98 protein-coding genes are annotated in these 115343 nt (G+C 39.8%); 42 read left to right on the plus strand and 56 right to left on the minus strand.

Features of this window, described 5'->3' with window-relative positions:
- Positions 1-151 precede the first annotated feature (151 nt).
- The 3 genes from VB733_RS00990 to VB733_RS01000 all read left to right on the plus strand — a co-directional run bounded on the left by VB733_RS00990 (position 152) and on the right by VB733_RS01000 (position 2451).
- Positions 152-787 (plus strand): lysophospholipid acyltransferase family protein, encoded by a 636-nt coding sequence (locus VB733_RS00990; RefSeq protein WP_323338252.1) that lies wholly within the window; start codon positions 152-154, stop codon positions 785-787.
- 195 nt (positions 788-982) lie between these two features.
- The gene (locus tag VB733_RS00995) at positions 983-2020 is read left to right on the plus strand and encodes an AI-2E family transporter (RefSeq protein WP_323338253.1); all 1038 of its coding nucleotides are present in this window, start codon (positions 983-985) and stop codon (positions 2018-2020) included.
- A gap of 143 nt (positions 2021-2163) precedes the next feature.
- Positions 2164-2451 (plus strand): DUF2288 domain-containing protein, encoded by a 288-nt coding sequence (locus tag VB733_RS01000; protein ID WP_323338254.1) that lies wholly within the window; start codon positions 2164-2166, stop codon positions 2449-2451.
- 45 nt (positions 2452-2496) lie between these two features.
- Here the strand turns inward: VB733_RS01000 and VB733_RS01005 are convergent, their stop codons facing one another.
- Complete coding sequence (locus tag VB733_RS01005; RefSeq protein WP_323338440.1) at positions 2497-3009, minus strand: YdcF family protein; 513 nt, start codon at positions 3007-3009, stop codon at positions 2497-2499.
- An 845-nt stretch (positions 3010-3854) separates the two neighbouring features.
- A complete protein-coding gene (locus VB733_RS01010; RefSeq protein ID WP_323338255.1) occupies positions 3855-4988 on the minus strand; it encodes a tocopherol cyclase family protein in 1134 nt (377 codons plus the stop codon).
- A gap of 234 nt (positions 4989-5222) precedes the next feature.
- On the opposite strand from VB733_RS01010, the gene VB733_RS01015 reads away from it, so the two are divergent.
- The 3 genes from VB733_RS01015 to VB733_RS01025 all read left to right on the plus strand — a co-directional run bounded on the left by VB733_RS01015 (position 5223) and on the right by VB733_RS01025 (position 9988).
- Entirely contained in the window at positions 5223-7709 is a 2487-nt protein-coding gene (locus VB733_RS01015) for a hypothetical protein (protein ID WP_323338256.1), read from the plus strand.
- A gap of 79 nt (positions 7710-7788) precedes the next feature.
- Positions 7789-8547, plus strand: coding sequence for a J domain-containing protein (locus tag VB733_RS01020; protein ID WP_323338257.1), 759 nt, complete (start codon positions 7789-7791; stop codon positions 8545-8547).
- Between the two features lie 673 nt (positions 8548-9220).
- Complete coding sequence (locus VB733_RS01025; protein ID WP_323338258.1) at positions 9221-9988, plus strand: Uma2 family endonuclease; 768 nt, start codon at positions 9221-9223, stop codon at positions 9986-9988.
- A gap of 19 nt (positions 9989-10007) precedes the next feature.
- On the opposite strand, the gene VB733_RS01030 is transcribed toward VB733_RS01025, so the two are convergent.
- Positions 10008-10844 carry a metallophosphoesterase gene (locus VB733_RS01030; RefSeq protein ID WP_323338259.1) on the minus strand — a complete coding sequence of 279 codons (837 nt, stop codon included), beginning with the start codon at positions 10842-10844 and terminating at the stop codon, positions 10008-10010.
- Between the two features lie 599 nt (positions 10845-11443).
- On the opposite strand from VB733_RS01030, the gene VB733_RS01035 reads away from it, so the two are divergent.
- Together VB733_RS01035 and thiL are read left to right on the plus strand one after the other, a co-directional pair.
- On the plus strand, positions 11444-12565 hold the full coding sequence (locus VB733_RS01035) for a peptidylprolyl isomerase (protein ID WP_323338260.1): 1122 nt from the start codon (positions 11444-11446) through the stop codon (positions 12563-12565).
- Positions 12566-12750: 185 nt separating this feature from the next.
- Positions 12751-13779: a thiamine-phosphate kinase gene (gene thiL, locus VB733_RS01040; protein ID WP_323338261.1), complete on the plus strand. Its 1029-nt coding sequence runs from the start codon at positions 12751-12753 to the stop codon at positions 13777-13779.
- A 102-nt stretch (positions 13780-13881) separates the two neighbouring features.
- Here thiL and VB733_RS01045 read toward each other — a convergent pair whose 3' ends face one another.
- A complete protein-coding gene (locus VB733_RS01045; RefSeq protein ID WP_323338262.1) occupies positions 13882-14895 on the minus strand; it encodes a type I glyceraldehyde-3-phosphate dehydrogenase in 1014 nt (337 codons plus the stop codon).
- Positions 14896-15937: 1042 nt separating this feature from the next.
- Here VB733_RS01045 and murC point away from each other — a divergent pair.
- Both murC and murB read left to right on the plus strand, forming a co-directional pair.
- Entirely contained in the window at positions 15938-17410 is a 1473-nt protein-coding gene (murC, locus tag VB733_RS01050; RefSeq protein WP_323338263.1) for a UDP-N-acetylmuramate--L-alanine ligase, read from the plus strand.
- 162 nt (positions 17411-17572) lie between these two features.
- Positions 17573-18571 carry a UDP-N-acetylmuramate dehydrogenase gene (murB, locus tag VB733_RS01055; RefSeq protein ID WP_323338264.1) on the plus strand — a complete coding sequence of 333 codons (999 nt, stop codon included), beginning with the start codon at positions 17573-17575 and terminating at the stop codon, positions 18569-18571.
- Positions 18572-18815: 244 nt separating this feature from the next.
- Here the strand turns inward: murB and VB733_RS01060 are convergent, their stop codons facing one another.
- The 7 genes from VB733_RS01060 to VB733_RS01090 all read right to left on the minus strand — a co-directional run bounded on the left by VB733_RS01060 (position 18816) and on the right by VB733_RS01090 (position 25498).
- Positions 18816-19517 carry a response regulator transcription factor gene (locus VB733_RS01060; protein WP_323338441.1) on the minus strand — a complete coding sequence of 234 codons (702 nt, stop codon included), beginning with the start codon at positions 19515-19517 and terminating at the stop codon, positions 18816-18818.
- 588 nt (positions 19518-20105) lie between these two features.
- Positions 20106-20582, minus strand: coding sequence for a low molecular weight protein-tyrosine-phosphatase (locus tag VB733_RS01065; protein ID WP_323338265.1), 477 nt, complete (start codon positions 20580-20582; stop codon positions 20106-20108).
- Positions 20583-20795: 213 nt separating this feature from the next.
- Positions 20796-21143, minus strand: coding sequence for a YbaB/EbfC family nucleoid-associated protein (locus tag VB733_RS01070; protein ID WP_323338266.1), 348 nt, complete (start codon positions 21141-21143; stop codon positions 20796-20798).
- A 67-nt stretch (positions 21144-21210) separates the two neighbouring features.
- Positions 21211-22347 carry a pilus assembly protein PilB gene (locus VB733_RS01075; RefSeq protein WP_323338267.1) on the minus strand — a complete coding sequence of 379 codons (1137 nt, stop codon included), beginning with the start codon at positions 22345-22347 and terminating at the stop codon, positions 21211-21213.
- 342 nt (positions 22348-22689) lie between these two features.
- On the minus strand, positions 22690-23865 hold the full coding sequence (locus VB733_RS01080; protein WP_323338268.1) for a HetZ-related protein 2: 1176 nt from the start codon (positions 23863-23865) through the stop codon (positions 22690-22692).
- 811 nt (positions 23866-24676) lie between these two features.
- Entirely contained in the window at positions 24677-25018 is a 342-nt protein-coding gene (locus VB733_RS01085) for a carbon dioxide-concentrating mechanism protein CcmK (RefSeq protein ID WP_096610487.1), read from the minus strand.
- A gap of 168 nt (positions 25019-25186) precedes the next feature.
- Positions 25187-25498: a BMC domain-containing protein gene (locus tag VB733_RS01090; RefSeq protein ID WP_096610489.1), complete on the minus strand. Its 312-nt coding sequence runs from the start codon at positions 25496-25498 to the stop codon at positions 25187-25189.
- A gap of 174 nt (positions 25499-25672) precedes the next feature.
- Between VB733_RS01090 and VB733_RS01095 the strand changes: the two genes are divergently transcribed.
- Positions 25673-26587 carry an alpha/beta hydrolase gene (locus VB733_RS01095; RefSeq protein WP_323338269.1) on the plus strand — a complete coding sequence of 305 codons (915 nt, stop codon included), beginning with the start codon at positions 25673-25675 and terminating at the stop codon, positions 26585-26587.
- Between the two features lie 44 nt (positions 26588-26631).
- Here VB733_RS01095 and VB733_RS01100 read toward each other — a convergent pair whose 3' ends face one another.
- The 3 genes from VB733_RS01100 to VB733_RS01110 form a co-directional block, all read right to left on the minus strand.
- Positions 26632-27546 (minus strand): branched-chain amino acid transaminase, encoded by a 915-nt coding sequence (locus VB733_RS01100; RefSeq protein WP_323338270.1) that lies wholly within the window; start codon positions 27544-27546, stop codon positions 26632-26634.
- A 187-nt stretch (positions 27547-27733) separates the two neighbouring features.
- Entirely contained in the window at positions 27734-28375 is a 642-nt protein-coding gene (locus VB733_RS01105) for a hypothetical protein (RefSeq protein ID WP_323338271.1), read from the minus strand.
- Positions 28375-29007 carry a ParA family protein gene (locus tag VB733_RS01110; RefSeq protein WP_323338272.1) on the minus strand — a complete coding sequence of 211 codons (633 nt, stop codon included), beginning with the start codon at positions 29005-29007 and terminating at the stop codon, positions 28375-28377. The genes VB733_RS01105 and VB733_RS01110 overlap by 1 nt, the downstream gene beginning before the upstream one ends.
- A 407-nt stretch (positions 29008-29414) precedes the next feature.
- On the opposite strand from VB733_RS01110, the gene VB733_RS01115 reads away from it, so the two are divergent.
- On the plus strand, positions 29415-30206 hold the full coding sequence (locus tag VB733_RS01115; RefSeq protein ID WP_323338273.1) for a pantothenate kinase: 792 nt from the start codon (positions 29415-29417) through the stop codon (positions 30204-30206).
- Between the two features lie 87 nt (positions 30207-30293).
- Here VB733_RS01115 and VB733_RS01120 read toward each other — a convergent pair whose 3' ends face one another.
- The 3 genes from VB733_RS01120 to VB733_RS01130 all read right to left on the minus strand — a co-directional run bounded on the left by VB733_RS01120 (position 30294) and on the right by VB733_RS01130 (position 33040).
- Positions 30294-31106, minus strand: a complete 813-nt coding sequence (locus VB733_RS01120) for an alpha/beta hydrolase (protein ID WP_323338274.1) — start codon at positions 31104-31106, stop codon at positions 30294-30296.
- Positions 31107-31311: 205 nt separating this feature from the next.
- The gene (locus VB733_RS01125; protein WP_323338275.1) at positions 31312-31806 is read right to left on the minus strand and encodes an NUDIX hydrolase; all 495 of its coding nucleotides are present in this window, start codon (positions 31804-31806) and stop codon (positions 31312-31314) included.
- Positions 31807-32329: 523 nt separating this feature from the next.
- Positions 32330-33040: a rhomboid family intramembrane serine protease gene (locus VB733_RS01130; RefSeq protein WP_323338276.1), complete on the minus strand. Its 711-nt coding sequence runs from the start codon at positions 33038-33040 to the stop codon at positions 32330-32332.
- Positions 33041-33196: 156 nt separating this feature from the next.
- On the opposite strand from VB733_RS01130, the gene VB733_RS01135 reads away from it, so the two are divergent.
- Positions 33197-35371 carry a tetratricopeptide repeat protein gene (locus tag VB733_RS01135; protein WP_323338277.1) on the plus strand — a complete coding sequence of 725 codons (2175 nt, stop codon included), beginning with the start codon at positions 33197-33199 and terminating at the stop codon, positions 35369-35371.
- A gap of 73 nt (positions 35372-35444) precedes the next feature.
- On the opposite strand, the gene VB733_RS01140 is transcribed toward VB733_RS01135, so the two are convergent.
- On the minus strand, positions 35445-37280 hold the full coding sequence (locus VB733_RS01140; protein WP_323338278.1) for a serine/threonine-protein kinase: 1836 nt from the start codon (positions 37278-37280) through the stop codon (positions 35445-35447).
- Positions 37281-38080: 800 nt separating this feature from the next.
- On the opposite strand from VB733_RS01140, the gene rpmI reads away from it, so the two are divergent.
- The 4 genes from rpmI (at position 38081) to VB733_RS01160 (ending at position 40258) form a co-directional block, all read left to right on the plus strand.
- Positions 38081-38278 (plus strand): 50S ribosomal protein L35, encoded by a 198-nt coding sequence (rpmI, locus tag VB733_RS01145; protein WP_096610544.1) that lies wholly within the window; start codon positions 38081-38083, stop codon positions 38276-38278.
- Between the two features lie 20 nt (positions 38279-38298).
- Positions 38299-38652: a 50S ribosomal protein L20 gene (gene rplT / locus VB733_RS01150; protein WP_096610542.1), complete on the plus strand. Its 354-nt coding sequence runs from the start codon at positions 38299-38301 to the stop codon at positions 38650-38652.
- Positions 38653-38795: 143 nt separating this feature from the next.
- Entirely contained in the window at positions 38796-39641 is an 846-nt protein-coding gene (locus VB733_RS01155) for a transporter substrate-binding domain-containing protein (RefSeq protein WP_323338279.1), read from the plus strand.
- 92 nt (positions 39642-39733) lie between these two features.
- Positions 39734-40258, plus strand: coding sequence for a tetratricopeptide repeat protein (locus tag VB733_RS01160; RefSeq protein WP_323338280.1), 525 nt, complete (start codon positions 39734-39736; stop codon positions 40256-40258).
- Positions 40259-40518: 260 nt separating this feature from the next.
- Here VB733_RS01160 and VB733_RS01165 read toward each other — a convergent pair whose 3' ends face one another.
- Positions 40519-40725 carry a hypothetical protein gene (locus tag VB733_RS01165; RefSeq protein WP_323338281.1) on the minus strand — a complete coding sequence of 69 codons (207 nt, stop codon included), beginning with the start codon at positions 40723-40725 and terminating at the stop codon, positions 40519-40521.
- Positions 40726-40828: 103 nt separating this feature from the next.
- The gene (locus tag VB733_RS01170; RefSeq protein ID WP_323338282.1) at positions 40829-42481 is read right to left on the minus strand and encodes a N,N-dimethylformamidase beta subunit family domain-containing protein; all 1653 of its coding nucleotides are present in this window, start codon (positions 42479-42481) and stop codon (positions 40829-40831) included.
- A 92-nt stretch (positions 42482-42573) separates the two neighbouring features.
- Between VB733_RS01170 and VB733_RS01175 the strand changes: the two genes are divergently transcribed.
- Positions 42574-44058, plus strand: coding sequence for a cytochrome P450 (locus VB733_RS01175; RefSeq protein ID WP_323338283.1), 1485 nt, complete (start codon positions 42574-42576; stop codon positions 44056-44058).
- Between the two features lie 759 nt (positions 44059-44817).
- Here VB733_RS01175 and VB733_RS01180 read toward each other — a convergent pair.
- Both VB733_RS01180 and VB733_RS01185 read right to left on the minus strand, forming a co-directional pair.
- Positions 44818-45495: a response regulator transcription factor gene (locus tag VB733_RS01180; protein ID WP_095720377.1), complete on the minus strand. Its 678-nt coding sequence runs from the start codon at positions 45493-45495 to the stop codon at positions 44818-44820.
- A gap of 331 nt (positions 45496-45826) precedes the next feature.
- Complete coding sequence (locus VB733_RS01185; protein ID WP_323338284.1) at positions 45827-46300, minus strand: ferredoxin; 474 nt, start codon at positions 46298-46300, stop codon at positions 45827-45829.
- A 472-nt stretch (positions 46301-46772) separates the two neighbouring features.
- Between VB733_RS01185 and groES the strand changes: the two genes are divergently transcribed.
- From groES to VB733_RS01210, 5 genes are all read left to right on the plus strand, one after another.
- Positions 46773-47084, plus strand: coding sequence for a co-chaperone GroES (groES, locus tag VB733_RS01190; RefSeq protein WP_096610533.1), 312 nt, complete (start codon positions 46773-46775; stop codon positions 47082-47084).
- Positions 47085-47231: 147 nt separating this feature from the next.
- A complete protein-coding gene (gene groL / locus VB733_RS01195; RefSeq protein ID WP_323338285.1) occupies positions 47232-48869 on the plus strand; it encodes a chaperonin GroEL in 1638 nt (545 codons plus the stop codon).
- A 658-nt stretch (positions 48870-49527) separates the two neighbouring features.
- The gene (locus VB733_RS01200) at positions 49528-49692 is read left to right on the plus strand and encodes a hypothetical protein (RefSeq protein WP_323338286.1); all 165 of its coding nucleotides are present in this window, start codon (positions 49528-49530) and stop codon (positions 49690-49692) included.
- Positions 49693-50028: 336 nt separating this feature from the next.
- The gene (locus VB733_RS01205; protein ID WP_323338287.1) at positions 50029-50238 is read left to right on the plus strand and encodes a hypothetical protein; all 210 of its coding nucleotides are present in this window, start codon (positions 50029-50031) and stop codon (positions 50236-50238) included.
- Positions 50239-50403: 165 nt separating this feature from the next.
- Complete coding sequence (locus tag VB733_RS01210; protein WP_323338288.1) at positions 50404-50775, plus strand: hypothetical protein; 372 nt, start codon at positions 50404-50406, stop codon at positions 50773-50775.
- Positions 50776-51054: 279 nt separating this feature from the next.
- On the opposite strand, the gene psbV is transcribed toward VB733_RS01210, so the two are convergent.
- Positions 51055-51546: a photosystem II cytochrome c-550 gene (gene psbV / locus VB733_RS01215; protein ID WP_323338289.1), complete on the minus strand. Its 492-nt coding sequence runs from the start codon at positions 51544-51546 to the stop codon at positions 51055-51057.
- A 740-nt stretch (positions 51547-52286) separates the two neighbouring features.
- Here psbV and VB733_RS01220 point away from each other — a divergent pair.
- Positions 52287-52808 (plus strand): hypothetical protein, encoded by a 522-nt coding sequence (locus tag VB733_RS01220; RefSeq protein WP_323338290.1) that lies wholly within the window; start codon positions 52287-52289, stop codon positions 52806-52808.
- Between the two features lie 690 nt (positions 52809-53498).
- Positions 53499-53930 carry a BON domain-containing protein gene (locus VB733_RS01225; protein ID WP_323338291.1) on the plus strand — a complete coding sequence of 144 codons (432 nt, stop codon included), beginning with the start codon at positions 53499-53501 and terminating at the stop codon, positions 53928-53930.
- A 162-nt stretch (positions 53931-54092) separates the two neighbouring features.
- On the opposite strand, the gene VB733_RS01230 is transcribed toward VB733_RS01225, so the two are convergent.
- Positions 54093-55001, minus strand: a complete 909-nt coding sequence (locus tag VB733_RS01230) for a hypothetical protein (RefSeq protein ID WP_323338292.1) — start codon at positions 54999-55001, stop codon at positions 54093-54095.
- A gap of 268 nt (positions 55002-55269) precedes the next feature.
- On the opposite strand from VB733_RS01230, the gene VB733_RS01235 reads away from it, so the two are divergent.
- The gene (locus tag VB733_RS01235; RefSeq protein WP_323338293.1) at positions 55270-57381 is read left to right on the plus strand and encodes a M3 family metallopeptidase; all 2112 of its coding nucleotides are present in this window, start codon (positions 55270-55272) and stop codon (positions 57379-57381) included.
- Positions 57382-57452: 71 nt separating this feature from the next.
- Here the strand turns inward: VB733_RS01235 and VB733_RS01240 are convergent, their stop codons facing one another.
- A complete protein-coding gene (locus VB733_RS01240; RefSeq protein WP_323338294.1) occupies positions 57453-57632 on the minus strand; it encodes a hypothetical protein in 180 nt (59 codons plus the stop codon).
- A 6-nt stretch (positions 57633-57638) separates the two neighbouring features.
- A complete protein-coding gene (locus tag VB733_RS01245) occupies positions 57639-58802 on the minus strand; it encodes a DUF58 domain-containing protein (protein WP_323338295.1) in 1164 nt (387 codons plus the stop codon).
- 392 nt (positions 58803-59194) lie between these two features.
- Between VB733_RS01245 and VB733_RS01250 the strand changes: the two genes are divergently transcribed.
- The 5 genes from VB733_RS01250 to argH all read left to right on the plus strand — a co-directional run bounded on the left by VB733_RS01250 (position 59195) and on the right by argH (position 65547).
- On the plus strand, positions 59195-60475 hold the full coding sequence (locus tag VB733_RS01250) for a PilT/PilU family type 4a pilus ATPase (RefSeq protein ID WP_323338296.1): 1281 nt from the start codon (positions 59195-59197) through the stop codon (positions 60473-60475).
- 359 nt (positions 60476-60834) lie between these two features.
- Positions 60835-62649, plus strand: a complete 1815-nt coding sequence (locus tag VB733_RS01255; protein WP_323338297.1) for an ABC transporter substrate-binding protein — start codon at positions 60835-60837, stop codon at positions 62647-62649.
- Positions 62650-62696: 47 nt separating this feature from the next.
- Positions 62697-63491, plus strand: a complete 795-nt coding sequence (gene larB / locus VB733_RS01260; RefSeq protein ID WP_323338298.1) for a nickel pincer cofactor biosynthesis protein LarB — start codon at positions 62697-62699, stop codon at positions 63489-63491.
- 386 nt (positions 63492-63877) lie between these two features.
- A complete protein-coding gene (locus tag VB733_RS01265; RefSeq protein WP_323338299.1) occupies positions 63878-64084 on the plus strand; it encodes a hypothetical protein in 207 nt (68 codons plus the stop codon).
- A gap of 71 nt (positions 64085-64155) precedes the next feature.
- Positions 64156-65547 (plus strand): argininosuccinate lyase, encoded by a 1392-nt coding sequence (gene argH, locus VB733_RS01270; RefSeq protein WP_323338300.1) that lies wholly within the window; start codon positions 64156-64158, stop codon positions 65545-65547.
- 106 nt (positions 65548-65653) lie between these two features.
- Here the strand turns inward: argH and VB733_RS01275 are convergent, their stop codons facing one another.
- The 4 genes from VB733_RS01275 to VB733_RS01290 all read right to left on the minus strand — a co-directional run bounded on the left by VB733_RS01275 (position 65654) and on the right by VB733_RS01290 (position 68016).
- Positions 65654-65827, minus strand: a complete 174-nt coding sequence (locus VB733_RS01275; protein ID WP_323338301.1) for a hypothetical protein — start codon at positions 65825-65827, stop codon at positions 65654-65656.
- 397 nt (positions 65828-66224) lie between these two features.
- On the minus strand, positions 66225-66347 hold the full coding sequence (locus tag VB733_RS01280; RefSeq protein ID WP_323338302.1) for a hypothetical protein: 123 nt from the start codon (positions 66345-66347) through the stop codon (positions 66225-66227).
- A 68-nt stretch (positions 66348-66415) separates the two neighbouring features.
- Entirely contained in the window at positions 66416-67009 is a 594-nt protein-coding gene (locus VB733_RS01285; protein ID WP_323338303.1) for a hypothetical protein, read from the minus strand.
- Between the two features lie 14 nt (positions 67010-67023).
- Positions 67024-68016, minus strand: a complete 993-nt coding sequence (locus VB733_RS01290) for a hypothetical protein (RefSeq protein WP_323338304.1) — start codon at positions 68014-68016, stop codon at positions 67024-67026.
- A gap of 378 nt (positions 68017-68394) precedes the next feature.
- Here VB733_RS01290 and VB733_RS01295 point away from each other — a divergent pair, with 378 nt between their 5' ends.
- Together VB733_RS01295 and VB733_RS01300 are read left to right on the plus strand one after the other, a co-directional pair.
- Positions 68395-70047, plus strand: a complete 1653-nt coding sequence (locus tag VB733_RS01295; protein WP_323338305.1) for an alpha/beta hydrolase — start codon at positions 68395-68397, stop codon at positions 70045-70047.
- Positions 70048-70739: 692 nt separating this feature from the next.
- Entirely contained in the window at positions 70740-71603 is an 864-nt protein-coding gene (locus VB733_RS01300; RefSeq protein WP_323338306.1) for an SPFH domain-containing protein, read from the plus strand.
- A gap of 173 nt (positions 71604-71776) precedes the next feature.
- Here VB733_RS01300 and folP read toward each other — a convergent pair whose 3' ends face one another.
- Together folP and tpiA are read right to left on the minus strand one after the other, a co-directional pair.
- Entirely contained in the window at positions 71777-72613 is an 837-nt protein-coding gene (gene folP / locus VB733_RS01305; protein WP_323338307.1) for a dihydropteroate synthase, read from the minus strand.
- A 95-nt stretch (positions 72614-72708) separates the two neighbouring features.
- Entirely contained in the window at positions 72709-73437 is a 729-nt protein-coding gene (gene tpiA / locus VB733_RS01310) for a triose-phosphate isomerase (RefSeq protein WP_323338308.1), read from the minus strand.
- Between the two features lie 403 nt (positions 73438-73840).
- On the opposite strand from tpiA, the gene VB733_RS01315 reads away from it, so the two are divergent.
- On the plus strand, positions 73841-74221 hold the full coding sequence (locus VB733_RS01315) for a hypothetical protein (protein WP_323338309.1): 381 nt from the start codon (positions 73841-73843) through the stop codon (positions 74219-74221).
- 98 nt (positions 74222-74319) lie between these two features.
- Here VB733_RS01315 and cobT read toward each other — a convergent pair whose 3' ends face one another.
- Positions 74320-75504, minus strand: a complete 1185-nt coding sequence (gene cobT / locus VB733_RS01320; protein WP_323338310.1) for a nicotinate mononucleotide-dependent phosphoribosyltransferase CobT — start codon at positions 75502-75504, stop codon at positions 74320-74322.
- 91 nt (positions 75505-75595) lie between these two features.
- Positions 75596-76276, minus strand: coding sequence for a DUF2232 domain-containing protein (locus VB733_RS01325; RefSeq protein WP_323338311.1), 681 nt, complete (start codon positions 76274-76276; stop codon positions 75596-75598).
- On the opposite strand from VB733_RS01325, the gene VB733_RS01330 reads away from it, so the two are divergent.
- Positions 76270-76485 (plus strand): hypothetical protein, encoded by a 216-nt coding sequence (locus tag VB733_RS01330; RefSeq protein WP_323338312.1) that lies wholly within the window; start codon positions 76270-76272, stop codon positions 76483-76485. The two genes, VB733_RS01325 and VB733_RS01330, sit on opposite strands and share 7 nt — an antisense overlap.
- Here VB733_RS01330 and VB733_RS01335 read toward each other — a convergent pair.
- Complete coding sequence (locus VB733_RS01335) at positions 76482-77183, minus strand: Crp/Fnr family transcriptional regulator (protein WP_096610568.1); 702 nt, start codon at positions 77181-77183, stop codon at positions 76482-76484. The genes VB733_RS01330 and VB733_RS01335 overlap by 4 nt on opposite strands.
- 30 nt (positions 77184-77213) lie before the next feature.
- Here VB733_RS01335 and VB733_RS01340 point away from each other — a divergent pair, with 30 nt between their 5' ends.
- From VB733_RS01340 to VB733_RS01350, 3 genes are all read left to right on the plus strand, one after another.
- Positions 77214-77345, plus strand: coding sequence for a hypothetical protein (locus tag VB733_RS01340; RefSeq protein ID WP_323338313.1), 132 nt, complete (start codon positions 77214-77216; stop codon positions 77343-77345).
- 573 nt (positions 77346-77918) lie between these two features.
- Positions 77919-82439: a hypothetical protein gene (locus tag VB733_RS01345; protein WP_323338314.1), complete on the plus strand. Its 4521-nt coding sequence runs from the start codon at positions 77919-77921 to the stop codon at positions 82437-82439.
- A gap of 280 nt (positions 82440-82719) precedes the next feature.
- Entirely contained in the window at positions 82720-83370 is a 651-nt protein-coding gene (locus VB733_RS01350; RefSeq protein ID WP_323338442.1) for a sugar transferase, read from the plus strand.
- Positions 83371-83737: 367 nt separating this feature from the next.
- On the opposite strand, the gene VB733_RS01355 is transcribed toward VB733_RS01350, so the two are convergent.
- The 3 genes from VB733_RS01355 to prfC all read right to left on the minus strand — a co-directional run bounded on the left by VB733_RS01355 (position 83738) and on the right by prfC (position 88881).
- Positions 83738-84232: an RNA recognition motif domain-containing protein gene (locus tag VB733_RS01355; RefSeq protein ID WP_096610574.1), complete on the minus strand. Its 495-nt coding sequence runs from the start codon at positions 84230-84232 to the stop codon at positions 83738-83740.
- A 620-nt stretch (positions 84233-84852) separates the two neighbouring features.
- On the minus strand, positions 84853-87114 hold the full coding sequence (locus tag VB733_RS01360; RefSeq protein ID WP_323338315.1) for a zinc metalloprotease HtpX: 2262 nt from the start codon (positions 87112-87114) through the stop codon (positions 84853-84855).
- Positions 87115-87249: 135 nt separating this feature from the next.
- The gene (gene prfC / locus VB733_RS01365) at positions 87250-88881 is read right to left on the minus strand and encodes a peptide chain release factor 3 (RefSeq protein WP_323338316.1); all 1632 of its coding nucleotides are present in this window, start codon (positions 88879-88881) and stop codon (positions 87250-87252) included.
- A 297-nt stretch (positions 88882-89178) separates the two neighbouring features.
- Between prfC and VB733_RS01370 the strand changes: the two genes are divergently transcribed.
- The 3 genes from VB733_RS01370 to VB733_RS01380 all read left to right on the plus strand — a co-directional run bounded on the left by VB733_RS01370 (position 89179) and on the right by VB733_RS01380 (position 91854).
- Positions 89179-89523: a DUF4870 domain-containing protein gene (locus VB733_RS01370; protein ID WP_323338317.1), complete on the plus strand. Its 345-nt coding sequence runs from the start codon at positions 89179-89181 to the stop codon at positions 89521-89523.
- A gap of 553 nt (positions 89524-90076) precedes the next feature.
- Positions 90077-91057 carry a porphobilinogen synthase gene (gene hemB / locus VB733_RS01375; RefSeq protein ID WP_323338318.1) on the plus strand — a complete coding sequence of 327 codons (981 nt, stop codon included), beginning with the start codon at positions 90077-90079 and terminating at the stop codon, positions 91055-91057.
- Between the two features lie 485 nt (positions 91058-91542).
- Positions 91543-91854 (plus strand): helix-turn-helix domain-containing protein, encoded by a 312-nt coding sequence (locus VB733_RS01380; RefSeq protein WP_096610584.1) that lies wholly within the window; start codon positions 91543-91545, stop codon positions 91852-91854.
- A 133-nt stretch (positions 91855-91987) separates the two neighbouring features.
- Here the strand turns inward: VB733_RS01380 and hypF are convergent, their stop codons facing one another.
- From hypF to VB733_RS01395, 3 genes are all read right to left on the minus strand, one after another.
- Positions 91988-94336, minus strand: a complete 2349-nt coding sequence (gene hypF, locus VB733_RS01385) for a carbamoyltransferase HypF (RefSeq protein ID WP_323338319.1) — start codon at positions 94334-94336, stop codon at positions 91988-91990.
- A gap of 72 nt (positions 94337-94408) precedes the next feature.
- Positions 94409-94654 carry a DUF1816 domain-containing protein gene (locus VB733_RS01390; protein WP_323338320.1) on the minus strand — a complete coding sequence of 82 codons (246 nt, stop codon included), beginning with the start codon at positions 94652-94654 and terminating at the stop codon, positions 94409-94411.
- Between the two features lie 214 nt (positions 94655-94868).
- The gene (locus VB733_RS01395; protein ID WP_323338321.1) at positions 94869-96128 is read right to left on the minus strand and encodes an FAD-dependent hydroxylase; all 1260 of its coding nucleotides are present in this window, start codon (positions 96126-96128) and stop codon (positions 94869-94871) included.
- A 516-nt stretch (positions 96129-96644) separates the two neighbouring features.
- Here VB733_RS01395 and VB733_RS01400 point away from each other — a divergent pair.
- On the plus strand, positions 96645-97241 hold the full coding sequence (locus tag VB733_RS01400; RefSeq protein WP_323338322.1) for an arsinothricin resistance N-acetyltransferase ArsN1 family B: 597 nt from the start codon (positions 96645-96647) through the stop codon (positions 97239-97241).
- 290 nt (positions 97242-97531) lie between these two features.
- Here the strand turns inward: VB733_RS01400 and sir are convergent, their stop codons facing one another.
- The 15 genes from sir to VB733_RS01475 form a co-directional block, all read right to left on the minus strand.
- The gene (sir, locus tag VB733_RS01405; protein ID WP_323338323.1) at positions 97532-99304 is read right to left on the minus strand and encodes a sulfite reductase, ferredoxin dependent; all 1773 of its coding nucleotides are present in this window, start codon (positions 99302-99304) and stop codon (positions 97532-97534) included.
- 336 nt (positions 99305-99640) lie between these two features.
- Positions 99641-100174 (minus strand): hypothetical protein, encoded by a 534-nt coding sequence (locus VB733_RS01410; protein ID WP_323338324.1) that lies wholly within the window; start codon positions 100172-100174, stop codon positions 99641-99643.
- Between the two features lie 332 nt (positions 100175-100506).
- Positions 100507-102777, minus strand: coding sequence for a response regulator (locus VB733_RS01415; RefSeq protein ID WP_323338325.1), 2271 nt, complete (start codon positions 102775-102777; stop codon positions 100507-100509).
- A 167-nt stretch (positions 102778-102944) separates the two neighbouring features.
- Entirely contained in the window at positions 102945-103370 is a 426-nt protein-coding gene (locus VB733_RS01420; protein ID WP_323338443.1) for a response regulator, read from the minus strand.
- A 17-nt stretch (positions 103371-103387) separates the two neighbouring features.
- Positions 103388-105571 carry a PAS domain S-box protein gene (locus VB733_RS01425; RefSeq protein WP_323338326.1) on the minus strand — a complete coding sequence of 728 codons (2184 nt, stop codon included), beginning with the start codon at positions 105569-105571 and terminating at the stop codon, positions 103388-103390.
- 367 nt (positions 105572-105938) lie between these two features.
- Complete coding sequence (locus VB733_RS01430; RefSeq protein ID WP_323338327.1) at positions 105939-106472, minus strand: DUF4330 domain-containing protein; 534 nt, start codon at positions 106470-106472, stop codon at positions 105939-105941.
- A gap of 303 nt (positions 106473-106775) precedes the next feature.
- Complete coding sequence (locus tag VB733_RS01435; RefSeq protein ID WP_323338328.1) at positions 106776-107414, minus strand: (2Fe-2S) ferredoxin domain-containing protein; 639 nt, start codon at positions 107412-107414, stop codon at positions 106776-106778.
- Between the two features lie 521 nt (positions 107415-107935).
- On the minus strand, positions 107936-108139 hold the full coding sequence (gene nifT, locus VB733_RS01440; RefSeq protein WP_323338329.1) for a putative nitrogen fixation protein NifT: 204 nt from the start codon (positions 108137-108139) through the stop codon (positions 107936-107938).
- A complete protein-coding gene (locus VB733_RS01445; protein ID WP_323338330.1) occupies positions 108136-108423 on the minus strand; it encodes a nitrogen fixation protein NifZ in 288 nt (95 codons plus the stop codon). The genes nifT and VB733_RS01445 overlap by 4 nt, the downstream gene beginning before the upstream one ends.
- On the minus strand, positions 108407-109543 hold the full coding sequence (nifV, locus tag VB733_RS01450; RefSeq protein ID WP_323338331.1) for a homocitrate synthase: 1137 nt from the start codon (positions 109541-109543) through the stop codon (positions 108407-108409). Before nifV ends, VB733_RS01445 begins: the two co-directional genes overlap by 17 nt.
- Positions 109544-110129: 586 nt before the next feature.
- Complete coding sequence (locus VB733_RS01455; RefSeq protein ID WP_323338332.1) at positions 110130-110327, minus strand: DUF2949 domain-containing protein; 198 nt, start codon at positions 110325-110327, stop codon at positions 110130-110132.
- Between the two features lie 166 nt (positions 110328-110493).
- Positions 110494-110739 carry an Asr1405/Asl0597 family protein gene (locus VB733_RS01460; RefSeq protein ID WP_323338333.1) on the minus strand — a complete coding sequence of 82 codons (246 nt, stop codon included), beginning with the start codon at positions 110737-110739 and terminating at the stop codon, positions 110494-110496.
- A 2-nt stretch (positions 110740-110741) separates the two neighbouring features.
- The gene (gene cysE, locus VB733_RS01465; RefSeq protein WP_323338334.1) at positions 110742-111560 is read right to left on the minus strand and encodes a serine O-acetyltransferase; all 819 of its coding nucleotides are present in this window, start codon (positions 111558-111560) and stop codon (positions 110742-110744) included.
- Between the two features lie 591 nt (positions 111561-112151).
- On the minus strand, positions 112152-112937 hold the full coding sequence (locus tag VB733_RS01470; RefSeq protein WP_323338335.1) for a COP23 domain-containing protein: 786 nt from the start codon (positions 112935-112937) through the stop codon (positions 112152-112154).
- A gap of 157 nt (positions 112938-113094) precedes the next feature.
- The gene (locus VB733_RS01475) at positions 113095-115254 is read right to left on the minus strand and encodes an OmpA family protein (protein ID WP_323338336.1); all 2160 of its coding nucleotides are present in this window, start codon (positions 115252-115254) and stop codon (positions 113095-113097) included.
- Between the last annotated feature and the right edge of the window lie 89 nt (positions 115255-115343).

Consider the following 115343-nt stretch of genomic DNA (forward strand, 5'->3'; position numbering starts at 1 on the left):
TCTCCCCATCTCCCCATCTCCCCATCTCCCCATCTCCCCATCTCCCCATCTCCGCGTCTCCCCCTCTCCGCCTCCTCGCGTCACCATCTGTTACTTTCTTTTGGAGAATTGGTATTATCCTAAATGTCAGTCTCATGTTTAATTAGCAGCAGTGACTCAAAACCGCGAACCATTTACAAGTCTTCTCCTCTACCATGCCTTAAAGTGGTCAATCGTTGACCCCATGTTACGCAAATACTTTCAAGGACGAATTTATGGTGTGGAGAATGTACCGCGAGAGGGAGCATTGGTTGTAGTTAGTAACCACGCCAGTAATTATGATCCTCCCATTGTTTCTAATTGCGTGTGTCGTCCTGTAGCTTATATGGCGAAGAAGGAATTATTCGATATTCCTGTATTTAACAAGGCAATTCAGTTATATGGGGCCTATCCTGTGAGTCGCGGTAGTGCAGATAGGGCGGCTATTCGTGCAGCTTTGGATTATTTAGAGAAAAATTGGGCTGTTGGTGTATTTTTGCAGGGAACACGGACTGAAAACGGTAAAATTACAGAGCCAAAAAGAGGTGCAGCCTTGTTAGCGGCAAAAGCAAAGGCTCCATTGTTACCAGTATCTGTCTGGGGTACAGAGGACATTGAGAAGAATGGTGCTTTTCCGCGTCCTGTTCCGGTAACGGTACGAATTGGGGAACTGATTGCTCCACCAGTTTCGGGGGATAAGGATGAATTAGAGGCAATAACGAAAAAATGTGCCGATGCCATTAATGCGTTGCATGATTTGGGAAGATAGAGGATGTTAGATTTTAGACATTCTCAAGCACAATAACTGGGTACAGGCGACATCAATCAACACATCTGGAAATCTTTGCATTTCCTCACTGCATTAATTTATAACTTGTGGATTTGAGAAAATACTCTCAAGGGAAGTAGTTAATTTATGCAAATTTGTGTACATTTGACATCAAATTAAAATGAATTACTCCCTATGAATGGCTTAGAAGCCAAAAATATTTGGTCGCGATTAAATAATTCAACTTTAGTTCGCTTTTTACTTTTTGTTGCATCGGGTTGGGCAATTGTCCAGCTTATTGCCTATTTTGAATCAGTAATTGTGGTTTTTACATTTGCTGCGATTCTGGCTTTTTTGCTTAGTTATCCTGTGCAGTGGTTAAGTCGATATTTACCGCATGGTATCGCTGTCACTGTCGTTTTTCTAGTGAGTATTATTATTTTGGGCGGATTAAGTGTAACAGTTAGTTTGACAGTTTTATCCCAAGGGCAACAATTAATTAATAGCGTCACTAGTTTTCTCAACTCGTTGATTCCGCTCTCAAATCAGTTAGAAGCATTTTTACGCGATCGCAATTTACAAATTGATTTAAGTGTTTTTGAAGAACAATTACGTAATCAAGCAATATCAGCATTAGCTAATAGTTTGACAATCTTTCAAAGCTTTATTACTAATTTCGTCACTTTTATTTTAATTGCTGTTATTGCCTTTTTTATGTTGCTTGATGGCAACAAACTCTGGTTGTTTTTAATTAAAGTCGTCCCTAAACAACGCCGGAAGAACTTAACAAATATTGTCAAAAGAAATTTTCTGGGATTTTTTCGGGGTCAACTGATATTAATGTTATTTTTAACTAGCACAACATTTATAGCTTTTACACTTCTCCAAGTTCCTTTTGCCCTAATTCTGTCAGTCATGATTGGTATACTTGATATCATTCCTGGAATCGGAGCAACATTAGGAGTTGGCGTAGTTACAGTAATTGTTCTATCTCAAAGTTTTTGGCTAGCATTAAAAGTATTAATAGCCTCAATTATTTTACAACAAATTCAAGATAATTTTATTTCACCACGTATTATGCAAGACGCACTCAACTTAAATCCTGTGGTTGTTTTTTTTGCATTATTAGTTGGGGCAAGAGTTGCGGGTTTATTGGGCATTTTTATCTCAATTCCCATTGCTGGAGTTATTGTTTCCATGTTTGATATTGATGAGATGAAATCCGAAGTATAAAATAGTGGTGCATGTCTGTTACTGCTGAGAATAGTCAGTGATTACGACTCCATAATTAGCAGACATGAATTTATAAATTGTTTAATTATCAGGTAAAATTGAAAAATAAATAGCATAAAGTAAAGGCAATAAAGTAGGGGATTATGCCAGATATTAGAGCCGAATTATCTGAGAACCTTGATGAAGCAGAATGGGAATGGTTGATTCCTCACGCACAACGGGATGCAGTGATTGTGGTTTCGCAACTGGTTGATTTAGTTGATGTTGGAGTTGCGATCGCTTCTGACAAAACCTCTGATGTTCAAGTCTGGATTGATGAAGCTTTAATAACTAAACCTTCTAACGAACAACTTGGTAAGTGGAATACAAACCCCAGTCAGCGTTTCCATACTCTCATTGTTCAGCCTTATGTATTGGTACAAGAACAATAATTCGTAGATTCTCTCTCGTAAATTCCCTCTCGTAAATTCCCTAAATTACTTCTTCGGTTGTTCTCCTTTGGCTCCTGTGTAACCAGTCGTTAACCACAGAACTGCACGAGCGCCATCACGCAGGGCTTTGCCTATCGGTTCAGGTGATTTATCATTTGAGGGAACTGGTACAGGTTTCAATGCAATTCCTCGACTGCCCAGGACAATTTCACCAATGACGGTGGCACGTCGCATGTGAAAATCTGAAGTAATCAAATATACTTTTTTGATTTTACGAGCTTCGAGTTCATCAACAACAGTTGTAAAATTTGTCACAGTATCGACGGCATCATAGTCTAAATGCAGGCGCTTTAAATCGACTCCTCGCTTGGAGAATTCCTTTCTTGTCGGTGCTTTAGGGCTACCTCCAGATATCCAAATTGGTATGTTTGGATGTTGCTTGGCAAAGTTCGCCGTAAATTTTTCTCTTTCTAATCTTGTGGTTGAGCCACCCAAGACTAAAATCGCTTGAGGTTTAACAAGTTGACTCTGAATCTCTTTGTAACCCCACAGTAGCATTAGTGGGAGGGCGAGAATTGTTAACCGATTGGGAACAGTTTTAAAAAGTAACTTATTCAAGGTTCTGTAACACTTGTAGCCGATATAAGTTTTGCTTTGAACAAGATTAATTATGTAGATTAGCAGAGGTATGGAAAATTGCCCAAACTAAACTGGGTTTAATTTTGAGAATTTTTGCGGAACTACGTTTCACAACACCAGTGCATGGAAAAATCTACTTGCCAGCTTTGCATTTTTCAGCCCTTGACAAGCAATCAATGATTGGCTCAGGCGAAAAGCAAAGTTTAAAATTACTCAGAAATTAAATGTTATAGCAAAAAAATCTTTCAGTGGCAGTGGTGAATACAAATAACCTGTCACTACTTTATATTGATTATTTTTAGCGGGACTGGCCAGATTCGAACCGGCGACCTAGCGCTTCAGATTTGTGTGAGTTTCCCCACTCTCCGGACTATATCTTCACCATAGGTTTTTGCTTGAGTTGCTTTTTGCCTTTAGGTGGTGGCTGTTTAGTCTCTCGACCTTCCGAAATATTAATTATTAGTTCTGATTGAGGAGTTGTAAGCGAGTAATTTAAATTACTTGTTGTGATTAGCACTTCGCAGACTCGAAGAGAAAGCAAAGCCTGTACAACACTTAACACCTGATCAGCACCTTAAATGTATCTCGGCTTGGTTCGGTATTGCCATAAAGTGACAGACACATCTTTCACTTTTTAGGTTTCACCGAGTTTAACCACATTCACTTACAAAGTTTCCTTTGTAGTGCCCGATTATTCAGGAGGCGCTCGCTCTATCCAGCTGAGCTACAGCCCCAAAAAACTGCTATGTAGGATTATAACAGTTTTAGCCAGATTCCCAGGATTTATCCCAAGGACTACCGCCTACTTCTAATCCACACAAGTTGCTAGTGGCTTTCAGGACGATTTCGCTTTTACCACTACTGAATTTGCGAAGTTCTAAAGATAACTTTCCTTGCATAGTATCAGAACAACAAAACATCAAACCTTTTTCTGTAGGGGCACGTAGGCGAGTTCCGGGTAAATCAGTTGTGCCAATTAATTCAACTTCGTACTCCGAATTCCGGGCAGACATTTGCCAATAACCCCAAGGTGAAATATTCCAAGTAACTTTTGAGTTCCAAGGGACAAATTCATAAAATTTACCTTGGTAGTGAATGCCAACCATGGCGACTGACTCCGTCCACCAGAGGACACCGCGTTTACCACCTCCCGCAGTTAAGGCTAAATCGGATTCGCCATCAAAACTGTTGCAATTTAACCAAAACCATTTTTGAGGGAATGCGCCCCCCCAATTTTTTTCACTGTAGGCAGGTGCTTTGTTAAATTCGTAACGTTTGCCTTTCCAATCAATCCAACCAGTTGCCAAACCATGCGCCATTAAGATTTGCCATCCTGGCTCAAATATTTGCGAAAAAGAGAGCCAGCCAGCAGTTGATTGTTGCCAACTACCTTGATTCCCCCAACCGTAGATTGGTTCAATTTCATACAACCATTGGCAGCGATCGCCTGTTCCGGGATCGTGAATTATGCCTTGGTTGAGAGTTGCTGTCGCTTGATAGCCTTCTTGGATGTAGTGGTTGAATTCGTTAGGGAGTAAATAAAGTGGTTGGTTTGCGGCTGGGGTGGGTAAATTAGTTTTGCCCCAATGTCCCAAAGCCAAGCTATCTGTACTTGCCCAAAATGTCTTGACATCGGGAAAAGTGCGACAAAGATACTCATCATCGATACCAAGAACTTGTGCTGCACCTCCACTGTAGGGTTTTCCCCCGATGGGGTCTTCGATGGAGTACATAAAAGCGAAAGTTTGTTTTTCTTGGGGCAGGGTGACACGGTAGTACCAACCCTCAAAAAAACGGCGATCGCGCGATCGAATTATCTGTTTATCCCCATTATCCCAGTGATAACCACTGTGGGGTGTTTGGATTGACAGAAGCGAATTTCTGAATATCGATAACATAGACTTACTTGACTGACTTTGGTGAGAAGCATTGAAAAGATTATTGGAAAGTTGGGCATAGGAAAGATACGGAAACGCGGAAATCGTCGAATCTGGCGACAAAGCAGAAGTTTCTTGGTGTTTTCACTTTTCCCCCTCTCTCAACCACCCATTCCCAAATTACCTGACAACCAGTAACTCGCAAACCTGACTCTAGGGAGTTTTTCTGATTTCCGAAAGTGTTGAAAAACAAACATGACTAAAAGCCGCATTCTCGAATTTGTTGAATATCTCTCGATGGGACTCTCTGTATGGGGGGTATTAGCGGCTTGGATTAGTTACGATTATGCTTATGCGGTTATTCCTTTGACTGTGAGCGTAGCGTTAAATTTGTTGAGTCAACAAAGGTTACGAAGGTTACAGCAGCGCCAAGAAAATTCTATTGGTGAGATTAGTCAGGTAGAGCCGCAGTTGAGTCTTACCCAGAAACAAATTGAGCAGCACTTAGAAAAGCAAGTCGAAAGATTGCGTAGTCTCCAACAACAAGATGTAGAAGCGATTAATTTACGTTTGGCGCAGTTTGATTCTTTGCAAAAGCAGATCGGACAAACTCAACAAACTCAGCAGAATTTTGCGATCGCTCTCAACCAGCGTATGACTCAATCTGATGATATAGCGAAACAGTTGAAAGATACGCAGCAATTACTAGAACAGTTGCGCCAAAATCAACAGCAAAATGTCAATGCAATTAATCAGCGTTTGCAGCAACTGGATGCATCTGCAAAGCAACAAGTAAATGGCAAGGTGATTAACCAGCGTATAAATCAAGTTGATAATTTTGCCCAACAATTAGCGACTACTCAACAGAGTCTCGAACAATTACGCGAAAACCAAGCCCAAAATCTGAATATTATTAATCAGCGTTTAACTCAAATTGATAGTTTTACCCAACAGATAAATGTAATCCGGCAGCAAATTGATCAATTACGCCAAAATCAAACTCAAAATGCACAAGCAATTAATCAGAAGCTGGGGGAAATTGACGTATTTACGCAGCAATTAACTGCCGCTTCCGCCAAACAAGCTGAACAATTTCAGACAAATCAGCAGTTGAATATTAGCGCTTTGGTAAGCGGATTTAATCAACAATTAAATACGACGCAACAGCAAATAGAAGATTTACAAAAAAATCAGCAACGAAGTATTGATGGGATTAATCAAAGATTATCCAAAATTGATAGTTTAACACAACACCTCAGTGCCAATTCCAGTAAACAAATTGAACAGATTCAAGCAAATCAACAAGCTAATGTCAATGCGATTAATCAGCGTTTGGGGCAAGTAGATACAGTTACACAATATTTCAATAATATTCAACAACAAATCCAACAGTTACAACTAAATCAACAACAGTTAACGAGGAAAACCCAGGATGACATCTCGGAAGTAAAAGGGGCAATTGCCCAGCTTTTAGCTCGCTTTGACCAGCGCAATAATTCAACATTGAGAAGTTCAAATAATCCGAGTAATTCTGGGAATTTTAGTAATTCTACTAATGCTAATAACGCTGATAGTTCCAATAATATATTTACGAGAGAAAATAAACTTCTACAACCAACAAATTCATCTAATCTTCAACCCCCAGAAAATCGCTTCGATAATACTCCTCAACCTCAAAAGCTTGCTGAAGAAGAGAAAAATATCCCTGAAGGAATTAGCAAACCATCAATTAGTGCCCCAATCGGGAGTAATCAAACATTAACTAAACACAAATTTTCTACCTCACCAATTGACTCAGCACAAGTTCTCAAAGCACATTCAGACCTAGTATTATCAGTTATATTTAATCCCGATGGCAACCTATTGGCTAGTGGTAGCAATGACGAAACAATTAATATCTGGGACTTGAGTAATCAAGAATATATTACTTTAAGTGGACATCGCGATGCATCATCTTCAGGAAGTGTTAATTCTGTTGTTTTTAGCCCCGATGGAAAAATGTTAGCAAGTGCTAGCGATGATACAACTGTGAAAATTTGGGATGTGCAAACTGGAGAAAAAATTTACACATTGAGAGGTCATCGCGATCGCGTTTATGCTGTTGCCTTTAGCCCTGATGGTAAAATATTAGCAAGTGGCAGCCAAGATAAAGATATTAAAATCTGGTCGGTGGAATCTGGTAAAGAAATTGATACCCTCAAAGGTCATACCGATGATGTTTTATGTTTGGCTTTTACTCCTAATGGTAAAATCTTAGTTAGCGGCTCCGGTGGTAAAGATAAAACTATTAAAGTTTGGCATTTAGACCATTATAAATTTCTGACTATTTCCGGTCATACTGATGATGTTTATTCAGTTGCTTGTAGTCCAGACGGTAAAACTTTGGCAAGTGGTAGCTGGGATAAATTGATTAAATTATGGAACTTAGACAATGGTAAAGAAATTGATACATTTTCTGGACACGAAGACCGCATTTACACTGTTGCTTTTAGTCCCAACGGTAAAACTTTAGCCAGTGGTAGTAAGGATAAAACTGTAAAACTTTGGCAAGTCGATTCCGGTAGAGTGGTGCGGAGTTATACTGGACACGACGATAGAGTATTCAGCGTTGCCTTTAGTCCCGATGGTAAAACCTTAGCCAGTGGTAGTGGCGATCGCACCATTATGTTAACACCAGTTAATGACCCCAGTAATACCGCCGGTAAAAGAACTCAATTACCAATACCAAATGGGAATGATTAGTTGGGCAAATCAGAATATCTCGCGTCCCCTTTTTCCCTTGTTAAAATAGATCCACCAGTGTTGCTTAATTTCCTATATTATGAGCGATCGCATGGATATTTATCGTGCTTATGAGGTTCTCAGCTTAATGCCAGGTGCTTCGCAGGAGGAAATCAAGCAGGCTTATCGACAGTTGATGAAAATTTGGCATCCTGATGGCTTTACTGATGTTGTGAAAAAGCAGGAAGCTGAAGAGAGAACTAAGATTATTAATGCTGCTTATAAAAAGCTGAAGTCGGATGCCGCCAGTGATGTCACTCCTCCGACAAGAAATCCCCAACCGCAAACCCAGGCTGCAACTTCCCCGAATTCTCAATATTCTCCCCCGCGAAAAACTAAGACAAAAGTTAGTCCCAAACCAGGAAACGGCAACCAAGGGAATCCACAACCAAAAGCTTCAAGTGCAGAAAGATTTTATGAGTATGGGATTGAAAATGTGAGACTGGGTAAGTACGAGGATGCGATTAACGACTTTACCCAAGCGCTTCGGATTAATCCCTATTACATTGAAGCCTACAAATATCGTGGGTTACTTTGTTCGCAACTGGGTTATGAACTGCGGGCAACAGCAGATTTAACCAAAGCAAAACAACTCGAGATGCATTTTCGGAGTCAATATCGTCAACCGCCAGCAGCATCCCCAAAAGCAACCCCAACTTACTCTCACTCCCCCCCTAGAAGCACATATCAGCCTAAATCTTCGGGAAATAATACTCCGAAAGGGGCTAGTTACCGCGATCGCATTTGCAATACATTTAATCAAGTATTTCAAAATTGGTTTCGATTCAAGCGCAAATAAGCCGGAAATTTAGCCTAAATATTAAGTTTTGCAAAGTATTTACCAATCCTAAATTAGATTTTTTCTTAAAAAACAAAACTCTCAGATGATAAGTTCTAAATATTAGTAAGAGAGTAATTACTACTATGAATATAAACCTGAATTGCGAATAGTTTGCAAAAAGTAAACAGTCATCAACTTTGGTAAATATATGGTTAAATTCAGGATAAGAGTGATAATTTATAAACAAGGCACAGATAAAGATTTCAACCAGACAAAAAACCAATCAAATATTGAAGCCAGTGCCTCCTAGCTTTGATATTTTCGCGATCGCTGTGATGTAGTTGCGTCCTAGTATATGTGTTTTCGCCTTGATTTTCACTTACTAGATTGTATTGGAGGTTATTGAACGCACAGCCTAAATGCCTGCCTAGCTATAAGAATTAGGATGCATGATCATAAAAACTACAAAAACAGGTTTTTGATTGCGAGCATTGTCCACCTTAGTTGAGTTACTTCCACTGAATTTCCTACTTTTACGAATTAATCCCATATTTTTTAATAACCGCTAAATGCTACTGATGAGAATCGATCATAGCTTTTGGCGGTTAATCGTATATGCACTAAATTAATCAGTAAATTAATCACAACAAAATAGCTAAAATTAAATGACTATGCAACAACTAATTGTGCTATGTACGAACCAATTCCCCCACGTCCCGCCAGAGAAACTCTGCCCACAATGTATGATTTGCCAAGCGAGGAAATAGGAGAATCTGGTTTGCCGGATGAATTTCATCGCCTCCAGGCGAATTTACTATCAGAAACTTGTCAACCTCCAAATATTGATACATCGGAAAAATTCACGCCCAGTGACTTAAATCTTTACTATGATCCCCGCCATACTAATTGGTACAAACGTCCCGATTGGTATTTGGTAGTTGGTGTCGCTCCCGAATGGGAAAATGATTTGAGGTGGAGTTATGTCGTCTGGCAAGAAGGAGTACGTCCATTTTTAATGGTAGAACTGCTCTCCCCTGGTACTGAAGCCGAAGATTTAGGAGAAACATTGCGGGATGCAAGTAAACCTCCAACAAAATGGGAAGTTTATGAGCGGATTTTGGCGGTTCCTTATTATGTAGTTTATGACCGCTATACCAATAATTTACGTGTGTTTAAATTAAATGGTAGTCGCTATCAAGCTGTAGTTTTACCAGAAAACTTGACCGAAAAACGCTTCTGGTTTGAAGAATTAGAAATAGGTTTAGGACTATGGCAAGGAAATTATCAAGGTTTCCCGCGTTTGTGGCTACGTTGGTATGATCATCAGGGTTGGATACCTACCCAGACTGAACGGGCAGAATCTGAACGCCAACGAGCAGAATCTGAACGCCAACGGGCTGAAAAACTAGCCGAATATTTGCGATCGCAAGGTATTGATCCAGACAATTTACCAATTTAATACCCAAGAAGTTGTGACACTACATACCCGTAACTAAAGTAATAATAGTCACTTCTGGAGGACAGAATAATCTTCCGGGGGGATATGTTCCTAAACCACGATTAACATAAAGTTGGTTTGTACCAATTGTGTGGAACCCTTGTGCCCATTCCCAGTGACGCACAACTTTACCACAATTAGCCCGTAAAAATGGTATGTACTTGCGGACTTTGCGATTAATTTTACGAGTGAATTTGTTGTAATAAACTACTAAAGGACCAACACCTGGAATAATAATTTGTGAGCCGTGGGTATGACCAGATAATTGTAAATCCACACGCCATTTTTGGAGAAACTCAGCTGTATCTGGGTTATGAGACAAAACAATGCGAGGGGTTGCCTCATCAACCAATTTCATTACTGGTGCTGGTTTAAACTCTCCCGACCAATAATCAGCAAGTCCAACAATTGCTAAATCTTGACCCAGTGGATAAGCAATTTCGTTCCATAATACTTGAATGCCAATGTTAGTGAAGGCATCAGTAATTACAGTTTGAGAATGGTGATAGTAAATATCATGATTACCCAAAACAGCGCAAATACCACCTGTTGCTTGGAGATTTTTTAGGTGTTTGACTAGCTGATAAATTGGTGATGGATCATCAGTAACATAGTCACCAGTAAGTACAATTAAATCTGCTTCCGCATCATTGCAAATTGCGATCGCCTTTTCTAACATTTGGTTAGATAAACGCAAACCATCATAGTGTAAGTCAGATAATTGTACTAATTTCACGCCATCTAATGATGGTGGTAAATCAGGAATCTTAACCGTTAGCTTTTCTACACTCAATGCTCCAGACAACAACCAGTGCATAAGGTCAGACTCACTTCTCGTACCAGCGTTTTCAGCTTACCAAATCATCTGCATAGTTTGTCTATTATCTACAAATCTTTTCTGAAATTTTCATCAACTAGTTAATTAGCAAACTTGATTATTGATACTATCTTATTTCCATTTGTAATCTTTTAATTACCCATTATTAAACTAGACTTTACCTAGTTTAAATTATCTTAATTATATCAGTAACCTTTGATGCGATCGCTCTTGTCGGAAAAGCTCACCGCTTTCTCTCTGGCTGCTAACTACTACATGATGATATGAGTTATCTATCAAATAGTCGGTTAAAGTTAAAAGTTATCTTACTCAAGCCATAGCCAAGAGTATTCCTATATTTATGTAAACTTTCCATCCCCAATCATCTTTTCTCCAAGAGTATCTCCTACAAGCAGAAACTGCTGGAACAGCTAATAGCTTGATGGATTCCCATCCTCCCAGTCTTTCCATCTGCCTATCTCCACATCAATTCAACATTAGGAATTCTCAATCCTCATGAACCATGCACTTTCCTGTGGGAAGATTATGAATGGGTTACACCCAGTTGATAATAATTAATGCTGCGTTTGAGTGATTCCATGTTGAATTTATTAAAAGCCAAACTCAAGAATAGCCTAAAGAACAGCCTCAAGAAAAAGCTGACTTTACTGCTATCACTAACTCTATTTTTAGGTATAACCACAGTTGGGTGGACTCCCGCATATGCTGCATTACCTGCTGGAAACGCTATTACTGATGGAAAAGCACTATTGCGTTACGCACTTCCCATCGACAATAAACCCGTGCGACAACTCCAAGCAAGTATTGAGGACATTTCTAATCAACTTCGTGCCAATAAACGTTGGAGTGCAGTTAGTAGCGACGTGAAAAAAGCATCTCGCGTGCTGGAAAAACCAGAAAAAATTCTCTCTAGTGTTCCAGAAGCACGTCAAACAGAAGCACAAACTCTAATTGCACAAATCAAAGCAGGTGTTGCTTCGCTGCAAGAACTTGCGGAAACAAAAGATAAAGAAAAAGTCAAAGAAAAACGCGCTGAAGTTCTCAATTTAGTTGGTGAATTGGAACAAGCAATGGTAAAAGGATTTCCCTATGAAGTCCCTAGCGAATATAGTAATTTGCCGCAATTAAAGGGACGTGCAACTGTGGCAATGAAAACCAGCAAGGGTGATTTAACAATGGTTCTGGATGGTTATAGCGCTCCTGTCACTGCTGGTAATTTCGTTGATTTAGTTAAACGCGGTTTTTATGATGGTTTAGAATTTACCCGCTCGGAAGAATCCTACGTTTTACAAACAGGAAAACCAAAGGATGCTGATGGTTTTATCGATCCGAAAACTAAGAAGTATCGAGCAATTCCTTTTGAAGTATTAGTAGAAGGTGATAAAAAGCCAACTTATGGTATTACCTTAGAAGAAGCTGGAAGATATACAGACATGCCCGTACTGCCTTTTTCATCCTTTGGAGCCTTGGCTTTAGCACGCCCAGAACGTGATGTGAATGGTGGTTCTTCTCAATTTTTCTTTTTCTTATTTGAACCAGAATTAACACCTGCCGGACGTAATTTATTGGATGGAAGGTATGCAATTTTTGGCTATTTAACAGAAGGGCAAGAAGTATTAGATGAACTCAAAGCTGGCGACAAAATTGTTTCTGCAAAAGTCATTAATGGCTTAGAAAATTTACAAGAGCCAAGTGTGTAAAACTGTATAAATTAGATTCCCAACTTATTTAAACAAGTCGGGAGTCTAACTCGAAATCAAGTCAAAAAATATATCTTAACTGAGTATCATTGCTATTAATCTTTACATACTAGAATCTCTTAAATATCTAGTGCATATACCAAAAAGATGGAAAATTTATCAGATAAATCAGAGTTTAATTTTTTATGAAAGTCAGCGATATTGGCGAACAAGGACTTTTAAAAATTTTACAGAGGTTTTGTCCTGCGGATATTATTGGTGATGATGCAGCTGTACTAACAACGAATCCTGATCGCTCTTTAGTAGTCACAACTGATGTATTAGTTGACAACATTCACTTCAGTGAAATTACTACTCAACCAGAAGATGTAGGTTGGCGAGCGGCGGCAGCGAATCTATCTGATTTGGCAGCTATGGGTGCTTCACCCTTGGGCATTACTGTCGGTTTAGGTTTACCAGGAGACCGAGAAGTTGATTGGGTTGAGCGTTTATACCAAGGAATGAGAGAATGCTTGCAAAAATATGATACACCAATTGTCGGCGGAGATTTAGTGCGATCGCCCATTACAACTATCTCGATTACCGCCTTTGGAGAAATTTGCCCCCAGCGTGTGATTCGCCGCAACACAGCAAAAGTTGGGGATGCGATCGTCATTACTGGTGTGCATGGAGCTTCCCGTGCCGGCTTAGAATTGCTCCTAAAGCCGGAATTAGGGCAAAGTATCAACCCAATAGAAAAACAAGCCTTAATTCGCGCTCACCAACGTCCCCAGCCCCGTTTGGATGTATTACCCATACTCTGGAATATTCTGGAAACGAGGCAGTTCATGTCTGCCGATACTGAGAAAATATCGGGAATGGATAGTAGCGATGGTTTAGCTGATGCCATCCTACAAATCTGCCGTGCTAGTCATGTGGGTGCGATTTTAGAATGGCAAAAAATCCCAGTTCCCGACACTTTGCACAACTTACTCACAGCCGCACAAATTTTAGAATATACACTTTACGGAGGCGAAGATTTTGAATTAGTGCTGTGTATGCCCAATACAATCGCAGAAATTTTTGTTCAGCAAATCGGTAATAAGGCGGCAATTATTGGAATTATTACCCCAGATACGCAAGTAATATTACAAGATCAAACAAACACAAAACCCGACCAAGTTTTGACGCTTAATCGGGGATTTCAACATTTTAGTGATAATTTAGGTGAGTGATAGTTAGGTTTTATAAGTTAGAAGTTATAAAGTTATGAGTTGAAAAATTATTACTTCTAACTCCTAAATCTCAACTTCTAACTCTCAATCTCCAACTGAACTTTACGCCCACTTAGCAGCAACTAATTCCGCTAAGTCAAGTACACGTTGGCTGTAACCCCACTCGTTATCATACCAAGCCATGACCTTCACCATGTCGCTACCCATGACCATTGTCAAGTTAGCATCCACAATAGAAGACTCATCGGTACCTTGGTAATCAGAAGACACTAAAGGTAATTCGCTATAGGCAAGAATACCCTTCAGTTCGTTTTCAGAAGCATGTTTGAGTGCTTCATTAACTTCTTCTGTGATAGTGCGCTTCTCAACCTGAACCACAAAGTCCACCATCGAGACATTAGGAGTAGGTACACGCAGTGCCACACCGTTTAATTTACCCTTCAAATCAGGAAGCACTAAGGCTACAGCTTTAGCTGCCCCAGTGGAGGTTGGCACAATATTTACTGCTGCTGCTCTCGCTCTTCTCAAATCGCGGTGGCTAGCATCAAGAATTCGTTGGTCACCAGTATAACTGTGGGTAGTTGTCATGGTGCCTTTAATGATGTTGAATTTCTCATGCAACACTTTAGCGATCGGAGCCAAGCAGTTTGTAGTACAGCTTGCATTACTGATGATATGGTGAATGTTATGGTCGTAATCATGATGATTTACACCCATTACAAACGTACCATCTTCGTTTTTGCCCGGAGCGGTAATTAAAACCTTTTTAGCACCAGCATTGACGTGCTTCAATGCACCTTCTTTGGATGTAAATACACCCGTCGCCTCGATAATTAAGTCAATTCCCCACTCTTTCCAGGGCAAGTTTTCCGGGTTCCGGTCTGATACACACTTAACTGTTTTACCGTTCATGATAATCGAGTTATCATCGGCGGTAATTTCAGCATTTTTAATTTTCCCAAGCATGGTGTCGTACTTGAGTAGGTGCGCGTTAGTTTTTGGATCGGATGTGTCGTTAATGGCAACAAGTTCAATGTTGCTATTTTCCCGACCCACCCAGCAACGCGCAAAGTTACGCCCAATGCGACCGAAACCGTTGATTGCAACTCTAATCACTGCGTCTTGCCCTCTGTATTTATGCCTAATGAAATGCTACTTATGACCCCAATCATATCGCAAAGGGGGAGTATTTATAACTATCAAGTGTTAGATTCTCCAAAATTAAAGATGTTTTCGAGAATCTCCCTTACCTCTTTGGGGTTTTTCTTTTCTGGTTGTATATCAACCTTGACAAATATTATCCGTAAGGTGTATGCAATAAGTGCGAGTCTATGCTAATATTCTAGACTTTTAAGTATTAGCTCTGTTTGCTTGCACATTAACCAAGTTTAAGTTATATTCTCACCACCTGGAAGTTTGCCACTATATGGGATACAGCCTAAAGAAGATTTTTTACGAGAACTGGGGAATAGTATATTGATAGGACTTTTTGTATGGGTGAGGGCAAAGCCACTGCCTACGACACTATCCCTATCTACTGCTTGTCAGAAAACTCGTTCAGAAATTCGTTATGCCGAATTTTGAATCAAAACATGTATTTCAATCTAAAATTTGACCTGAATTTACCTAAATACATGTGGGAATATATCTAGACTTGCTTTTACTGAAAAAAATTAAGGAGGATTACACAACCTGAGTTTTGACTAAAAGTGCTAAATTGATAGCTGATTTTTGCAGCATCGGCTAGGATTAAATGTCCCCTATCAGTAGGAGCATATTTAACTTATACAAAACAAAGATTTAGGTATACATTTTCCTGTTTGCTGAGTTTTTTTCAGCAATGAATAACTAAGCAGAGCAAAAGTTTAGCAAATGGCAAAGTGTGAAAATCGCTCAAATTATGTATTTACGATCGCAGTCTTATGCTTCCCGATTGTAGAGAAAATATCAGAATAAACGAAATATTGATTTAGTCAGAGAAAAAATGCAAGTGCGGGTAAAATCATCTTCAATGAGTCTATTTGTAAGGAAGTAATATTTCATGCAAAAGATTCCAAAAGTGAGAAATCAGCAGTATCTCTAAAAATGAAATACCTGTTATGATACCCGTGTTATTTGTGATTCCGGTGTGGTGTGGTGTTAGAGGAGTAATTTCAAAATGAAAAATGTTGTAGATTTTAACGGTAGACCTTTTCATTTCATCGGTATTGGCGGAATTGGAATGTCTGCACTTGCCTATGTAATTGCGAAACGGCAACTACCAGTATCGGGTTCGGATGTACGTCCAAATCACATAACTCATAAGTTGGAATCTATTGGCGCTCATATTTTTAGTAAGCAAGAAGCAAGCAATCTCGAATTCTTTAAACCGAAAAAATCGGTAGATGGAGTATTATTAAATACTCAAAGTGAATTGTCGGCAGATGATGTCGCCCAACTACCTCAAGTAATATGTTCAACTGCTATTAATACAAATAATTTGGAATACAAAGCGGCAATCGAGTTAGGTTGCCCAATTTTCCACCGTTCTGATGTACTTGCAGCCCTAATTGCCGAATATTATAGTATTGCGGTTGCTGGGACTCACGGAAAAACCACCACCAGTAGCATGATTGGTTATATGTTGGTGGCAGCTGGTCTTGACCCAACTATACTAGTTGGTGGAGAAGTTAAAGCTTGGGAAGGTAACGCGAGACTGGGAGCAAGTCAATATCTAGTTGCAGAGGCTGATGAGTCCGATGGTTCCTTAGTCAAACATGCACCGGAAATTGGTATCATTACCAATATTGAATTAGACCATCCTGATCACTACGACACTTTAGAGCAAGTAATTGATACTTTCCAAACCTTTGCCCAAAGCTGCAAAACCGTAATTGGTTGTATCGATTGTGAAACAGTACGCGATCGCATCAAGCCAACCATTAGCTACAGTTTATATCCTGATACTGGTGCAGATTACCATGTCACCGATGTTGACTATCATGCCGAAGGTACAAGGGCGCTAGTTTGGGAAAAAGGCAAAGCACTGGGAGTTCTCACCGTTAAGCTGCTGAGTCGTCACAACCTGAGTAATGCTCTTGCCTCCGTGGCTGTCGGTCGGGCTTTAGGTTTAGAATTTGGTGAAATAGCCAAAGGGCTGGCAACATTTGCAGGGGCACGCCGTCGATTTGAACTCCGAGGTGAAGTTAATGGTGTCACCTTTATCGACGACTATGCCCACCACCCTAGCGAAATTCGCGCGACATTGGCAGCAGCACGCCTACAAGCATGTCCTGGACAGCGAGTAGTTGCTATTTTCCAACCCCACCGCTATAGTCGCACGTTGGCGTTTTTAGATGAATTTGCGGGAAGCTTTGCACATGCGGATTTAGTTGTTCTCACTGATATTTACAGTGCTGGCGAACCCAATTTAGAACAAATTAGCGGCGAAACATTGGCAGTCGAAATCGCCAAACAACATAACCACGTTGACTATCAACCCAATCTGGACACAATTTGCGAGTATTTGCTCAAAACATTGCGCCCTGGTGATTTAGCCTTATTCTTGGGTGCGGGAAATCTCAACCAAACGATTCCCGATGTAATTACGGCAATGCGTCAACCAGCACCAGTAACATCAGCCACATTATAAGTTTTTAGTAATCAACGGGGTAGGAAGTGATTTTAATTAATCTTACTTCCTCATACTTACATAGGCTTGATTTTGTTTGGTTAGGGTTTTAAAGCATCTCGTATTTACAACCGTATAAATACGGTATTCACAAGTTTATTAAAGATAATCATCAAGGTAGATATGACCATTTCCCAGGCAACTGTGGATGTCTGCAATATTTCAGCAGCTAGTACAAACACCAAAACAGCAGCAAACTCCAGCCAAAATAAAAACGTGATTTATTTACCTGATACGGATTGTGTGATTAAGTCGCAAGTTTCGCTTTCAGGATATACTTCTTACCGGGTGGGTGGTCCGGCAGAATGGTATGTTGCGCCTCGCAACGTGGAAATGTTACAAGCAAGTATTGAATACGCCAAAGAACAGCAATTACCAGTAACAATTTTAGGGGCTGGTTCTAATTTACTGGTGAGCGATCGCGGTATCTCCGGTTTAGTGATTGGAACTCGCCATCTTCGTTACAGTTCTCTTGATACAGAAACGGGTTTAGTCACAGTCGCAGCCGGCGAAGCTATTCCTGCCTTGGCTTGGGCGGCAGCAGAATATGGTTTAGAAGGACTGGAATGGTCAGTCGGGATACCGGGAACTGTTGGTGGTGCTGTAGTTATGAATGCTGGCGCACACAACGGCTGTATCGCAGATATATTCGTCAGTGCCCAAGTATTATTACCTGATGGAACCCTACGTACTTTCACGGCAGAGGAAATGGGCTATGCTTATCGTACATCGAAACTACAAGGAAGTCAGCTTGTAGTCACCCAAGCCACCTTCCAACTGCTACCGGGGGTTGATCCAGCAGTAGTCAAAGCAACCACCAAACATCACAAAGAGCATCGTCTAAATACCCAACCCTACGATAAACCCAGTTGCGGTAGTGTTTTTCGCAATCCGAAACCCTATTCCGCAGGCTGGTTAATCGAACAATCTGGTTTAAAAGGTTTCCAAATCGGAAAAGCCCAAGTAGCTCCTCGCCACGCTAATTTTATTATTAACTGTGGTGGTGCCAGTGCTAGAGACATCTTCAATCTAATCCATCATGTCCAGCACCATGTCCAAGAAAACTGGTCGATTGCTTTAGAGCCAGAAGTGAAGATGATTGGTGAGTTTGTCGGCATCTAAGAAATAGGAAACACCTATAGTAGCAACGCTAAAACTACTACGGAAATGGGGAGATAGGGGAAAATTTAAGAACATTCGTAATAGCTACCGGAAAGTTAAAGCTAGACAGTTGAAAACTTCTAACTCCCCATATCAAGTCCGGCTAATCAGTTCTGATTAATTTTCTCTGTCTCTCCCCATCTCCGCATCAGCCTTAATAGTAAATTGTGAAGCGGAGATGGTATAAACAATCAACATTCAGCACTTATTCTACCAACCCATGTTTAATCGCGAATCGAACAAGTTGAGCGCGGTTACTAGTTTCCGTTTTTCTTAACAAACTGCTGACATATTTTTCGACGGTGCGGGGGCTAAGATGGAGTTTGTCCCCCATTTCGATATTAGACAGTCCTTCTGTTAGGAGCCGAAGCACTTCTTGTTCGCGAACACTCAACGATTCAAAAGCCAGAGGGATTGGTGAGGAAATAGATTTGTGGTGGTAGTTTTCCTCAGTTTTACTGGGGCTATGGGGATTGCCAAAATTTTCGGACTCCAACTGATCTGTTTGTGAGAGACGATATTCTGATTGAATAATTTGCGATCGCTCCAACAAATTCCGAATTGCAGCAGCTAATTCTTCGAGTTCAAAAGGTTTGGGTAAATATAAATCGCATCCCGACTGATAACCTAAGATTCTTTCCTGAGTCTTGGTTCGTCCTGTCAATAAAATTACGGGTAATAGTCGAAATATCGGCTGTTGACGCACCCGACGTACTAGTTCATAACCGTTCATGCGTGGCATCACGATATCAGTGACAATCAAATCGGGATGGTATTGTTCTACCATTCCCAAAGCCTGTTGACCGTCGTCAGCAACAATGACTGAGTAACCAGACAGTTCAAGATAGTCACAGATAGACAAACGAGTGCCTAAATCATCATCCACAACAAGGATTGTTAAGGGCATGAATGTTAAACCCCTTACAGTTTGCTTGCCTAAAAGTTCTCTTGTATAAGCCCTATCAGTAACCACTGGCATAAGGATATAGTACCCATATGTTTCATACTATTGCACGATAATTAGCTGATATTCTCTCGAAGTTAATTTATCAATCAAATATTTTGATCATGCAGCAATTAATAAAGTTATTTTTAACTCCAATACTTATGAGTAAAAATACTTGCCCAAACCATTTAGATATTGAACTGTGCTTTGTTAGCAAATTAATTACTTGTCCTTGCTAAATCTTTGGGTGAGAAATATTGTACGGGCATTTACGCCCGTACCACAAGGGATTTTGGGATACTTTTTTATTTGCAAATCCTCAATTTTAATGATATGACAATATCATCTTAGCCAAGAGATAGTATCAAGTTTTTCCCCAAAATTGGGTTTGAGAAGCTACTTATAAACTAAGCCTAAACACTAAAAAGGTTGGTTTCTGGGGACTTAGGCAGCTAGCATCATTCTAATTATTTGCTAAAAAACCTACTGTTCCCTAAAGAGTTAAGCTTATATACTCACTTTAGCAATACACTGTAACTAAGGGCTAATCTAGTCGTGACTATCAACTTGATTTAACAAGCCCTCACAGGCATCTACAAGTAAGTCGATGACGCGGTTAAATCCTTCAGTACCACCATAGTAAGGGTCAGGTACTTCTTTGAGGGTGTGGCGTGAACAAAAATCGCACATTAACTGTACTTTATCGCCATATTGCCCCAGTGGGTCGAGACTCAAAATATTGGCATGGTTATCTTTATCCATTGCCAAAATTAAATCAAAGTCCCGAAAGTCAGATGTTTGGAACTGGCGCGCCCTGCCTTTGAGAGAAATTCCTAATTTTTGAGTTGCAGCAGCACTCATCCGACGGTCTGGAGGGCTACCGATATGGTAACTTGATGTGCCTGCGGAATCACAAATAATACGATCGCTCAGTCCTTTTTCCGCAACAAGATGATTCATAATATTTTCTGCAGCTGGCGATCGACAAATATTACCAAGGCAGACAAATAATAACTTGTATGGCATGTGAGTTTGGGCAATGTCTAATGGGCAATTATCACGTTAGATATTAGTCGTTGGTAATTAAACCAAGTATGTAGTTACCATCAAAACCAATCAAGAGAGTGTAGTGTCCCTCTGGAAGCACACTGCACTCTCTTCGGGTTTTATATTTAATTAAACCTACCTGCTTAATAACTAATCACTAATAACTAATGACTAATAATTAACGATGGTGGGCTAAAATCCTGGTAATTCTAGTCCGCTAGTGAGTTCTTCCATGCGTTCGCGCATTGTCGCTGTGGACTTGGTGTAAGCATCTTTCATTGCAGCAGTAACCAAGTCAGAAAGCACATCAGCCCCTTCGCTCAAAGCATCAGATGAAATTTCAACTCGTTTTGGTTCTTGGTTGCCGCTAACAACGACTTTAACTAAACCACCACCAGCTTCCCCTTGAATTTCCATCACCTCCAATTCTTCTTGGAGTTTTTTGGCACCTTCCTGAACTTGTTGGGCTTTTTTGAAGGCATCTGCCAATTCCTTCATCTTACCCAAACCAAAGCCAAATCCCTGTCCTTTTCCTGTCATAATTACTAATCCGCGTATGCTTGTAAAAACAAATCAAATTTAATTATAGATGCGACGGGTAAAATGACTATTTTTTACTTTCCTCTGATTCCGTTAGTTCTTTGATTTGATTATCTAGGTTATTTAAGAGTCTGTTGAGAACTTTTAATGTCTCTAGGCTTTCGTTGCTGATATTGCGATTCGAGAGCATCCTCTGTTGGAGTTCGTGTAGTTTATAACTCAATTGTTGGGAAATACCAATAGCATCACGGCTAATACGCGAAAACTGTTGTTGTTGATAAAACTTTAATGCGGCTCCCCGGAGGACTTGGAGGGTTGCCTCGTCGCCATACATTCCCGGCATGACTCGCAAGCGCAATAACAGTCGTTGTTGTTGATATAAGTATTCTTTTTCAACTTGCTTTGCCTCTGACAGCGTATTGAAGCGTAAGCCAGCAAATTTTTTGAGTTCGTTCAGGGCACCTTGAAAGACAGAAAGTGGTAGTTTTTCTAACACTGACTGTAGGACACCATTTTCACTCCAAAGGATTTTGCCTTCGTAGGGTAAACGTTCAAAGTAAAGCCTACCAATTCCTCCGGTGATGACTCTACCTAATAATTCTTCTAAAAATTTTTTTGGTGGTAGTGTTGATAGCAGTTCGACTGGTGTAAATTCGTTGGGTTCAGGTACTAGTAAATGTGGTATCTCGATCGCAGGTGTGTTTTCGGTGTTATCTTCTGGTTGTATTTGATGAGAATTTATCTCTTCTGATTCTGCTTCTGCTTCTACTTGAGGGTCTGAAGATGCTTCTGTTGAGGCGGCTTGTGGCGATGATTCTGGGGAATATGCCTCATTTTCGGCTACTTGCTGGGGCAGAGGTTGAGATGTATTTTTGTAATTTAAATAAGCTGAAAGGATGCTACGGTGATTCTCGGCAGACATTGCCTGAATCGTCATTGTGTAATTTACATATATTAAAATGCGGTTGACGTAATCTAGTGCAGCCTCATCCTCTGGATTCACCATGCCAAGTATCAGGCTTTTGTCTTCAAGTCGCAGAGGCAAAATTTGATGGTAAAGACAGACTTCAAAGGATAAAAAATTCTCAATGAGCTGAATTATTTGCTCTCGCTCTGGTTCGTGATTCCATTGAAGCTCTGTGTCAGGTGACACTTTTTCCCCTAGTACTTCGGTGTCAATTGGTTTGCCTTCTGAAGACAACATAGTCCGATCACTCGATTATCCTACTTTTCTATATTGCCCAGAAGTTGAGGGGGAGTTAACAAATTTCGATTTTTTCTTTGTTGGGGAATCGGGAGTTCGTTCAAGCTTGCCTAGTGGTTCGCCAACCCATAATTGACGGGTTGAGATTGACTCGGAGATTTTTGTCCCTGCAAAGTTACTTTGGTGAACTATCTAGATACTGAAAATCAATTTGTTCTGGAAATGGAGAGATAGGGAAACACGGAAAATTTTTATCACCAGTAATTAGCCTAACTGAATCTGAGACAGGGGATAAGAGGAACAAGAAAGAAGTTTCTTCCTTGTGTTTTCTCTCCCTTGTTTCTACTCTTCACTTCGTAACGACTGGGCGGTGAGATAGACTTTTGTCCATTCTCCCATTGCTTGATGTGCTTTTAATTTCAGCTTCTGAGCAATTATTTCGATATTTTCTCCGGCTTTTCGCAATTCTAATATTTGCTTTTGGATGGGAGATATTTTTGCTAATAACTGCTGCCATTGTTGTTGTGTCAAGCCAAAGTTATGTTCGCTCAGGGATGTACCTAACCAACTATCGACAAGTTCAGGTTTGCCTTTGAGGGCAAAAACACGCACTGCATGGTAGCTAATTTTTTCCCGCAGTCGATAAATTTCTCGAATTGGCTTTTCTAATTTTTTGGCGATCGCATCTTGGCTTTTCCCTTGCAGGTACATGCGTAACCACAATACTGCTTCTTCCCCAAGGTTTTCTCTTAAGTAGTTCTCAAATTCTTCTTTGACTTCGTTCCGCAGGGTTTGCTGTTCTTCAAGTTCCTGCTCTTCTTGGTAGTCGGTGATTGCTTGATTGTCTGCTAAATTTATCCGATTATCACTATCGTCGGTTAAAACTTCTTCCGATACCAATTTTACTAAGTCGCTGGTGGGAACTTGAGTTAATCCACCTCGTTGCGTGCGTCTTAAATAATTAACAAACCGATATACCAATAAAGGCTGATTGCGGATTGGACGCAAGCAATATTCTTCAACGCTAGCAAATAAGAGTGTGTTTTTTAACTTGGGTTCGCTGGTGCATTGGGAAATATAAGCCATCTGGGACAGCATGTAATTATCGCTTTGCAATAGCTCTTGAATTACTTCTTGCAATACGTCCATAACCGAACGCTGTCTGTCTCGACTCAATGCTACCCAAGTTTGAATTTTGTTTCGCAGTGTCACCAAACTGCCCAAACGAGTAATGAGGTTGCGATAAGCAACATCACGCCCTTTATTCAAATAACGCTGCTGTAAAATTCGATAGCGGTACTCCATCGCTTGCTTGGCAATTTCTAAATCTTTTCGATCTAGCTCGTCAAACCGATTGCGATCGCTCCCTAATAACCAATTAACTATGCTTTCTCGATTGACTCCACTTTGATCTGGACACTCAGCTTCCAAGCGTGAGTGCCATTCTTGTGCTAGTTTTTCCGCAACCGTTGCCATTGTGAGATTGCGCTCCTCAAAACCCTGTTTCACAGTTTGCATCACAACCCCCTGTTATCCCGCTTATACACCTTAATTAACTGGCAGTTGCACCCTAATTGGTGATGTTATTATCACTGTTCTGTAGCTACACTTTTATTACGTTTTAACTCATTCAATTTATGCAGTCTTTTCGGAATTTTTATGTTTTTTTCTCATTTCTGAGATATTGAGTTTTTAGAACTCTCAACATTTTTACCGAATTGGTCTTTATGTAAAGTTTTGTAAATTACATAAATTTTATTGAGGTTTTCAACACCAGTCTATTGACAATATAGTGGTAGAGCATCTCAACTTATGCATGGTTGTGAGTTTATGACATTATGCACCTACATAATTATGTACAACAGATAAATAAGGTTTGTTGGCATTAAAGACGCTGTTTTCTAGACTCAGGTTTCATGTCTATGGATTTCGCCATTGATACAGAGTCATGGATATTTTTTATACTAGTATAAACCTATTCTTGTCATTAAAAACTCATTTTTGACAAAGTGAAAGCGAATATACATGAAGTCTCAAATTGAGTTTCCCTGTTAATAGTGTTTATTTACTTGTAAAATTATCAACATAGATATCCTTTGTTTGCATTCAAATTTACTCACTCCATAAATCATTTTTAGAAAAATATCACACATTTCAAAGTACCCATATGGGTACTTTTTAAGCAGCAATTAACATCATACTAAGCATTTTGTATTTTTTATAGATTTTTTTATAGATAATTACGTAGTTCCCATCAAAACCAATAAAGAGAGTCTAGTATGCTCATTCTGGAAACAGACTAAACTCTCTTCGGATTTTATGTTGTTGATTAACTTCTGCGAACTATTGGGTTTTCTACAGATTGTCGATATTGATCTACTTGGTCAGTATAAGCAATTGGTAGAACAGCTTCAACGTTTTCATGGGGACGTGGAATAATCACCCAGGATTCCAAAACACCACCGTGGCAGTTTTCAGCAGCTTCAACACCAGCAGCCATTGCGGCTTTAACTTCTGAGACATCCCCACGAATGTTAACTGTAAAACGAGCGCTACCTACCCGGATGTAACCAACAAGAGTAACTCGTCCAGCTTTTACCATTGCATCAGCTGCTGCGAGTACAGCAGGAAATCCTTTTGTTTCAAGTGCTCCAACTGCCTGTAGCGACATTGATTATCTCCTATATCAGTAAACGTATGTGGCGTTAAAAACTAATTGTACGAATGTTCTTACATCTTTTGGAAGATATTTTCAAAATAATGAGTCTTGGATATTGGACATTGGGGGAGGGAATTTATGAATTCATTCACTCCTAATTCTCCTAATCCCTACTCTTATTTAAAAAATTCGGAATGGTTCTGATTTTCTGGTGAAATGAATTGGTAAAACGGCTTCTACATTTTCTGGTGGATTAGGGACTATATAGTGGGTTATGACTTGACCGCCAAAAGTGGCTTCACCTGCTGCAATTCCGGATTCCATCGCTCGCTGAACTTCTGATACATGTCCGCGCACAGCGACTATTAAGCGCCCGCTTTCCGCAATATCGTAATATACGATCGCCACTTCGGCAGCTTTTACCATTGCATCTGCTGCGGCGAGTACAGCAGGAAAACCCAAAGTTTCGATTACGCCAACCGCTTGGGGCATTAATTTTATCTCCGACAGGCTTCCTAAGAGAGTGAATTTAATTTTACAGGGAAAAGGGAAGAAGGGGAAGACAGGGAATTTATAGATAGCCGAGGACAAAGAGATAATTTCTCCTAATTTCTCAATCTTGCCTTTTGCTTTCCTCGATATCCATTTCGCGGTAAACTAATATTTATGTTTCCAAGTTTTTTACCTACTAAAGTCGGGCAACTTACCGAAGCGGCTTCAATTGCGATCGCTCAACAAATTCAGCTTGCAGAAATCTCTACTCCTCTGGCGGAGAAAACAGTTACTACTGCCTATGCTCATCAAGTTCCCCAAGGGCAAGGTAATGGTCAAACACCACTTTTATTAATTCACGGTTTTGATAGTTCTTTATTAGAATTTCGCCGCCTTTTTCCACTTCTGGCAACAGAAAAGGATACTTGGGCAGTTGATATGTTAGGTTTTGGTTTTACCGATAGAGTTGCAGGAATCAAATATAGTCCAACTGCTATCAAAACCCACCTTTATTATTTCTGGAAAACACTCATTAATCAACCAGTTATTTTAGTTGGTGCTTCTATGGGTGGTGCCGCAGCGATAGATTTTACTCTCACTTACCCGGAAATTGTCGAAAAACTAATATTAATTGATAGTGCTGGTTTAGTTGGTGGCTCTCCATTAGTCAAGTTGATGTTTTCGCCTTTAGATACTTGGCTCACAAATTTTTTGAAAAGCCCGAAAGTTCGTCAAAATATATCTCGTGCTGCTTATAAAAATAAGGAATTAGCTTCTATTGATGCTCAACTTTGTGCGGCTTTACATTTAGAATTGCCGAACTGGAATACTGCTTTGATTACTTTTACAAAAAGTGGTGGTTATAGTGCTTTTAGATTTAAAGAATTAATGAAAATTCAACAAGAAACATTAATTTTGTGGGGTGACTCCGATAAAATTTTGGGAACAAAAGATGCAGCAAGATTTAAACGAGCAATTCCTAATAGTAAATTAATTTGGATTCAAGATTCTGGACATGTTCCGCATTTAGAACAACCACAAATAACAGCCAAGCATGTACTAGATTTTGCTAAATCGAAAAAATCATAAGACTCTCGCCTTCTTGAAAAAAACGAGAATCTAAAAATCTCAAACTAGTCAATCGAAATAGGGAAAACCCAATCTTGATAATCTGGTTCACGATTCTCTGTAATTGCAGTAAATTTATCCCGCAATTTCTCAGTTATCGGTCTATTTTCTGGTAAGGTAAAATTTTCTATTTGCTTGACAGGTAAAACTTTAGCCGCAGTCCCACACAAAAAGACTTCATCGGCAATAAACAATTCTGACTTATCAATTGGTCTTTCGACAACTTTTATCCCCAAATCACCAGCAATTTTCATCACACTATCACGGGTAATCCCTTCTAAAATATCTTGTTCAAATCCGGGTGTGAAAATCTGCCCATTTCTAACAATAAAAATATTCATTCCCGAAGCTTCGCTGACTTTCCCTTGGGAGTTCATCAAAATTGCTTCATCAAAACCAGATTCAATCGCTTCTGTTTTTGCCAGCGAAGAAGTAATGTAAGCTCCACTAATTTTACCTCGCAATGGGAAGCTCACATCATTTTGACGATACCAGGAACTAATTCGACAACTGACACCTTCAGGTGAAGAATATTCACCCAATTCCAAACCATAAACGAAGAAATCTTTTTGAATATTGTGTAATCTGGGTGCAATTCCTAAGTCAGCAGTGTAGACAAAAGGACGCATATAAAATGAAACTGAAGGACGATTTTTTTTAACAAAATCAATAATTGTTTCTTGAATTTTTTCGGCGGAAATATCGTAATGAAGAAACCTGGCACTAGTGCTTAATCTTTGACAGTGACGATCTAATCTAAATAATAATATTTGATTAGAATTTTGGGGGTTAGGAATACCGCGCAAACCACCTAAAGCGCCAGTTCCGTAGTGGAGTGCATGGGTAGCAATAGAAATTTTTGCTTCAGCAAATGGTACAAATTTATTTTCAAAGAAGGCGATAGGTAAGAAGTTGTACATGGGAAATACTGTAACCCTTTAATTCTGGTAATCTCTGACGCTGTGTTTAAAACATAGCAAATAAGCGTTCTATAATGGAACGCTTGCTCATAAATACAGCACCAGTTTTGCTTTTTTTTGCATTTAGTCTTGTATTTATTTTTGTATTTAAACTCTAAATTAGACTAATTGCAATGAAACTAATATTTCAGTCTAGTAGCCACATTGGAGAAGAATTTTCTTTCTGTTCTTCCGATTCTCTTGTTGGTAATGGTTCAATCGGTCTTCTATCAAATGCATGATAGGATTTTTTGTGGTGTAATACTGGTTTGTAAGTTTCTGGGGCTGGCTTTTGCTTAGTTTGTTGAACTAAGGCAATTTGTGCTTTTTCTTGCTCAAATTGGGCTTTTTCCTGCTTCAAAGCGTTAATTTCTGCGTTTAATTGGGAATTAGCATCTGCAAGATGTATAGCTGCTGTTTTTGCTTCTTGAAGCTCTTTTGCTAAACCGTTCGCTTTGGCTTGTTGCTCAGATAAAGTTGATTGTAACTTGTCAATTTCTTGTTGTAAATTAATTTGGCGATCGCTAGCTTCAGTGAGCAATTCGTTTAATTCTTTGACAGTTACTTCTAATTCTGCTTTCGTGGGATGAGTACGTTTTGAATTTTTTTCTTCTTCTATATTTTCCGTTTCTGTTTTTGCTTGAATATCCGAAATTTTTGCTTCCTTGTCTTCTTTTTGCTCAGAAGCTTTAACTGCTGTCGCGGTGACATCAATTACTGAATCTTGAGCAGGGGTAGGAATCTTTTTCGCTTCGTCTTGTATTAATTCAGTTAGTTGTCTCTTAGCCATTATTTTCTCCAGTCTCGTTGTATTTCTTCGGCAACGCGACGGTAGTCAGATTCTGCCTCGCGCCCATTTTTTCCCCGCCATTGTGTAATTGGTACACCATCAAGCACTGCTCGCTCGTGAGCTTTATAAATACGAATGAAAGCATTACAGGCAGGAATCCCTAGCTCCATCAAAGCATTTTGAGCTTCCAGAGCTTCTCCTAAACTTCGCGTATCAACTTTTGTCAACAGGACTCGGTGAGGAGTTCCCGCAGGAGCAACTGCTGATTTCACCGTATCAACAAGCACAGCTAAATCCATTGGTGCTGGAGGTGTGGGTAGAACTAAGTAATCAGCAATTCCCACAACTGCTGCTAAAGCTTCTGAGTGTAGCGCTGGAGGCGTATCTACTATAACTAAATCGTAACCTTTTATTTTACGCAAATGACTTAAAAGTTGAGGATTTGTATCTTGAGATAGGTCAAATCCCATTCCATTCTGGCTGCGTCCAAACCACCAGCTTGCAGAACCTTGAATATCGGCATCAACAAGAAGCACTTTTTGCTGTTCTGCGAAAGTTGCTGCCAGATTCACTGCGGTAGTTGTTTTACCAACTCCGCCTTTACCATTAACAACCGCAATAATTTTTGGCACTGTTTAGATAGCGACGCGGACATAATTATGAATATACCGCGAAACGGTGACAGGGGTGAAAGTTGTAATTTTAAAACTAAACATAACGATAATCAACAATAGGTCTATTCCGGTAGGTGGGTTTACCAGGTTGTTGAGAAACGACTGAGTAGCAATTATTTCTCAGGGGCGCGATCGCAAGTAATCTGACTATTTGCTGCTTGAACTGGTAATCTAGATATCATACTCAAACATGCTGCAATTGCAGTTAATAAAAGTTTTCTAATTGTCATCGCTTTATATTCTGCATTAAAAAACTGAAATAAAAATTCAATTATTGTAATGTAAGGTATTCTAATTTTGCTTTAATAAAGGGTATATTTCTTCCTACGCAGGATAGATTTAGAGCGTAAAAACTCTGACATTATATGTCCAAAACTTGGCTAGGTTTAATAATTGGCAACTCTCGATCGCATTGGGGATTATTTACAGATAATACCCTGATTTATGCTTGGGATAGCTCTCATATATCTGTGGATGCGGTGCAAGAGTTAGCGACAAGTGGAAAACTAGAAAAGCTATTTTCTGGTGGGGAGTTTTTTTCCGATGTTCCCATCAGCTTGCCAAGACATTTTGAGCAAATTGCGATCGCATCTGTAGTCCCTCGACAAACCGAAATCTGGCAAAATTATACTAATGTCCAAATCATTACTTTACAAGATGTACCTTTAAAAGGAATGTATCCAACTTTGGGTATTGATAGAGCCTTAGGGTTATACGGTGCAGGCAACAATTTTGGCTTTCCAATATTAGTAATCGATGCAGGAACCGCGTTGACTTTTACTGGTGCTAATCAGAAGCAAGAATTCGCAGGAGGAGCAATTTTACCGGGATTGAGTTTGCAACTAACAACTTTGGCAAATCGAACTGGACAGTTACCCAATGTTGAATTACCGCAACAATTACCGCAACGCTTGGCAATGAATACACCGGGAGCAATACAAAGTGGTGTGATTTATAGCCTACTTGCAGGAATTCGAGATTTTGTTGAGACTTGGTGGTGGGATTTTCCCGATGGGAAAGTGATAATGACGGGAGGAGATAGTAAAATAATTCATGCTTATTGGCGATCGCATTATCCCCATATTCGCGATCGGATTACAGTTGAACGCCATTTAATTTTGTGGGGAATGAGAGAATTAATAATCATTAATGGTTAAGAAGAATTAATTCCTAACTTTAATTACTCACAGGAAGCTAAAGCAACCATCAGCCAAATGTAAATCTATAATTCCCTGATCAATGAATTAATAACTTTTGATAAAATCGCGAATTTCCTCAGCGACTACCAGACTACATTTTTCTGGTAAATTATTTTCTCCATGGGCGATCGTTTGGAAATTTGCGCCTGGTATTGATTTTGCATAAACTTGACTGGCAGCTAATGCTTCTGGGCTATCTTTGCCACCTTGTAAAATTATAGATGGAGCCTGGAGTAAATGCAGGCGTGTTTCTAAATATTCTGCATAGATTTCAGCTTTTTGACGCTGATATAATAATTCACAAGCTGTTGGATATTCCTCGATTTGACGACGCAGTTTCCACTCTTCATTAACGTTAATTTGCCAACCGAATAATTTGGCGATGGGACGCAGTAAACGCAATAAAGCAAACATAAATTCCGAGCGCTGTAGTAAATTTCGCATTTGCTTTAAGTGCTTTTCTGTCACCTCTGTTGCTACACCTTCAGGTGCAAGTAATACTAATCCCTTAACATTATCTGGATATTTGAGAGCATAACTAGCTGCTACCCATCCTCCTAATGAATGTCCGACTAAATATACATTTTCTAATCTTAATGCCTGTAAAAATTCAGCTAAACATTCGACTTGCAAATCAATAGAGTAGTGAATATCGGGAATCTCAGATTCTCCAAAACCTAATAAATCTGGTGTTAAACAATGAAATTCTCGAGACAAAGACTCCATGATGGGAACCCATTGACTGCCCTCATTCCAACTACCATGTAGAAAAATAACAGGAATCCCTTCACCAACCTCACGCCAGAATAGTAATCCTTGAGAGAGTTTAATCCGGGAGTTGCGAAATAAAGTCTCCATTTTCATTTAATAGTTAATCATTAATGGTTAATCTTTGAATCTTTAATCTTTAATATTCAATCAGGGAGGATAAGAAGCTGTTTATAAACTAAACCAAATCAATCCCTCAGATGCCCCTGCTGCAAAATAAAAAGCCATGCTAGCTAATGGGAAAGACCACTAGCAAGCAGTTATTAACTACCAACTACATACTTAAAGATAATTCTTATGCCAGCGTTGTCAAGCCTTTTAGGTAATCTTGTAACTGTTGAGTATGATCATGAGACATTGGTTCTGGAGGCAGGGAATCAGGATGAAAAGCTTGAATATCCATAACTTCTAAGGTATCCTGCACCTCCATATTTCCCCGAACTTCAGCTTCGACGACAACACAAATTGAATGAATTCTAGGGTCACGATCTGGTGCAGAATATACACCAACCAAACGCCGAATTTTTACTAATTCCAACCCAGTTTCTTCTTTCAATTCCCGGTCAACTGTACTAGGTATATCTTCTCCCCAATCCACCATACCGCCAGGCAAAGCCCAAAGACCGTTATCGCGTCGTCGGATCAGGACAAGCCGACCATCTGGTAAAATTGGGATAATGCTTGTACCTGGGACAGGATGGCGAAATATCACACCAAGTACAGTTTGTCCAAAACGCCATAGACTACGTGTGGACTGGATTCCGACAGCAAACAAAGCAAAAATATTCAATCTTCAAATTTCGGTTATTTTACTTAGTATGATTTACCACTGACATTTACTTAAATCAAGCCTGATATTAAGCTATGCGTTGTTGGATAACACCTGTGGCTCCGGGCTTTATTCTAACGATTAGCGTAGAACAAATCAATATTATCATCTACTGAAAAAGTATAAGTTAAGGTCAGCGCCAAACAATACGCACAATTCATCTCTAAAATTATTGGCAATCATTTTTTGAATTCTCAGAAAAATAAATTTGTCTCAAGTAATAATAAATTATGTTGAGAAAATTATGTATTTGGCAATCCTAAATCTGAGGATTTATCTTTTGTCTCTAGCTTGAAAGAGTGATTAGTCATTTATTATTCCCCGCGTCCCCATCTCTCCGTGTCCGCCTTTCATGCTTGGCGATGAAATTTTTTCATTGGGACTGCCTAGAGTGATGAAAGAGGGATATTATTGTCTGAGTTTTGATGAGAAATTGAGTTTATTTATGTTTACTTTATAAATATAAAATATAAATAAATAATCTCTAACGGGATTGAATAAAACGTATATATACTGCACCAAACAACATTCCGATTCCTTGCATCCAATAGCCAATACTAAATTGATTTGCTCCCAATGGGGGAATATTTAAACTACCAATGCCGTAAAAAATCTGTTGTATAAACCACCAAAAAATATAATAAAATGCTGGAATTTCGACTGGAATAAATACAATTAATAAAGGTAAGACCGAATCTATTTTTACTTTAGGAAACTTGAAAATATATGCTCCAATAATTGATGCGATCGCACCATTTGCACCAATTATCGGTACAGTCAAATTTGGCTCTGTGAAAATTTGAAATATACCTGTGAAGATTCCAGAAGTGAGGTAAAGTAATAAAAATCGATGATGACCAATTATTTTTTCGAGAGTGTTACCAAAAACCCAGAGGAACAAGAGATTGCCCAAAATTTGGGCAAAACTGCTATGCAGAAACATTCCCGTGAAAATTCCCGTCGAACTCATTATTACCGCAACCCAAGCAGCAGGATTTCCAGATATCGCTGCTGTCAAGGCATTGGTAATTCCTGCTGGGATGAGTCCTAGTTTGCTAATGGTGTATCCTAATTCATTTCCTAGTTCTAATTTTAGTTCCCATAAGAACAAACCAATAATTATACCAATCAAAATATATGTGACATAGGGCTTTTTCTGTGCGAACAGAAAGACATTATCGCCAATAGGAATCATACTGAATTTATAAATATTATCTGAATAAGTAATAATTAATAATTATTAGGGATAGAGCATTTTCATAACTTTTTCCCTGTCTTTCCTTTCTTTGCCCCCTCTCCCTCAAACTTGTGTCAAGATTAAAATTAGATGTATCGCACACACTATAACCAAATGTTGGGAAACACACTTGCTGGACGTTACCAAATAATTAGTAACCTTGGTGGCGGGGGATTTGGTGAAACTTATGTTGCTTGCGATACTCAACTTCCTGGTACACCTCAGTGTGTGGTGAAAAAACTGAAGCCACAATCCCATGATCCTCATACCTTACAAACTGCTCGGAGATTATTTGATACCGAGGCACAAGTTTTATACCAGTTAGGAAATTATCAATATATTCCCCAACTGTTGGCTTACTTTGAGGAAAATCAAGAATTTTACTTGGTACAGGAATTCATCGAAGGAAATGATCTCAGTCATGAATTAACGCCAGGAAAAGTGTTTACTCAAGCAGCAGTTATTTCACTTTTACAAGAAATTTTAGAAATATTAGAATTTGTACATCAACAAAAAGTTATTCACCGCGATATTAACCCCCGTAATCTTCTGCGACACAAAATAGATAATAAATTAGTTTTAATTGATTTTGGTGCAGTTAAACAAATTACGACAAATTTTGTAACTTCCCAAATCCCCAAAATCACAGTTGCGATTGGTACTCCTGGCTATATCCCTAGCGAACAAGCAATGGGGAATCCGAAATTAAGTAGCGATATTTATGCTGTGGGAATAATTGGAATTCAAGCACTAACGGGTTTATCTCCCGAACAATTTGAACATGATGCAGATAGTAATGAAATTATTTGGCAACATCAAGCAAATGTGACTCCAGAGTTTGCCGAAATTATCGATAAAATGGTAAAGTATGATTTTCGCGATCGCTTTATTTCGGCAAGAGAAGCATTACAAGCAATCAAAGATTTTAGCTGCGGTAGCAATAGCTCTTCTGCGACTCTGGCATTAGCACCTGCACCTGCTTTAGTCGCCAATCATCAATCTGGAAACATTTCATCTGCAAATATCAAACTATTCCATCCCATCAATCCAAAAGTAATCGCAATCAAAGCCTTAACAGGAATTACCCTCATAGGAACTATTGCGACTGCTGGATTTTTTATTTTAGATGCAATAAACTCCACTAATTCCGCAGCACTCTACAAACAGGCAAATACTTTATATGATTTACAACGCTATGAGGATGCTTTAAATACCTATGAACAAGCTCTAGAAATTCGAGATGATTATGCAGATGCTTGGAATGGGAAAGGCAAAGCTTTATATGAATTAAAAAAATATCAAGATGCATTGGTTGCATATGATAAATCAATTCAACTGCAACCGGGATTATTTCTCGCTTGGCGTGGTAGAGGATTTACCTTAGCTAAGTTAGAACGATATCAGGAGGCAATTAGTTCCTATAATAAAGCTTTGGAAATACAAGCCGATGATGCAGAAATCTGGAATGCTAAAGGTGAAGTTTTTAGTCAATTAAAACAGTATGATGATGCCATTCAATCCTACGACAAAGCCGTAGAATTAAAATCAGATTATCCACAATCATGGTATAATAAGGGTAAATTATTCCATGCGTTAAAACGTTATGAAGATGCCATAAAATCATACGATAAAGCCATTGAATATCAACCTAGCTATCAAAATGCCTGGTACGATAAGGGAAATGCATTAGTAAATTTACAACGTCATCAAGATGCCTTTAATGCCTATGATAAAGCCGTACAAATCAAATCAGATTTTTATCCAGCTTGGTTTTCACGGGGAAATGTATTACTAAAAATGGGTCGGTATGTAGAAGCGATCGACTCATTTAAGGAAGTTACAAAATATAATCCTAATAACTATCAAGCATGGTATAGTCAGGGCTGGGCACTACATCAACAGCAACGTTATGAAGAAGCGGTGGATTCTTTTAATAAAGCAACAGCGATTAAACGCAACGATTTTCAAGTATGGTATAGTCGCGGTAACTCACTATATAACTTAAAGCGATACGAAGAGGCAATTTCTTCTTATAATCGTGCAGTTAATTATAAACCGGATCATTACGAAAGCTGGTACAGTCGAGGAAATGCATTCTTGAATTTGCAGCTATTTCCAGAAGCAATCAAGTCTTATGAACAAGCCATTAAAATAAAACTAGACTTTCAACCAGCTATCAATGCCCTCAACCAAGCACAAGCACAATTAACCATACCAAAAGATACAACTAAACCAGAACAAATCAAAAAAGAGGATTCAGGAGTGACATCGAATCCTCAAAATAATTAATATTTATTAGTTCATAAAATATTGGTTATTAATTAATAGGAAGTTAATACTTAGAAAAACTATCCACTAACAATTACCTAATATTAACTTCCTGCATTAAATCACCGGGTTGAAAATCTTGCAGTTTCGTAGAAGACTCAGTGCGAATAAACGAGTTGTTCGCATCACTTGGCGTAACTAATCGGGAATTATTTATGTTACTATTTACACCTAAATCATCCGTCTTTAATGCTGCAAGCTTCTGCCCTTGGGCAGCTAGGCTTTGTTTTTGCGTATATTCAACTAGCTTTGCTTGTGCAGTTGCATATACGTGAGTTTGCTGAGGAATTTGTTCAAGAAATTTTACCGCAGTAGCAAAATCGCGATCGCTTGCTCTCCTGTAAGCTTCTTGAAGAAGATATGCAGCACGAATTTGGCGTTTTTCAGTATATTCGGCAATCTTTTGTTCGACTATTCCATTGGTGTTAGGGCTTCTGGGCACTTGATTGAGATAATCTAAAGCTGTATGGAAATCCTTCGCCGCCGCTTTCTCATAGGCTTTCGCCAATAAACCCTTACCTTGAACTTCAATTTTGGATTTCGCTTGTTTGACTAATCTATCGGTTTTCGCTTGCCAATATAAAATATCTGGTACTTGGGGTGCAGCCTGTAAAACTTCAGACCATTGTCCCTCATACATGGCTTTTTCAGCATGATTATACCTTTCGGCTGCTACTTGCCATTGTTGCTGCCATTCTTGAATAGTTGCTTGTGCTTCCGGATAAACATTACTATGGGAAGGAATAGACTTTGCTAAGGCGATCGCACCTTGCAAATCCCCAGATTGATATTCTTCTGTGGCTTTATATAGTGTCTCGGTTTCCGAATATGCAGGGGAGTTATTCAGTAAAGAATATACCCCAAATCCCATAACTACTGAATTTGCCAGCAGTCCCACCCTTACGCCTGTAAGCAGTGGAGAGGGTGAAGTTTTTTCCGTACTCGAATGATTGCGAGTCGGACTGTACCAATTTCTACTTTCTTCAACAACTCTATATTCAGCTTCGACAGTATGGGGGAGGACTTCGATTGATATTTGTCGTAGTACCTGCAACACCTCCGTCACCGACTGAAATCGTTCTTGGTGATCATAACGAATCATTTGACTAATAGTAGCAGCCAAATAATCACTAATCTGTAAGTGAGGTAAACGCCAAGCAATCTCATTACTTTGAGGATCAACTTTTAGTTGCAAGGGAGTCAAGCCCGTTAAAGCCTGAATCACAATCATACCCAACGCATAGATATCGCTGTTAGGCTTGGTTTGACCAATAAATTGCTCTGGTGGAATATATCCTAAGGAAGTTACAGGAATTCGATAAATCGGCAATACCGAATCGATGCCAAAATCCACAGGTTGAATCGAGCCAAAGTCGATTAATACCAACTTGCCATCACTTACCCGGCGAATTAAATTTTCAGGTTTGATATCGCAGTGAATCACACCTTGCGAATGGATAAAATCCAGAATCTCTAAAACATCAATCAAAAACTGGATGACTTCGCCCTCTTCCCAGAAATAGCCATAGCCTTGACTCAATGGCAATTCCGCACTGAGTGCATGTCCCTCGATAAATTCCTGGACTAAATAAAAACGCTCATGCTCTTCAAAACAAGCAATTAATTCAGGAATCTGATTGTGATGTCCTAATTGTCTGAGGGTTTGTGTTTCCGTTAAAAACCTTAGTCTCAATGTATCTAAATGGCTGGATTGGAAACTAGTTACTTTGAGCTGTTTAACTACACATTTGGGATTTTCTGGATGTTCAATATCTACAGCTACATATGTTTGTCCAAATACCCCTGCACCCAGGCTTTGGACGATTTGGTAACGTCCTTGCAGTATTTTACCGATCATGTGGTGGGTCATGAGTTGGTTACTTAGTCACTCCTTTTATTTTTTCTGACAAAGCACCCTGATTCCGGAAACACTTGCAAAATATATACAAAGAAGACTGATTTACAAAAATGCAACAATTATTATGCTCAGTTGTACGGTAATTTTCATCTTAGCTTTATATCTTTTATTACACTTTGCAAACTGGCAACTCGATGTATCAATGTTTCACTTACTTTTTCAACACAAGCAACATTTATAACTAGTATATATGCCAGTTTTGCTGCTGGTATGTTTGAATATATTCTAGTGTATTTTTTTAGGTGTGAGTAATTAATATTACTTGGTTATATTTAAAGTCATCTCGACTAAAGTCAAACATCGGGCTTTGCAAAACAAATGGGATCATCATTGCAGAGATAAGCTGCGATGCATCTAATCATCTAATTTGTATATAAGACGCGGGCAAGATGCCCCGGAGTTTTCCGTGAAGAACATCTCCCCGGAAACTCCTCTCCACACTACAATTATTTTGCGTTTTTGACTTATATAATTTAGCTGCACATCAGTTTAATACAGTTTCACCCCATTGCTAATGCTCTAAACTCGGCAAACGAAGATGCGATCGCACAATCTTATCTCTAGTCCTGTGGTGACATGACGGCTATTCTCATTCAAGCCAAAGGTGGGTTTATGGCAATCTGTTCCTGCCGTCCTCAGTTGATCGATGTAGATTAATATGATTGAGATTAATATTTTGGAATTGAGCAAAACTGAGACGCTAGATAAAAAACATAGTAATATATTAGATTGTGTCGATTTAATGCCAAAATATGCCTAAGCTCAAAACTCGCAAAGCTGCGGCGAAGCGTTTCCGTGCTACTGGTACCGGAAAAATCATGCGTCGCAAAGCTTTTAAAAACCACCTTCTCGAACATAAAACGAGGAAGAAGAAAAACAATTTGTCGAAAATGGCAGTTGTTGACGAGCGCGATGCAGAAAACGTACGTTTGATGCTTCCTTATTTGTAAATCTCAGGAAAATTTAAGTTATGACAAGGGTAAAGCGCGGTAATGTAGCACGCAAGCGCCGCAAAAAAATTCTCAAACTAGCTAAAGGTTTTCGCGGTTCCCATTCAACCCTGTTCCGGACTGCCAATCAACAGGTGATGAAAGCGCTTCGCAGTGCCTACCGCGATCGCAAACGGAAAAAACGCGATTTTCGTCGTCTCTGGATTACCCGGATTAATGCTGCTGTTCGTCAACATGGTATGAGTTACAGCAAGTTTATCGGGAATCTCAAAAAAGCTGAAGTCAATATCAACCGCAAGATGTTGGCACAAATCGCAGTTCTCGATCCAGCCGGGTTTGCAAAAATCGCCGAAATGGCAAGCCAAGTTAAATAAAGGTGAAAGGGGAAAGAGGAAAGGGGAAAGCTGAAAGGTGGAAGAATGTAGATATTATCTTCAACCGATCGCGTCTTTACGGCTATACAAACAGTGAACGCAAACTGAGTTACAATCAATCGGCATTGCTAAATTAAGTTTGTATGGATTTATTTGTATGGTGTCGGAAGTTTCTCCTGACTTTTACCTTTTGCCTATTTTCTTGTAGTTTTTTAACTTTTCCGTTTTTTCCAACTCCGTTTCTTCTTGCCCCAGCTAACGCCGCCCCATTATCTGAGATTCAGGCGCGCGGCTACATTAAAATTGCCGTCAAAGATAACCTAACTCCTTTAGGTTTTCGTGATGCAAGTGGTAATTTACAAGGCTTAGAAATAGATATTGCTCAACGACTTGCTCAAGATTTACTCGGTAAACCCAAAGCTTTTAAATTAATACCTGTACAAAATCGCGATCGCATTTCTCAAGTTTTAGATCATAAAGTTGATATTCTCATTGCCAGATTCACAGCTACCGAATCCCGCGCTCGATTAGTAAATTTCAGTATTCCTTACTATTTAGATAGCACTATTTTAGTAACAAAAGATACTTTAATTCAAAGATTAAGTGATTTTAAACAGCGCAAAATAGGTGTATTGAAAGGTTCGAGTACGATATCAAGAATTAAATATTTTATACCGAATGCCGACTTGGTTGGAGTTGATTCCTACAAACAAGCCGAAAGTTTTTTGGAAACAAGTAAAATTGCCGCATTTGCAGCCGATGCTAGCGTACTCAGTGGCTGGGTAAAACAAAATCCCCAATATCGCCTCTTAGAAACACGACTATCGACAGAGCCATTATGTATAGTCATTGCGAAAGGGTTGCAAAACGACAAATTAAGAAGGAAAGTAGATAATGCGATCGCTACCTACTTAGAAACAGGTTGGCTACAAGAGCGCATTCAGTATTGGGGATTACCACCTTCGAGAATATTAAGTGTTGAAAGTTAAAAGTTAAAAGTTAAAAGTTAAAAGTTAACAGTCCTCTTTTCCTCTTCCCCCTTTCCTCCATAATAAAAATAGGAACATTTAATATAACAGCAATGGATAGCAAACTCGCAGTTATTTATCTCTCGATTTTCGTTGGCTTACTACTATTCACCGTCGTCAGTGTATTTCGCCAAATCTTTAAAACACGTCGAATCGAAAGTTCTTTTTCTCGACTGCGGAATAAACTAACCAAAGAACAGGGTACAGCACAAGAATATTACGAATTAGCCAGCATTTACTCCGACAAAAAACTATATTCCCAAGCTATTAGTGTTTTCCAAAAAGCACTCAAAGCAGCCGAAGAAGAAAACGAAGAAAGTATCAGTATTATTTACAACGGGCTTGGCTATGTCTATTTTGCCCAAGAACAATATGACTTAGCAATTCGCCAATACAAAGAAGCCCTAAAATCTAATCCCGACTATGTTGTTGCCTACAACAATCTCGCCCATGCCTACGAGCGTAAAAAGCTGAACAATCAAGCCTTAGAAATGTACGAAGAAGCACTCAAACGCGAACCTAATAATGCAATAGCCAAACGTCGAGCAGAATCATTACGAAGATTAGTCTCAGCTTAAGAGTGGGAGAAGAGAAAAGAGAAAAGAGAAATTTTAGATTTTATTTTCCTTAACATCTTTTCATTTCTCCCTATGTTCTCAGATTCAGTCCGGCTAATCACTGACAATTAAAATCTCTTCCTGCGGCTAACCTGTGGCAAGTGACGCTGCAACAGATTCACTTTGTCTTTCTCTCTCCGTGGCAACACATAAAATAAATCTCCGTGTCTATCTCCGCCTCCCCGCGTCACCATCTGTTACTTTCTTTGGGAGAATTGGTATTAGTTTCCCGACTCAGCAAGCCTCTCTAAATGAAACGCAATGTTATTGAGTGACAGTTGAATTTCATCACTGTAGGAAAGACTTCTCCATCTTCGACTTGTGGCATTATCCAAGGCAGTTGTATCCAAGTATCGCGCAAAAACCATTAGCTTCTCGGAGTCTGTTGTCGCTGAAGCTAAATCTTCTAAAAATTCTTGAGGTGTCATAGCAGACTCTTACTCCAAAATGTTGCATCACAGTGTTAATATTTCTGCCACAACTAAATAAAAATTTCTGATATCAGCTTTCATTTATTTAAAGACAATTATTCTATTCGCCACTTTTAAGCATTTTTGCCAAAACATTTCTAGTTATTATCTGCGCGTCTTGATTCAACAATGTAGGGCGTAATTGAGGAGCATTAAAATTATCTAAACCCCAACTCCACTGAATTGTTCCCGTGGCAAATACCGTCGCCCCAGAGTTAGCAGTATAAACTGTCATATCCGAATATTTAGTTCTACCACCGTGGCGATAGGGTGAATGGGCAATGCGAATAGTATTTTCCGGCGCAGAATTGAACATTTTATCAACTTCATATCCCAACAAACCTGATAACCGCATTTCCGTTGTTGGATTGCCAAATCCAAATAAGTTTTTTGAAGTTTGTGCCGTATTTTTGCTCAATTGTGTATCTGCAAGTAGCCATTCTGGAGCAGTATTTGGTATCAAGATATCAGCATTTACCTGAAAAGTATCGTACATGACTCCAATTAAGGCATCCTCAGGACGATTAACAGGTTTTCTCCGCCAAAGAGTAGTTATCAGATAATCATTACTTAAATTGCGATCGCGTGCAAATGGATCTAATGCTTCTGCTTCTTTGTAGGAGACAATTGTCCGGTTAATATCACCAGTAATCCGACTAGGTTCTAAGCGAATTTGCCAATAGCAAGTATTCGCGGAGAAAAAACCCAAACTGACACCAGCATCTCTGGCAGCTTCTACATTATTACGCATTTGCCACGACCAATATTCATCATGTCCAACTGATAAAAATGCCTTATGTAAAAACAGGATTGTTTTCCCACTAATTTTATCTAAATGATTTTCGTGGGTATCAATATTGCTACTGTACGTCACGTCATAGCCGTTTTTTTCCAGCCAACGCACCATGTTATATTCCCATCCGGCACTGGATGTCCGCCGCTTGGGCTGAAAATTAGTTAAAAATTCCCCCGCACCAACTCCGTATGCAGCATCACGATTGGGACTCATTGCATAGGGACGATTGAAGGATACTTTTGAGGCTTGTTTTCCTTGACTATTCCAACGGTAAAGCGACATTGTGCCCCAATTATTATATGCCTGATATGTGGTGACACTCGATTGCAATAAAATATCTGAAGGGCGAGAATCATCACGAACAATAAAAATAATATAGCTTTGTTTACCGCTTTTACTAGCTGTTAGTTTCGCTAAATAAAAACCACTTGCCCATTGGGAAGAATCCTGATAATTACTGGGTATTTGTAATACATAAGGGTCTTGCCAATTACATTCAATTAAACCTGTTGTTTGGTCAACTATTGGTAATGGTTGCTTGACTGATTCCCTAAAAATTGCTGGTGTAATTTGCCGCCCGCCTTGACCTTGATACCAGCCCATTCGATAAATTTCAATTGTATATCCAGGGTCTTTGGTATTCACAAAAAGCTTAATTTTGTCTCCACGATTGACACTAGTTAAAGATGCATATCCTTCTATTTCTCTATTTCTAGCAGGATGTATTAACTGCCAATCTTTTGTTCCTGGTTTAAGATTTTCAATAATAATGGGATTATTTTCTGGTTTGGATATGGATAAATCACCCCCATAGACTGGTATCTGCAAAAACAATAAGACTGTAATAGTAGATAAAAATCCTGAAAGCAATACTTTGAGTAATCTGATGTAGCAATTTAATTGTTTTCCAGATAACATTTGATTTGAACTGTTGTTTGGCACAAAGTCGTTAAATTTTATTGTGCCATTTTGCAAGTGATTTAGAAACTAAATTTGTATTCCATTACACCATGATTGCAACTACTAACAAACCTCAATTAACAGTACCTGGTCCCCCTTCTTCCCCGCTATTTGGTAATCTGATCCAAATGTTCAAGTTTGTAGACGACTCCATTAGTTTGTCGCGTCAATTATTCCAAAACTATGGTTCGGTTGTCTCTTTACTTGCAGGTGGTGGTACAAATATTTACTCTCCCCATCTCAATTGTCCAGGTACAGTTCTTGCCTACGGTGCAGATATTGTTCGCGAAGTTACTAGTAAACATGATATTTACCACAAATGTCCCTTGACTAGAGATTTGTACCGCAAGCGGAATAATTCTTTGCGTACACAGCCTTTCCAACATTTTCTTGTGGGTTTATTTGGTGTTAATGGTGGAGAACACCGCCAACATCGCCAGCTTTTAATGCCAGCATTTCATAAGCAACGTATCGAATCTTACCGTGATGATATGGTAGCCTTGACTGACTCAGAACTCGATCGCTTAAAGGTGGGTGAGGAAGTAGATATCCTGGAGTTAATGCGGCGTTTGACGATGCGTATTGCGACTAAAACCTTATTTGGCAAGGATTTTAGTGAAGAAGGCGACACCTTCACCCGATTATTAAAGCAAGTTGGCGCACAAATGGGTAATCCCGCACTCTCACTTTTGCCCTTTGACTTTCCTGGCTTACCTTTCCACCGGTTGCTAAATTCAGTCGGGGAACTCGATCAAGAATTACGCAATGTGATTCAGCGTAAACGTGCCCAGGGTATTGATGGTGGCGATGTTCTCTCAATGCTTATCCAAGCGAGGGATGCGGAAAGCGGTGTCACCCTCACAGACGACGAATTACTGGGGCATGTGGGGGTAATTTATGTTGCGGGGCATGACACCAGTGCGAATGCTTTGACTTGGACTTTGTTTTTGCTGTCCCAACACCCGGAAATAGCTGCTGACTTACTCGATGAACTTGACAGCGTTTTACATGGGGAAGCACCAACTCTCGAACAGTTACAGCAGTTACCTTTATTAGAACGGGTAATTAAAGAGAGTATGCGAGTATTATCGCCCGTACCTTGGAATGGTCGTGTGATTTCCCAAGCCACTTCCCTAGGTGGTTACGACTTACCTGAGGGAACCGAGGTTTTTGTGAGTATTTACCAAACCCACCACAGCCCCGAAATTTATTCCCAACCGGAACGATTTCACCCCCAGCGTTGGGAAACCATTGAACCGACGATGTACGAATACAATCCCTTTAGTGCCGGTTCGCGGATTTGTATTGGTGCCGGGTTCGCGATGATGGAAATCAAGATTATTTTGGCAATGTTGTTGATGCGTTACAGGTTGCAATTAATTAACAAAAATCCCATCCACCCCAAGGGATTAATTGTCATGTCGCCTCGAAACGGATTACCGATGTTAGTTTATCAACAAGATCGTCAATTTGCTCAAGGAGTCGGTGGAGTGCGGGGAAGTGTTCGAGAAATGGTGGATTTACCGCAACTCTGATGAGTAATCAGTTGAGTTATGTCGCGAATACTAGTATGTGAAGGCAAAAGTAAAATTTTCCATCTGAATTGGGTTTTTCCAGGACGGGGAAACCCAGTTTTTCTTATCCATTCTCAATCCACAACATACTCTTAAGCATCATCAAAACCAATAACGCAGGTTGTACGATTTCGTCTCAGTAGAGATTGTCATTGCGTCGGCGTAGGGAATTACTGATTTAATAACTACGAATTACCAATTGCAGATTACGTAAGCGTAAGCCTGGCTGGATGGTATTGGGAATTACCTACTTATTGCCTTTTGGGGATTTTCTATATACGTAGAATTTTGAGTATTCCTAGTAACAATGTCGTTGTAACACGGATTTACATTTTTGCGGTCAATCGATACAATACAACTAATCAAATTTGACATCCTCTAAAGCATAAAAGAAAAGCTGACTCTACCTCAATGTATCGGGTAAAATCAGCCGGAATCTCAAAAGCTAAATTTCAGGGTGACACTCTGGGAATTACGATGTGCAATTCGGGTGTCTGTCGAAGATTGGACTCATGTTAAGAGTCATTGGGCGTTAAGCTCAAGTCGCGAGTTAGGCGTTAAGAGTCAGAAGTTGAGTCAATGTTTGAATGCTGCGGGAGACATGCATTCAACTCTAGGCTGCCAGTACAAAAAAGCTGCCTTTTAGGTGTAAAGCTGCATTTGCTGTTATTTGGTACCCTTAATTATGCAACTAATTTCCCTTAACCCCTAATCAGCGATTTATGCCATTTGGTTTTCAATTGCCCAGCGAGCTAACTCGGTGCGATTGTGAAGGTTAGTTTTACCTAACATGTTAGAAACATGGCTTTCTACAGTTCGCTGGCTAACGTTGAGTTCTTCAGCAATTTCGCGGTTCGCTAATCCCCTAGCTACAAACTGGACAACTTTCAGTTCGGTAGGTGTTAGCTGCACATCGAAAGGAACTTGAATACGAGAACCGTTTTCCCCACCTTTTGCTTGGTGCTCCTTCCAACGAATTGTTTGCTTGAGGGATGATTCAACCTGCGCCACTAGTTCTTCTGGCTCAAATGGTTTCACCATGTACACGTCAGCCCCTTTATTTAATCCCTTGACGCGATCGGCGCTTTGTCCTTTCGCTGACAGGAATAATACAGGAATCCAACTCGTGCGTTCGGTTTGCCGAACTTGCTCGACGAATGTATATCCATCCATTTCCGGCATCATTACGTCGCAAATGATCATATCTGGAATATCCTGCTCTAAAATTTCCAGAGCTTCCCGACCATTTTCGGCAGTGACGACCTCATATCCCCGGAATTCCAAGTAATCCTTCACCAGCAATATCAGGTTTGGGTCGTCATCAATTAGTAAAAGTCGTTTGTGGTCTTTCATGCTGGGTTCTTTCATAGCAGTGGCAATTGTCGCGCTTCGGTCCATCAGGGTATTGACTCGTTTCCTATGATGGTGGATCGTTAAAAGTGTGTGAGCCTTTCCCACTTAACTCGCCTTTGCTACCTTCACGCCTGAAAAGTGACAGTGACTTTTTTCGACATTCGGAAACTAGGGCTAAAGTCCAGTAAGGATACGTAGAGCAGTAGTATTTATAATGCGCTATTATATATCGCTTTGATGAGTGCGGGCGAAAAAACACTGATTAAATAATAATTATTCAAGTTCACATAAGTGTTGGTTTAAGATGCTCCCAAAAATTAACCCACGCTAATCAATGCTCTATTAAAGCTTACTGCTTTTCATATCCTTTTCATGGTTAAGCCTCTATTAATTGTTCGCCAACATTTTGGAAGCAATTTGGCAGAGAGTGGAGTAAAAATGCGTATTCTTCTACCACTTTATTGCCAATTAGATGTTCTTGAATAATTCGTTCGATTACTTCGGGAGTTGCTTGGCAATACCACACACCATCCGGGTAAACTACCATTATCGGTCCAGAACAACAAACTCGCAAGCAATTGGCTTTTGTTCTGAAGATGTAATTCAGGTTATTTTCTTGTGTCTGATCGAGTTTTAGCTCCTGAAGACGCTTTTTCAAATATTCCCATGATTCCAAAGAAGCTTGTTTAGAGCAACATTTTGGAATTGTTTGGTCAGCACACAAAAAAATATGTCGCTGGATTTTGGAAAGTCCTAGAGATTCTACAGAATTACTTAGGAATTTCTTTGCGGAAATTTTAGTATTTTCGGGTATTCTCAGACCTGATAATTCCGCCGTATTGTTACTCATCTCACACCTCCTGATTACTGTTCTATAACAATTTTCTGGGTTTGCAAATAAATTTGAAGATACAAAAATATTCATAAACCAAAGAAAAATCATCTGATGAACATTTTTGATAGAGTATTTTTACTTAATTAATTCCTGGAATCGTTATGGGACAAAGAAAAAATGCCAAGGAGAAGAGGGAACAGAAACAGGGGAGAAAAGGTATTCCAGAAGACAATGACGGGAAAGAAAAGAGGGGAGATGGGGAGAGGGGGAGAGGGGGAGACGCGGAGAGAGGGAGGGAAATAATATCTTCTTATATTTATTATTTTCCCCGTGTCCCCGTGTCCCCGCGTCTCCCTGTCCTCTTATGTCCACTGCCCATTGTCTAATAGTTCGGGAACCCGTACACAATAATTGATTGCTATTTGAAGCTGTATTTAGGTAAATTAGCACTCAGGAGTTGAGAGTGCTAAGAAGGCACGAATTAGTTATGGCAGCAGTATCATTAAGCGTATCAACAGTAAAACCTTTAGGCGATCGCGTTTTCGTCAAAGTCAGTGCTTCTGAAGAAAAGACCGCAGGTGGTCTTTATTTGCCCGACACAGCCAAAGAAAAGCCCCAAGTTGGCGAAGTTGTCTCTATTGGCGATGGCAAGTTCAAAGATGATGGTAGCCGCATGTCGATGGATGTCAAAGTAGGAGATAAAGTTCTTTACTCCAAGTACGCTGGTACCGACATCAAACTCGGCACTGACGAGTATGTATTACTTTCGGAAAAAGACATTTTAGCAATTGTTAGCTAGTTAGGTAGCGGGCGATGGTGAATGGATAATAGTTAATCGGTATATAGTTAACTGTTAATCTTCAATAACCAACAACCACTAACCAAAAATCGACAACCGATCTAAACAAAAAAACAGAGAATAGCTTACAAAGCGAATTACATTATTATGGCAAAGCGGATTATTTACAACGAAAACGCTCGTCGTGCCCTTGAGCGTGGTATGGATATTTTGACTGAAGCAGTAGCAGTTACCCTTGGTCCTAAGGGTCGTAACGTGGTATTAGAAAAGAAATTTGGCGCACCTCAAATCATTAATGATGGTGTCACCATCGCTAAAGAAATTGAATTAGAAGACCATGTTGAAAACACTGGTGTGGCTTTGATTCGTCAAGCTGCTTCCAAAACCAACGACGCAGCAGGTGATGGTACAACCACTGCTACCGTTTTGGCTCATGGGATTGTCAAAGAAGGTTTGCGTAACGTTGCTGCTGGTGCGAATGCGATCGTGCTGAAGCGCGGCATTGACAAAGCAACAGCTTTCTTGGTTGATAAAATCAAGCAACACGCCCGTCCTGTTGAAGATTCTAAAGCGATCGCTCAAGTTGGTTCAATCTCTGCTGGTAATGATGAAGAAGTCGGCAGCATGATTGCTCAAGCGATGGATAAGGTGGGTAAAGAAGGTGTGATTTCCTTGGAAGAAGGAAAATCCATGACCACCGAATTGGAAATTACCGAAGGTATGCGCTTCGATAAGGGTTATATTTCGCCCTATTTCGCAACCGATGCTGAACGCATGGAAGTTGTGTTTGACGAGCCTTACTTGCTTTTAACTGATAAGAAAATCGGTTTGGTACAAGATTTGGTACCCATCCTCGAACAAGTTGCTCGTTCCGGTCGTCCTTTGGTAATTCTTGCTGAAGATATCGAGAAAGAAGCACTTGCTACCTTGGTTGTCAACCGTTTACGTGGTGTCTTAAATGTAGCTGCGGTTAAAGCTCCTGGATTTGGCGATCGCCGGAAAGCTATGCTGGAAGATATCGCAGTTTTAACTGGTGGACAGTTAATTACTGAAGATGCTGGTTTGAAACTTGACGCAACCAAGATTGATAGCTTGGGTAAAGCTCGCCGCATCACCATTACCAAAGACAACACCACCATTGTTGCTGAAGGTAATGAGCAAGCTGTAAAAGCACGTTGCGAACAAATTCGCCGGCAAATGGAAGAAACTGAATCTTCCTACGATAAGGAAAAACTCCAAGAACGTTTGGCTAAATTGTCTGGTGGTGTAGCAGTTGTGAAAGTTGGTGCTGCTACCGAAACCGAAATGAAAGACAAGAAACTCCGTTTGGAAGATGCTATCAACGCTACCAAAGCAGCAGTTGAAGAGGGTATCGTTCCTGGTGGTGGTACAACCTTGGCACACCTTGCTCCTGAGTTAGAAACTTGGGCAAGCGGTAACCTCAAGGATGAAGAGTTAATTGGGGCAATGATTGTTGCTCGTGCATTAACTGCTCCTTTGAAGAGAATTGCTGAAAATGCAGGTCAAAATGGTGCGGTAATTGCCGAATACGTGAAGCAGAAAGACTTCAACGTTGGTTTCAATGCTGCTACTAACGAATATGTTGACATGTTCGCTGCTGGTATTGTTGACCCTGCGAAAGTAACCCGTTCCGCACTACAAAACGCAGCTTCCATCGCTGGTATGGTGTTGACAACCGAATGTATCGTTGTTGACAAGCCAGAGCCTAAAGATGGCGCTCCTGCTGGCGCTGGTGCTGGTATGGGTGGAGATTTCGATTACTAAACTTAATCATCTTGGGGTGGGTTTTGTGCCTGCCCTGGTCAAAAAACAGCTGTCTCTCCTGAAGGCGAGGTGGCTGTTTTTTTTTGTTCAATTTTATATTCAATCAGAAGGGAGATTTTTTGAGATGACGAATGGTGGAAACCGAGATGCAAGTCCCAGTCCCAAAAATAGTGCGTGCAAAATTTTTAATTGTTTATTTGTCGAAGGGAATAAGGCGTTATTAAAGTAGATGTATACCGCTTACAGGATGCTATTACGCAATTAATTGTCAGTATTCTCAGGAACAAAATATTACTAACTCAAAAATCAATAAATATTGAAAAGCAAAATCTTTTATTAAAAAAATCTAAAATTGAATCCTTTATGCTCGCTATTAACACTTGTCAGTAAAAAGTTTGTGATAACACTAAAGAGTACATTCATTAAGATGGCAAGAATTTTTTAGTCTCTTCCTCTAATCTTGTCATCATTTGTAGATATAGGAATCCTGTTCCACAACAATCACAGAAAAACACTACACATGGATTCCTAATAATTAGTTTTAACACCACTAGAGATTGAATTTCTCAAAACTGATTCAAGTCATTCTGCGCCATCTCGCTACTGGCGGAGTCGTGCTTGTTCAAATTTTATTTTGAAACTATCTTCAGGAAAATTCATGATTAGTTTTAAATACGTTTTCCTTTTGAGCTTTATTTTAGGAGCTATGCTTGCTTCCCTCTTTCAAATGGGATATGCACTTGACGAAGCGGATATTGAACGCTTTTCAATCTGGACGTTTGTAGCAACTGTGCTTGCCAGTCTACCAAGCATTTTGTGGTGATTACAATAAGATTCATGACAAGGAAGAAACTTTAAGTTTATCGAAACGTTTAGCTGGGAATAAAACGTAGTCAGCATTTTCAATCGTCAATTTGTTAATGTTTACATTCAGATTAATTTCTGAATAAAAATGTATAATTATTAAAAAAGATTACATTACCTAAGAAATGACAGCAAATAAATTCTGAATTATGGGTGATGAGAAAAAGTTAGCAAATCTTTTATTCCCTATTCCCATCTAATTTTATTAAGAAAAATCGCTGATTTACTATTTTCTTAGATATATTGCCTAACCTAGTAGCATCCTCAAATTGCCAAAGGAAGCCAATATACGAATATGGATTTTAATAATAACAACCAGCATCTACCTCTACAGCTATTTATTTTTATATTGAGCCTTGCTGACGATGTATTACTGTTAGGGCTTGCGAGAGTCGGTATTCATTTTGCTTGGTTACGTTGGCTATCACCTGTAATTATTGGGGGCATGATTGTACATATGGGATGGCATTTCTACCGCCATCGAATTAAAAAAAGGGCTAGTTAGCATACTTTATTTTTTTTAGCAATGCTCATTGCGGAATATACTCCTTTTGGCATATAACCTTTGGCAGAAGTCTCATCCTCTTATCCTGGCGTAATCTGGACTTATCCCTCAGAGGTATATTTTTTCACCTACTATTCAGTGCCAATCGAGGAGCATGTAAGTTCAGTGAATCAAAATAGTTTAGACAAAATTAGGTCAAGTGCAAAATTTATACTATGGTTTCGTTCCGTTTTACCGTCGGAAATCCAGCAAATCATCCGACCGTACTTAGATCAACCCTATCGTTTGGCACTTAATATACTTGATTGTTGCGATCGCGATAATGCTATTACTATTGATGCGATCGCCCAAGAGACAAGCTTGAATCGAGAAACAACTCGTCAAGTCCTCAAAGCCTTGGAATCAGGCGGAATGAAGTTTAATGTCAGTCGAGCCAGAAGCTGGCAAATTCTCGATTTCGACTCACAACCGATTGTAGACAACAAAGAAAAGTTAACTGAAGAATTAAGATTAGAAACTTCATTAAATCAAAATTAAATCGAATTTAGTTTCTGAACTTGACTTTATTAACAGCAATTGGACAGTAGACATCGCCAAGTAGATATGCGCTCATCTAGCAGTTGCCAGACTCATGGCGATAACTTGAATTAAACTTGAGCCATCGCCTCAGAGTTTAAAAAACCTGATAATGAAAACCCATAGCCAGATACAAAAGAAGTAGGGATAGTAGAGAAAACAGGGCATTAGAAAAAGAAAATTTCTATTACTCCTGCTAACTTAACTCAACCCTACTTAAACAAAAGTACAGCGTTTATTTTAGTAGTAGATTTTTCCACCACCCCATTGCGAACCAACAATTTTAGGTTGCAAGAGGATATAGCCTGCGATCGCTTCCAAATCTTTGTCAGTTAAATTACGCATTTCGGTGAAAATATCAGCACTCTTGGTACTGGGATGTAGTTCGGATATTTCTTCTTCTCCATCATAGGTAGTAGGGTTTTTCATGTAATCAACCAAACCCTCAATGCTATTACGGTTAGGAGTTGCACCAGCCAAAGCTTCAGGTTCAAGACCAACATTCTGGTTTGTCTTGGTGACACCACCAACATGGCATTGGGCACAAGCATATTGAAATAAACGTTTACCTTCTTTGACTTGTTTAAGGCTTAGAACTGTGGTATCACCAGCCTCGTTAAGAGTTACAGTACGAGTAGCCGCAGAGAGTTCTACTGCACTCGCACTACCAATAACGAATTGGAATGTTAACAGCACAGTAGCAACAAAAATGCCAACGAATTTTCTTAACATCTTTCCCCTTAAAGATTTTGACGCTCAACACAGCAAATTTTTTGGCAAAACTCAATCTTCATCAAGCTGGTAGCTATTATTCATTAACTAATGCCCTTGTAATAACTTCGGTCGCACCATCGAAGTTACTGCCATCGGACTCGTTGTAGAACAATCGCAAAATACATAATTGCTATTTAGCTAACAAACACATGATTGAGCCACAGTAATACAAATATCATGTTCGGGGCGCAAATGGTTGCCTAAACTACAACTGAGGGGGCAGGAAGCTTTATAAATAGAGGAAATTGGGGAGATATGGCAAGTATGAGTGCTGAAGTTCAAAAGTGATAAGTTTTGAGATGATAAGAAAAGCCCAATACAAACCGGAAAAATAAAAGAGCAGAAAGTTAGTGTCTTAAGTCAAAATAAACATCTAACTTTCTGCAATATTACGTAAGTAAATAAACCCATGAGTTCACTTATTATGACATTTGGTAACGATTAATTTTACTATGTAGTTGTAATTACTGAATTAATACCATGCAATAATTGCAACTCGTGCAAGTTTTTATTTCCAGTTCATCAATATTCTTAACATTATTTTTCATTCTAAATCACACTTTATATGATATGTATTATTTCTCCACACACCATTTGCACACTTTTTTCCTACAAAGACATCAAGTATAATAATTTTCTTTCCTACTACTGTTGATTTAAAGCTGTTTTACTTTTTCTCACCCATAAGCAATTCACCAATGAAAATTTCGACTGATACCTATATTCCTTTCCCTCGTCAGATTGTGTACGCGACTTACAGAGATAAACTCACAGAACTTGTTCGCTACATTCCAGATATTCGTGATATTAAAGTTAAGTCCCGAAAAGAAGTAGATGAAATAATTTACACTGTCAATGAATGGCATGGTGGCGGCGAAATTCCAATAGCAGCAAGAGCTTTACTTAGTGAAGATATGCTCTCCTGGCTTGAATATAATACTTGGAAGCAAACAGAATTTGTCTTGGAATGGAAACTGGAAACACGTGCTTTTACAGAAGCAGTTTATTGTGCTGGTACAAATTCTTTTGTAGAAGATGGGAATAATACTATTATCCAAAGTCGTGGTGAATTAACAATCGATCCCAAAAAAATTCATGGCGCACCCCAGTTTATCACGGGACAAATTGCTCGCGTAGTCGAAGATTTTTTGGGTAGTAAGATTACACCTAGCCTCATGCAAATGAGTCAGGGGGTGAAAAAGTATCTGGAAAAAAATTAAAGTTTGGAAACTGTCTTTGTTTTCAACTTCGCAAACAAATATTCAAGATTTTTTGGTTAAACAGATAGGTTTAATTTTTAATTCAATATAAAACTAGAAATAAAACTAGAAGAGAGTATAGTACCCTATCTCTGAGAACAGTCTAGACTCTCTTTACAAGTTTTGATTCTCATTACACACTTATCAATAGAATTCTGGTATTTCCCCTCATGAATCAAGTCAGCTTCTTGTATTTGACCTTCTCCGAATGTTACAAAATATAAAGTATTTAAGAATACTTTATTTAGTTTAAGAGTACGAATTTAAATAAAAAAGTCCTGCAATACAATAATGCAGAACTATTTAAGTAAGGGAGATAAACTACTTTTTGGAAAATCTGCTAACATCAAGTAACCTTCAAATAAAAATGTTGTTTTCATCTTTGCTAACTGGACTTGATATTCTACTCAAGTCGAAGTTTTATCAATGACTGGCACTTCATTTTAGAGAAGGCATCTTGGGCTATAACTGGATTTTCGCTGTTTCAAATTGGCTTTTTATGCAGCCAAATGAAGCTATTTATTATTCAGTCGGCATTCAGTTTGACTAAATAGTCTTTGCCATTTCCCAATTAATCTTTTTTTAAGATTTGCTCCTCAGTCGTACACACTTTTGAACTCATCGCTTCATTTATTCAATTTGGAGATAGATATGAAAAAATTCATCCCTCTTTTAATTAGTGGTATTTTGGCATTAGGTGCAGTAGCGTGCCAAGATGCGTCTAAGACTTCTGACGCTGATTCTGTGAATAACACAGCTAAAGATGTGGGTGCAAAAACTGAAACCGCAGCTAAAAATACGGTAGAAGGTTCTAAAACTGCTGTTAATAAAACAACTACAGCCACAAAAACTGCTTTAACTAATACTTCTGGTGGTACAAAAACTATCGTTAAGAATAATCTGGAAAAGAAATTTCCCGGAAGCAAGCTTGATGTGGAAGAAAAAGACGGCGTTTTGACAATTAAAGGTACTGTTCCTGACGAGGCGACTTTGAAAAAGATTGAACCGGCTGTTAAAGAATATAAGTTCCAAGGTGTTAAGGCTGTGAAGGTGGAAGCTAAGGTTGCTGGGAAAAAAGCATAATAGAATTTTAGTTTTTCACTAGATAGGTTAATAATAACTAATCGTTAAAGAAGTCTAGATTTTCCTTCAGGGTTTACTTATTTTCAGTAAGCCCTGTTTTTTAATTTTTATAAGGAATAAAAAATAAAATCAATATTATTCTGAGTTTTATATTTATAGTGTTTAATTTAATTTAATTAAGATTGAAGAACCTTTATTTTCATCATCTGTACCAAATACAATTCCCCCTTTTTTATGTGGCAAAAATTCCATAGCTTCGATTTTGTGCTTATCATAATTTCCGACACCAGTAATTGCTGATTTAGGTTGAAAAATAATTTGCTGATTTTGCACACTCAAGCTACCTATAATATAAACAGCAGATTCAAAAGGTCCGTCATTACCATTATCTGTAGCTGAAGTAATATATATAACTCCAGAATTATCGACTTTTAAGTCAGAAATATGACGTAAATTCGGTGATTTCAAAGGCACTTTTATAGGATTATAACCAGCTAAATTGATTTTATAAGTAGCTAAATCAAGAATTCCCCAATACATAATTGCTGGTTTTTCTCCTTCACCCCGCTCTGCCCATACTGCGATTAATTTATTATCAATTTCTTGAAGTGCAAATGCTTCTAAATTGCTATCTTTATTTAATCCCGGCAACGCAAATATTTTAATTATTGAAATAGTATTATCAGAGGCAAAACTAAAATGATAAACTTGACCTGAACTACTTAGTGCCATATGAGAAGCCTGATTTTTATTTGCTAATTCTTTGGTTGGTACTAATGTTAGACTTTCCAAATCTATCGGTAATTTTGTATTTTTTTGCCATTGTAAGGGTATATATTCGGGTAAATTATTCCCTTGAATTTTAACTATACCTAAACGCCCTTGATTAGGCTTTTTATTATCATGTACAACTAGTAAATCTAGGGAATTATCTTGCTGTTGCAATACAGTCATTCCGCTAATTCCGTAAGTAATGCCATTTTGCACAGGCAACCATTGTTCTTGTTTTAATGTCTTCTGGGAGAGAAATAACAAGGTACTGACACCGGCAACTGGGATAATGGCAATCATTAACTTGAGAAATCTACGCATATAACTCTACTGAGAATTTAGAAGGAAATTTAGGAGAAATCAGGTGTCATGTCAGGTTTGTCTCAATTCGACATGAATCTATGTTCGGGTATCCGGTCATTCCAAAATGAAAACGTTATGACTACACTTAAATAATAGTAATAAAGTTAATAGTTAATAGTTGAGTTAGTGGGTATTGTATCCAATAACAAATAATCGACAAACAAGCAATACTACGTACTGAATCTAATCATCACACACAAAATCTATGACCGAAAGCGCAACTATAGCAAAATCTCACAATCCCTTATTGATTGGTTCTGGTTTACCTCCATTTGCAGATATCAAACCCGAACATGTGGTTCCAGCAGTCAATGAGTTAATTGAGCAACTCGATCGCAATCTGGCAGAATTAGAAAGTAATGTTGAAGCAACTTGGACAGGATTAGTCGAGCCACTGGAAAAAATAGGCGATCGCTTATACTGGACTTGGGGTGCGGTGAGTCATCTCATGGGTGTGAAAAATAGCAATGAACTCCGTGAAGCTTACGAAAGTGTGCAGCCTTTGGTAATCCAGTTTTCCAACAAACTCAGCCAAAGCCAACCAATTTACAAGGCATTTAAATCTATTCGCAACAGCAATATTTGGTCAAATCTCGAACCCGCACAACAACGTATAGTTGATTCTGCGATTCGGGATGCTGAACTTTCCGGTGTCGGCTTACAAGGAGAGGCAAAGGAACGTTTCAACGCGATTCAAATGGAGTTGGCGGAACTGTCTACTAAATTCTCAAATCATGTTCTTGATGCTACTAAAGCCTTTAGCTTAAAACTGACGAATCAAGAGGAGATATCCGGTTTACCACCGAGTTTATTGAGTCTTGCGGCTCAAAATGCTCGGAGTATGGGAGATGAAAATGCGACAGTTGAAAATGGTCCTTGGGTAATTACACTTGATATCCCCAGTTATGCACCCTTCTTACAACACAGTACCCGTCGCGATTTGCGCGAGAAATTATACAAGGCTTACCTTTCCCGTGCAGCTTCCGAAGAACTCAACAATAATCCGATTATTGAGCGTATTTTAGAACTGCGTCAAGAATTAGCACAATTATTAGGTTACAAAAATTACGCCGAAGTTAGCCTCGCCAGTAAAATGGCTCCTAATGTCCAAGCTGTAGAAAAGCTTTTGGAAGAGTTACGCAGTTCCAGTTACAATGCAGCAGTGAATGAGTTAGAAGAACTCAAAGCCTTTGCTGCGTCGAAAGGAGCCACTGAAGCTAGTGATTTGAAGCACTGGGATATTAGTTTTTGGGCAGAACGTCAGCGCGAAGCGAAATTTAATTTTACCGACGAAGAATTACGTCCTTATTTTCCTCTTCCCCAAGTTCTTGATGGGTTATTTGGCTTAGTAAAACGTTTATTTGGTGTCACTGTCACCCCTGCTGATGGAGAAGCTCCTGTATGGCAAGAAGACGTGCGTTACTTCCAAATTGCCGATGACACTGGCACACCCATAGCTTACTTCTATCTCGACCCCTACAGTCGCCCAGCCGAAAAACGTGGTGGTGCGTGGATGGACACTTGCATTAACCGCGCCAAATTCATCGAAAACGGCAAGACTTCCACTCGTTTACCTGTTGCGTATCTGATATGTAACCAAACTCCACCCATCGATGGTAAACCCAGCTTGATGACATTCGACGAAGTGGAAACCCTATTCCATGAGTTTGGACATGGGTTACACCACATGCTGACAAAGGTTGACTATACTAGTGCGGCGGGTATTAATAATGTCGAATGGGATGCCGTAGAATTACCAAGTCAATTTATGGAAAACTGGTGCTACGAAAGTCAGACATTGTTTGGAATGGCAAAGCATTACGAAACAGGTGAAACCCTACCGGAGCATTACTATCAAAAACTATTGGCGGCAAAAAATTACATGAGTGGTAGTGGTATGTTACGGCAAATCCACTTTAGTCTTGTGGATTTAGAACTGCACTATAGTTACCGCCCTGGTGGGACTCAAACAGCAAAAGATGTCAGAAATGCGATCGCCAAAACAACTACTGTTCTCACACCACTGCCAGAAGATGAATTTTTGTGTGCATTTGGACACATTTTTGCTGGTGGTTATGCGGCTGGCTATTACAGTTATAAATGGGCAGAAGTATTGAGTGCAGATGCTTTTTCAGCATTTGAAGAGGCTGGTTTGGAAAATGAAGTTGCCCTAAAGGATACAGGCAAGCGTTATCGTGACACTGTCCTTGCCCTTGGCGGTAGCAAACATCCGATGGAAGTATTTAAGAATTTCCGAGGACGGGAGCCGAGTACCGAACCATTGTTACGACATAATGGTTTAGCTACAGCAGCTTGATGGTTATGCCAATGCCACGAATCGGATAATCCGCGAACCGATATCCCAGGAAGTGGGTTTCTGCCGCCACGTCATATTACAAAAATAAGTACGACAAAACCAAGAAACCTACTTTCTCCCCATCTCCCCATCTCCCCATCTCCCCATCTCCCCATCTCCCCATCTCCCATCTCCCCATCTCCCCATCTCCCCATCTCCCCATCTGTAGTTACGGCAATTTTTGAGGCGAACCTGATGATATGCGATTGCATAATTAATTAAATAGTTTTTTGCAATTGGCTTTGCAATTGTTCTTCTTTGCTAATAATTAAACCTGGAATATCCTTGTTGATGATTTGACGCGGCTCAGATTCTTGATTCTGCCATAATGCCCAACGACTACCGTTTGGTAATGAAGCAATGGTAGCCGCATTTTCGGTTAACCAAATCAAAGGGATTTTTGGGGGTTCAGTGCTAATTGCGTCTTCTTGAGGCAATGTCGCCGCTAATGTTTCCAAAATCCGCCGATTTTCCCCCCTTACCAAACCCGTACCAGCTGTCCACAGTTGCACGTTCATTTGCTGGCGTTGGGCGTAAAAGTATAGTGAAGTTGTGGCAATTACTGCTTGCTCAAAGTTTTCTTCATCCCATTGGGCGGCGCTATCTAAAGCAATAATAATATCTTCTCCACCTGTAATTACCTCCAATTCCCGCACCCGTAGTTCCCCATAACGGGCACTTGTACGCCAATGCACTAGACGGATTGGATCGCCTGTACGATAGGGACGCAAGGAGCGTATCAGCCCCTCTGTTGCCGCATAAGCCGGGTTCCCTTGGTAATTGTTTTTACAACTTTCATCTTTGCCAAGTTCATCAATCAGGGGGCAACTAACTAGTGGTAAAATTTGCGGATAGACGATCGCCGTTGCTGGACAATTGCGATCGCGACGACTCCAAAATAAGCCTAATGGCGCACCACTAATTAATTGCACGGTTTGCCAACGATAAATACCTCGGCGCTGAGTAGGGTAGTAATATTCCCATTCATAACTGTTTTTTGGGTCAATGTGATTGATTGTGTGTTCAATGGGCTGTTGAGCGAATTTGTCTTTGAGTACCAAGGGCAAGACATCGGCGATTTTTAACAGACTGACATTTTGATGGGATTGGTTGGTAACTTCTAGCTGGATTCTTAAGTCTTCACCGGCGGTAACTGGTTCAATCAAACGACGACTGACCCTTAATCTCGACAAAGAACGAGGTGGTAAAATGGCAGCAACAGCCAAAATCGCACAACTGAGACCGCTACTAACGTATAACCAGCCTGCCATTGTGTTAATTGCTGCTCCGAAAAAACAAATGGCTATTCCTCCTAGCACCCAACCGCTATATGCTGGGACACAAGCACGAGTTTCCAGGTAGTTGGTAATGCGTTTAATCATGGGTAATTGCAGGGAAAAGAAAAAATAAGTAATAAATAATACATTGTATTCTTGATTGTCGAATTGTGAAGAACCAGTAGCCAACAATTAACCAGCAATTAACTAGCTAAATAATAACGATTATTTTGTTCAAGAAAAAATGAAAAATATCCTGAATTTACAAGCTCTTGGTAATTTGATGAAATGACTGTAAAGATGAGCCTCTAGCTAAGTCGATTAACGAATATAGGTGTACATTAATCAATACAGATATCAGTAAGTTTACGGTTGTCCAATCAACAGCATAACTTTTGTATTCAGTTAAGTTACGGAGTGATGTTGTCAAGAATTGGCAAAACCGATGTTTATATTCTGAATTACATTAATTGATAATTGGCAAAAGGATCGTAGTCATGGACGAATCAGTAACGTCCCCGTTACCAAATCACAAACCAACGCATTTACCACCAACAGAAACTTTGCATTCATCAACCCCAGCAACACGCAATCCGCCACCGCCTTTGCCAAGCAAATTACTGCCCATTCCGCTCGTGCAAATGCAAGCAAGGTTTATAACTATCCAAAAAATGGTGAGTGATGCTTACGAACAACAAGCATCAGATATACATATTCGTGTTGGGGAAGTACCGCGCTTTCGAGTTCGCAGTCAAATGGTGCTTTATAACAAGGGTGAAATCATTACCCCGCAAATTTTTGAAGCATTTTTAAGCGAGATTCTCACCCCTTTACAGCGACAGCGATTTGCGGAAACGAAAGAACTCGATACGGGGATTTTTTATCCGGGATTTTTGCGCTGTCGGGTTAATTGTTTTGAAACTCTGACGGGTGGGGCGATGGTGCTGCGTCTGATTACCCTCGAAGTACCTTCGATTGATGGTTTGGGTTTACCTGCGGTTCTCAAAGATATTGTCACCAAAAAACAAGGTTTAATTTTAGTTACAGGTCCTACAGGTTCCGGGAAAACCACAACATTAGCGGCGATGTTACGGTTTTTGAATGAAACCGCCCCCAAGCATATTGTCACGATTGAAGACCCAATTGAATATGTTCATACTTCGCAAAAAAGTTTGATTAGTCAACGAGAAGTGGGTTTGCATACCCATGAATATCATGATGCATTGCGATCGGTGTTACGGGAAGACCCTGATGTTATCCTAATTGGCGAGTTGCGCGATCGCATTTCCGTTGATACTGCCCTGAAGGCTGCCCAAACTGGTCATTTGGTTTTGGGTACACTACATACAAAAAATGCGATCGCAGTGATAAATCGCTTGTTAAACATCTATAATCCCGAAGAACAAGCAGCAATGCGCGTGCAAATCGTAGATTCGCTGGTGGCAGTTATAGCCCAGCAGTTAATCCCCACAACAAACACACGTCGTACAGCTGTGATGGAAATTTTGCTGAATACTCCAGCAATGCAAGATTATTTACTTAAAGGTGAAGAGATTGAAGCCTATCAACTGATGGAAAATAACACCAGTGAGGGTATGCAAATCATGAACCAAGCACTGTGCGAGTTAATGCTCAATGGCAAAATTAAAATAGAAGATGCTGTGAATGCATCTCCTGATGTGGGGGATTTGCGCCGACGTGCCCGCAATGATGGCTTTAATCCTTCCCATTCGGCTAGACGAGACATGCAGGAAAATTTTAATTTTTTCCCCAGATAGTTTCTAGAATTTTTACAACTAGCAGTTCAACTTCTTGTTTTTGAGTAATTAACCGCAGATATGGAAACCACTGTCTATCCAGGGAATACTTAGATAGAAGTGGATTCATGTTTGTCAAAAATATGTTAAGTGCATATCATTTTCGGCTAATCACTTACAATCAAAATTTCTCCGCGTCTCTAAGTCTCCGTGTCAGTCTTAAGTCAGTCTTAATCATAAGTATTCAACCAGACATAATATCAGAGGTGGGAAACACAAACCCAGATGTCCCACCTCTTTTTTTTGTGCCAATCAAAGCATGTATAATAGACAGCCATCTCAACTAGCTTAAATTGCAGCACAAAATATCCCCCTTTCCCATGATTAACGCATTATCAGGTTCTCGCCGTAAATGGAGTGCATTTGCCTTAATATTTGCACTCTTGATATTTTTCCAATTCGCCATTACCAGTTGTAATCCGAGTAACTTTAAAACCAAAGCAGCTCAAGTTTCCCAGTGGATTACCACAACATTAGGCGACCCCAAAACTTTTAATTTTGCTCTCAACGAAGAATTTCCCAACGTTTTTTTATTCACAGCCGAAGGTTTAACGACAATTAATGGAGTGACGCGACAAATTGAACCAGCATTAGCAGAATCATGGCAAATTTCTAACGATAAAAAGCAAATTACTTTTACTCTACGTGAAAATCTGAAATGGTCAGATGGTCAACCTTTAACGGCAGATGATGTAATTTTTACTTATCAAGATATTGCCTTTAACCAAAATATCCCTACCAGTTGGCAAGATACACTCAAAATTGGTAAAAATCGTGTCTTCCCTGAAGTTCGTAAAATTGATAATCGTCGAGTTGAATTTATATTTCCAGAACCATTTGCACCATTTTTATTTTCCACCACAGGCGCACCTGATGGTGTCGGCATTTTACCAAAACATATTTTAGAAAAAACGACTAAAACTAAGGATGCTAATGGGAATCCATTATTTTTATCGACTTGGGGAACTGGTACAAATCCTCAAGAGATAGTGGTAAATGGACCATATATGATAGACAGATATATTCCTAGTCAAAGAATTATATTTCGCCGCAATCCCTATTATTGGCGTAAAGACAGCCAAGGTCAACAATTACCTTATGTAGAAAGAATTGTTTGGGAAATTATCGAATCCACAGATACAGGGGTGTTGCAATTTCGCTCCGGTGGTTTAGATACTCTGACTGTGTCACCGGAAAACTTTTCTTTGTTAAAGAATGAAGAAAAACGTGGTAATTTTTCTGTTTATAATGGTGGACCAGCCTTTAGTAAAACTTTTATATCTTTTAATTTAAATACAGGCAAAAGAAAGAACGGGCAGCCGATAGTTGACCCCATTAAATCACGTTGGTTTAATAATGTTAATTTTCGTCGTGCCGTCGCCCATGCGATTGACAGGCAAACAATGATTAATAATGTTTTCCGTGGCTTGGGAGAATTACATAATTCTCCAATTGATATCCAAAGCCCCTATTATTTATCGCCAGAAAAAGGTTTAAAAGTTTACGAATATAATCAAAACCAAGCTAGACAATTACTGGTCAAATCAGGCTTTAAATATGATGCCAAAAACCAGTTATTAGATGCTGATGGAAATCGCGTTAGCTTTACTTTAATGACGAATGTGGAAAACAAAACTCGTGTGACTATGGCAGCACAAATCAAAACAGATTTAGAAAAAATTGGCATCAAAGTAAATTTTCAGCCAATTGCGTTTAATACCCTTGTTGGGAAGTTAAATGAAACATTAGATTGGGAATGTTATTTACTGGGCTTTACGGGTTCCTTAGAACCAAATGATGGCGCAAACAAGTGGTCTCCAGATGGAAATTCTCACACTTTTAATCAACAGCCCCAACGAGGACAGGAAATATTAATAGATAGAAAAGTGAGTGATTGGGAAGAAGAAATTGGACGTTTATATATCGAAGCCGCACAGGAATTAGATGATAATAAACGTCAGGAAATCTACGCAAAAACACAGCAAATAACTCAAGAATATTTACCTGAGATATACTTGGTGACTCCCTTATCCCTAGTAGCAGTGCGAAATCGTCTGGAAAATGTCAAATTCTCCGCACTCGGTTCTCAAGGTGCAACATTGTGGAACAAATATGAATTGAAGGTGAAAGAATAGATGATAGATAATTCGCCATTCGTAATTAACCAGTAATCATCTACAAAATGACAAATGACAAAAATTTAAGACATTTACTCGAATCTGTTGCCAAAGGTGACATATCGAGCGATCGCGCATTTGCACAACTCAAAAATCTCGCTTATGAATCTGTGGGAGAATTTGCCAAAATTGATCACCATCGCGAACTCAGAACTGGTTTTCCAGAGGTAATTTGGGGACAGGGTAAAACCCCTGAACAAATTGCCCACATCATGCAAGTCATGCGGGAAAGAAACCCTGTAGTTATGGCAACACGCATCCACCCCGATGTCTATGCTTTATTACAGCCCAAAGTTCGCGGCTTACAATATTACGAAATGGCAAGAATTTGCGCGATCGCTCCCCCGACGATAGAAGCTAAATATACTGGCATAATCGGTATAATTTCGGCGGGAACTGCTGACTTACCCATCGCCGAAGAAGCAGCTGTCACTGCTGAACTGTCTGGCTTTCCTGTGCAGCGACTTTGGGATGTGGGAGTTGCTGGCATCCATCGTTTACTTGACAACCGCCACGTTCTCGAATCCGCATCGGTGTTAATCGTTGTCGCGGGTATGGAGGGGGCACTTCCGAGTGTGGTTGCCGGTTTAGCTGATTGTCCTGTGGTTGCTGTACCTACAAGTATTGGTTATGGCGCTAGCTTTGGCGGACTGGCACCACTTTTAACCATGTTAAACTCCTGTGCCGCAGGTGTTGGCGTAGTCAATATAGATAATGGTTTTGGTGCGGCTGTGTTGGCAGGGCAAATTTTGCGAACAGCCGAGAAATTGCGGTTGGCATCATCACAGGAGTGGGGTTAAGACTGTGGTGCAAACCGCAAATTCATCCTGACTCAAGCACATAATTATGAATTTTTTCATAAAAAATTGGCTACCTTTAGCTGCATTTACTTTGAGCTTTTTATTAACGATTGGTATCACTCGCTAAGAAAGTAATAGATAGTGACGCGGGGACGCGGAGATGGAGAGACACGGAGATTTATTTTATGTGTTGCCAGATTTTGCAGAAATGATATTGTACCAATTTGCAATGTCCATCCCCTAGACATTAGTAACCAGTTGAGGTTATGACATTAAAGTTATCTTCTTGACTTTTGTCTTGCGGATTTATACTTAACTTCTCATATTTCCCGAATTTTAAGTGTCAATTGTTTTTAACCATACAATTTTGAGTATTTTGAGGCGATATGGAATTAATTAGCGATTGGGTGTTTCAATTTATCGGACAGCCTCCTGTCGATTTCACCATCTTTGCCCAAACAATCAACGATCCAAATGTTTTAGGTCAAATTCAAAAGTCATTTTCGCACTTTGTACAGACTGGACAAGCTTGGGCACTGTTGATTGGTCTGGTTATTGGCTATATGATTCGGAATCTAACTAGTTATGGTTGATTGGGTATTTGGCATTTCCCTTGCCCTTTATCCTTTACCCTTTACCCATTCCCATCCCAACATCAGCATCTATGACTCAGCAACAAACTTGGAGCCAGCGATTTGAATCGGCATTACATCCCGCGATCGCTCGCTTTAACGCAAGTATTAATTTTGATATTGAATTGATTGAGTACGATATCACAGGGTCGCAAGCTCATGCAAAAATGCTGGCACATACTGGTATCATTTCTCTCGAAGAAGGCAAAAAACTCGTTTCCGGTTTAGAACAGGTTCGTCAAGAATACCGTCAAGGTAATTTTCATCCCGGTATTGACGCGGAAGATGTCCACTTTGCTGTGGAACGACGATTAACGGAAATTATTGGGGATGTTGGTAAAAAGCTACATACTGCCCGCTCCCGTAATGATCAAGTAGGTACTGATACCCGTCTGTATCTCCGTGAGCAAATTCAGCAAATTCGTCAGCAATTACGGGATTTTCAAGCAGTTTTACTCGATATTGCCGAACAAAATATTGAAACTCTCATTCCTGGTTATACGCACCTACAACGCGCTCAACCCCTGAGCTTGGCACATCATTTACTGGCATATTTTCAAATGACACAGCGCGATTGGGAACGGTTGGGGGATGTGCTGCGACGGGTAAATATTTCGCCTCTGGGTTGCGGAGCTTTGGCGGGAACGACTTTCCCCATCGATCGCCACTATAGCGCTCAATTACTCAACTTTGATGCAGTTTATGAAAATAGCCTCGATGGAGTCAGCGATCGTGATTTTGCCATCGAATTTCTCGCCGCTTCAAGTCTAATCATGGTTCACCTCAGTCGCCTCTCTGAGGAGGTAATATTTTGGGCAAGCGAAGAATTTCGCTTTGTCATCCTCAAAGATAGCTGTGCGACGGGTTCCAGTATCATGCCCCAAAAGAAAAACCCAGATGTGCCAGAACTAGTACGGGGAAAAACAGGTCGTGTCTTTGGTCATCTCCAAGCACTATTGGTAATGATGAAGGGATTACCTTTGGCGTATAACAAGGATTTACAAGAAGACAAAGAAGCCTTATTTGATAGCGTCAATACAGTCAAAGCTTGTTTAGAAGCAATGACTATTCTCCTGCGTGAAGGTTTGGAATTTCGGACTCAGCGCTTGGCGGAAGCAGTTTGCGAAGATTTTTCTAATGCTACTGATGTTGCTGATTATTTAGCTGCCAAGGGTGTCCCATTTCGGGAAGCCTATAATCTTGTCGGCAAAGTTGTCAAAACCTGCATTGCCTCTCAAAAGCTCCTCAAAGATTTGACTGTGGAGGAATGGAAACAATTACATACTGCCTTTGAAGCAGATATTTACGCAGCAATTTCGCCTCGACAAGTAGTTGCCGCACGTAATAGTTATGGAGGCACGGGCTTTAGTCAAATTAGCACAGCACTTAGTCATGCTCGTTCCCACATGACTACTGAGATTTAAGCAAAAGCGAAAATTGAATAAAACAACTTAGGGCGTACAAATAAAATGTACGCCCCAATTGATAAAACAACTATAAAACAGCTTTAGAGTTAAATACTGAGCAAAATTATGAGTCAGCAGCACCCATATCCGATGCTGCACCCTCTTCCTCTTCACTCTTAGGCGATCGTTGTTGGAATCTTCGATTCATTCTTCCTGTAGTAGTCCGTTTACGAAACTTGCGGGCATAAGCCTGGTTCCGTAGCGCCTTTTCTTTTTTCGGATTACGGCGCTTTGCCATATTCACCTCATGAATAAACAACAGAAAAGCAACATCTAGGCATCAATTAGGTAACATTAGCTTAAGCTACTGAAAGACTATTGACATACTTTAAGCCTAGTATAGCTTTTTTTATATTTTAAGCAGCAATATAGCATACCTTATTTACTTAAAATATGTCAACTTGGAAAAATTTAACCTGCCAGATACCTTGCTAGATGTAAATTATTATAAATTAAAATAAAAAATATATAGTTTTATATAGTTTTTATGGATTTATTTGAGCCAAAATTTATATCTAAATATAATTTTTATTTTCGGTTCAAAATATTCAAAATCATACAGCCAGAAATATAACTTGTAAATCCAGAGGGTTGACTTGTTGCTTTTTTCTGAAAATGGTAAATTTTTCGTTTAATTATTGAGAATAAACATGCTGTTGTTCATCCAGACTAAAACTTAACTGTACCGTTGTTTTTTGGGTAATTGCGATTGGGAAAACATAGCCGTAATCATAACCAGTATATTTGCCATTTGCCAATACGTTTCACTCTACCAGGGGCATGAGTTTCTATTTATAGAAGTTGATTAAAGATGTTTTGAAATTCATCAGAGTGTTCCATAATAATTTTGATTAGTCACTCTAATCAGAAAACGCAAAGCTTCATTTACTGATTGAGAATTAGGAAATATTTTGGCAACATCTGCTTCTAAATAAATTTTTAATCCTTCATTTTCTTCCTGAATATCACTTTCTGAATTATGAACTGACTGAGATTTGATTTCAGGTAAAATCTTTGGAGAAGATGAAGAATTTAGTTTGTTAACTAGGGATTCCCAACTTACGGCTTTTACTTGTAATTTTTCTTTGGCTTCGCGTAATGTTTTAAACTTTTGCTTGAGAATCTCAACTGTATAAATATTTTGATAAATGTCTTGATAAATATCTTGAGGACTATCTTGATAAATATTTGTTTGATACATTTGCTGTTGTCGCTCAATGTCTTCCTCAACCATCTCAACTACCTCATGAATAAGTTTTTCATGATTCTCAGAAATTTGAGCAGCAGCCCCTAAAATGCGAGAAGTAGCTTTTATTTGTACCTCAGTCTCTTGTTTCAGGCGATCGGCAATATTACGAATTTTATCTCCTAATTTTGTTTTACCTTTATTCTCCGCAGTTGATGCAGATTTTTTTCGCATAATAATACTTTTATTTATTCTGAAAGTATCTCTTTAATAGCAAGCCAAATACGTTGAAACTTTTGTATGACTCCCACAGGGCTATTTGTTGTTCCTTCTTCCACCGAATCCACCAAAGATTGAATTCTATCCATCCTCTCTGCAACAATATAGAGATTATTTATCGCTTCATCCTTACTGGTTAGGGATTCACGCAACAGCACAACCATATCGGAAATTTCTTTTTTTAACTTTTCATTTTCCTTTTTACGACGAGTTTCCCAACCTTTAATCCCAGCTTTAGAGCGCCGTTCAAATTTAAGTTCTGATTTTACTTCGTTATACAATATTACATATTTATCTCGCTCGGAACTAATTTCCTCATATTTGGCAACTAATTCTGTAGCTTTTGCTTTTTCTTCTTCATAAAGTGATAAAGCCTGCTGGTAATTTTGTTGTTCGCGTGCGACATTTTCCTTTAATTCATTGACTTCTATTTCATAGGTTTGAATATTTTCCTGATATCGAACAAGTTGAGATGTCGCTGCCTGAGATTTTTCTTTTTCCTGAAGATAAAGTGATTCCTTTTCTGCAATTTTTTCCTCTAACTCTTCTACCTTAATTCCATAAGTTTGGATGCTTTTTTGAAATTGAGTTAATTTAGATGCAGCAACAGCATTATCTTTTGCACGTTGCTCCCACTCGCTACGTTGGCTAATTAATTCATTTATTTTTGCTTGTTCCTTATTATAAAGAGATAAAGCCTGTTGATAATTGTTTTGTTCGTTCTGATATTTTTGGTAACTTTGTGCAGCACGTTCTCTTAACTCCTTTATCTCATTTTGGTAAGTTTCAATTTTTTGTTGAGCTTGAGTAAGCGCTTCTTCATTATCCTTTGCTTTTTGTTGAGCTTGATCTCGCTCGTTAATTAATATTTTCTTATACTCATGAAAAGACATTGATTCTTGCGATGAGTAAGAATTAATGATAGGACGATTTTTACGACGATCCTTGTCTGCGTCTCGCATAGCCATAATACTGGTTATAAATATTACTTTTACTTGTATTTTAGTATAATCTTTCTCAACTTTTATACGTAAGTATCTCCCGTGTATCCGGAATCATCAAAAAATTACATTTGCCTTTGTTTGCGCGAGACACAATACTGCCTGGGACTTGCTTTTAGACAAAGGTAATTGAGATGAGTTGTGAAAAATGTATAAAAATGCGATCGCAAAGCAAAATTTTAACCAGGTAAATTTAAAACACACTCGCAGCACTTCTACACAATTTTACATCTGGAACAAAATTATGTATGGAAGGTCGGATATTAGAAATGGCGTAGTTTAATATTTGTTGAATATTAAGTTGAATTAATATAGTTCTCTCAAACAATGGCAGGGTTTATGCAGTTTCCCATTGACAAGATTAAAGGGTTTTTGTGTGGCTTGGGTGTAGTTTGCAGTTGGACTGTAGCAACACCGATATCGCAGGCAGCAGAAAAGGTAATTATTCAATTAGGTCCATTTCAGCAGACGGTGGAAATTAGCGATTTAGAGAACTTTGCCAAAACGGGGAAATTACCGCAGGAATTACGAGCTTTTTCGTCATTTTTAACTCCGGAAGTGCGGGGATTGTTAAATCAAAAGTTTCAAGTTAATCCGGCTATTGGTGACAAGTTTATTGATGAATTGGTAAAAACTCCTCAAGGTAAGCAGCTGATTTCTTCTTTAGGGGGAATCATCCCAGGCAGTACGAGTCAAAGTCTTAAGGATACGTTGAATTTAACGCTGCGTCGGGCAAATGGTTTGAGCGTCTTGGGATTTTTGCGATCGTATCCGGGGGAAAATATTACTGTTGATGCGACTAAAGCTGTAAGTTTATCGCTGGATTTTAATCCGGCAAATCTACAAAGTCAGGCTTTTGGAGCTTTGCTAGAACAAGAATTAGTTGCCAAAAATGATGTTGTACTGCCAAAAAATCTGAATCCGGCATTACCAGGAAATCAAACAGTTCAGGAAGTGAGTTTGGTGTTGCGGGATAGTCGGAGAAATCGGACAATTCCCGTGGATGTTTATTCGAGTAGCGCCCCAGGGCAGACAGCAATACAAACACCAGCCCAACAACCTATGGTGGTGATTTCACATGGCTTTGGTGCAAATCGCCAGTTTTTAAGATATCTGGCTTTACATTTAGCATCCCACGGCATAACTGTGGCTGCCATGGAACATCCTGGTAGTAATGCTTTAGCGGTGAATCGTGCTGCGAATAATTCTGATTTAGCTCGACTTTTACCTGCAAACGAATTTATTGCTCGTCCTCAAGATGTGAGTTTTTTACTTGATGAATTGGCAAAGCTAAATTCCCAATCTGGACAACTCCAAGGCAAATTAAACACTGATAATGTCACAATTATTGGGCATTCTTTAGGTGGTTATACAGCCTTAGCTCTGGTGGGAGGGAAATTAGATTTAGGGGCATTACGCAAGTTTTGTAACAATTCGTTAGGTATTGCCGAAGCACCCGGAGATTGGTTGCAATGTGCGGCAACTGGTTTAAAAGAGGGAAATTTTGACTTGAGAGATAAAAGAATCAAAAATGCGATCGCTCTCAATCCTCTGGTTGGTAATTTATTTGGTAAAAATGGACTCTCACGGATTAATACCCCAGTCCTGATGCTGGCGGGAACTGAGGATGCCCTCACACCTGCACTCAAGCATCAATTTGCACCTTTTACGCAACTAAAAGAGAGTAATAGTAAATATTTATTAACTGCGATCGGGGGTACACACCTAAGTATTGGCGACCCCATGTATCGTCACAACGCCGCCACAAATATAGCGAGGGAAAAGCGCGGTACGGAAACCAAAAGCCTCCGCGAAATCCTTTGTGGTCTGAGTTTGGCGTTTATTCAGCAACAAACCGATACCGCAAAAATATATCAGCCATTTTTATCATCTAGCTATGCTCAGTCATTTTCGACACCACAATTACCCTTGCGGCTAGTCACAGAGTTGCCAGGAAACTTGAAAAAATGGGCAGAGTATGCAGCAAGGTAAAATATAAAAGGGAGGGGAAATGGGAGACAGTTTGTTGCACCTCTACCCCAGAGTAAATTTAATCACTACTTTAATCACTACATTGATAGTTGCCACATAGCTGTCAAAATGATTTAATCATGATTATTTTCAATCTATTTCACAGACTGAGCAAAAGCTAATAATTGCAGCACGATACACTGATGGTGTCACCATCTGACGAGGCTATGTATAAAGTAAACTTTAATACTAAGGAAACCCGGTTTCTTGGATTTAAGTATCGAGCATTATCTTCACTTTTTGATGAGAAGCTGGGTCTTTCCCCACACAACTATGCTTAATATTTACTTATATTTACTTTATAAATGGTCTTTAAAGGCGATCGCTAATTGATTAAAGTTACAATCTCTACTTACTAGTAGTTCACCAAAGTAACTTTACCGGGACAACAATCTCCGCGTCTTTGCGTCTCCCTCTCTCCGAGTCAATCTCAACCGTCAATTCTGGGTTGGCGAATCACTAGGCTCAAATTAAGAGGACAATCTACGTGTTACTCGAATACGGCTCAACTAAGTTCAAAACATAACTTCTGTACAGACTGTGATGCTTGGTGTTCAGCCTGTTATCTTGCCACTTTACCCTTTCACTAATAAGTATTGCGTGTTGCCATATTAACGATATAATTTCCCCCAAGATACAGTAGGAGCCATTACATGGAACCAGTTATTGCTATAGTTTTAGTGCTTATAGGTTATGCTTTAGGGTCTGCCAAGCTGATTAATGAAGGGAATGAAGCCCTTGTCGAGCGTTTAGGACGCTACCACCGCAAGCTAAGACCCGGTTTAAATTTTATTGTGCCTCTGCTTGATTCCGTGGTGATGGAAGATACCACTAGGGAGCAAATTTTAGATATTAAACCTCAAAATGTAATTACTGCTGATAACGTTTATGTCGAAGTCGATGGCGTTGTCAACTGGCGCATCATGGACATGGAGAAAAGCTTTTATAAAATTGATGATATCCAGATTGCATTGGCAAACTTAGCAACTGTGGAACTGCGCTCCAGTCTAGCTGAACGCACTTTAGAACAGGTAAATGCATCTCGAAACGAGATGAATAAAAGTTTGTTACAAGCATTAAATGATGCTTCCAAGGAATGGGGTATTGAAATTATTCGGGTTGATATCCAAAGTATTACACCTCCTGAAAGCGTTCAAAAATCATTAGCAGAACAAAACGCTGCGGTGATGAGAAAACGTGCTGCCATTACTGCGGCAGAAGGGGAACAGGAAGCTGCTATTAAACGCGCCCAAGCCACAAAAACATCAATGCAAATCCTCGCAGAAGCATTACGCACCAATCCGGAAAGCAAGGAAATTTTAAAATATTTAGTCGCACAAGAACAGGTGGAAGCTAGTCAAAAGTTAAGTGCTAGCACCAACGCTAAGATTGTCTTCCTAAATCCTGGTGTCAATGCTGAAGCTTACAGTCAAATGATTGGTGATTTAGGGGCTGAGGAAATTAGCCACAATCATCCCAATACCAATGTTGGTGAAAATGGTTCAGCAACTGCTTAGGAATGTAGATTAGATACTAAATACAGTGAAAATTAGGGTGTGTTAGCGTCGCATAACGCACCATTTTTAGTTTTGAATGTAGAGAGTGGAACAAGGTAAAGATGACGGGGGGATGGGGAGACATAGAGATTTATGTGTTGCCAAGTTTCAGAGAAAAGCTATTATTTATCCTCTTATCTCCGACAGATGCCATCTGTTACTAAACTGACATCACGCATTTCTTTGACATCGTGAACTCGAATAATATCAGCACCCTTGAAAATCGCAGCACAACAAGCCGCAGCTGTTCCCCATATTCTTTCTTGGGGATTGGGTTGGTTTAAAATATGACCAATGAAGCTTTTGCGCGACGCTCCAACCAAAATTGGACAGTTGAGAGTACGTAATTCTGGTAAGCGGCGAAATATCTCTAAATTTTGTTCGAGGTTTTTAGCAAATCCAATTCCGGGATCAATAATTATTTTTTCCCTTTCTATTCCTATTTCTAAGGCTTTTGTGATTTGCTTCTCGAGAAAACTAATAATTGCGGCGATAACATCTTCATAATCTGTATTCCTTTGCTGTTGCATTGTTTGAGGAGTACCGCGAATATGCATAAGCACTATTGGTAAGCCAGCATCCGCAACAACTTTTAATAGTTCTGGTTCAAACGTGCCCCCAGAAATATCGTTAATTATATCCGCACCAGATGCAATTGCCGCCCTTGCCACTTCCGCCCGCGTAGTGTCTACAGAAATCGCGATATTTGTCAGCGATCGCACTGCTGCTAATACTGGTATAATTCGGTTAATTTCTTCCCTAAGGGTAATTTGTTCGGCACCCGGTCTTGTTGATTGTCCACCGATGTCAATGATATCAACACCGGCATCGACCATGGATTTAGCTTGAGCGATCGCAGCATCAATAGTATTAAAATTACCCCCATCGCTAAAACTATCAGGAGTAACATTTAATACACCCATAATATAAGTTCGCTTTCCCCAAGCGAAGGTCGAATTGCGTATTTTCATATTTCTAAAATTGGGGAATTGGTGATTGAATATTGTCAAAGCGATGGAGAGGGGAGCTACAGAGACATATTTCCCCTTATCCCCCTTTCCCACTCCTAATTTTGGTAATTAACAATTCGGGCAAAACTGTCAGCTTCCAGACTTGCCCCTCCCACCAAGGCACCATCAATTTCAGGTTGTGCCATGATTTCATCGATGTTATTTGGTTTCACCGAGCCACCATATTGAATTGGTACATCCGGATTTTTGAGTTGCGATCGTATTAACCCAATCACACGGTTGGCTTCTTTGGTTTCACAGGTGTCACCAGTACCGATCGCCCAAATCGGTTCATAAGCAATAATGAGATGATTCTGATCGATACCGACTAAATCTTTGTCTAGCTGCATTGAAATTAAGGCTTCGGTTTCTCCAGTATCCCGTTGTTGCTTGGTTTCCCCGACACACAAAATCGGCGTTAAACCATGTTTTTGTGCAGCTTTGAGGCGTAAATTCACCGTTGCATCGGTTTCCCCGAAATACTGTCGGCGTTCACTGTGCCCAATGATGACATAGCGCACACCAATTTCCGTCAGCATCTCCGCAGAGATTTCACCTGTATAAGCTCCACTTTCCTCCCAATGGACGTTCTGCGCCCCTAATTGGACGCGACTACCATGTAAATTTCTTGATAATACGTTTAAATCAGTAAACGGGACGCATAAAATAACTTCGCGTCCGGAGGGAGTTTCTTCTAAAGCAGGCAAAAATCCTTTCAAGAAACCCTCAGACTCAGCCTGAGTCTTAAACATTTTCCAGTTGCCAGCAATAACTTTCTTCCGCACAGCGCTTTCGTCTAGGTTAAAACAACATTAAATGCATCTTTCACTGTAGACTATGACGTGCCTGTGCGATCGCATTAGTTTTTACCTCGATGCAATTATCAATCCGATCTGGCTTAAATATATACCGATGTCGGGTATTTTACACTCAGATAACTATAATCTTCAGTTAAATGTGACCAAATAACCAAAGCTTTGCTTTTCCTTGAAGTTGGATATAGTAATTAATCTTTCTCAATAAATGCAAAATCTTTAGCTTTATTACATATTTCGAGATATTTCTGATTAATGATTTACATGTCCCATCCCAAAGGAAAGTATTAATAATTAAATAATTCATAAGTATGTTTAACATGAGCTTATAGTTGCATACTATAGAGAAAAATCTTGCCGATGAGGGTATTAGATGGAGCTATTAGAACAACAGGTCTTGACTTTGAGTACCAAAGTCGATGCCCTCTACCAGGTGATTCAACAACTAGAGCATAAAGTATCTCAAGTGCTGTCAACAACCCATGCAGATAATGGGAATAAAAGAGAGAGTTTGCTTGATAGTGGTGAAACTGGTAGCTACCAGTTAAAAGGACATAATATTAATTTCAATGCGGAGTTTGAACATAAAGATGTCCTGGTTGATGGAATTTACCTGGATACTAGTATTCAAGGGGGGGACAAGCATTTAACGGCAGAGGTACAAATCCAACGCTTAACAGCACAGCTAACAGCAGCCTATAACCGTATTGCTGCATTAGAAGAACAACTTTTGCTCAAACGGATTAGTTCTTAGTAATTTAACCTTGATTTTGCCCGTAAAACGGTGATTAATCGAATTGAAAATCTCATCAAGATGGAGGGTACAGTTTTCCGTAAAAATTTGTCCCTCCGTTAATTTTTTGTGAGTGATTCTAAACGACTAATTTGTAGTTCGATCGCCTTTAAAAGTTGCTCTTGCTGCCAATTATCTCGGAGATGCGCCGCAATACAAGCCGCGCCAGCACCAACACCTTCTTTGACAAAGCCTTGTTCATAAGCACGAAGTTGTGGGTAGCGGGAATTGTGAAAATTGAGTTGAGTAGCAATCAAAGGAATATCACCAATTAATTGTGCTAATTCCACAGTCGCGCCAGTTGCATCTTCTGCAACCCAACGAGTTGTGCCCACAACGATTTGTCTTGGTTGCCATTCCAGATTGTAGGTTTGGGCTAAAGCACGTGCTAGCGCATACACAGCCAACATTTGCGTGCCGCCAGCCAGCATCACACCGCAAATACGACTAGCTGCGATCGCCATTCCCGCCACAACCACTTGCATGGGATCACCAACAGCAGCGACAAGTTCGAGAGGAAGCCAGGAAGGTATTCCATCTTCCCCTGTGTCCCTTTTTCCTAATTTCTCCAATCCTTGCTGGACAATTTGCCACTTTTGGGCGTGATTACATGTGGGATGGCTGCTATTTACTTTACCTGCGGCATCAAGACCTAAACCTGTCAAAATTGCTAAGGCTGTTGTAGTACCACCGACTACGCATTCGCTCAAAACCAGGTATTTATCTGGAGATTGATTTTGAAATTGTTCTTGAGATTGATATTGGTATTCATAATTTGATGCCTGCGCCAGCTTTTCCCCCCAAATCAGCCCTTGCTCAAACAAATGTCGAACAATCTCCAATTTCATTGCTTTACCTGTACTCAAGCAGAAAGCGGGTATACCCCCCAAATCAATGGCAGGTAAATTTGGCGGTTGTGGCAATCCAGCATTAAAAATATACAGGGGTAATTTTAGTTCTTCAACGATCGCCCGTGAAATCAATACAGGTGAAGCACCATCTGTCAAAGGTGGCAATGAATACCGAGGGGTTTTCTTCGCTCCGTAATAGAGAAATTCAGCATCCGCACAAGCTGTATATTTGCGGTCATCGGGTGTCAAACCAGCAGCCGATATTTCTGGTATCAAAGCAGTCTCCGTAAAGCCCAGTACGCAAGTAAATACAGGTAAGGCAGTGCCATACTTGGACAACCATGCTTCACCTTGAGGAATTTGAGTATAGATATGAATTTGGGAATTAGACATTGGACAATTCGTAATACTTTCTTCTGGAAAGAAGCAAGCTACGTGATACTAGACTTTTAACTTAGCACTCCTAACTCCTGACACCTGCCGATTATTCATAATCCATCAAAACTTGTACCCATTGGGGAGGACGGGGAATGGGGTTGCCAAGTCTATCGAGTAATAACCATGCAGCGAGGTGAACTAAGAATAAATATAAAAAATTATTAAAAATTACAAAGGCGATCGCGCCAATTTGAATAAATAATACGCTAGGGGTTGCCAAGAGTCCTACTTTCAGAAATAACCAATCAATTAAATCAGTCACTTGATTAATTACATAAATCCACAGGTCTTCGCCAGTTAATATCGACAAAAACCACACCCGGAAAAATACACCAATAGTTCCCAGCAAAGCACCTAAACTAATTGACACAATCCAAGGGACGCGACGATTCCAAGCGGCACCTAACAATACCCCCATTAATCCAAAGGGCATGACAAATAACAAACTACGAATCGGTCCCATGAGTACCAATAATAGTAAACCAGAGACTACAGAAGCCATCCAAGCCGCACGATTACCCCAACGCAAATAAATTAAAGCAATGGGTATGGGAAAAAACATCCGTAACACCGGCGAAAGCACAGGAAAATAAAAGTTAATAAACCAAATTAAACTTCCTGTACTTGCCAGAAACGCTGTTTCTACCATTCGCAACGGAGTATCCACTTTCACCTGGGGCGAAGCAAAATTTTCTCGTTTTTCAGACAATTCGTTTTCGGATGACATCGTTTCAGATTAGGGAAAAGATTACAGGGGAGATGGGGAGATGGGGAGATGGGGAGATGGGGAGACGAGGAGATGGGGAGACGGGGAGATGGGGAGATGGATTTTCTATCTTTGTCCCCGCGTCCCCGCGTCCCCGCCGCATCCCCTCATCCCAGCATCCCCGCCGCGTCCCCACACACCGCGTCCCCATACACCGTACATCTTCCTAAACTATCATGCCCTCTAATGCTGACAAATCTGGGATACAAATTGTGTCTTGGTCACGTTTGATTAACCCTTTTTTTTCTAACCTAGTTAGTACCCTGGTTACAGTTTCCCTTGCCAATCCGCTCAAACTACTCAATTCTCGGTGTGGCAAATTGGGAATATCCATACCCGTTTCGCCTTTAATTCCTTGTCCCTCCGCCAAAAACAATAAAGCATCTGCTACTCGTGATTGACTATCAGATTCGCGCAATCTTAATCTTCGGTTGATTTGTCGTAGCCTTCTTGCCATTAACTGAGCTAATCTAACTCCCGCCATTGGTTCAGTTTGCAGGAGCTTGACAAAGTCTTGTGAGGGCATACTACCAATAACAGTAGATGCTAATGTAATTACATCCGTAGAGCGTGGCACTTCATCAAGCGCTGCCATTTCGCCAAATAACTCGCCCTTGCCCAGAATATTTAGTGTAACTTCCTTACCTTCAAGATTATAAGTACGAATTTTTACCCAGCCTTCAATAATAAAATATACTGAGCCACCCCAGTCATTTTCGAGTAAGATGACTTGATTAGCTGGATGAGCGCGGGTTACAAGATTTGTGAGCGCCGATTCAATAACAGCTTCAGGCAACCCTTGAAAAAAGGGAGCCGATGTAACAATAGATGGGTTCGCAGGGGTAAGCAAGCTGTATCTGTCTTCCATTACAACATTTTTACTAAAGCTGTGCAGGCAATGCCTACTTTTAGAAGCCTTACGGATGCGACAGTTATTGATGTCAGAATATCTAACTCTAGAACTGTTTTACCGCTCTGCGTCTACCCGCAAGGTTCGACTCAACGAACGAAACTCCATGTACCAGCCTAAGCTATAAAAGCACAACTACTTTATAAAATAAAGCTAAACTTATGTTACATGGCACGGTGATGTTCGCGTTTTTTCTTAACAATCTTGATCTACGGGTATAAGCAACATAAAAGTTTGGCTTCTAGGAACTTTTAGACTCATGTGTTCTGATTGATGAGTCGAAAGTATTGCAAATATGTTTACTAAACGATATTGCTTAACAACATTAATGATACTCAAGGGTAGTGATTTTTGCTAACTTTACGATTTTTGGCGATCGCAATTCAGGAGTTAGGTTATCGTTTAATACTGTGTGGCTTTGCAGCAAATGCGCTAGCATCTACGGCGAGTCGCCGACTCAGGTGAAGAAATAAAGATTAAAATTTGGAAAATCTCAATCCTGATTTTATTTTGAGCAGCATATTTTTATCCTTATCCCTTTGCCGATTAAATGGCGTTCTTCGCCGAGCCAGTTTATAATTTATATCTTTAATCTTGAGAAAATGCCTTAAATCTCTAGTCCCTAATCCCTAATCGCAGACTGACATTATCCCACACCACGCCTTCTTAGAGTTCTAGCTTAGGTAAATCAAAGTGACTTCCCGCGCAACTGAAATTCAAACGCTGATTGCAGAGATTGATAACTTACTCGCCAATAAGGGTAAGCGTTTATCGAGAGTTCTTTCCAACCAAGGACAAGAGCCAAAGCAGGTATTAGAACGAATTCGTAGTTTCTTGGTCAATTTGGAAGAAAATAAGCCACAGGCTGGTAATGCGGCACAGTTAACGCCGTTGATAGCCAGATATATCGGTAGCGACGAGGAGTCGTTACCACAGCAGAACCAGTCTGCGGTTGAAGGTGCTTCTGTGGGCTATTTTATGGGAGAAGATGATTCCTTTGGAGGTTCTTTAACTCAACACTCTTCGCTACAAACTTCGTCGCAGTTAAATAACCACAGTCGAGAAATATCGGCATTCATTGAACCCCTACAAGCGGAATTACAATCGCTTTTGGAGGAGCGTAAAAATTTAGTTGAGGAAATTCGCCAACTAGAACAACAACGGCTGCATAATTATTCTTTGGTGCAGCAAATGGCAACTCAAGAAAAAGCGATCGCAGAATTTTTGCAGGTGCTAGCAAATCGTGTTGGCGAAAACCCCGCACAAGCTGCCAATTTGGTATCTGTCCTCAAATCTACTAGTCCTGTGTCTTTGGGTGCAATACCCGCAGAATCAGAGGAACAGGTTGAACGTTTGTCCCAGTTAGCCAGCGAATTAGATCAAAAGTTAATTGCCCTGGATGGTACTGTCAATATTGTTTTTGAAGCTCTCCAGCGCAATGTTCATACCTACCATAATTCTTTATCTGATGCCTTAATGAGGATGCATGATAAGGGAAGCCAAGGCGAAAAATTACTGAACAAATTTATTGATGATTTAGTGCAGCAGTTGCATTCTTTACCGACAACAGCAACTAATTCTGGGTTCAAAAAGACTCAGGAATTACCTTCAGGAATCACAAAACTGGATCGTACCACTTCTCGCCTAGGTAAAGTTTCCCCGTCTGCATCGAAAACTGGCAAATTACCGACTCCAAATATTACTGAGTTACCAGATGTTGAACCTGGGCTGCTTGACGATAGTAATGCAATGCCAGATTTAGATGCTTTACTGTTGGAACTGAGCCAAGACACAACACCTCAACAATCCTTAGAATCGCCACAGACGAGCCAACAACAGGCAGATGTTTTTTCCCAACAAGGATTAGATCAAGTACCTCAAGATCAAGTATCTCAAGATCGAACTGACGAAGTCGATCGCCTCTATGCTAGTTTGTTTGTTCGGGATGATGTCAACAATCTCAGTCAGCCAATAGCGCCTAATCAACTAACTCGCAATCCCATTGCTGTCACCCAAGATTTATCGACACCGAATATAGTTTCAGATGCCTCTGAGACAATATTTAGCTCCACGTCTCCAGAAGTAATTACTCCAGAACTAGATAACAGCAACCTGGAACAAATAAATTTAGATTTAAATTTAGATTTAAGTATCGACACCAATAAGCAGGCAGATAATCAGGAAGTTGATCAAGTTGATAGTGTCCCTCAGCAAGAAATATTATTAACTGATCAGGAAAATACTAACGATGAAACAATCATCTTAGATTTCTCAGATGTCACGCCTCAAGAAACGATTAGGGATGTCATTTCTAGTAGTGAGATTGTTAATACTCAAGAAATCACAGCAGCAATAACTACTCCCTCGGAAAGTATCTCCCCCAGCCCAAACATCACGGAAATTTTACCAGCAACACCAGAACTAGATACCGTTACGCCATCTGTAAACATTGAATCTGCTAGTACGGAAAATCTTGACAGTATTGAAAAAAAGGATGTAGTAACAGGTTTTATTACGGATCCTTGGTTTGATGGTACAGATGCAGGATTATCAGAACTACAAGACTTGCAAAGCCAAAATCTCGATTCGACAGTTTCCGAACAAACTCCCGATGTCTGGCAAGCATTTGTTAACACCGAAGCCATTGCGAATACAGCCCGCAATCTAGAAGAACCAGTAGCTAATGACATAATTACTGCATTAACTGATTTAATCTTTGCGGATGAAGACAATGCTGCTATCGATACACAGTTATTAACAGATACTAGTACCAGTATTAGTAAAAATGAACCACAATCAGCAACCGAAAACCCCACAACCAGCGAAAATCTAACTGCAAACTACATTACAGCATCGCCACAGGAAATTTTGCTCTCAAAGGCAATGGCAGAAATTGACGCAGCAATGCCAGATATTTCCCTTGATGAAGGGCAATTGCAGCAATTAGATCAGGATTTAGCAAATTTTGATAGCGAACATCATATTTTTGCCTCTACTCCTACCGAGGAAGTAGAAGAAGTACAACCTGATATCATTTCTCCAACTCCTAGTGAACCTGAGATTCATATCCCCCAAGAAGCCAGTGTGGTAAATGCGGATTTAGATTTGACTTCCACAGAAGCACTAGTCACAGAACAGCCAACTTTGGAGGAAGAAACTGAGGTTAAAGTTGAGGAAAGCCAGAATACCGAAATTACTGCCAATCATTCGCCAACTGATACAAATAATTTAACTATCATTTCGGATTCCACAGACAATCCGGAACCACCAATAAATGCCCAAAACTCAGCCTGGTACTTGGGAATTGATTTAGGGACAACTGGAATTTCTGCGGCTTTATTAAATCGCTCAACAGCCGAAGTATACCCCCTCTACTGGTCAGCCGACAGCGACAATAGTGCAAATGGGGTCAAACGTTCCTTTAGATTACCAGCCGAAGTCTATTTACCAGCAAGCGTTGGAATCCCCATTGGGGATAAAGATCGCCACGACACAACCTCAACCGCCTCACCCCCCAACCCCCAAAATTTATTTTCAGCCGAATTAAAGCCCTATCTACAAGTTGCCTTAGCCTATCGCAGCCTTCAGGAAGCACCAGATAATAGTCCAGAAACCTCCCCAGAACAACCCACACAACCGACATTCAAATGGGAACCGGTGCTGCAATTAAATGAAGTTGCCACAGTCCCCTTAGTTTGGATGGTGCGATCGCTGTCAAAATTGCTACTTACCCTCAAATCCGATCGCAACAGCACCACCTTGGGCTTAACTGCAATCGCCATGGGCTTAAATCCCCAAGACTTTAGCAATGTGATTGACAATCTGGCTGGGGTAATTTGCTCCTGCCCCTCCAACTGGTCTGAGCAATACCGCTTTAATATCCGCGAAGCCTTACTTATTAGCAAAATCATTACCCATCCCCAACAAGTATTTTTTGTTGAAGAAGCGATCGCGACTTTACTTTCTGAACTTGATGGTTGTAATGGCGAAGAAGTCAAACTCAAAAGCCGCACTGGTTCGCGTCCAGCTAAAAGCAGTGATCATCCCCTACTTGGCAACACCTTGATCATGAATATCGGCGCGAGTTCTACCGAAATGGCACTCGTTGATATTCCCGATAACCTCATCGAACTCACCCACAGCGATTTTATGCTACATAGCTTCGCCTACGGAGGAAAAAGTATCGAACAAGACATTGTTTGTCAATTACTACTACCTCCGAAATGGCGACAAGCCCATGCCAGCAAAGAGGGAGACAAAGAAACTGTCAGCAGCAATCCTGTGCATTGGCAATCATCGATACCAGGATTGGAGAAGATGCAACTATCCAGTTTAGGATGGGAAGAATTAACCCTCCCTCGCCCTGGAGAACCCGACACTAACGAACGCATTCGCCTGCAACAAAGACTGGAAAGTTCCCTCCTAGGGCAAGCATTGTTGGATGCTGCCACCGCCATGAAATTAATCTTGCAGCAACAAGAATCGTTCTCGCTGCGATTGGCAGATCAAAGCTGGACGTTACAGCGACGTGACTTAGAAAGTCAAGTTTTTGTCCCCTTTGTTCGTCGTCTGAACCGCGAACTCAATCGCCTACTAGTGGCACGGGGCATACCTACCGAAGCGATTAACCAAGCCATCCTTACAGGTGGAGTCGCCTCATTAGGTGCAGTGAGTCGCTGGTTACGGCAAAAACTCCCTAATGCCAGAATTATCCAAGACTTATATTTAGGGGATAATGGCGTACCTGCGTGCAGTCGTGTTGCTTATGGTTTGTGTTTGCTGCCCTTACATCCACAGGTTTTGGAAATACCCAGACAGCAATATACCGATTATTTCTTGTTCACCGAATTATTGAAAGTGCTGCCAGAACAAGCCCTATCCTTTAGCGAAGTGTTACAGTTATTTGAGGAGCGGGGAATTAATACCCGCAGTTGTCAGCAACGTTTATTAGCCTTTTTAGAAGGTGAACTTCCAGGGGGATTAGTACCCAACAGCATTGATTCCCTATGGCTCCAGCAATCTTCCGTAGATAACCCAGATTATAAAGCGATCGCCTCTACTCCACTGTTTGAAAAACAAGGTAGCCTCTCTTATCGTTCCCATCACCAACAGATTCAAGAGCTTCGTCGTTACCTTGATGCAGTTAAAAGCAGTACCCAACAATCCTTAGAAGAACCATATACTGTGAATTTTGCAGTCGGGGTGAGGGAATAATAGTCGGAAGGGGGGAAACAACTCCCCATCTGTCCTTCTACATCACATTTTTGCGATTTTCCCATATGCCAACTTCTGAAAACACCAGAACAAAATACCAAAATTTTAAATTCAAGCATATTAATTAAAAGATTGGATAAAATTTTGATCTAATGTTTTGACTAGTAAAAATACTTGAGTATAGTTGATCGAAGAAACAAAAATAATATGTAAAAACCGAAATATAACAGTGTCTGCTTATATATCGAATGCAGATGGCTCGTCTGCGCGTAAACCGCTAATTCTAAACTATCCCCATTTAACACCTTACTCGCAACAGTCATTCCATCCTTCTGTTACAAGTACAATTAAGCGGGTAATTGATATCATCGGAGCTATTGTTGGACTTGTAATTACTAGTTTTGTTGCATTAATTGTATTAACTTTAAATTTATTTCATGACCAAGGACCGCTATTTTATAGCCAAATTCGCTGTGGTTTGAATGGAAAAACTTTCCGTATTTGGAAGTTTCGTTCGATGGTTGTAAATGCAGACAAACTCAAACATTTAGTCAAAAACGAAGCCAAAGGTAACATATTTAAATGTGCTAATGACCCACGCATTACACCCATCGGTAAATTCCTGCGCCGTACAAGTTTAGATGAATTACCCCAGTTTTGGAATGTATTGCGGGGAGAAATGAGTTTAGTTGGAACCCGCCCCCCAACTCTAGATGAGGTCATTAACTACCAGCCCCACCATTGGGAACGCTTGCAAGTTAAACCCGGAATCACTGGAGAATGGCAAGCAAATGGTCGTTCTACGATTACAGATTTTGAACAAATAGTCAAAATGGATGTTGATTACCAACGCAAATGGTCGCCTATTTACGATTTGATCTTAATTTGTAAAACTGTTTTGGTGGTTATCAATAAAAATGGGGCTTACTAGGCTAAAATTCCCGTTGTTAATGTTAATAATTAATGTTGATAATTGATGTCCCCGATTTATGGTAAGAATTCGGGGATATTATTTTCGTTGTCGAAATTATTAAGAAATTATTGAGTCAATTAAATTTGATTTATATTTACACGAAAGTAAGCATTCGAGCTTTTAATTCCTATTGATTTTGATAGCCACCTCAGCCCCTATAGTTTTGGATGAAATTTGCAGGCAATCATTACCGACAAAAACTATAGAAATTTTACCGAATCTAATGCGATCGCGATCGTTATCTCAAAATTACGTTTTAAGTAATTAAAAATTAAAAATCAAGTTGTATTGATTTTTAATTTTTAACCGGGCATATAAATCGCCACTAATTGGTGCTTTGTGCTGCCAGCATTTGTTTGAGCTTTTCCAACTCGTTTGCCCAACGAGGATCGGGACGAATAGTATCGGAATCACCAGATGATACAGTTGTTTCTTTCGCACCACCACGACGGGATTTTTTCGAGTTTCTCTTCCCTTCTTTGCTTGCGCTTGGGCTTGTGTTTCCACCACCTTGGTTGGCAACTTTTGCTGGTTGTTGTTGTTGTTGTTCTTCTCCCTCTTCACCTTTTGTCCGAGGTAAAGCTTTTTCGAGCTTAATGGCAGAGTCTTTGAACATTTGACCGTTATATTTTTCAATAATTTGGTCGGCTTGTTCGTCGTTGTTAACTGTTAAAAAACCAAAACCACGACATTTACCAGTCTTACGGTCTTTAATCAGCTTAGTCGTAACCGCCTCTCCCTCGGCTGCAAATACGGCTTGTAATTCTTGACGGTCAATTTCTTCTTTTGGCAAATTGCCTATATATAGGCGAATGGACATGAACAATACCTCCACTGAAGGGTGACTAAAAAACTCGACAAAAACATTTATCTGGACCCTGGTAACTGATAGATGCTATCGACTAACATCATCCAAAACCAACTGAGAACTCCAAACTGTCATCCTATACAATACAGCCTTTATGCAGAATGAAGCTTATATAAATACGAAAGTGCATTTAATCTCAATAACTTCTCAATTGTAAGAATTTTAAATTTTACTACCTTTTGCTTATCTATAGACTGCGGCAATAGTTGAACCAATGCTTGATCCAGCAAATTAAACACCATTTTCTAGATTATCACGGTATTTTTTACGTAGCTAGCTCAATGGCTACATTTCCGTTAATAGACATTATCATATCGTAACATGGAATACATATTTTCCAGAATTTCCCCAGAAACAAAAACCAGCCATTGGCTGGTTTATTCTTTGCTGTGTTGGGAGGTTAAAAGAGGAAAATCCAAACGAATAACCAAGCTGAGATGCCTTGTTACGTCGATTGCATCTGTTATTGTTAATAAATGTAACAGTTTTCTACGACATTTGCAATATTTATTTACAAAAAAGTTCATTGTTTTGATTTTCCCGATCCTATTTCCCATATTTTGACTCCGGTTCTACTTTCCTTTGAGCAAAATTGCCACGCCCCAGGCGAATGCTGCAACAGCAACAATAGTAGACCAAACTGGATGAGGGCTATTGATTATTTTGCCATTTTGTGTTTTTAGGGATTGGATATCAAGCCAGGGTGTTGCACCTCGTCGCAGCCAGCCTGTGATGTTTACTTGTCTGCCAATGAAGTCTTGGGGGTTTAGAGGTTGTCCTAGCCAGGTGATGTGATGTAGTTTGATCAGGGCAATGTTAGTTTGCAGGATTAAATCTTGTCCCAAGCTATTGCCAATGCCGCGACGACCAATTAATTTACCAGATAGACATACACCGTTTGCGTCAATGGGAATTGCCGCAGGGTTGTCTAGGGCATTAGCCAAATGTTCTTCGGTTTGCAAATTGGCACTATTTTTCAGTTCGGGGAAGAAGGGGTTAATCCTAATTAAAAGACAAATGCTGTAACAGATTAAGATGTAGCCGACGACAAAATTCCAATCGTCGTAAATCCATTTCAGGTTGAGAATTTTGAGAGCATAGAGAATTTGCCAGCCCAGTGCGAATACAGAGGCAAATATCAGACCGCAGGGAATACCCAAAAAGGGTGCAATTTGCATGTAGAAGGATTGTTTACTGGTGCGAAGAGGTGGTTGGGATTCAATATCAAATTCTGGTTCGATGCGCCAATTCCGAGCAATTTTGAGTAGACGTTGAATGCGATCGCCCATTAAGGGGTGGGTATTATTAATGGTGAGCCAGTAGCGGTAAGGATTGAGATAATCCCACATTAACAGGGAATCAAAAGAGATATGGGGGGCTAGACTACCCAAGGTTGTGCTTTGTTGAAAACCAACTGGTGAGGCAATATTTAAACTTTCTAACTGCCAACTAGTTTGTTCTTGTTTTTGAATATCAGTAGCAATACCTACAGAAATTTTCAGCAAAGCACGGGTTAAACCGTTAGGGTTGCCAGTAAAATCGCAAGCAAAGCGATCGGCATAATACAAACGTATCTGTGATAGCCAAATCGCAGTTCCCGTACACAGACTCCAAATTCCGTAAACAAGACTGGAAACGGTAATGTAAACAAAGTTGAAAAATTGCCCTTGAGTGCGATTTCCCCACTGGGATATTTGTTGATACAACTTATAAATTGGGATTGTCACCAATAGGACTAGTGACATCATTGCCCCATCCCCATGAGCGACATGTGCTAATTGTCCTACATAAATTGCGGCGATTTCATCTTCTGCCAACTGTTGCAAAAGTCCTTGGCTGACGACTATGCGGGTAGTGCGGGGAATATGCCCATAGGTGAGAATCAGTGGTGCAGTAATTGGTAAAACTCCCAGTTTAGGCATTTGCAATCCACGTGAGGAGCAAAATCTGCGTAGATGTCGTACTCCTTCTTGACTATGTAAATCGAGGGCATCTTTGGGTAGGTGTCGCATCCCATAGAACTCGGTAAGTATTTGATCGAGTAACCAGGGGGAAAGTGCCGTCAAAGTCAGAATCAGCACTAAGAGGAAGTTTGTCGGATTGGCATATAAAAATTGTAATGGCTCTAAAAACGGCAACCAAACCAAGATATTATTGATTGTTGATATGGTGAACACCAATAATTCTCGTAATAGCCAAAACAGGGCGACGAAGCTCCCTAAACTGAGCAAGCGCAAGGGGATGAGATTTAGCTTTTGTGGAGATTGCCAATTTTTTGCACGTCCTGCTTGCCGCCAATGAATAGTTAGCGGTTTGGCTGGAACTGTGAATCTGATGACTTTGCTGGGGTCGTGAGTATCATTTACAGAGGCAGAAGATAAAGAAGTGGAGGAGGTATTCACAACTTCTGCGGTAACTACGGTATTATTACCAGTGTTGTCGTGTTCCGATTGACTCAGTGGTTGCTGAAGAGACTGGGAAATATCTTCCACAACGTGATCATCAAAAACAACAAAACCCGTTGCATCGGGTTCTTGGTTTCGTGAGGCAATATTGCGTCGATTGCGTTTGAGCAATTCTGCCAGAGAGCGTTCTGCCCATTGTTGAACCTGTAAATTATGACTTTGGGCGAGAATCTCTGACAGACTCATTGCAGCCTGAATATCACCAGTACGTGCGTAAGCCACAACTAAACCAATTTGAGCTTGTACTGCTGCTTGCGAGTTCTCTTCCGTCGTGGCGACAGATTCAAGAATAGTTTTAGCTTTTCGGTAGTCTCCTTGTTTGAGTGCTGCAAGCCCAGCATCCAAAGAAGGTTGTACATCTGATGACATAGTATTTTAGTGGCAATTAAGGGAGTAGTAAGAGAAACAAGAGACTTGGAGAGGGAGAGATGCCAAGAATATTTTTCTGTCCTTGCACCTGCATGTCCCCGCGTCTCCGCGTTCCCATGTTCCCTTTCTTTGCCCTTATTCCTCTTCTACACGTGACTGTGTCGAAAATACCGGTGCGATCGCACTCAATTTTAAATCAGGTTGGTCTTGTAATAATTGGTTACAGTTCCACTCATTGCGGAACAATAACACGGGTCGCCCCATGCTATCTTTGACGGTGGTAGTGTTAAACATGCGCCCGATTTTTTCGAGTGCTTCCCAACCACCATCTACCCAACGTGCCACACTATAGGGCAACATATCTAATATTGTTTCCACCCCATACTCGTTTTGCAACCGAAATTGTACTACTTCAAATTGCAATTGACCGACGGCTGCTAAAATTGGGTCACGCTTGCCTTCGTCTGTGGAATACATTATTTGGACTGCGCCTTCTTCCCGTAGTTCGGAAACGCCTTTTTGAAATTGCTTAAATTTAGAAGGGTTAGGATTTCTGAGGGTTGCGAATAATTCCGGCGAAAAATAAGGGATACCTTCATATTCTAATTTTTGTCCCGTGTAAATTGTATCGCCGATCGCAAATACGCCGGGGTTATTCAAACCAATAACATCGCCAGCATAAGCTTCATCAATCGACTCCCGTTCTTGGGCAAATAATTTTTGTGGTCGTGATAAGCGCACGGCTTTACCTGTGCGAGCATGGTTAACGGTCATATCTTTTTCAAACCGTCCCGTACAAACGCGCACAAATGCTACCCTATCCCGGTGTTTGGGGTCCATGTTGGCTTGCAATTTGAAAACAAATCCAGAAAACTCCGGATAAGTCGGCTCAACTTCGCCGAGATTACTCGAATGGGAACTGGGTTTCAAGGCATATTCTAAGAAATAGCGCAGGAATAACTCAACCCCAAAGTTGGTCATGGCACTACCAAAAAAGACAGGTGTCATTTTCCCGGCATGTACTAGTTCTAAATCTAGTTCGGGTCCAACTCCTTCTATCAGTTCCAAATCACTCTTAAATTGATAATAAAGTTCTGGCTCTAATAATTCCTCAATCCGACTATCACCTAAATCGATAACCGTATCTTGAGCTTCGCGACTACCATGGGCAGTACGTTCAAACAGGTGAATTTGTTTTTGGTGGCGATCGTATACTCCTTTAAAGCGATCGCCCATGCCAATGGGATAATTAACTGCGTAGGTTTGTAAACCCAATTCTTGCTCAATTTCGTCCAGCAATTCTAGCGGTTCTCGTCCGGGGCGATCGAGTTTGTTAACAAAGGTAAAAATCGGAATCCCCCGCATTTTACAAACTTCAAACAGTTTGCGTGTTTGTGGTTCCAAACCTTTAGCCGCGTCAATCAACATCACTGCATTATCCGCAGCCGCCAGGGTTCTGTAGGTATCTTCACTAAAATCTTGGTGTCCCGGCGTATCCAGAAGATTGATTTGGCGATCGCGATATTCAAACTGTAATACCGTCGAGGTAATCGAAATACCCCGTTGTTGCTCCATTGCCATCCAGTCGGAAGTTGCTTTGCGTTGTGCCCTACGTGCTTTCACTGCGCCCGCTTCATGAATTGCGCCCCCGTACAATAATAGCTTTTCTGTAAGTGTGGTTTTTCCCGCGTCAGGGTGAGAAATAATCGCAAAATTACGACGATTTTCAACTGCTTTGGCAATTTCTATCTGAAGTTCAGTTGACATATTTGACATCAATGTATTTTTTATTTGTTACTGAAGTTAATTTAACTGTTTTCAATTTAGTCAAGAGTTTTTATCTTAAGGCATCAACGGTCATGATAGGGTCTTTATATAGCAATCTAATCAGGATTATTAAGATTCATCAACTATGATGTCGATGTCAATTGCTTTTTGTTCTGAATGATTGATTAATCGTGAGTGAGCAGAGATTGGAGTACATCAAAGAAAATTCTGATAATCCTGATGGAGAAGCCATACCAGTAAAACCAAACAAAAATATAGTTGAAAAGGGAGCAAATAATGTACTACGACACGGATAAGCGAAAACTACTATCAGCACTGTGTCACGGCGCAATTTTTCTCAGCACCACATTCTTTTCTATTGTCATACCCATTGTCATCACTTTTTTCACCAATGACCCAGTTGTCAAACAAAATGCCAAAGAATCGATCAATTTTCACATTAACGTCTGGATTTATGGATTAGTGGTTAGTCTGTTGATTTGGCAGTCTTTTGGTACACTCGTTCCCCTAGCGGGCTTAGGTTATATGTTGCATTGGGGTCTGACAATTTGCGCCTTATTTTACGTTTTGAGTGACACCCACAAACCTTTCCGCTACCCCTTCATTTTCCGCTTAATTTAACTCATGGACTTTGTCTACAGACATGCTCTGTAGTTATTCGCACCAATCATTCTACTTTGACCTTGTAATTTGTTCGTATCGATAATTACATGCACAAGGGTCTGAAAGAGTAAAGATTGGCAAATATTTCCAGTATAACTTTGTCTAAATTTTGCGATCGCCTTCCTGAAGACACTCCTTGCCACTCATTTTCTTAATTATTCTTTGCGGCAATTTTTGCTGTATTTGCGGCAATTTTTGAGAAAATAAAACTTGCAAAAACAAAACTTGCGAGAATACTTAACAATCTTTTAGAGGTATGGGGATTTCCTAAACCCTTGATAACTGTAAAATACAAAATTGCCCCACGGCATTACGCAGCAGGGCAGAGGACAGTTAAGCGCTGCTTGTAGTCTGGCTGACTTTGCAGTGCAATCAATCCGTATTTGTGACGCTTTGTTTTTTGTCCATTAGTTATAAGAATTCAGAATTAAATTACAAAACCCAAGCTGCATCAACTATTCTGACTTCTGGATTCTATTGTCCATTACCGTTTCTGAGTTTATAAAAATTTATGTTTCCTACACATCGCCCTCGCCGTTTGCGAACCCATTCTCAACTACGCCGAATGGTTAGTGAAACTGTTTTAAACACGAGTGATTTAATTTATCCACTATTTGCTGTACCAGGTGAAGGAATAGCAAAAGAAGTCAAATCAATGCCTGGCGTTTTCCAGCTTTCTGTTGACAAAATAGTCGAAGAAGCTAAGGAAGTTTACGACTTAGGAATTCCCGGAATTATTTTATTTGGTATTCCCGCAGATAAAGATGTTGATGCCACAGGTGCATGGCACGATTGCGGTATTGTCCAAAAAGCCACAACTGCGGTTAAAGAAGCTGTACCGGATTTAATTGTTATCAATGATACCTGTTTGTGTGAATACACTAGTCACGGACATTGCGGTTATTTGCAAGTAGGCGATTTGACAGGCAGAGTGTTAAATGACCCGACGCTGGAATTACTCAAAAAAACCGCAGTCTCCCAAGCGAAAGCAGGTGCAGACATTATTGCACCATCGGGAATGATGGATGGTTTTGTCGCCGCCATTCGCAGTGGCTTAGATGAAGCAGGATTTGAGGATATTCCCATCATGTCTTATGCAGCCAAATATGCATCTGCATATTATGGACCATTTCGTGATGCCGCAGAATCGTCACCCCAGTTTGGAGATAGAAGAACCTACCAAATGGACCCAGGTAATGCGCGGGAAGCAATCAAAGAAATCGAATTAGATATTGCTGAAGGGGCTGACATGTTAATGGTCAAACCAGCATTGTCTTACATGGATATTATTTGGCGTGTAAAACAAGCAAGTAATTTACCTGTGGCAGCATATAACGTTTCCGGCGAATACTCAATGGTCAAAGCAGCTGCACTCAACGGCTGGATAGATGAACAACGGGTTGTTTTGGAAACATTAACCAGTTTCAAACGTGCAGGTACAGATTTGATCTTGACATACCATGCTAAGGATGCAGCAAGGTGGATTAAATAGTAGATCAAATCACAGTTCTGAGTTAATAGTGCTGATTGCTGAGTCAAAAATTTGGATACATGAGTTATCTGACTCCAATTACTTATGCCTCAGTTCTCAGCACTCACACCTTTACAAATAAAATATATTCCGTGAGTAAGAGTTTACCTGACTGACTTTGCAGATGGCAGTGTAATAGCTTATAAAATAAGATAGTGGGAGTAAATTATGCAGTTGCCTACTTTTAGTCAACTAGTGTCCATTTTTAAGCAGATTTAGCTAAGTTTCCACTGCCCGAATTTTTCGGAATCGGGTCTAAGTAGTTGTTTGGCTGCAAATATCCTTAGAATGATACTGCCCGAATAGGGTAGTAAATTCACGTGGCTAATTTACTAAACTAATTTATCAAGTTAATTTAGCAAGCGGATTCACGCAGCTAAATTTCTAATTGCAAATTAGCAGATTCTATCAGGTTATTCTATTTTTAGTAAGGGGAGCATTGAGTTATGGATATGCAAGTTCTGAGAGAAAGAGCTGGATTGAGCCGTGCGGAGGTTGCATTCAGACTTGCAATCAGCGAGACTAGTGTCCGCAATTGGGAAGCTGGAAGAACTGAACCAACAATGACTCCCAAAAAATATTTAGATGCCATCAAGCTGTTTAAATGCACTCCAGAGGAGTTGGCAGAGGCAAGTGAAAAGTCGATCAATCAAAGACACAAACGTAAGCCTGGAAGACCAAGAAGATTTCCGGATGCCCAGGTTGCTCAAGTAAGTACAATTACACATATAGCAGATACAACTGCTGTAGCAAATTAGTTAATTTTGACTTGAGAAATAAATAATTTGTAATTTCAGATGATGTTATCTCTGTCTCATCACTGACGATTAAAACTTCTCCGCATCAGTCTTAATAGTAGGTAATTAAAATGTAATGAAGTAATTAGTGTATTTACTGATATTGAGCAATATGCTCCATTTCTCGGCAACCAGCTACAATTTGTCCAACAGCAATTCCACCATCATTGGTGGGTATACTTTGATGCCAATAAGGACAAAAATTTTCGGCTCTTAAACGCTGAATTGCTCTTTCTGTTAGATATTTATTTTGAAAGCAACCGCCTGTAATTACAACTTTTTTTGCGCCTACATATTTGGCTACTACAATCATGATTTCCACAAGTGTATTGTGAAACTTTGCGGATATTTTGCTAATAGATAAACCAGTTTGCATATCTTTCAAAAGTTGTTTAATAGTTATTTCCCAATCGATGATTATGGGCAAATCTTGATGCACATTCGTAGGTTTAATCGGAGCAAAGTCATAGCTTTCATCGGTCTTCAAACCATTGATAGTAAACTCTAATGCCATTGCCGCTTGTCCTGCAAATGTTATTTCTTGGCACAGCCCAAGGATGGAGGAAATTGCATCAAATAAACGCCCGCAACTAGAAGTCTTAGGACTATTAAAGTCGCGCTGGAGCATTGCTTGAATAATCCTGAATTCTGGAGCAGAAAAAGCCTGGATTGGTAAAAGCGATCGCATTTCCCAAAGACTATCTCCAAACACTTCATATAGTAATGCGATCGCGGCTCGTTTGGGCTGTTTAATTGCTTTTTCGCCTCCAGGTAAAGCAAAATTACGTAGATGGGCAATTCGTTGAAATGATATATCTTTAATTAGTAGAAATTCACCACCCCAAATTGTGCCATCTAAACCATAACCTGTGCCGTCCCAAGCAATACCCAAAACAGAATCATTAATCTGATTTTCTGCCATGCATGAAAGAACATGGGCATAATGATGTTGGACTGGAATGAGAGGAATATTAAAATTTTGTGCAAGTTGCTGTGCTAATTGAGTTGAGAGAAAATTGGGATGTAAATCGCAGGCTACAGCATCGGGTTGAAAATCATAAATTTGGCTCAGATTCTGGATTACCTGTTTAAAAGTATTAACGGTATGAATATTTTCTAAATCTCCAATATGTTGGCTCAACAAAACTTGTTGATTAATTGAAATTGCAACTGTATTTTTCAAATGTGCCCCGACAGCAATAATTTTTGATTGCGAATTGATGGGAATTGCTGAAGGTGCATAACCACGGGCATGGCGTAAGACTGTGGGAGCATCCATAACCAGACGGACAATTGAATCATCCACAGGTTGATAAATTGGGCGATTATGAATTAAAAACTTATCGGCAATATTCCCCAGTTGCTTAATCGCTTCATTCTCACGAATACAAATTGGTTGCTCAGAAACATTACCACTAGTGGCAACTACAGGAAAATTTAATTCTGCCATCAGTAGGTGATGCAATGGCGTATAGGGCAACATGATACCCAGATAGGGATTTGCAGGAGCAACTGAAAAAGCTGGGGCGTTTGTATTCACTGTTTCTTGAGGTATCTCAGCTTTATTCCATCCTTTGTATCGTAGTAAAACTATCGGTGCTGGCGAAGAATTTAATAATTTTTCTTCAATTTCCGAGACTTCACAATGTTCCTTAACTAACTCAATTGTGGGATACATCAAAGCAAAAGGTTTTTCCTGACGTTGTTTTCGGCTACGCAGCTTTTTGATAACATTATTATTACGTGCATCCACGATAAAGTGAAATCCACCTAAGCCTTTGATGGCAATAATTTCACCTTGGCGAATCATATCTGCTGCCATTTGTAAAGCTGTGTCATGGGATGCTAAAACATCACCTTGACGATTCCATAGCTGTAAATGGGGACCACATTGAGGACAAGCATTTGGTTGAGCATGAAAACGGCGATCGCGAGGATTTTCATATTCAGTGTGACAAATGTTACACATGACAAAGTTTTTCATTGTCGTGCGGGAGCGATCGTAAGGTAATGCTTTGATAATGCTGAAACGAGGTCCGCAGTTAGTACAGTTGGTAAAGGGATAATGGTAGCGATAATTAGTGGGGGTAAATATTTCTTTTAGGCAATTAGCACAAGTGGCAATATCTGGTGCTATTAGTGCTGTTTTATTGCCATCAATACTACGATGAATCTCAAAGTTTGTGTAGTTAACTGGCTCCAAAAATATGAATTTCAAACTTTGGATAAATGCATGTTGGGGCTTTTCTATTTGTATGCGTTGTCGGAATATTTCCAATGTGTGGTTATCACCTTCAACCTCAATTAAAACCCCTTCAGCAGAATTTTTGACCCAACCAACAAGTTTTAATTCTTTTGCCAGTCTATAAATAAATGGTCGAAACCCAACTCCTTGTACGCCTCCTTGAATAGTGATGCACAAACGTTTTTGATTTGGATTCATCTTTGTAATTGCAAAAATTTACTTGTAGAGTGCTGAATTTTATCTCATATCGATAGTTATAAAGATATAAAATTACTCTTCACAGATTGTTATTTGGTCTGGATGACAACGTTTGATCATAGTCTTAATCTCTCTGGCTCCTTCCGCTTGTAAATCTTCGACATAACCGGAAGACATTATTTCCGCTTCTTGATGCTGAGGAAAGGGGCCAAAGTAGTAAATACAATTTGGTTGGGTGGTGGATACTTCTACCCACCAATCCTGACGCTTTGTAACACTAATAATTATGTCTTTGAGAATATTGAAGAATTTCATCATAGAAATTATTTACATGAACCTATTGTTTCTTTAAATTTAGCTAATAAAAATTAGGCAAAAAATAAGTTTTGATAACATTAATTGAAAATATTCTCAATTAGCTCAGATGAATGATATAAGAGCAAAACCCTCGCATTGCAAGGGTTTAATTGGATGAAGTCGCAATTTATTGTGAAAAATAGTTAAGTTTTTAAAAAATGACACCAGCCATTATTTAACGCTGCGCTAATTTTGGTGTTTTTCCTAACAATCCAATCATTAATTTTAACGAAAGTACCTTCACCAAAGGGATGTATTTCATCGCCAACAAGCCGAGACGACGCACGATGACAATTGGCAGAAAAGTATTAGAAAATACCCGATCTAATAAATCAGTAAAGCCCAAAATAGTCAGATTTTCCAACTTACGCCAGCGTTCATATTTTTTCAAAACTTTAATATCACCAATATCCTTGCCAACTTGATGTGCTTCTTGAATCACCTGCGCCAATGCCGCAACATCTCGAATCCCTAAGTTTAAACCCTGTCCACCAACAGGGTGACAATTATGGGCAGCATCACCAATCAATGCCAGCCTATCTGATACATATTTATCACTTTGCATTAATTGCACTGGAAAAATAAATCTTTCTCCCAATAGTTCCAATTTACCCATTTGTGAACCATAACGCTGGCTTAACTCCTGCAAAAACTGCTCATCATCTAATTCGCATAAAGCTTTTGCTTCCTCATGGGGCGCAGTCCACACAATGCGGCAACGATTCCCAGGCAACGGTAAAATTGCAAAAGGTCCACTTGCTTGGAATTTTTCATAAGCAGTTTCATTGTGGGATTTTTCCGGTTTCACAAAAGCCACAATACAAGATTGCCAATATTTCCAACCACTAGTGCTAATTCCTGCTGCTTGGCGAATGCGCGATCGCGAACCATCTGCTGCTACTAATAATTTACTGCGAATTGTTTGAGTTTTACCTGCTAATTTGATTGTCGTTACAGCTGCGTCTTGGAGATACTGGGTTTCTACGACTTCCGCAGGGCAGAGTATAGTTACATTCTGACAATTTTTCACAAACTCCTGTAGTGGATGTAACAGAGCTTGATGTTCCGCAACATAACCTAAATCATCTTTGCCAATATCCTCAGTATTAAATTCCACCACATTGGGATAATTGGCATCAGACAACCGTACTCGCCGATATGTCTCAATATTGGGCAACATTTTGTCCCAAACTCCAATTCCTTGGTAAATCAAGGCAGACAGCATATGTACGGCATAGGCTTGTCCTTTCATTACTGCTGCTGATTCTACCCTTGCTTCTATCAGCAACAAGCTTAAACCCGAATCCTTTAAAGCACTAGCTAGGGTTAAACCGACAATTCCGCCGCCAACAATCACTAAGTCGTAGTCGTAATCTTGGGGGTTCGTCGTAATTTGAGAGGTGTCAAGAGTTTTAGGTGATATTACTTGCGCCATTTTAAATGGGATTGTTAAGACAAATTACAACGTTTTACTTTTATTTTGACGCAATACCCGGTTTTTGGGCAATGGAAATTATTGATTAAGCCCCTAGCCCGGATTTCTCACAAAAAAATGGGTGTCAAAAACTGCGAGAATGTATATATCACAATATTTCCAGGAGTTATAAAGTATGAGCCCATTATCATCACATTGTATCCCAGAAGAGTTTAAATTTGAACAGGAAAAGTCGCGTCCAGTTATAGTCAATTTCAAGGTGATAAACTGTTCAGCGCCTAAATTATACAGACAAAGCGGGCTTTCCGGCTCCGGAGTTTTCCGTGAAGAACATCTCCCCGGAAATTCCTCTCCGCACTACAATAACTTGATGTTTTCGAGCTATACAATTTAGCTGCACATCAGCTTAACTGCAAGTCCCTGAATGAATCTGGTTTTCGATTTGAACTTGATAAAAAATAATTTAAACATATAAACTTTTAAAGTATAAAGTCTGATCTAAAAATAATATTTAAAATGCCTATAATTCGACTTGCAAGCAAAAATGACGCAGCTACAATTCAAGCAATTTACGCACCATTTTGTGAAAATTCTCCAGCCACTTTTGAAACCAAAGCACCGACTTTGGAGGAAATGAATCATCGGATTTCTAAAATTATGCAAAAATATCCTTGGTTGGTGTATGAATCCAATCAGGAGGTTGTCGGATACGTCTACGCAGCCCCTCATCACGAACGCACAGCTTATCAATGGTCTGTAAATGTTAGTGTTTATATTCACGAAAAAGCACGTCGCCAAGGTATCGGACGTGCATTATATACATCATTATTTGAATTATTAAAAATTCAAGGTTTTTATAATGCTTATGCAGGTATTACCCAACCTAATCAAGCCAGTATGAATTTACATCGATCGCTTGGCTTTCAAGAAGTAGGAATTTACAGAAATGTGGGTTACAAATGTGGAAATTGGCACGATGTAATTTGGTTGGAGTTACCCTTACAGGAGCCCAGAGAAAATCCCCAGATTCCAATTGCTATTCGAGAGATTCCCAGTGATCGAATATTACAACGTACCATTACAAAAAACACTGGCTTGCGCGATCGCTTGTAAAAAATTCCACACGGGTAAATTTTGGGTAAATAGCGGAGATTAGATGCAATTGTAGCGAAAAGACTCCACAAACCCTACTTAATAGTTTGTCACAAAGATGGTATTTTTTAGTCGCAAAGTTAATTTTTGGGGCGATCGCTGTGCAAATTAATCTTCCTCAAACAATCCATCTAAATCCCGATATCCACTAGCAACTCGCAGAATAATGTCTTTCTAAATTTTTCTATATTGTCATTATAGGGGCAGGTCAGCGTTCGCATTTTCCTACCCCATCAGACTTAAATCAAAGTTTATCCTTGATAACTTTCAGAGAATTCACGCAAGGCATCAAACCCAACGCGATCGCAAAAATTACCGAAACTTTCTCCCCTTTTCCGCGACTGTTTAAAGAAGACAAACAAAGGTTCTAAGAACTTTTCTAAATCATCAGCGTGCATTCTCTCTGTAAATGGACGCGCTAACCTTGTTTGGTTGGGACATCCACCTAACCAAACTTGATATGATTCCGTAAAACTACCGACAAAACCCAATTCTGCCACGTAAGGACGGGCACATCCATTTGGACATCCAGTCATGCGGATCACGAAATGTGTTTTTGGTAATCCGACTTTTTTGAGCAATGCCCGGATTCTCTGCAAAAATGACGGAATTATCCGTTCTGATTCCGTAATTGCGAGTCCGCAGGTCGGTAATGCCGGACAAGCCATCCCATACCGTACCAAAGAATCAATATTATTCGGGTCACTGACTACGCCACAACGGTGAAGAATTGCTTCGATTTCGGCTTTATTTTCTGGGGCAATGTCGCAGAAAATGAGGTTTTGGTGGGGAGTAAGGTGCATCGTCAAGTTGAATTTTTCGACGATTTCCCGCAATGCTGTTTTTAACTGGAAGCTACCTTCATCCTTAACCCGTCCATTATCGATGGAAATTCCTAAAAATAACTTACCATCACCTTGTTCGTGCCAACCCAGAAAATCTTGATACTTAAATTTCTTTGCCAAAAACTTGAAAGGCACAAGAGGTTTGCCGAAATATTCTTCCACTTTGCTGCGGAATTGTTCCACACCCCAATCATTAATTAAATATTTTAACCGGGCATGGCGACGATCGGTGCGATCGCCATAATCCCTTTGAGTCGCCACAATCGCCTTCACCAATTCGTAGACATCATCCTTTTGGACGTAACAAATGGGATCAGCAGCCCTGGCAAAGGTTTCTTCCTTGTTATGGGTACGTCCTAAACCACCACCCGCAAACACGTTAAAACCCTGGAGTTCACCGTCTTTATTGGTAATCACCACCAAAGTCAAATCTTGGGTATATAAGTCAATTGAGTTATCCCCTGGTACTGTCACGCTAGCCTTAAACTTACGGGGCATGTAGTGTGTACCATAAATGGGTTCCACGTTATCATGGAAAACTGTACCCGTACCATTTTTTTGACGTGCGGCTACGACTTCCGGATTTTCTTCCCCACTGATGACTTTTTCCCCATCCAGCCAAATTTCGTAATAGGCTCCTGTTTGCGGAGTCAGTAAGTCAGCAATATTATTGGCATATTCCCAAGCGTACTCATACTCCGGCTTATTCTTGAAAGGCGCGGGGGGTGCCATGACATTGCGGTTTAAATCACCACAAGCACCTAGAGTCGAACCCATACTTTTGACAATCGCTGCAATCGTGGGCTTGAGATTTTTCTTCAAAATTCCATGCAGTTGAAACCCTTGGCGAGTGGTTGCCCGTAACGTATGGTTACCGTATTCGTCCGCCAATTTATCTAAAGTTAAATACAACTGTGGTGGAATAAAACCACCAGGACTGCGGGTACGCAGCATCATTTGATAATCTTTCTCTTTCCCTTTCGCCCGGTTATCCCGATTATCTTGCTGGTATGAACCGTGGAACTTGAGAATTTGTACAGCTTCTTCGCTAAAATGAGTTGTATCCTCTAATAACTCGGTGGCGACAGGTTCGCGTAAAAAGTTACTGTGTTCTTTCAGACCTTCTACCTTGGAGGGCTTGCGAGTTGTGGTTGTAGGGGGAGGAGCAGATTTAACCATTGCAGTTGAATTTAGTGTTCTGAAAATAAAGCGATCGCTACAAGCCGAACCAGGTAATTAGCAGCACCCATTCGACATTTATTCCCGGTAATCCGGTCGGGATTTCGTTGAATAATTTAACTTGATTCTATCACGCAAAAATGCCGAGTTTGTCAGCAATACAAGATTTGACAAACCCAGCAATAATACTTATTAGATTTTGTTAATAGTTATTGGTTAATGGGAATTGGGCATTGGATATTAGGTATTAGGCATTGGGGATTAGACACTGAGTATTGGGTAGTTATAAATTACAAACTATGAATTACCCATTATCTATTAACCATTAACTAAATATTATCTAAACCGATAACCAATACCTGAGTTAATACTTACAGCAGATGCAGGGCTATTTTTGTAGGCGTTAACTCCGACAGTGGCGTTGCTATAAACGAGGAAATTTTTAGCAACTTCTGATTCAACACCAGCGACAACAGCGACACCATCTTTGTTACCAGATGGGGTTGGTTTACCGTCTTTTTCCACAAATTGATAACCACCACCAACGTAGACATTGGTATTATTGCCAACAGGAATATCTACAGTTGCATGGGGAATAATGGCGCTGGTTTCGTCGCTGAAATTAATTTGACCGCGTACTGAAAATGGAGTTCTTCCTACCTTAGCGCGTCCAACCATATTACCACCAAAGGTTGCAGCATCGCCAGTTTGACCACCATTGGTTAAACCAGCAGATGCTCCAATCCCGATATAGCTGGCATCAGTTCCTTTAGGTGCAGCAGATGCTTTACCAGCAGAGATAAAAATTGGAGCAGCAGCTAATACAGACAATGTAGAAATTGTCGCCAAAGATTTCATCACACCTTTCATAATTTCAGACCTAATTGGTAGGTATTGCTTTTAAATTCAAAGTCGGAAAAAATACTAAAAGGTTCCAGAAAAATTTTGAAATGTTAGGAAGTATTTAAGGGTAAATGTTGTGGAGCTTTTTAGTTGAGAAACATTGATATTTACAGGTTTTTAGCTGTTTATCTAGATAATGAAATTGGTGTTAAGACAGTTTGTTTTGTGGCACTGGTATGGGAACAATTGAGTCAAAAATAATACGCATTTAAGTTGAAGATGCGATCGCACCGGAATCCTAGATACTAAGGGCTTGTAAAGAAACAACTTCATTGACTACAAAAATCAACGTGAGAATATTAGGATTCAGTATTCAAAGTTTGTTGTAATTTCAATAATAATTCTTTAATAGTGTAGGGTTTGTGTAAAAAGTGTTTAATGCCGATGCTATGTATATCATTTAGTTTGCTGTTTGACATTAATCCGCTTGTGGCAATAATATTCACGTTCGGGTTAATTTTTTTCAGGGTACGGATGGCTGTCATTCCGTCCATTAATGGTAGCATCATGTCCATAATCACGACACTGATTTCATCCATATGCTGGGCATAGAGAGCAATTGCGGCAATGCCGTCACTGGCGATTAAGGTTTGATAATTATGACTTTCGAGGGATGCTTTGGTAATTTCTTGAATGTAAGTCTCATCTTCGACTATTAAAACTAATTCTTCATTTCCCGCCAATGGTTTGCAATCCGGTTCTAATTCTGTTGCCGTTGTTTCTGTTGCGGGTAAGTGTATTTTAAAAGTAGTTCCAGAACCGACTTCGCTATAAACATTAATAAATCCACCGTGACTTTTAATAATACCAATAACAGTTGAAAGACCTAAGCCAGTACCTTTCCCAAGTTCTTTTGTGGTAAAAAATGGCTCGAAAATACGTTCTTTAATTTCTGCCGGAATTCCAATACCTGTATCACTAATCGTAATGACAGTATAAGCTCCTATTTTAGCTTCTAAATTCATGCGGACATAGTTTTCGTCTATCAATACATTTTCGCCTGTTATGCTTAAAGTTCCCCCTTCTGGCATGGCATCACGGGCATTAACGCAGAGATTCATCAATACTTGATGTAGTTGCGTTGTATCTCCCGATACCATCCATAAATCTTTGGGAACATCAACGCAGATATTGATGGATTTAGGAAAGGTTTCTTTGAGGATTTTGGCGATATCTCGAATCAAATGTCGGATTTGCAAGCTAATACGTTTTCCTTCGACTCCTCGTGCAAACGATAATACCTGTTTGACTAGTTCTGCACCGCGTTTGGCGCTTTCTTCGAGAATTTCAAACATCTGTACATCCCGTTCGTCCACTTCAGGGAATCTTAAGGGTAACATTTGGGCGGTAATCAGAATGGGTGTGAGAATATTATTTAAGTCGTGGGCAATACCACTGGCGAGAGTGCCGATGCTTTCGAGACGTTGGGTTCTAAAAAATTGATATTCGAGTTGTTTCTTTTCGGTGATGTCGGTGTCAACAGTCAGGATTGATTGGGGTTTGCCATCGCGATCGCAAACTAATGTCCAGCGACTTTCGACTAATATATTACTACCATTTTTAGTCACTTTATTTAATTCGCCTTGCCATTTACCTTGAGTGATTACCGTTAGCATTGCGGTTTCGACTTCGGGGGGAGTTTCTTTATGTAAAATTTCACTGGCATTTCGCTGGTAAACTTCACTCGCTTCCCAACCGTAGATATTTTCCGCACCTTTATTCCAAAATAAAATCCGATTTTCTAAATCACGAACCAAAATTGCATCGTTAGCGATATCAAGTAAAGCTGCTTGCTGGTGAATTTTATCTTCGGCTAATTTGCGTTCGCTAATATCAATACTGGCGCATGTAATCCCGACTACTTCGTTTGACTCATTCCGCAATGGTTCTACAGTCAAGTCGTAATATTTAACTTCATGGGAATTACTGGTAATAGATATTTCTTCTCTTGTGCCCACACCAGTTGTTAAAACCCGTTGTTTAATTTCCTTTAATCGCTGGGCATCTGCATCTGCCACTATATCAGAATCCTGTTTTCCTAAGACATCAGCATTATTAAATTCAATGACAGCATTATAAATCCATGTATAACGTAAATCCTTATCTTGCGTGAAAACAACAATAGGAGAATTTTTCAAAGCCACTCGAAACCGTTCTTCACTGTGGCGGAGAGCTTCCTCAGAACGCTGACGTTCGATCGCATAACGCATACATCTTACTAGTAAGTCCCCACTCACTTCTCCCTTAACTAAATAATCCTGCGCTCCCTGCTGCATGGCTGTGAGTGCCAGCGTCTCATCATCAAGACCTGTAAGTACAATAACTGGTATGGAAGGAACGCGATCGCGAATTTGCACAAAACTTTCCAATCCTTGACTATCGGGCAAAGAGAGGTCTAAAAGAATCACATCAAATTTGTTATTTTCGATACAATTAAGTGCATCCCGCAAAGATTCGGCTGGTGTTAGTTGAAACTGGAAAGAACTAACATCCGCTAAAAACTCCCGTAGTAGAAAGACATCTCCGGGATTATCTTCAATAAGTAACACTTTGAGGGCTTGACGTGTCATTTGAGTTTTGTAGACATAGGTATTGGAGAGGGGGAGAGGGGGGGGGAGTGAGAGAGGGGGAGAGGGGGAGAGTGGGGGAGGGGGAGAAAAACTGTCACTGCGTCTCCATCTTCATCCCCGCGTCACCGCGTCACCGCATCCCCATGTCCCCTCATTCCCATGTCCTCTTATTCCGGTGGTAATTTGACGATGGTGAACCAAAAACTTTCTATAGATTGTACTATTTTGACGAATTGGTCGAAGTCAACGGGTTTTGTAATGTAGCAATTGGCAGCTAAGTTGTAGGCACGTAAAACATCTTCTTCATTTTGAGATGTAGTCAAAACGACAACAGGTATACGTCTTAGTGCTTTATCGGCTTTAATTTCTGCTAATACTTCCCGTCCATCTTTTTTAGGTAAGTTTAAATCAAGCAAAATAATATCAGGATGGGAAACACCAGCGTACTGGTTTTGTTTGCGTAAAAATGCTAGTGCTTCGACACCATCTTCAACAATGCTTAAATTAACCGAGATTTTGCTGTCTTCAAGAGCGATTTGCGTCAACTGGACATCACCTGGGTTATCTTCAACTAACAAAACCTCTATTGGCATAGGAATAAATGTAGTATTCACTGTAGAGTTTCCGTTCTATCTGGAATTGTAAAAAAGAAAGTTGTCCCTTGATTTGGTTTAGACTCCAGCCAGATACGTCCTCCATGACGCTCTACAATTTTTTTACAAATTGCCAGTCCAATACCAGTACCAGGATATTTTGCTTTTCCGTGTAGCCTTTGAAAAATCACAAAAATGCGATCGCAATATTGTGATTCAATTCCAATTCCATTATCGCGTACCCAGAAGAAGTAAGGGGAAAGGGAGGGAAGAGGAGGTGCTTTTGCTGGCTCTGCTGGCTCTACTTGCTCTCCTTGTTTTTCTTGCTCATCATTTTTCAAAAATCCTATCTCCACAATTGGCGCTGTTTCCCTGCGAAATTTAATCGCATTACCAATCAAGTTTTGAAATAATTGACTAAGTTGGGTTGCGTCGCCACAAATCTGGGGTAATGCTTGTTCACATTTAATAATTGCTCCGCTTTCTTCAATTGCTATTTTGAGGTTGGAAATCGCTTGTTTTAATATTTGGTTACTATCAACTAATGTAAAGGGCTTTCCTTTGGTGCTAACGCGGGAAAAACTCAACAAATCGTTGATTAAAATTTGCATTCGTCTCGCACCATCTACTGCATAATCAATAAATTCTTCGGCTTGGCTATCAAGTTTATCTTTATATCGACGTTCGAGTAATTGTAAGTAACTTGTCACCATCCTTAATGGTTCTTGTAAATCATGGGATGCGACATAGGCAAATTGTTCCAGTTCGGCATTAGAATTAGCGAGTATTTCCCTTTGTTTAGTTTCTTGTTCCAGCAGATGGGCTTGGGATAAGGCAATACCAATTTGGGTTGCTAATTGCTGTAACAATTCGGTTTCCATGCTGTTCCAAATTCTCGTGCGTTGACATTGATGGGCGATAAGTAATCCCCAGAGATTTTCACGCTGTAAAATTGGGACAACTAGATTTGATTTAACACTAAATCCTTCTAACAATTGTCGATGCCGAGTATTAATATCTGCTTCTAATACATTGGGGATTGTACTGATTTTGCCGTGTTTATATGGCTCTTGCAGTTCATCCGTAAAACAACGATCATGAATTTTTTCTCCTAAAATTGACATCACTCCGGGAACTACTGATTCTTGCACAACAACACCAGTACCATCACTCCACAATCGAAAAACTAATACTCTATCTGCTTGGAGTAATTTTTGGATTTCGGTAACGGTAGTATGTAAAATGTCCTCAGTTTGTAATGATTGACGAATTTTCAGAGAAATTTCTGCTAAAAGTTGCGATCGCAAATTTTGAGCTTTTAATTCTTCTTCATTTTGCTTGCGCTGGGTAATATCTAAATCAATTCCAGTGATGCGTATTGCTTGACCTGCTAAATTATAAATTACTTGTCCTTTTGTTGCTATCCAACGATTTTTTTCACTCGTTAAAACAAAGCGAAACTCTAAGTCGAGATAGGAATTATCTTGATATTCAACCGCCTGAGAAATTGAATTTATCACCCGTTCTCTATCCTCAGAGTGCAATAAATTAATAAAACTATCCCAGCGTCCATCAAAGCTGTCACTTCCCATACCAAACAGGAATTCCATACTAGTTGAACAACTAAATAAATGCGATCGCAAATCTAAATTCCAAGTACCCATTCCCGCAGCCGTCAATGCCATTCTTAACTGGTTTTCACTACCTTTTAATGCGGCTTCATGGCGTTTACGTTCGGTAATATCATTCACTAATACAATTCGAGCAGGGCGTTCATTAAAAGTAATCGCATTTGAAGTAATTTCGACATCAATGACACTACCATCTTTTTTATGATGTCTCCAATAACCGGAATTAGTATGTTGCTCAATTTCATATTGAGCCAATACACTACTTAACATTGCGGCATCTTCAGGAGGATGAAGTTCGGAAATTTTCATTTGTAAAAATTCATCCCGTGAGTAACCATAATGTGCAATTGCTGCGGCATTTACCTCCAAAAAAATCATTGTTTTTAAGTCATACACCCATAAAGGATAAGGACAACTTTCAAACAATAATCTTGTTTGTGCTGCGTCCTGATACGTAGATTGTTGTACTAATTTGCGATCGCTTTGTAATTGCTCAATTGTTTCTTCGGCAATGTGAAGTCGTTTCAATAACTCAGCATAATCTAGTTGTTCTGCATCTACATCCATCATCTGTACCTCCCTACAGCAATGAAACTATAGGAATTAGCAGGATTCCCAATCGCGAAAAGATAAATATAGCGGAATCAGACATTTAATTTATATTGATAGCTTTTTAGTCTAATTTAGTTTAATTAATATAATGCTATCTGTCAGATTAGTTAATAGTAAAGAATTACAAATTTTTTAATGTGTTTGCATGATCAAATATTGAGAAATTTAAATCAATCTATGACAATATATCAATAATACACTTTGACTTCAAATATTGGTATAACCTGCGTTCTCACAGAAAATAGTTACGCAGAACGAGTAAGTATTTGCTGCGTTAAGATTCAACCGGAACTTGTAACAATGGGGAAGAAGCCCAGATAAATGATTACTTCGATTTCACGATTCTGACATCAATTATGCTACCCCTGGACAAATAATTAAAACCCTCAATTTCAGTGGGAGTACCAACCCTTAATTGACTTTTGCCAAAAAATAAACCCTTTTCTTGAATTTGAGCTTTACCAGCCAAAGTAATCAGCAAATCTACCTTATAATTATCCTTGGGGTCGGGTAACTCCTTTACCGAACCATCCGGTTGGGGAACTGCGATCGTAATTGGTAATTGTTTCACCGATTGGATACTCATCATCCCTTCAGGTTGATTACGAAGTGTCACCTTTGTACTATTACCAACTTTTAAACCATCCTCCAATAAAACCTGTGGGTTCCTAACTCCCATCGCCTGAATCAATACATCAACTTCAACTGACTCAATTGCAGGGTTTGCTTCAGCAACCATTACTGGGAGTATAGGAGAACAAAAAATACTTACTAGTAACAGTATAAGCACTAATAAAAATCGTCCCAAAATATAGCTAAAACGTTTATGAAGGCGACTTTTAAAACTCAAAATAACCATGTGAACAAGTATCTTTTTTGCTAAAATATTACAAGAAATGTATTAATTCAATAGATAACATTTGCTATTACACCATGCTAGCTCTTATTGATGAATATGAATCATTAAGTAAATGTGAGTAATCCTGCGGTGAAGTAAACTAAAACTGAACTAAAAATAATGCTTCTGAGTTCACCCAGAAGCACAAAAAGTAAAAATGTGTTTTGACTAGTAGACGACTTCACTGTTTACTAGTACAATTTTACTGTAAAATATAAATATAGGTATGAGAAAGAGAAAACTCTTGACCTTTGCTACTTCAGCTTAACTTAAATGCTCCTCAAGGAGAGATGCGATCGCATTTGGTTTGACTTGGCTATATTTCTTTTTCCCTAGTTGGACAATACAGTTAGGGGCTTTGGAGCATTTTTTGAGGCAGCCAGTGCTTTGAATTTTCACTTGATTACGTAACTCGCGCATTACTTCTTTCGAGGCTTTACCGTTACAGAGTGATTTTTCGATGTTTGACAATAACTGTTTTGCACCTCGTTTGCGACAGCCGGAACCCTGACAAACTAAAATTTTGGCTTTAGGAGAACATTCTTGTTTGGAGGGGGTTTCGGAAACTGCAAGTATTGCTTGTTGAAGATTTGGCTTATGTATATGGCAAGCATCTAAAGGTATGACATCATAAGCTTTAAGCTTAATATTGCCATTTCGCGAGTGTAATTTACTATGACCAATTATCCGAATATGATTACCTGGAACTAAAGTTAAGCCAAGCACTGTTCGCAATTCTTTAGGAAGTTTGATTTTGAGATTTCCGGTGGTAAGTGTCGCCACTGCATTGCACTTAGCCAATGCAAATTGTAGATACTTAAATTTCTGGGGACGATTTCCAGAAAAGCCAAGAAACTCTCCCTCAATATCAAATTCTGAAAGCTTGAGATATTTGTCACCCATAAAATTTACTGGTTATTTAATTATTAATTATTGGTGAAGGTATGCTGACAATCCAAACTAATCAAGCAGAGGATACTACGCTCTATTCAGATGTTTTATTTAGTTAAATTAACCAGCTTCTTGGTTAGTAAATGATTAGTAAATGATTAGTATTAGTCATATTGTGACTCAAACGAAAGCTGGTAATATAAATTTTTCTGTCTACATCAGTTATATCTTAAATTTTTAGATAAATCTGACGTAACTGGAATTGATGTAATTCGGTTGTATTTATTTGTCAAAAATTTGTCAAAAAGTATGATTCATATCCCCGAATCCCGACATAATTCGGGGATATTAGTTGCAGCATCAGTTCAGGCAAAAGCTGAAATTGATTCTGTTATAGCAAGCAATGCACAAATAATTGAGTAATGGTAGAGTTATTAATGATTAGTTTTTGTTTTGTAAATTAATGATTATTTATTAACCATTAAATACTAACTTCTAACTACTAATCATTAACCATTTCCTATTAATTATATTTAAGCAAGTCTTCTTGCTTCGCAGGTTTGAGGTAATTTTAAAGGCTCGGCTAAATTGGAAAATTCTAATTCCCAACCATTAGCTAAAGTAAAAATTTTACCTGTGGGTGAATCAGTTTCCTTAACAACTTCTTCCTCAAGGTCTTTTTTGGGAACATATACAGTTAACTGACCGCTCGCACTTTTACGTAACATTACCTTCATCTGTCTTCCTCTTTATCTGGATTTTTTTCTATTAATTCCAATTCTTTCTTTTTGCAGCCAACAATGAATCCTGATTGTAAAAAATGAACTGCATAAATATAAGAACTTTGGAGAAATGTACCGATGCTAACGACGTAGCCAATTTCTCCTTTTTTTGCCAAAACTGTCCCAATTTCTTGTCCTGGGAAAGTTCCATCATTTTTCAGTAGCTTACGAGTGCGAACCTTATCACCAATCTCAAATTCTGGTGGCGAAAATAGTTCTATTTCATCTGATTGTTGCATGGGAATACCTCTGTTCCAGTACCAAATTTAATAGTTCTTGAGTAGTTAAATTGCGCTTTTTCTGAATTGATTCTTGTCTGACTGCATCTAGCACTGACTGACTTTCTTCACGGTTTAAGACAATTCCGTATTGTTGTAGCAAGCTGATGAGTAAATGTCTTCCAGAATGCTTACCAACTACCAAACGTCTCTCCCAACCTACTTCTTCCGGCGCAAAAGGTTCATAGGTATTAGGGTTTTGCAGTACACCGTGAGCGTGAATACCAGACTCATGAGCAAAGGTATTTTCACCCACAATTGCTTTCCAAGGCGGGACATTACAACCAGAAGCAGCTGCAACTAGTCGAGAAAGTTCCAATAGTCGGGTTGTATCAATCTCCAAATCAATGCCATGCAGGTGTTTGAGCGACATGACGACTTCTTCTAGGGCTGCGTTTCCAGCACGTTCTCCCAATCCATTCACGGTGGTATTCACTGATGTTGCCCCAGCTTTCAAACCAGCGAGGGCATTTGCAGTTGCTAAACCAAAGTCGTTGTGGGTGTGCATTTCCACAGGTATTTGTAATCCAGCAACAAGTCGTTTCACTCTCGTATAAGTGGTGAAAGGGTCTAGTATTCCTACCGTATCGCAGAAGCGAAATCTGCAAGCGCCCCATTCTTGTGCGTATAATGCTACATCTTGGAGGAAGCATTCATCCGCTCTAGAGGAGTCTTCACCACCGACAGCAACCCAGAGTCCCTTATCGACTGCAAAGCTGATACTATCCCTCAGTTGTTGGAGAGTGACACGCCATTGTCCATGAAATTTAGCAGCTATTTGAATTCCCGAAACCGGTATGGAAATATGCACCCGCTTCATTCCGCAAGCAATAGACGCTTTGATGTCGGAAATAACAGCACGATTCCAGCCTAGTAGTTTAGCTGATAAACCAGAGTCAGAAATCGCCGCAATTGCTCTTGTCTCCTCCTCACCCATCGCTGGAATTCCGACTTCGAGTTCGCGAATACCTATCGCATCCAGAAATTTGGCGATCGCAACTTTTTCTTGCAGATTAAACGCAACGCCAGCCGCTTGTTCACCATCACGCAGAGTAGTGTCATTAATTTGGATTTGGTTCATTTCAAAAATACCCCTGAGGAATTTTCTCTATCTCCTTTTAGATGCCTTGATTAGTTGCTAAATTTGCTACTTGTTACTGCTATGAATAAAAACTCAGAATTCAGAATTCAGAATTAAAAATTGAGAATTAAGAATCCAGCCTTCATCATCTTCTCAGGGAGAAGTAATTTACAGAATTGAGAAATTTTTACCGATAATATATGCTTAGTTAGTAAGTAAATAAAATGACTTTTCATTCATTAATAAAAGTAAAGTTACTACTGATGCTAACTCCTGAACCCTGATTTCTGATAATGTCATTGCCCTTAAACATTATTTCCTTATATCACTTTTGCCTAGCCACCATAAATTATCTGTATACCATCCAACCATAAAGTAAATAATTCATGAATCATTTTTAGCGTTAGGTGCCGAATTATTGCGGAATAAAATGTAGCTAATGTAAGAGTTGATAGCACTAGAAACAACTAATAGACTTAAGCCTGCTGTTAACACAATCATAGTATTATCTCCTAAATTTAATCAAACAAAATATCAAGATAGCACCAATTATTCTACTGGCAAAATTAACATTTAATCATAGTTTTTATACTTGCCCTTCGAGCCAGTCAAAAATCCTATCTAACTGCTCTATATCTACTAAACCATATTGCCAAAGTAGCATTGGGAAAGGAGCATTTTGTAATTCTGGATGCTTTAATGCTACAGAGATAGCAGCAGTTGATAGTTCAATCTCACTCTGTAAAAAATTGATTAATCTGGTATCACTGCCATAAATAATCATATTTAATTAAGCTCCTCTAAGTTGTTGTCAAACAACTAAATACTGAGTGCTGTATTTGTAAGTCTTCTCGTCAAGTTTATTGGCTTTGAGTGCTGAGTGTTGACTTATATAGGCATCAACTTTCCCATAGGTTATTACTCACACCTAATCCCTAATTTCTCACTACTTAAAGCTGCCAACATTGTTCTAGCCAATGAATTAATTCTTCACGACTAGCAAAAAATTGCATGAGAATACTACGAACTAAAATAGCCGTCTGTAGGTTGCTTATCTGTACATGTAGGGAACCATCCGTAGGACAGCAACAAGGAATCATCAACTCTTGTAGACGGTGAAAAATTCTCCAACGCTCTGCTAAAGGAATATTGATTACCTGAGCGTCTACTAACTCGGAATTGGCAGGTGGTAACATTCTCAACGCTCCTTGTTGACAACTTGTTGATTCATACTTTTGATGATTTCGCTGTTTTGGCTTCGAGAATAGGTAAAAGTTTGGACTTGCTTTTCTAAAGTTTCAATCCGCAACAGCAAAGAACGAATTATTTCCCCGTCAACATCTGGTAATTTAGCGTGTTCTAGTGGTAGAAGGCTGCATTGGGGATTATGGGGGATATTACGACCGGGAATGCCAACAACGGTATTATCTGGAAGGACATCGCGCAAGACTACACTATGAGCGCCAATCCGCACGCGATCGCCTACTTGAATATTTCCTAAAACCTTGGCACCAGCGCCAACGACAACGTTTTTACCTATCGTGGGATGACGTTTACCTGTTTCTTTTCCTGTTCCACCAAGAGTTACGCCTTGGTAAATCAGCGTGTAGTCGCCAACTATCGCCGTTTCACCAATCACAACTCCCATCCCATGATCGATAAATACACCTTTGCCAATTTGTGCCCCTGGATGAATCTCAATCCCTGTCAAAAAGCGTCCCACATGGGAAATCAGACGGGGAATCAAAGCAACTTCACGGATATATAAGTAGTGGGCGACACGGTGAAAACAAAGTGCGTGCAAACCTGGATAGCAAAGCATTACTTCCAGCCAACTACGTGCAGCTGGATCGCGCTCAAAAATGATACGAAAATCACTTTTAACTGGCTCAAGGATTGACTCAATATTTGACCAAAAATTCAGACCAGAAAGCAAATTTTGTAGAAAAGTTTTTTTGGCGCTATCCGATTTTTTGCCGAGATTTAGATTTCTGTTGTGCAAAGAAGACTGCTGCATCGGTCTTGCCTGGATAATATAAGCGATGTGCTAGTTTTATGCTTATATCAGACAGCCCCTAAGCAGATGCAATCATCGATGTTGATTGAACTTATTGAACTGATTAATAATGTACTCAACCCCTGAAAGCTAGATTTAACAGATATCTCTAACTTTATTGGGGGTAGAGGGGTGAGATTTTTTTAGATAGAGGTACTGGATATTTTGGGGGGAGGGATTAAGTATTTTTGCACTCAACTTAAATCCTTGATTTGTAAAGTTTTGAAGTGTTTTTTTGATAAATATTTCTTTACAAAAACTTGTACTCAAAAATCCTACTATTCGACTAATTTAATTAGTTTCTGTATATGGTATTACTATTATTCACAGTATATCTATATTTCTTCAAAACTGTGATTTCTTTATTTTGTTTTTATGATTATTCTGTATTTCCGCATACAAAATATTGGAGAATACCCACCTCAACCCATCATCTGCATAGATAAATTCAGAAGTTATTTCTTAACACTTTGAAAAATATAAAAAGACGCACTTTTAATAGGTTCATGTGCGTCAAGCTATTCCATGCCGTTTTGGCGATCGCAATTCAAATTAACGGAATTTACCGGGGTTGAGACGAACACCAGCTTGATTTTTTGCTGGCTGACGGTTAATACTGACTCCATTTTTGAGTTGAGTGCCAGTACCTCTATCAGCTTTATCTAAAAAGGGCTTGAGGCTAATGGGTGATTTTGCAGAGGAGCGATTATTTCTACCTGTGACGGTATTGTATATTTGTTCAACTGTATTACCACCTCCAGTACGGCTGGTATATGTGTTGACACCATAGGTTTGTTCGCCATTATCGGCAGATGCCAGGTTTTGGAACACGCTGTTACGGACGACGTAGGGGTCTTTTTCTGGGGGAACAGTGAAGACAATACGGCAAGCTGGATTAGCTTCGGTGGTGACGCAAACAACATTTTGTCCGTTTTCAATCCCAGTCTGCAATTCTAACAAACCATCGCGACGGTACAATTCTAAACGTTGAGCGATCGCATTACAACGACGAGCCATATCCCAACCACCACCCATGCTGCGGGGGTTCGCCCAAGCAAAACCTTTACCAAGCTGACTTTGGGGTTGGTACATCACGGTATATTGACCATTTTGTTGCTGGCAAAAGAAGCGGGCATTGCTATCAGCCGTAGAACCTCCAGATGGATATCTGTTGCCAGAGGATATTGTGGAATCAGTGGAACCACCATTAGATGTGGTAGGCACAACTACATCATTGTCACCTCTGTATTGAGCTTGAGCAACTGAATTGCCTAGTAAAGAGAAACCAAGGCTGGCAAACAGTAATAAATTAATCGGACGCATAAAAAGCGATCGCATAAATTATCCTCTCTGGGATATCATTGGGTCGATAATCCATTTGACGGATTTTTTGCAATTTTGATTCTGGTTTTTGAATTGAGTCGATTATTGGTTTTCAGAGACATAGCATTGCTACGTCTCCGCTATAAATATTTATTTTTCATTTATTTTTCATTTATTTTTCTATTTGCAAATCTTCATCTTGGGTTTCCAAAATAATCTCAATACCGCGAATATCAAAGAACATGACTTCGACACGACGGTTGTAAGCATGTTCGACTCTATTTCTTCCAGGTGTTTTTAATTTTCTTTCTCCAAAGGAACGAATTGTCATTCTCTCTGGTGCAATACCTTTTTTAATTAGATAATTTCTGGCATTTCTCGCACGTCGGAATGCTAAGTCTTTGTTATAGGCATCGCTAGCACGCGCATCGGTGTGTCCCTGGAGTTCAATGACAATTGTCGGATATTGCTGTAATACCGCCACAATTTTATCTAGCACTTTGCTACTCGCCCCACTGATAAAATCTTTATCTAGGGCATAGTGGATATTATTGGGAACCCGTAAACGGATGGGTTCTGGTGGTGTGGGAGGTTCAGGAATTGGCTCAACTGGTGGCTCTGGAGCCGGAGTTGGTGTTGGTGGTTTGGGTGTTGTACAGTTGGGAATTTCAGCCGATGGTTTTTTGAACTCTAAGTTTTGGCGAACTTGAGCCATTGTTTCCGGGTTTGTTGACATCACCACAGCCGAATATGCCGGTTCAGAGGTACCATATTCAGGATGGGTTGCGATCGCGCTAATTATTTCCCCTGGTTGCAGTTCTTCTAATGTCGCCGCAAATTTACCTTTCTCATCTGCTTTGGCGGCAGCGATGACTTGATGTAAAGCTCCTTCTCTAACTTGATAAATTTGGATTTGTGAACCTGGTTCCGCAGTGCCATCAATGCGAGTTTTACCATTAATATTTAAAAATTCTTTGGCGAGAAATTCAGGTGCATTAATTGCCCCATTTCCCGTATCTAAGCGACGATTTGCGGAGGTTCTGGGAGGATTTTTGCCATCACCTGTTTGGAAATCTTGAACCCCAACATGTCCGCGTGTATTTAAGTCGATGCTCAATCCTTCTAATTTGGCAAAACGGTTATTTTCAATCAGGTTACGAATTGATGTGCCTTGATTAAATGAACCAGTGGGGGGAAATGCAGTGACGGTGACACCAGCACCAGCTTGATGGCTGATTTGATTATCTGTGACTTTATGGTTACTGCCCATCAGGTACACTGCGGCGCGTCGCAAGCGTCGTCCGTTATATCTGATATTGTTATCTGTAATTTCGATCGCACCTTCGGGTTTAAAGAGAAATATCCCACTACCATCATTTGCACATAGTAAGTTAGCACGAATTTGCGATCGCGCAATTTTACCTTCTAATCTCATTGCATCAGGCATTCCTGCTAAACCGTTAGCAATAATAATATTTTCTAGTACCTGCATTCCTTCGGCACGAAATCCTGTAATGATTCCACTGCCGTCGTGGTAGGAAATACGATTATTTTTAATTACTGTGTCAATCGCGTTAAATACTGATACCCCAAAGGCGGAAGTGGTTTCTGGCATTTTTTCATCGGGGGTAATACCTAACCAGTTGTTTTCAATAACTACATTTTTGGGTGGATTGGTGTGGTTTTTGCTGTCGCTGGAGGCAATGAAAATATCAGCCGGGGGGAGACTGGCTGTGGTTTGATGTTTTGAGGTAAAGCCATATAGACTTAATCCGCGAATGGTGATGTTATCTGCAACTACAGATAATCCCCGAAATACTTCTTTGCCATCGGCAGGTGTAATGGCAACAACTGGGCGAGTTGGTAATGCCGGAACATATGCTTGAGCATTGGCGGGTTGTGCGGTGTCGTATCCGGGTTGGGTTGTACCATCAATCACGACTCCAGGGGATGTTATTGCTGGCAAAACATCGGTGAGTTGGATGGTAGTTTGTCCCGCCGCCAGGTTAAATTCTATCCGTGAATTTCCGCTTGTTGGCTGAATTTGCGCTTTTTCACTAGGTGTAAGTTGATCTAGGGTTAGGGTATTGTTAGTAAGTGCGATCGCTTCTCGTAGTGTTAGCTGTTCATTTGCTTTGATTTCATCTTGGTTGCTATTGACTGTTATTTTTAAAGGCTTTTGGGTTTGTGCTGTGGCTGCTCCTATTGGTAAGGAGAAGGAAAACAAAAGGTGTATTACTAGTATTGTTAACTGGGATTTGTTTTTGACGCGAAATAACAGAAGGTATTCTCTCCCTTTCTCCTTTGCTCTCAAATCTCTTTGGTACTTCATATTCCCATACCCTCACTTTGCTGCTGCTAACTCAGTTTGATTTTTGTATTTGCGGAGAGATTACACCACTGATTATTTTGATTTTTTCT

Origin of the sequence: Calothrix sp. UHCC 0171, from assembly GCF_034931845.1 — a bacterium.
Classification (GTDB): Bacteria; Cyanobacteriota; Cyanobacteriia; order Cyanobacteriales; family Nostocaceae; genus Brunnivagina.

Coding starts and splice junctions, on each gene's coding strand:
- VB733_RS00995 (WP_323338253.1), top strand. CDS start 983: ATGAATGGCTTAGAAGCCAAAAATATTTGGTCGCGATTAAATAATTCA.
- VB733_RS01000 (WP_323338254.1), top strand. CDS start 2,164: ATGCCAGATATTAGAGCCGAATTATCTGAGAACCTTGATGAAGCAGAA.
- VB733_RS01005 (WP_323338440.1), bottom strand. CDS start 3,009: ATGCTACTGTGGGGTTACAAAGAGATTCAGAGTCAACTTGTTAAACCT.
- VB733_RS01010 (WP_323338255.1), bottom strand. CDS start 4,988: ATGTTATCGATATTCAGAAATTCGCTTCTGTCAATCCAAACACCCCAC.
- VB733_RS01015 (WP_323338256.1), top strand. CDS start 5,223: ATGACTAAAAGCCGCATTCTCGAATTTGTTGAATATCTCTCGATGGGA.
- VB733_RS01020 (WP_323338257.1), top strand. CDS start 7,789: ATGAGCGATCGCATGGATATTTATCGTGCTTATGAGGTTCTCAGCTTA.
- VB733_RS01025 (WP_323338258.1), top strand. CDS start 9,221: ATGTACGAACCAATTCCCCCACGTCCCGCCAGAGAAACTCTGCCCACA.
- VB733_RS01030 (WP_323338259.1), bottom strand. CDS start 10,844: ATGCACTGGTTGTTGTCTGGAGCATTGAGTGTAGAAAAGCTAACGGTT.
- VB733_RS01035 (WP_323338260.1), top strand. CDS start 11,444: ATGTTGAATTTATTAAAAGCCAAACTCAAGAATAGCCTAAAGAACAGC.
- thiL (WP_323338261.1), top strand. CDS start 12,751: ATGAAAGTCAGCGATATTGGCGAACAAGGACTTTTAAAAATTTTACAG.
- murC (WP_323338263.1), top strand. CDS start 15,938: ATGAAAAATGTTGTAGATTTTAACGGTAGACCTTTTCATTTCATCGGT.
- murB (WP_323338264.1), top strand. CDS start 17,573: ATGACCATTTCCCAGGCAACTGTGGATGTCTGCAATATTTCAGCAGCT.
- VB733_RS01060 (WP_323338441.1), bottom strand. CDS start 19,517: ATGCCCTTAACAATCCTTGTTGTGGATGATGATTTAGGCACTCGTTTG.
- VB733_RS01065 (WP_323338265.1), bottom strand. CDS start 20,582: ATGCCATACAAGTTATTATTTGTCTGCCTTGGTAATATTTGTCGATCG.
- VB733_RS01070 (WP_323338266.1), bottom strand. CDS start 21,143: ATGACAGGAAAAGGACAGGGATTTGGCTTTGGTTTGGGTAAGATGAAG.
- VB733_RS01075 (WP_323338267.1), bottom strand. CDS start 22,347: ATGTTGTCTTCAGAAGGCAAACCAATTGACACCGAAGTACTAGGGGAA.
- VB733_RS01080 (WP_323338268.1), bottom strand. CDS start 23,865: ATGCAAACTGTGAAACAGGGTTTTGAGGAGCGCAATCTCACAATGGCA.
- VB733_RS01085 (WP_096610487.1), bottom strand. CDS start 25,018: ATGTCGCTACAGGCAGTTGGAGCACTTGAAACAAAAGGATTTCCTGCT.
- VB733_RS01090 (WP_096610489.1), bottom strand. CDS start 25,498: ATGCCCCAAGCGGTTGGCGTAATCGAAACTTTGGGTTTTCCTGCTGTA.
- VB733_RS01095 (WP_323338269.1), top strand. CDS start 25,673: ATGTTTCCAAGTTTTTTACCTACTAAAGTCGGGCAACTTACCGAAGCG.
- VB733_RS01100 (WP_323338270.1), bottom strand. CDS start 27,546: ATGTACAACTTCTTACCTATCGCCTTCTTTGAAAATAAATTTGTACCA.
- VB733_RS01105 (WP_323338271.1), bottom strand. CDS start 28,375: ATGGCTAAGAGACAACTAACTGAATTAATACAAGACGAAGCGAAAAAG.
- VB733_RS01115 (WP_323338273.1), top strand. CDS start 29,415: ATGTCCAAAACTTGGCTAGGTTTAATAATTGGCAACTCTCGATCGCAT.
- VB733_RS01120 (WP_323338274.1), bottom strand. CDS start 31,106: ATGGAGACTTTATTTCGCAACTCCCGGATTAAACTCTCTCAAGGATTA.
- VB733_RS01130 (WP_323338276.1), bottom strand. CDS start 33,040: ATGATTCCTATTGGCGATAATGTCTTTCTGTTCGCACAGAAAAAGCCC.
- VB733_RS01135 (WP_323338277.1), top strand. CDS start 33,197: ATGTTGGGAAACACACTTGCTGGACGTTACCAAATAATTAGTAACCTT.
- VB733_RS01140 (WP_323338278.1), bottom strand. CDS start 37,280: ATGACCCACCACATGATCGGTAAAATACTGCAAGGACGTTACCAAATC.
- rpmI (WP_096610544.1), top strand. CDS start 38,081: ATGCCTAAGCTCAAAACTCGCAAAGCTGCGGCGAAGCGTTTCCGTGCT.
- rplT (WP_096610542.1), top strand. CDS start 38,299: ATGACAAGGGTAAAGCGCGGTAATGTAGCACGCAAGCGCCGCAAAAAA.
- VB733_RS01155 (WP_323338279.1), top strand. CDS start 38,796: ATGGATTTATTTGTATGGTGTCGGAAGTTTCTCCTGACTTTTACCTTT.
- VB733_RS01160 (WP_323338280.1), top strand. CDS start 39,734: ATGGATAGCAAACTCGCAGTTATTTATCTCTCGATTTTCGTTGGCTTA.
- VB733_RS01165 (WP_323338281.1), bottom strand. CDS start 40,725: ATGACACCTCAAGAATTTTTAGAAGATTTAGCTTCAGCGACAACAGAC.
- VB733_RS01170 (WP_323338282.1), bottom strand. CDS start 42,481: ATGTTATCTGGAAAACAATTAAATTGCTACATCAGATTACTCAAAGTA.
- VB733_RS01175 (WP_323338283.1), top strand. CDS start 42,574: ATGATTGCAACTACTAACAAACCTCAATTAACAGTACCTGGTCCCCCT.
- VB733_RS01180 (WP_095720377.1), bottom strand. CDS start 45,495: ATGGACCGAAGCGCGACAATTGCCACTGCTATGAAAGAACCCAGCATG.
- VB733_RS01185 (WP_323338284.1), bottom strand. CDS start 46,300: ATGAGTAACAATACGGCGGAATTATCAGGTCTGAGAATACCCGAAAAT.
- groES (WP_096610533.1), top strand. CDS start 46,773: ATGGCAGCAGTATCATTAAGCGTATCAACAGTAAAACCTTTAGGCGAT.
- groL (WP_323338285.1), top strand. CDS start 47,232: ATGGCAAAGCGGATTATTTACAACGAAAACGCTCGTCGTGCCCTTGAG.
- VB733_RS01200 (WP_323338286.1), top strand. CDS start 49,528: ATGATTAGTTTTAAATACGTTTTCCTTTTGAGCTTTATTTTAGGAGCT.
- VB733_RS01205 (WP_323338287.1), top strand. CDS start 50,029: ATGGATTTTAATAATAACAACCAGCATCTACCTCTACAGCTATTTATT.
- psbV (WP_323338289.1), bottom strand. CDS start 51,546: ATGTTAAGAAAATTCGTTGGCATTTTTGTTGCTACTGTGCTGTTAACA.
- VB733_RS01220 (WP_323338290.1), top strand. CDS start 52,287: ATGAAAATTTCGACTGATACCTATATTCCTTTCCCTCGTCAGATTGTG.
- VB733_RS01225 (WP_323338291.1), top strand. CDS start 53,499: ATGAAAAAATTCATCCCTCTTTTAATTAGTGGTATTTTGGCATTAGGT.
- VB733_RS01230 (WP_323338292.1), bottom strand. CDS start 55,001: ATGATTGCCATTATCCCAGTTGCCGGTGTCAGTACCTTGTTATTTCTC.
- VB733_RS01235 (WP_323338293.1), top strand. CDS start 55,270: ATGACCGAAAGCGCAACTATAGCAAAATCTCACAATCCCTTATTGATT.
- VB733_RS01240 (WP_323338294.1), bottom strand. CDS start 57,632: ATGCAATCGCATATCATCAGGTTCGCCTCAAAAATTGCCGTAACTACA.
- VB733_RS01245 (WP_323338295.1), bottom strand. CDS start 58,802: ATGATTAAACGCATTACCAACTACCTGGAAACTCGTGCTTGTGTCCCA.
- VB733_RS01250 (WP_323338296.1), top strand. CDS start 59,195: ATGGACGAATCAGTAACGTCCCCGTTACCAAATCACAAACCAACGCAT.
- VB733_RS01255 (WP_323338297.1), top strand. CDS start 60,835: ATGATTAACGCATTATCAGGTTCTCGCCGTAAATGGAGTGCATTTGCC.
- larB (WP_323338298.1), top strand. CDS start 62,697: ATGACAAATGACAAAAATTTAAGACATTTACTCGAATCTGTTGCCAAA.
- VB733_RS01265 (WP_323338299.1), top strand. CDS start 63,878: ATGGAATTAATTAGCGATTGGGTGTTTCAATTTATCGGACAGCCTCCT.
- argH (WP_323338300.1), top strand. CDS start 64,156: ATGACTCAGCAACAAACTTGGAGCCAGCGATTTGAATCGGCATTACAT.
- VB733_RS01275 (WP_323338301.1), bottom strand. CDS start 65,827: ATGGCAAAGCGCCGTAATCCGAAAAAAGAAAAGGCGCTACGGAACCAG.
- VB733_RS01285 (WP_323338303.1), bottom strand. CDS start 67,009: ATGCGAAAAAAATCTGCATCAACTGCGGAGAATAAAGGTAAAACAAAA.
- VB733_RS01290 (WP_323338304.1), bottom strand. CDS start 68,016: ATGCGAGACGCAGACAAGGATCGTCGTAAAAATCGTCCTATCATTAAT.
- VB733_RS01295 (WP_323338305.1), top strand. CDS start 68,395: ATGCAGTTTCCCATTGACAAGATTAAAGGGTTTTTGTGTGGCTTGGGT.
- VB733_RS01300 (WP_323338306.1), top strand. CDS start 70,740: ATGGAACCAGTTATTGCTATAGTTTTAGTGCTTATAGGTTATGCTTTA.
- folP (WP_323338307.1), bottom strand. CDS start 72,613: ATGAAAATACGCAATTCGACCTTCGCTTGGGGAAAGCGAACTTATATT.
- VB733_RS01315 (WP_323338309.1), top strand. CDS start 73,841: ATGGAGCTATTAGAACAACAGGTCTTGACTTTGAGTACCAAAGTCGAT.
- cobT (WP_323338310.1), bottom strand. CDS start 75,504: ATGTCTAATTCCCAAATTCATATCTATACTCAAATTCCTCAAGGTGAA.
- VB733_RS01330 (WP_323338312.1), top strand. CDS start 76,270: ATGACATCGTTTCAGATTAGGGAAAAGATTACAGGGGAGATGGGGAGA.
- VB733_RS01325 (WP_323338311.1), bottom strand. CDS start 76,276: ATGTCATCCGAAAACGAATTGTCTGAAAAACGAGAAAATTTTGCTTCG.
- VB733_RS01335 (WP_096610568.1), bottom strand. CDS start 77,183: ATGGAAGACAGATACAGCTTGCTTACCCCTGCGAACCCATCTATTGTT.
- VB733_RS01340 (WP_323338313.1), top strand. CDS start 77,214: ATGCCTACTTTTAGAAGCCTTACGGATGCGACAGTTATTGATGTCAGA.
- VB733_RS01355 (WP_096610574.1), bottom strand. CDS start 84,232: ATGTCCATTCGCCTATATATAGGCAATTTGCCAAAAGAAGAAATTGAC.
- VB733_RS01360 (WP_323338315.1), bottom strand. CDS start 87,114: ATGTCATCAGATGTACAACCTTCTTTGGATGCTGGGCTTGCAGCACTC.
- prfC (WP_323338316.1), bottom strand. CDS start 88,881: ATGTCAACTGAACTTCAGATAGAAATTGCCAAAGCAGTTGAAAATCGT.
- VB733_RS01370 (WP_323338317.1), top strand. CDS start 89,179: ATGTACTACGACACGGATAAGCGAAAACTACTATCAGCACTGTGTCAC.
- hemB (WP_323338318.1), top strand. CDS start 90,077: ATGTTTCCTACACATCGCCCTCGCCGTTTGCGAACCCATTCTCAACTA.
- VB733_RS01380 (WP_096610584.1), top strand. CDS start 91,543: ATGGATATGCAAGTTCTGAGAGAAAGAGCTGGATTGAGCCGTGCGGAG.
- hypF (WP_323338319.1), bottom strand. CDS start 94,336: ATGAATCCAAATCAAAAACGTTTGTGCATCACTATTCAAGGAGGCGTA.
- VB733_RS01390 (WP_323338320.1), bottom strand. CDS start 94,654: ATGATGAAATTCTTCAATATTCTCAAAGACATAATTATTAGTGTTACA.
- VB733_RS01395 (WP_323338321.1), bottom strand. CDS start 96,128: ATGGCGCAAGTAATATCACCTAAAACTCTTGACACCTCTCAAATTACG.
- VB733_RS01400 (WP_323338322.1), top strand. CDS start 96,645: ATGCCTATAATTCGACTTGCAAGCAAAAATGACGCAGCTACAATTCAA.
- sir (WP_323338323.1), bottom strand. CDS start 99,304: ATGGTTAAATCTGCTCCTCCCCCTACAACCACAACTCGCAAGCCCTCC.
- VB733_RS01410 (WP_323338324.1), bottom strand. CDS start 100,174: ATGAAAGGTGTGATGAAATCTTTGGCGACAATTTCTACATTGTCTGTA.
- VB733_RS01415 (WP_323338325.1), bottom strand. CDS start 102,777: ATGACACGTCAAGCCCTCAAAGTGTTACTTATTGAAGATAATCCCGGA.
- VB733_RS01420 (WP_323338443.1), bottom strand. CDS start 103,370: ATGCCAATAGAGGTTTTGTTAGTTGAAGATAACCCAGGTGATGTCCAG.
- VB733_RS01425 (WP_323338326.1), bottom strand. CDS start 105,571: ATGATGGATGTAGATGCAGAACAACTAGATTATGCTGAGTTATTGAAA.
- VB733_RS01430 (WP_323338327.1), bottom strand. CDS start 106,472: ATGGTTATTTTGAGTTTTAAAAGTCGCCTTCATAAACGTTTTAGCTAT.
- VB733_RS01435 (WP_323338328.1), bottom strand. CDS start 107,414: ATGGGTGACAAATATCTCAAGCTTTCAGAATTTGATATTGAGGGAGAG.
- nifT (WP_323338329.1), bottom strand. CDS start 108,139: ATGAAGGTAATGTTACGTAAAAGTGCGAGCGGTCAGTTAACTGTATAT.
- VB733_RS01445 (WP_323338330.1), bottom strand. CDS start 108,423: ATGCAACAATCAGATGAAATAGAACTATTTTCGCCACCAGAATTTGAG.
- nifV (WP_323338331.1), bottom strand. CDS start 109,543: ATGAACCAAATCCAAATTAATGACACTACTCTGCGTGATGGTGAACAA.
- VB733_RS01455 (WP_323338332.1), bottom strand. CDS start 110,327: ATGATTATTTATGGCAGTGATACCAGATTAATCAATTTTTTACAGAGT.
- VB733_RS01460 (WP_323338333.1), bottom strand. CDS start 110,739: ATGTTACCACCTGCCAATTCCGAGTTAGTAGACGCTCAGGTAATCAAT.
- cysE (WP_323338334.1), bottom strand. CDS start 111,560: ATGCAGCAGTCTTCTTTGCACAACAGAAATCTAAATCTCGGCAAAAAA.
- VB733_RS01470 (WP_323338335.1), bottom strand. CDS start 112,937: ATGCGATCGCTTTTTATGCGTCCGATTAATTTATTACTGTTTGCCAGC.
- VB733_RS01475 (WP_323338336.1), bottom strand. CDS start 115,254: ATGAAGTACCAAAGAGATTTGAGAGCAAAGGAGAAAGGGAGAGAATAC.